The organism is Caulobacter sp. GW821-FHT10A10 (assembly GCF_059415745.1).
The window spans coordinates 206,017-316,129 of sequence record NZ_JBWKNV010000001.1 but is presented as its reverse complement, the minus strand read 5'-3'; the positions used below and the strand labels follow the sequence as shown (position 1 = coordinate 316,129).

The following is a 110,113-nucleotide window of genomic DNA, read 5'->3' as shown; positions in this document are numbered from 1 at the left end:
AGGCTGGTTCGGCTCGTCGGGCGACTATGACGACCAGGCCGCCCGCGGCCTGGTCGAGTGCCCGGTCTGCGGCTCGACCGGCGTGCGCAAGCAGATCATGGCTCCCGCCGTGGCCGGCACCAAGGCCCAGCGCTCCGCGCCCGAGCCGGACGCCAAGATGCGCGAGATGATGATGACCGCCATGAGCGAGGTGCGCCGCGAGGTCGAGGAGAACTTCGACTATGTCGGCGACCGCTTCGCCAAGGAGGCCCGCGACATCCACGAGGGCAAGTCCGAGGAGCGCGGCATCTACGGCGAGGCCTCGCCCAAGGAGGTGAAGGCCCTGCTCGAGGACGGCGTCAAGGTCGCCGCCCTGCCGCCCGCGCCGCCGAAGAAGACGCAGGTCAACTAGGCTCGCCGCGTTCCTTGGGTCCCATGAGGCCGGCGCCGCGCCGCCAGTCGTCGATGCGGCGCATCAGGGGCGTGGCGGTCGCGCCGTGGATCAGGATCGAGCCCAGGACGACGAAGCCGGTGATCGCCCAGAGCCGCGACCAGTTGTCGAACGGGCCGTGGTTGAGGGCCCAGGCCAGGTAGTAGAACGAGCCGATCCCGCGTATCCCGAAGAACGAGACGATCGCCCGCTCGCGGCGCGAGTGCGGCGCCCACAGCAGGCCGATCCAGCCGGCCAGCGGCCGCACGACGAACAGCAGCGCCAGGCCCAGGCCCGCGTCCTTCCAGGTCAGGGGCGCCAGCAGCCCGCCGCCGATCGCGCCGCCCAGCATGACCAGGACCAGCATCATCAGCAGGCGCTCCACCTGCTCGGCGAAGTCGTGCATGGCCTCGTGGAATTCGTGGTCGCGCTCGGTGGCCCGCAGCGCCAGCGCGGCGATGAACACGGCCAGGAAGCCGTAGCCGTGCGCCGCCTCGGCCACGGCGTAGGCGAACAGGGTCGCCCCCAGCGCCACCAGGCCGTCGCCGGTGCCGGAGAGGCGCGCGCGGGGCGCTTTGAAGGTGATCCAGCCCAGGGCCTTGCCGACCGCCCAGCCCACGGCGATCCCGGCCGCGATCCGCCAGCCGACGTCGAAGGCCAGCCAGTGGCCCAGGCGCTCGGCCGACAAAAAGCCGCCGCCGGCGGCCGCGACCACGGCCAGGTGCACGAACGGAAAGGCGAAGCCGTCGTTGAGCCCCGCCTCGGAGGTCAGGGCGAAGCGCGCCTCGCCGTCCTCGCCCGAGCGCGGCGGTCCGACCTGCACGTCGGAGGCCAGCACCGGGTCGGTCGGGGCCAGGGCCGCGCCCAGCAGCAGGGCAGAGGCCAGGCCCAATCCAAGTCCGTAGACGCCGATCAGCGTCACGCCGGCGATGGTCAGGGGCATGGTGACGGCGATCAGCCGCCAGGACGAACTCCAGGCCTTCCAGCCTAGGCGGCGGTCGATCTTCAGCCCCGCGCCCATCAGCGAGACCAGCACGACCAGCTCGGTCAGCCGCTCGGTCAGGGTGGAGAAGCGCAGGGGATCGGGCCGGAACGGCAGGCCGCCGGCATGGAACACCACGACGCCGATGGCGACGCAGAGAATGGCCAGCGACAGGGGCAGGTTGCGCAGCGCCATCGGCAGCCAGGCGACCAGCAGCACGATCACGCCGACGCCGAGGAGAAACAGGATGTAGGGGTCTAGCGCCATCGTGCTCCAACGCGCCGGGGGGCGAAGGGAAACGAAAAAGGGCCCGTCCTCGCGAACGGGCCCCTCGACCTTTCGAAGCGGCCTGCCGCCGCTTGTCGCTGCCGGCTTAGCGGTAGCGGTACTCGTAGTGGCAGTTCTTCTTGGAATTATGCTTGGCGATCTGGTTGCCGGCGACCGCGCCGACCACGCCGCCGAGGATCGCGCCCTCGGTCTTGGCGCCGTTGCCGGCAACGGCCGCGCCGAGCGCGCCGCCGCTGAGGCCGCCGATCACGGTGCCCTTGTTGCGCGACTTCTTGGTGCTCTTGCAGACCAGGACGCGCTCGCGGCGCTGCTGGGCCTCGGCGACGGTGACGGCGACGGTCGAGGCGGTGAAGGCCAGGCTCACCGCGACGATCAGGGTTTTCATTTGGGCGCGCATGGCGACCTCCGTTGAGAGTGTTGTTCTATGTCCCTTGCGGGGGATAACGCCGAAGCTCCGCGTCGGTTCTATGTCGAGAGCCCGACGCGAGAACTTGGCTGTGGATCAGCCGTCGACGCGATAGCGGCCGTCGCTGTCGGGACAGACGCGGACGTAGCGGCTTTCGGTGCGGCCCTGGTACTCGGTCGGGGCCTGGACGAGGCGGCACTTGCGCTCGTTGTAGCGGTTCCACTCCGAATAGCCGCCGGCCCGGTCGCGATAGTCGGCGCTTTCGCGATAGGGCACGGTGTCGTCGTAGGACCAGTACTGGCCGCGGCTGTCGCAGCGGGCCTTGGCGGCCGAGTTGCCGATGGCCGCGCCGGCGCCGGCGCCGACCACGGCCCCCAGCACCGCGCCTTCGGTCTTGGCGTTGCGGGCGGCGACGTTGGAGCCGATCACCGCCCCGGCCAGGGCGCCGATCACCCCGCCGGCGGTGGCGTTGCGCTTGGCGTCGTCACGGCACGGATCGCTGTAGCTTCCGCCCGAGAGCCTGGTGTTGTCGCCATAGACGGGCGGCGGCGGATTGTTCGCGTAGGGATCGGTCTCGTAGCGATCGCCGGCGTCCGGGTAGCGGCGGTCATAGGAGCCGCGGCCGTAACGGCGATCATAGTCGTCGCGGGCCCGCTCATAGGCCGCGCGGTCGCTCTCCCACTGGCGGCGCTGGGCGTCGTAGTCGGAGGCGTCGGCCTGGTCATAGCCCCGTGTGTCGAAGCGGCGGGCTTCGTCCGGATAGCGGCGGTCATAGGCGCCGCGGCCGTTGCGGGCGTCGTAACGGTCGCGGGCGCGCTGATAGGCGGCGCGGTCGGCCTCGAACTGGCGCTGTTCGGCGTAGTAGTCGTTGCTGGTCGGGTAGGCCGGCGTGCGCCAGCGGCTGGCCTCGCTGGGATAGCGGCGGTCATAGGCCCCGCGGCCATAGCGGCGGTCGTAGTCGTCGCGGGCGCGCTCATAGGCGGCGCGGTCGGCGTCGTACTGGGCCTGGCGGCTGTCGTAGTCGGCCCGGCGCGCCTCATAGGACGAGCGCTGCTGCTGATAGGTCTGCAATTGCTGCTGGTAGGCGCTGTCGCTTTGGGTTTCGTACTGCGCCATGGCGGGCGCGGCCGAGGTGATGGCGACGGCGCCGGCCATCAGCCAAGCCAGACGACGGGAGGTCATGGGGAAGTCTCCGTTCCGACGAACGGATCGGGCGCTCCGCCCCACGAGAGGCGCCGATCCGGGTTCCAAGTCCCTGCGGCGGAATAAGCCCCAGGGAAGGTCAAGGTTCCCGGAAAAGGTCTCGGAAAAGGACTGGGATCAGTCCGTCAGCCAGGTGACGGCGAAGCGCTCGCCGGTCCAAACCGCCACGGCCATGGAGGCTTCCTCGGTTCCGAACGACAGGGTGGGGGCCTTCAGCTCGACCTGGCGCGGCTCGTCGGCGGCGCAGGGCGCGCCGACGTCCTTGGCGCAGGTGGTCGGATAGGTCCCGGCCGGCTGGGCGGCGATGAAGAAGCCCGCCGTATCGGCGACCAGGGTGACGGTCTCGGGCTTGCCCGGCGCGGCGCCGCGCTCGACCACCAGCACGTGGGCCCCGCCGCGCGGCTCCAGCTTCGCCAGGTCGGCCTTGCCGTCCCCGTCGAAATCCCCGGCCAGCGAGGGCAGGGCGGCGGAGAGGGCGAGCAGCAGGGCGGGCATTGGGGGGACTCCAGGGCTACAGCCGGAGGTTGGCGCGCGGCCGCGCGTCGTCAAGCCTCTTTCAGGGCCGAGCGCAGGTCGGTGCGGCCGAAGTCGTCGCCCTTGTAGAGCAGGACCCCGTCGCCGTGTGTCTTGGCCAGGGCGTAGGCGAAGCAGTCGCCGAGATTCAGCACCGCGCGACCGTAGCGTTCTCGGGCCTCCAGGGCGATCCGGAGGTGTCGTTCGTCGATCGCGGCGACGGTGACGCCGAGATGGGACAGAAGCGCCTCGGCGCTCACGCGGCCTTCCTCGCCGTCACGGGCATGGGCGCGGACGTGGACTTCCCAGGCGTTGACCGGCGACATGACGGCCTCGCCCGCTTCGACGAGAGTCTCGAAATACGCTTCCCAATCCGGCTCCTTGAAAAGGATGGCCACGAGAGCGGAAGCGTCGACGACCATCATCGTGGCAGGCCGTCCTTGTCGTAGAGATCGGCGTCGGTGAGGGTTTCGCCCGCGTGAGGCAGGGACCAGTAGGCGTTCAGCGACTCCAGGGCCGCCGCGCGTCGCGTGGCCTTGTCTGCGACGGCCTTCTCCTGGCGGTCATGCGCCAGCGTGGCGCGCACGGCGACGTCGATGGCGTCGGACAGGCTGCTGCCTCGTTGACGAGCCAGTTCGCGGGCGTTGGCCACGACCTGACTTTCTATCTCGATGGTCTCGAACTTCGTCATCGCGGTGCTAATCGTACCATTACGTACGATCAGCGTCACGCCGCCGGCTTGGTGACCGTCATCATGTAGTTGATGTCGACGTCGGTGGAGCGGCTCCAGCGGCCGGTCAGCGGGTTGTAGGCGACGCCGAACGGCCCCTGCATCTCGACCGCCTCGCCGGCCAGGAAGGCGCGCAGTTCCTCGGGCTTGAGGAACTGCTTCCATTCGTGGGTGCCGGGCGGCACCCAGCGCAGCACGTATTCGGCGCCGATCTTCGCAAGCGCCAGGGCCTTCAGCGTGCGGTTCAGGGTGGCGACGATCATCAGGCCGCCGGGCTTGAGCAGCTGGGCGCAGGTGCGCAGGAAGGCGCCCGGATCGGCCACGTGCTCGATGACCTCCATGGTCAGCACCACGTCGAACGGCCCCGCGCCTTCGGCGACCAACTGTTCGGCGGTGGCCGGGCGATAGCCGATCGACAGGCCCTGCTCGGCGGCGTGGGCCGCGGCGGTCTTGATGTTGTTTTCCGAGGCGTCGATGGCGGTGACCGAGAAGCCCAGGCGCGCCATCGGCTCGCTCAGCAGGCCGCCGCCGCAGCCGATGTCGATCAAGCTGAGGCCTTCGAACGGCGCGCGCTCGTTGCCGTCGCGGCCGAAGCGCTCCAGCGCCTGCTCGCGGATGAAGCCCAGCCGGCAGGGGTTGAAGACATGCAGCGGCGCGAACTTGCCCTTGGGGTCCCACCACTCGGCCGCGATGGCCGAGAACCGCGCCACGTCGGCGGGGTCGATGCTCCAGTTGGGGGTGTTCGCGGCGGTGTCGGGGGCTGCGCTGGTCATGGCTGGTATCTAGCACGGCCAATTTTTCGCGCCATGCCGCGAGAAAAAAGACACATCCGCGACATTGCCGTTGCGCCAAGGCCCCGCTAGAAGGCGCGGGCTTGCGCGGAAGGACGGGTTCCGGCCGCGAAGGCGCAAGAAAAAACCGCTTTGGTTCGAGGATTTAGAGACGTGTCACGTCTGGTGATGAAGTTCGGCGGCACCTCGGTGGCCGACCTGGAGCGCATCCGCCGGGTGGCGCGCCTGGTCGCCGCGGAAGTCGCCACGGGCAAGCAGGTCGCCGTCGTCGTTTCCGCCATGTCGGGCAAGACCAACGAGCTGGTCGCCTGGACGGACGGAGCCGGCCGCGCCGCCGCGGGCCTTCCGGAGTCTGACGACGAGTACGACGCCGTCGTGGCGTCGGGCGAGCAGGTGACCGCCGGCCTGCTGGCCATGACCCTGCGCAACATGGGCCACAAGGCCCGCTCGTTCCTGGGCTGGCAGGTGCCGATCCTCACCAACGAGGCGCACGGCAGCGCCCGTATCGAGGACATTCCGCCCCAGAACCTGGAAGCCTGCTTCGAGGCCGGCGAGATCGCCGTCATCGCCGGTTTCCAGGGCGTGACCAGCAAGCAGCGCATCACCACGCTGGGCCGTGGCGGTTCGGATACCAGCGCCGTGGCCATCGCCGCCGCGGTGAAGGGCGCCTGCGACATCTACACCGACGTCGATGGTGTCTACACCACCGACCCGCGGATCGAGAGCAAGGCCAAGCGCCTGGCCAAGATCAGCTACGAAGAGATGCTGGAAATGGCCTCGCTGGGGGCCAAGGTGCTGCAGACCCGTTCGGTCGAGATGGCCATGGCCCATCGCGTTCCGGTGCGGGTGCTGTCGAGTTTCGTCGAGCCGGGCGAAGCCCCGGGCCAAGGTACGATCGTCTGCGACGAGGAAGAAATCATGGAAAAGCGCATCGTCTCGGGCGTCGCCTACAGCCGCGACGAAGCCAAGATCACCCTGCTGGGCCTGCCCGATCATCCGGGCGTGTCCTCGCAGATCTTCGGCCGTCTGGCCGACGCCAATGTGAACGTCGACATGATCGTGCAGTCGCGCGCCCGCAGCGCCGACACCGCCAACATGGAGTTCACCGTCGGCAAGCGTGACGCCGCCCGCGCCGTCGAGATCGTCCGCGCCGCCCAGGTCGAGATCGGCTTCGAGGACGTGGCCGTCAACGAGGACGTCGCCAAGGTGTCGGTGATCGGCGTGGGCATGCGTTCGCACGCCGGCGTCGCCCAGTCGATGTTCGCGGCCCTGGCCGAGAAGAACATCAACATCCAGGTCATCTCGACCTCGGAGATCAAGATCTCGGTCCTGATCGACGCGGCCTACACCGAACTGGCCGTCCGCGCCCTGCACGCCGTGTACGGCCTGGACCAGCTGTAAGAACGCGCATCCCCTCGTCCCAGGCGGGGCGAGGGGATCGCCGTTGCCTAAACGTCGTGCTCTGACGTTATGAAGGCGCACCAGCCTTCGAGAGTCCCATGCCCGACGTCTTCAAGTTCGACCCCGCCGCCAAGACCGTCACCTTCCACGGCGACGCCGGCCTCGAGCTGCTTTACGACCTGTTGCTGCGCGCCAAGTTCGGCGACGGCTACGAAAAGCCGCTGCTGGTCAGCCCGTGGCTGGCCGCGCTGCTGCGCCAGCTGGACCAGGCCCTGCCGGACGACGGCCAGTGGTTCCCGGAAAAGCCCGGCCAGCCGATCTTCGACACCGACGACTTGCTGGCCATGGGCGACGCCGTGATCGAGGAAGGCCACACCGTCGGCTGGTGGACCATGACCGAGCCGGAAAAGCGCGACTACCTGCGCAATGTCATCGCCGCGCCGCACCCGCTGACCGACCTGCAGGTCGAGTTCATCGAGAGCGACATCGACGCGGCCCTGGAGCAGGCCCGCCGCCTGGTCATGGACGCCGAGGAGCCCCTGGCCCTGCCGGGTCACGGCTGACCCCTTCTTTGCTTTCCTGGGCCTCGTGCCCAGGATCCATGCTTCCGTTGTTCCTGAGTTCTGTGTTCTTGGCGGCCACATTGGCGGAGAGCGTCCTGTGGCGCACAGCCTGGCGCGGCCATGGGCCCTAGGCACGAGGCCTAGGGAGGCGGGATTTTTGTCGATGCGGCGGGTGGGACGCATCCGTTCCCGGCGCTAGAACATCACCATGGGCCACGACCTGACCGCCCCCGCCGAGCTTTCCTTCCGCCGCTACAGCGTCGAAGCCATCTCGCACGCCCACGATTTCGACCAGATCGTGCTGCCGCGCCGCGGCGTGCTGGAGATCGAGATCGACGGCAAGGGCGGCCGGGTCGATCCGGGCAGCGCGGCGGTGATCCCGCCGGGCACGCGCCACGTCTGCGCCGCCGACGGCGAGAACCTGTTCGTGGTGGCCGACATCGGGTCTTCCCTGATGGCGCCGTTCGAGCGCCTGCGCGAAAAGCCGTTCGCCTGCGTCACCAGCCCGGTGCGCGGCCTGCTGTCGTTCCTGTCGGGCGAGGCGCCGGGCGGGATCGACGACGGAGTCGCGGGGCTGTGGACGCCGCTGCTGCTGCGCGGCCTGTCGAGCGGCCCGATCGCCGTCGATCCGCGCCTGGCCCGCGCCGCGGCGATGATCGAGGCCCGCTACCATCAGCCGCTGACCGTCCGCGATCTGGCGGCCGAGGCGGGCATGAGCCAGAGCCGCTTCTTCGACCGCTTCGCCGCCGCCTACGGCGCGACCCCGCATGCGGCCCTGACCGACGCGCGGCTGCGGGCCGCCCAGCGTCTGCTGGAGGATCCTGCCCTCTCCATCGCCGAGATCGCCGCCCGCACCGGGCACGGGGACCAAAGCACCCTGACGCGGCGGATGAAGGCGGTGCTGGGCGTGACCCCGGCCGCCTGGCGAAAGGGGCGATGGTAGCGGTAAATCTATCGCTCGCCGCAGCCTATCGACTTGGATCCGAAGCCTCGACCGCCGCCCATGTTGGAAAAACATGGGAGAGGAAATCGTGGATCGTCGCACCCTTATGCTGCAGGCCGCGGCCCTGGCCGCCCTGCCGGCCGGCAAGGCCCAGGCGGCCTCGCCCAAGTTCCCCGACCGCTTCCTGTGGGGCGCCTCGACGGCCGGCCACCAGATCGAGGGCAACAACGTCGCCAGCGACTTCTGGCTGATGGAAAACCTCGAGCCGCGCGGCTTCGCCGAGCCGTCGGGCGACGGCGTCAACAGTTTCGCGCTGTGGCCGCGAGACCTTGATCTGGTGAAGGCCCTGGGGCTGAACACCTATCGCTTCTCGCTGGAATGGAGCCGGATCGAGCCGGAGCGGGGCCTGGTCTCGATCGCCATGCTCGACCACTACAAGGCGATGATCGAGGGCTGCCGCGCGCGCGGCCTGACGCCGGTGGTGACCTTCAACCACTTCTCGTGCCCGCGCTGGTTCACGGCGGCGGGCGGCTGGACCAGCGCGGACGCGCCGGCCCTGTTCGCCGCCTTCTGCGACCGGGCCATGCGCCATCTGGGCGACCAGATCGGCTACGCCGTGACCCTGAACGAGCCGAACCTGCCGGCCCTGCTGCTGTGGACGCCGATCCCGGCCAAGGCCTACGACCAGAAGGCGGCCAACCGCGCGGCGGCGGCCAGGGCCGTCGGCGCGGCCAGCTTCCCCGGCGGCTTCATGTTCCGGGCCGAGGAGTTCGCCCCAATGGTCCCGAACCTCGTCGCCGCCCATCGCCAGGGCAGGGCGGCGATCAAGGCCGTACGCGGCGATCTGCCGGTGGGGATGAGCCTGTCGGTGGCCGACGATCAGGCTGTGGGCGCCAGCAGCAAGCGCGACGCCAAGCGGGCGGCCGCCTATGGCGTCTGGCTGGAGGCGGCGCGCGACGACGACTTCGTGGGCGTGCAGAACTATGTCCGCACCCAGATCGACGCCGACGGGACCCTGCCGCCGCCGCACGGCGCGCCGCAGAGCGACATGCACACCGAGATCTACCCGGCCTCGCTGGGCGGTTCGGTGCGCTACGTCCACGAGGCGACCAAGCGGCCGATCCTGGTCACCGAGCACGGCCTGAGCACCCAGGACGACCGCCTGCGCGCGGCCTTCATCCCGCCGGCCCTGGCCAGCCTGAAGCAGGCGATCGACGAGGGCGTGCCGGTGCTGGGCTACATCCACTGGTCGCTGCTCGACAATTTCGAATGGTACCAGGGCTACGCCCAGAAGTTCGGCCTGGTCGCGGTCGACCGGAAGACCTTCGCTCGGTCGCCCAAGCCCAGCGCCCACGTGCTGGGCGCGATCGCCCGGGCCAACGGCCTGGCGGGCTGAGGTGGGAGCATCCGCTCCGTCTTCGGGAGCTTTCGCCAAAGCCAGGGTGTCGCGCGCCTGCTAGGTCCGGGGGCATGATCAGTCCCCGGAACCTCCTGCTTGGTCTTCTCTACGGTCTTGTCGCCGGCGCCTTGTGGGGCGGGGTGTTCTTGGCGCCGAAGCTGCTGGAGGCCTTCACGCCGCTGCAGATGACCGCCGGACGCTACATCGCCTACGGCCTGGCCGCCGCCGTGCTGCTGGCGCCGAGCTGGCGGTCGGTGATGGCGCGGATGGATCGTCGCGACTGGCGGGATCTCGCCGGGCTGAGCCTGCTGGGCAACCTCGTCTACTATGTGGGCCTGTCGGTGGCGGTGCAGACGGCGGGCGTGGCCCTGGCCTCGCTGATCATCGGCCTGTTGCCCGTGACCATCACCCTGGCCGGCGCTCGGAAAGGCGAGGGGGCTCCGCTGCGGGCCCTGGCCGCGCCGCTGGCCCTGATCATCGCCGGCGGGGTGTGCATCAACGTGGCGGTGTTCACGACGCCGTCGGACGTTCCGGTCGGCAAGCTGATCCTGGGCGTGCTGGGCGCGACCCTGGCCCTCGCGGTCTGGACCGCCTACGCCGTCTGGAACGCCCGCCGCCTGGCCGCGACGCCGAAGTTCAGCAGCCACGAATGGTCGCTGCTGACGGGCCTGGTCACGGGTCTCTTGTCGCTGGTGCTGGTCGTTCCGGCCTTCCTGATGGGCGGCCCAATGGGAGGCGAGGTGCATGCGCCCGCCGCCTGGGGCTGGTTCTGGATGGTCAGCTTCGCCGTCGCCATCGGGGCCTCGGTGATCGGCAACGGCCTGTGGAACGGGGCCAGTCGCCTCTTGCCGCTGTCGCTGTCGGGCCAGCTGATCGTGTTCGAGACCCTGTTCGCCCTGCTCTACGGCTTCCTGCACGAGGGCCGCTGGCCGCACGTGCTGGAGTGGTCGGCCATCGTGCTGATGCTGGCGGGCGTGCTGTGGTCGGTGCGGCTGCATCGACCGGGGGCGGCGCACGCGGGGGAGTAGCTCCACCACCTCCTTCCGTAAAATCCCCGCGAAAGCGGGGACCCAGGCTTTTTCTGCAACCCGCCGCATTCGACGATAAAACACCTGGGTCCCCGCTTTCGCGGGGATTTTACGGGGAAGAGTGGTTCGGAAAGGCGGCCCGCAAACCTGACACCAACATGAACAGGCGCGTTCAGGTCGGGTTCAAACGGCAAGGCTCATAAACGTCCTCAACAGCGCCGCCTCCGGGTTTGGCGACGCTTCTGGAACAAGGAGCACTGCCATGAAGACCATCGGTAAGTTCAGCAAGATCGCCATCAGCACCGCCATCGCCGGCGCGCTGGTCCTGCCCGCCTCGGCCGCCTTCGCCGGCGATCGCGGCAAGAGCAACAAGACCGAGCGCGCGATCCTGGGCGCGGTCCTGGGCGGCGCGGCCGGCGCCATGCTGGGCGACGGCGACGGCGGCGCGATCGCGGTCGGCGCCCTGGCCGGCGGCGCCATCGGCGCGGCCACGGCCAAGGACAAGCGTCATCACCGCTACAGCAGCCGCTACGACGAGCGTCGCCCGTACTACAGCGACAACCGCTACGGCTACAACGACCGCTACGACCGTCGCGATCGCCACGACAGCCGCTACGACTATTACGGTCAGCGCCGCTAAAGCTTGGCCGCTGACAAGCTAGGCAAGACGCCGCCCCTTTCCGGAGGGGCGGCGTTTTTTGCGCTTAAGGGTCGAGGAAAAACGCACCGCTCACTGTGCGGCGCGCGAAATCTGCTATAGCGCGCATGACAGGACGACGTGCTTCGACGCGTCGGAACCAAGGGAGCGCACGACAGGCGACATGGCAGGCCCCGGCATCGCCGTTCGAGGACCCAGAAGCCTGCTTCGCCAGATCCGCGAGGCCATGGCCGGCGGCGGACCCGCCCAGGCCAAGCTCGACATGGTGGTGCGCACCATCGCCATCTCGATGGTGGCCGAAGTCTGCTCGATCTATCTGCGCCGCGCGTCCGGGGATCTCGAGCTCTTCGCCACCGAAGGCCTGTCGCGCGACGCCGTCCACGTGACGCGGATGAAGCCGGGCGAAGGCCTGGTCGGCGAGACCATGCGCCTGGGCCGGCCGCTGAACCTGTCGGACGCCGCCAGCCACCCGTCGTTCTCCTATCGTCCGGAAACGGGCGAAGATCCGTACCACGCCTTCCTGGCGGTGCCGCTGCTGCGCGGCGGCCGGGCCATCGGCGTGCTCGTCGTCCAGAACCGCACCGAGCGGGTCTACGAGGACGAGGAGGTCGAGGACCTGCAGATCATCGCCATGGTGCTGGCCGAGATGGTCAGCTCCAGCGAGCTCTTGGGCGCCGACGAGCTCAAGGACGTCGAGCTGGCGCCGCACAAGCCCGAGCGGCTGAAGGGCGCGCGCTTCGCGGAAGGCCTGGCGTACGGGGTCGCGGTGCTGCACGAGCAGCCGGTGGCCCCCGAGCAACTGCTTTCGGACGACGCCCTGGCCGAGGAGGCCCGGCTCTCCTACGCCATCGAGGCCCTACAGACCCAGATCGACGAGATGCTGGAGGGCCAGCACGGCCTGGTCGGCGCCTCTTACGAGGTGCTGGAGACCTATCGCCTGTTCGCCCACGATCGGGGCTGGAACCGGGGGCTGCAAGAGGCCGTGCGCTCGGGCCTGACGGCGGAAGCCGCGGTGGAGCGCGTGCGGTCCGAGCACCGCGCGCGCTTGGGCCAAGCCCGCGACCCCTATCTGCGCGAGCGGCTGCACGACCTGGAAGATCTCAACGACCGGCTGCTGCGGCACCTGTCGGGCGACGTCCACGCCGTGCGCCAGCTGCCCGAGGACGCCATCCTGATCGCGCGGAACCTTGGTCCCGCCGACCTGCTAGAATACGATCGCACCAAGCTGAAGGGCATACTGCTCGAAGAGGGCTCGGCCGCCAGTCACGCCGGCATCGTGGCCCGGGCGCTCGACATCCCGTGCGTCGGCCGCCTGGCGGGCCTGCGCGACCGGGTCAGCGAGGGCGACCCCGTGGTGGTCGACGCCGAGACGGCCGAGGCCTGGCTGCGGCCGCGCCCCGACGTCGTGAAGGCCCTGAAGGCCCGTATGGAGGTCCGCGCCCAGCGCAAGGCCGAGTTCGCCCGCCTGCGCGACACGCCGGCCTTCACCCGCGACGGCTCCAAGATCACCCTGCTGATGAACGCCGGCCTCGCCGTCGATCTCGACATCCTGGGCGAGACGGGGGCCGAGGGCATCGGCCTGTTCCGCACCGAGTTCCAGTTCATGGTCGCCGAGGAGATGCCCCGGCTCGAGGCCCAGACGTCGCTCTACGAAAAGGTGCTGGAGGCCGCCAACGGCATGCCGGTGACCTTCCGCACGCTCGATCTCGGCGGCGACAAGCTGCTGCCGTACATGGAGCTGGAGCGCGAGGACAATCCGGCCCTGGGCTGGCGCGCCGTGCGCATGGGCCTGGACCGTCCGGCCCTGCTGCGCCTGCAGATCCGCGCCCTGATCAAGGCCGCCGCCGGCCGCGAGCTGCGGATCATGTTCCCGCTGGTGGCCAATGTGGACGAGTTCCGCGCCGCCCGCGCCTTCGTCGACCAGGAAGTGGCCTGGGCCCTTAAGCGCGGCCGCCCCGCGCCGGCCCGCCTGGACGTCGGGGCGATGGTCGAGGCCCCGTCGCTTCTGTGGCATTTGGACGCGCTGCTGCCGATGACCGACTTCGTCTCGGTCGGCACCAACGACCTGATGCAGTACCTGTTCGCCGCCGACCGGGGCAATCCGCGGGTGTCGGACCGCTACGACCCGCTGTCGCCGGCGGCCCTGCGGGCGCTGAAGACCATCCAGCAGGCCTGCGAGGACACCGGCACGCCGGTGTCGGTGTGCGGCGAGATGGCGGGCCGTCCGCTGGAGGCTTTCGCCTTGGTGGCCTTGGGTTTCGACCGCCTGTCGATGCCCCCGGCCGGCATCGGTCCCGTCAAGCAGATGGTGCTGTCCTGCGACCGCGAGGCCGCCCGCCGCAACGTCGAAGCTTTGCTGAAAGGGTCCGGCGGGTCCTTGCGGGGCGAGATCGAAACCTTGGCCAGGAAGCTCTATGTCGCCGTCTAGACTGAGCGCGCGTTAACCTTGCGGCCAAGTTTAGTGCATTGAATCCGGCTACTTACTTTGATATCCACAATCAAATGTTAACAAAGGCCGGCTAGAGTCGGTTCAAGATCGGTCGGACTCTCGTGCGACGCGAATTTTCTGGGGTGATCTGTTCGTCATGCCGCTCGACACGGGCAGGGTGAGTCATTTGAGCCTGGTCGCCGAGGGCGACCGGGATGAGGCTGGGGCCGTGACGGCCGGTCAGCCTTCGGTCGATCATGGCGTCGACCTGGGCGAAGCCCTGCGCGCCGCCCGCCTGTTCCACGGCATGACCCTGCAGGACGTGGCCGACGCCACGCGCATCCGCCAGGCCTATGTCGAGGCGCTGGAGGACATGCGCCTGGACGAGCTGCCCTCGCGGCCGTTCACCATCGGCTACATCAAGGCCGTGGCCAACCTGCTGCACTTGGACGCCGAGGCCGCCGTGGCCCGCTTCAAGCTGGAAGCCCACGACGACGTCGAGCCCCTGCGCGCCCCGATCGGCGTGCACCGCCAGCGCGATCCGCGCCTTGGCCTGCTTCTGGCCGGCGGCCTGCTGGTCGGCGGCGCCATCGTGCTGTGGAATGTCGCCCAGCGCGCCATGACCCATGACGCCGAGCCCAAGGCCCAGGTGGCCGCGGGCGCGGTCGCCCAGAACGCCCCGACGGCCGTCGCCGCCGGCGGCGCTGGTGGCGACGGCGGAAGCGGTTCGGTGTCGCTCGGCGCGCCGCTGCCGGCTCCGGTCGAATCGACCACCCCGACGCCCTACGTGACCCCCGGCCTGGAAGCCGCCGCCGCCGCTGGCGGTTCGGCCGACGCCGTGGCCGCCGCCGCCAAGGCCCGCAAGGAAGCCGAAGCCCAGGCCGCGCCCGAGGCGATCGCCAACCTCGGCGCGCCGTTCAAGTCGAAGGGCGCGATGTACGGGGCGGCTCCGGCCGACTCGTCGGGCGTGATCCTGCAGGCCCGCAAGTCGACCTCGCTGGTCGTGCGCGGCGCCGACGGAGCGGTCTACTTCACCCGCTGGCTGTCGGCGGGCGACGCCTTCCGCGCCCCGCGCACGCCGGGCCTGGTGGCCGACATCGCCGAGCCGGGCGCCGTGGACGTGTTCGTGGGTGGGGTGCTGACCACGCGCCTGTCGGCCCCGCAGACGCCTCTGGCCAAGCTGGTTCCGGTTGCGTCGAAGCCTGTCGCGCCCCCGGCCGCCCCGGCGCCGGCCAAGCCGCAATAGGGTCTTTGGTCGAAGCCTTCGCGCTCGGGCCTTCTATCCGTCACCAAGACCCACTAGATTGGCGCCATGGCCGCTGACCACACCCACGTTCGTCCCTGGCGCATGATCGAGCGCCGCAAGTCGCGCAAGATCCGCGTGGGCAGTGTCGAGGTGGGCGGCGACGCGCCGATCTCGGTCCAGTCGATGACCAACACCCTGACCAGCGACGCCGTGGCGACGCTGAATCAGATCCGCCAGCTGGAAGAGGCCGGCGCCGACATCGTCCGCGTCAGCTGCCCGGACGTGGAAAGCACCGAGGCCTTCAAGATCATCGCCCGCGAGGCGAAGGTCCCGCTCGTGGCCGATATCCACTTCCACTACAAGCGCGGCATCGAGGCGGCCAAGGCCGGCGCGGCCTGCCTGCGGATCAATCCGGGCAACATCGGCAGCCCCGACCGCGTGCGCGACGTCGTCAACGCCGCCAAGGACCACGGGTGCTCGATCCGCATCGGCGTCAACGCCGGCTCGCTGGAGCGCGAACTGTTGGAAAAGTACGGCGAGCCGTGCCCCGACGCCATGGTCGAGAGCGCGCTGAACCACGCCCGCATCCTGCAGGATCACGACTTCCACGAGTTCAAGATCTCGGTGAAGGCGTCGGATCCGTTCATGACGGTGGCGGCCTATCACCAGCTGTCGGAACGCATCGACTGCCCGCTGCACCTGGGCGTCACCGAGGCCGGGGCCTTGCGCACCGGCACCGTGAAGAGCGCCATCGGCATGGGCTCGATGCTGTGGGCCGGCATCGGCGACACGATCCGCGTCAGCCTGGCCGCCGATCCGGTGGAAGAGATCAAGGTCGGCTTCGACATCCTGAAGTCGCTGGGCCTGCGCCACCGCGGCGTCAACATCATCGCCTGTCCGTCCTGCGCCCGTCAGGGCTTCAACGTCATCAAGACGGTGGAGCAACTGGAAGAGCGCCTGGCCCACATCGCCACGCCGATGTCGCTGTCGATCATCGGCTGCGTGGTCAACGGCCCGGGCGAGGCGCTGATGACCGATATCGGCTTCACCGGCGGCGGGGCCGGGGCGGGCATGGTCTACATGGCCGGCAAGCCCGACCACAAGCAGTCCAACGAGGGCATGATCGACCACATCGTCGAGCTCGTGGAAAAGAAGGCCGCCGAGCTGCAGGCGGCCCAGGCCGCCAAGGCGATCGCGGCGGAGTAGAGCGGGCGGCGCGAAAGGCTCGCGCCAGCGCCGTCGCAAAAGCTTCAATTTTTCAAAGGTGTGTGTCGGGCGCTGGGCCTTTTGTCGGCTCAAAATATTTCGATAACGACACTATGTTGCAGCTAGACTGTGCAATTGACCGCGTCTAGGTTGAGCCTTGTAACTTTGAGTTGGGGGCTATCATGAACACCTATCTTCGCGGCGCGTCGCTGTTCCTGGCGGCGGCCTCCCTGAGCGCTTGCGCCACCGTCACGCGCGGCACGACGCAACAATTCACCGTCGAATCCTCGCCGCCGGCCGAGGTGAAGACCTCGACGGGCTTTAGCTGCCCGTCGACGCCCTGCACCCTGAAGCTGCCCCGCAAGGAAGGCTTCACGGTCACGGTGACCAAGGCCGGCTACAAGACCCACACCTCGGAAGTCGTCAGCAAGATGAGCGGTGGCGGCGGCGCGGCCCTGGCCGGCAACGTCCTGGCCGGCGGCATCATCGGCATGGGCGTCGACGCCTCGAGCGGCGCGCTCAACGACCTGACGCCCAACCCGCTGAAGGTGGTGCTGGAGCCGGAATTCGCCGCGGCGCCCGCGGCCGATACCGCCGCCGCCCCGGCCGCCGCGAGCGGCACGCCGTGAGCGCGCTCCGTACTCTGAGCCGCGTCGCGCGCGCGGCCCTGGTCGGCGCGGGCCTGCTGACCCTGGCCGCCTGCGCCAGCGCCTCCAAGCCCGAGCAGATGACCATCACCGCCAGCACGGTTCCGGCCGCCGCTCCCGGCGCGCCGGGCTACAAGGCGTTCCGCGTGGCCGCCGTCCAGGGCGGCGGCGAGACCAACCCGCTGTGGATGTCCAACGTCTCCGACAAGGACTTCAAGGTGGCGCTGGAAACCTCGCTGAAGGGCCTGAACTACCTGGCCGACAGCAGCGACAAGGCTTCGCTGGAGCTGAAGGCCAGCATCGTCGACCTGCAGCGGCCGATGGCCGGCATCGACATGTCGGTGACCTCGAAGGTGCGCTACAGCGCCATCCCGGTCGCCGGCGGCGCGCCGGTGTTCGACGACACGGTCGCGGCCACGGGCACGGCTCACTTCGGCGAGTCCCTGCTGGCGGTCGAGCGCCTGCGCAAGGCCAACGAGGCGGCGATGCGGGCCAATATCGAGGCCTTCGTCAAGCGCCTGCAGGAAGGTCTGAAGGCCCCCGGCGGCGCGAGCACCGGCAAGTAGCCTGCGCGACCGGGCCTGTTTTCAGGCTTCGGATCGCTACGATACGGACCCCGGCGGCGCCCTGCGTCGCCGGGGTTTTCGTTTTCAGATCACCGGCCTCAGATCACCGGCCGGGCGCGTTCATCGACGTCGGCGAGGGCGGCGGCGACGATCCTGAGGCCTTCTTCCAGCTCGACCCGGTCGGCCGCCGCGCCCAGCGCCAGGCGCACGCCGGTGACCAGGCCCGGCTCGACGATCGGGGCGGCCGGCGGGGTGACCTCGGCGCCGCCGCGCAGGGCGCGGCCGGCCAGGCGCTCGGCCTCCAGTTCGCTCATCGGCAGCCACAGGTGCGGCGCGGTCGGCGTCGCGGGACCGGAAAGAGCGGCGCCCAGGATCGAGCGGGCCAGGGCGACGCGGGCGGCGGTCTCCTCGCGGATCTCGGCCAGGATGGCGTCGGCCGTGCCGTCCTCGATCCACTGCCCGGCGATCAGCATGCCAAAGCCCGGCGGGGCGTAGGCGATGGCGCGCATGGTGTCGAGGATCCGCTCCAGGGCCGCATCGTCCGGGGCGATCACGAAGCCGGCCCGCAGGCCCGGCGCCAGGGTCTTGGACACGCCGGAGACGTGGAACGTCCGCTCGGGGGCCAGCATGGCCAGGGGCGGCGGAGCGCTGGGCGCGTAGGCGCCGTAGATGTCGTCCTCGACCAGGATCAGATCCAGGCGCCGGGCGACCGCGACGATGGCCTCGCGCCGGGCGAGCGACATGATCCGCCCCGTCGGGTTCTGCAGGGTGGGCAGCACGGCGACCACCCGCGCGCCGGTGGCGGCGACGGCGGCCTCCAGGGCGTCGGGGAGCAGGCCCTCGTCGTCCATGGCCACGCCCTTCAGGCGATAGCCGGCGTGGGCCGCCAGGGCCCGGATGCCGTGGAAGGTCGAGGCCTCGCACAGCACCGCATCGCCCGGCCGCGCCACGGCGCCGAAGGCCAAGGCCAGGCCCTGCTGGGCGCCGGCGCAACAGACCAGGCGCCGCCAGTCGGCGGTCTCGAACCCGGCGCTGCGGGCCAGCCACTCGGCCGCGGCCCGGCGATGCCGCTCCAGCCCGGCGGCGGGCGAATAGTCCAGATGGTCGGCGAGGTCGGGGCGGCGACGCAGGCGCTGCATCGTCTCGCCGATCACCCGCGACGCCGGCCAGTTGAGGGCGACGTTCTGGGACAGGTTGATCGGGCCTTCACGCCTGCGGGGCGCGCCTATGGCGCCAGGCGCGTTGACGAAGCTGCCGCGGCCGACATGGGCGCTGACCAGTCCCGCCTTCTCGGCCTCGACATAGGCCCGCGTGACGGTCCCCAGGCCAAGGCCCAGCCGGTGGGCCAGGTCGCGCTGCGGCGGCAGGCGGGTTCCGGCCGGCAGGGCGCCGGACTCGACGTCGGCGCGCAGGGCCTCGACCAGGCGCTCGTAGATCGGGGCGTCACCGTCGGGCAGGGCGGGGGTCCAGGCGGCCGCCCCAAGGGTGGTCATGCGGGCGCTCCAGCTACATTGTCACTGTATCAATATAAGTTTTGACTCATGGATCAATCAAAATCATCACCGTGACATTCCTGTCCAGGGAGGTCCCGATGACCCCGCAACTGATCCTCGCCTTCGTGCTGTTCGCCTTCGCCACCGCCGGTACGCCCGGTCCCAACAACATGATGCTGCTGGCCTCGGGCGCGAACTTCGGGTTCCGCCGCACGATCCTGCACATCCTGGGGATCAGCCTGGGCCTGGGCGCGATGGTGCTGGCCATGGGCTTTGGGCTGTCTGGCGTGTTCAAGGCCTGGCCGGTGCTGCACGAGATCCTGCGCTGGGTGGGGGCGGGCTACATGCTGTGGCTGGCCTGGAAGATCGGCACGGCCAAGGGCGTTTCCGAGCGCGAGGCCGGCGGCAAGCCGATGGGCTTCTGGGCGGCGGCGGCCTTCCAGTGGGTCAATCCCAAGGCCTGGGCCATGGCCCTGGGCGCGGTGACCACCTATGCGCCGGAGGGCGGCTCGATCCTGGTCGTGCCGATGCTGGCGGGCCTGTTCATGCTGGTCGGCGCGCCGTGCAGCGCCGCCTGGGCCGGCTTCGGCATGGCCTTGCGCCGGTTCCTCGACCGGCCGGCCGTGCTGCGCGGCTTCAACATCACCATGGCCGTGCTGCTGGTGGTCTCGCTCTATCCGACGATCTTCGGCGCCGGCCACCCGCCCAAGACCGCGCCGCGCGACCTGGCGCTGATCAGCAAGCCCCTGGTCTTCGCCTGGCGCGGTTGAGGCTTGCGCGGGGAAGGGCGGCGGCGTCACATCGCGCGGATTTCAAGGAGCCCGCCATGCGTTTCGTCGCCGCCCTCGCCGCAACCGTCCTGGCGCTCGCGCCCGTCGCTTTCGCCCCGTCGGCCAGGGCCCAGGACATCAAGGTGACCGTGCAGGGCCGCGACAGCATCGTGCTGACCCCCGCCGACTTCGCCGCCCTGCCGCGCGGCAAGGCGACCATGGTCGAGGGCGGCAAGAGCGCGGTCTACGAGGGCGTGCTGCTGAACGCCGCCCTGGTGCAGGCGGGGGTGGTGCACGGCGACCGGCTGATGGGCCGCTATCTGAACCAGGTGGTGATCGTGAAGGCGGCCGACGGCTACGTCTCGATCCTGTCGCTGGCCGAGACCGACCCGTTCTACCGCGACAATCCGGTGGTCATCGCCGACCGCAAGAACGGCCACCCGCTGGACGCCCGCGAGGGTCCCTACCGGGTGGTGGTGGACGGCGACCGGAAGCCCTCGCGCTCGGCGCGGCAGGTCAACGCCATCGAGGTCCGGCCGGCCTACTGAGGCTCGACACGCGGCGTGCATCCGGTCCAGGTTGCGCGCCTGAAGTGTGTAGGGGGATTCCCATGATGATCGATCGTCGCGCCCTGTTGCTGGGCGCCGGCTCCCTGGCGGCCGCGCCACTGCTCGGGGCGGCCTCGGGGGCCGCGAAGGTCGAGACCATCACCCTGAAGGTCCAGGATCGCACGCTGCCCGTCCTGCTGGCGCGCCCCGAAAAGCCCAAGGGGCTATTGCTTTTCTCGCACGGCGCCGGCGGCCAGCCGTCCAACTATCAGGCGCTGTTCGACGCCTGGAGCGCGGCTGGCTTCCTCGTGGTCGCGCCGACCCACGTCGATTCCAAGGCCAGTCCCGACAGCGGCAAATACACCCTGCGCCAGGCCTTCGGCCTGCGCCTGCTGGACCTTGCGGCCGCCTCCCTGGAGGTCACCGCTGACCTCCCCAGCCTGCCCGTGGCGGCCGCCGGGCACTCCTACGGCAGCCTGATGGCCCTGATGATGGGCGGGGCGCTGGAGACGGTGATCCCGGCGCGCAATCCGGACGTCAAGGCCGTGCTGTGCTTCTCCAGCCCCGGCGTCATCCAGGGCCTGATCGGCCCGACCGCCTATCAGGGCGTCAATGGACCGATGATGATGATCACCGGCGACAAGGACGTCCTGCCCGGCGTGATCGAGGACTGGCACGAGCACCTCTACCCGTTCGACACCAGCGCGCCCGGCGGCAAGTACCTGTGGGTCGGCAAGGGCGTCGGCCACAGCATGTCCTACCATCCAGAAGACCCCGGCTTTCCCGAGGCCTCGGCGCTGAGCACGGCGTTTCTCAAGGCCAAGGTGCTGGGCGACGCGGCCGCCGAGGCGGTGCTGAAGGCGCAGGTCTCGACGCCGCGGGCCGACTGGAAGACGCGATAGGGCGGCCTTAAGCCGCCCGCACCCTTTCGGCGCCCAGGTTCAGGTAGTCGCGCTTGCCCAATGGCACGCCGTGATGGCGCAGGATGTCGTAGGCGGTGACGACGTGGAACTGGAAGTTGGGCAGGGCGAATTCCATCAGGTAGTCCAGCCCGGAAAAGCCCAGGGTGAGCGGCCCGGCGGGGAACACCACCTCGCGGGTTTCCGCCCCCGCGAAGGCTTCGGCCGGAACGCTTTGCACATAGGCCAGGCTGCGGGCCACGCGATCCTGAAGTTGGGCGAAGGTGGTCTCGTCGTCGCTCATGGGCGGGGCGACGCCGCCGCTCAAGCGGGCCATGGCGCCGCGGGCGGCGTCGGAAGCGCGCTGGATCTGGCCGGCCAGCGGCAGCATGTCTTCGTAAAGGCGGGCCTGGACGAAGGCGTCCGGGTCGGCGCCGGCGGCTTCCGCATGGGCCTTGGCCTTGTCGAGCAGGTTCGACAGCGTGGTCAGGCCGCGGGTCAAGGCGGTGGCCGTGACGAGGTGGATCGAAAGGGACATGGCCGTTTCCTCGGGCGGGCCGCGGCGCGCGGCCTGTTCGCTCAATAGCTAGCTTTGATCGGGTCAGTTTTCAAACGATACTGATGACGGTGGGTGTCAGCAGCCGACGGCCTAGCCGCGCCTCCATTCCCTTCCCCCCGGAAAGGGCCTAGAGAAGCCGGCCCTATCCTTCAGCCGTGCGATCTCTTCCCTTGCGACTGCCCCAGGCCCGCCTCGACCAGGTTCTCGACCGTTTCCGCGAAGTGGAGGCCCGGATGGGCGCCGCGACCGACGGCGGCGAGATCGTCAAGCTCTCCAAGGAGCACGCCGAGCTGCGGCCGGTGGCCGAGGCCGTCGAGCGCCTGGCCAAGCTGAGCGCCGAGCGCGCCGATCTGGACGAGATGGCCGCCGATCCCGAGATGGCCGCCATGGTCCGCGACGAGATCGAGGCCCTCGATGAGCGCCTGCCGATCCTGGAGCGCGAGCTGGCCCTGATGCTGGCGCCCAAGGACAAGGACGAGAACGCTTCGGCCATCCTCGAAGTCCGCGCCGGCACCGGCGGCGACGAGGCGGCCCTGTTCGCCGGCGACCTCTTCCGGATGTACCAGCGCTACGCCGTTACCCAGGGCTGGCGGGTCGAGGTCGACAGCGTCTCCGAAGGCGAAATGGGCGGCTACAAGGAAATCATCGCCTCGATCACCGGCGACGGCGTGTTCGGCCGGCTGAAGTTCGAGAGCGGCGTGCACCGGGTGCAGCGCGTGCCTGAGACCGAGGCGCAGGGGCGCATCCACACCTCGGCCGCGACGGTGGCCGTGCTGCCGGAAGCCGAGGACGTCGAGATCGAGATCAAGGAAAGCGATCTGCGGATCGACACCTACCGCTCGTCCGGCGCCGGCGGCCAGCACGTCAACAAGACCGACTCGGCCGTGCGCATCACCCACTTGCCGACCGGCGTGGTGGTGACCAGCTCGGAAAAGAGCCAGCACCAGAACCGCGCCAAGGCGATGAAGAACCTGAAGGCGCGGCTCTACGACATGCAGCGCCAGGCCCTGGACGACGCCCGCTCGGACGCCCGCAAGAGCCAGGTCGGCAGCGGCGACCGTTCGGAGCGCATCCGCACCTACAACTTCCCGCAGGGCCGGGTGACCGATCACCGGATCAACCTGACCCTCTACAACCTGGCCAAGGTGATCGAGGGTGAGGCCCTGGACGACGTCATCAACCCGCTGATCGCCGAGGACCAGGCGGCGAGGTTGGCGAGCCTGGAAGACTGATCTGAAATCCTCCCCCTCTGGGGGAGGTGGCCCGGAGGGCCGGAGGGGGGACGTTTTCAGCTTCCGCTGACGTCCTTCGCCTCGCAGCCACACCCCCCCTCCGTCGGCTTCGCCGACACCTCCCCCAGAGGGGGAGGATTTAAAGCATCTTTTCCATCACCACGAAGCTCAGATCATCCCGCAACGGCTTGCCGAAGCGGTCGTCGCCGTGGGGGAAGGGGCGGGTTTCGCCGGTCAGGGCGTAGCCGCGGCGTTCGTACCAGGCGATCAGGGTGTCGCGGATGTGGACCACGGTCATTTGCATGCGGGTCGCGCCGCGTTCGCGGGCGTAGGCCTCGCCGGCCGCCAGCAGGGTGCGGCCCAGCTGCCGGTCCTGAAGGTCGGGGCGGATGGTCAGCATGCCCAGGTACCAGACGCCGGGATCGGCCGGCTCCAGCCAGACGGAGCCCAGGATCGGGCCTTCCGCGTCGTCGCGGGCGGTCAGGATCACCGCGTCCGGCGACGCGGCCAGATCGGCCTGCAGGCTTTCCAGGTCGATCCGCTGGCCGTCGATATAGCCGGCCTCGGTGGTCCAGCCGGCCTGAGCGCCTTGGCCGCGATAGGCGGAATTGACCAGGGCGACGAGGGCGTCGTGTTCGGCGGGGAGCGCGGGGGCGAAGATCATGGCCGCGAGCTAAGCCATGGGTCGCGGGCGGCGCCAAGCCTTAGGGCTCAAGTCTCGGGCGGCGGCGGTTCCTTGCGGCCCATCCGCGTGGCCTGGCCCCAGTAGCGGCCGCCGATCCGTTTTACCGTGCCGGCTTCGCGCTTGATCATCTCCCAGGGGTGGAACGCGAGCCCGACGGTGTCGGCCATGGCCGCGCCGCGCGCGCCCATCGGCTTTTCCGGACCGGTGGTGGAGTCGTGGGCGGTCTGGTGCTCGATCTCGGCGTTGAGCTCGGCGCCGATCAGCACGGTCATGATCGAGAACCACACCCAGACCATGAAGGCGATCACTGCCCCCAGCGGGCCGTAGGTGGCGTCGTAGTGGGCGATGCGGTTGACGTAGAGCGAGAAGCCCAGCGAGCCGATCAGCCAGGCGGCCGCCCCGAACAGCGCGCCCAGCACCACCCAGCGCCAGCGCGGGCGCGCCCGGCAGGGGGCGAAGCGGTAGAGCATGGCGAAGGCCAGGGCGGTGACCAGCCACACCGTCAGCCAGCGCAGCGGGATCCACAGGGCGGCGATCGCGCCCAGGCCCAGGCGCTCGAAGGCGATGGGTAGGGCGATCAGCACCGCGGCGATGAACACCGCATAGACCAGGGCGCACAGGGTGAAGCCATAGGTCAGCAGGGTCTTGCCGACGAAGTGGCGTTTCTCGTCCTCGTCATAGGCGACGTTCAGCCCGTCGAAGAGCGCCTTCATGCTGGCGTTGGCGCTCCAGATCGACAGCAGCAGGCTGACCAGGAAGGCTACGCCCAACTTGCTGCCTTCCTGGCTGGCTAGGCGCAGCATCTGCTCGCCGACGATCTGGACGACGCTGGCGGGGAAGACGGTGGCCATCTCCTGCAACTGCTTCTCCACCGCCCCGACGTCGGCGAACAGGCCGTAGAGCGAGACGAAGGCGCCGATGGCGGGAAAGAGGGCCAACAGGGTGTAGAAGGTCACGCCGCCAGCCACCGACGGCAGCTTGTCGACGCTGATCTCGCGGGCGGTGCGCCAGAGGATGTCGCGCCAGCCGAGCAGGGGGATGACATAGGGATGGCGGGCGGCGCGGCCGCGTTTGGGCTCGGCGGCGTCGAACTCGTCGGGCGGCATGGCCCGGTCTTCCGACAGGCCCGGCGGCGGGGCGTGGGGCTCCTCGACCGGTTCCAGCCGCTTGGGGAAGGCGAACGGCGCGACCGCCAGCAGCAGGATCCATGGCGCCAGATGATAGGGCCGCGTGGCCAGCCACGACCGGATGGGGCGTCGCGGCGCGGTGTCGGTCATGAACGGGCCTCCCGAGCTTGGGAAATTCGCGAGCGGGCGCTGCGTTCCTTGATCTTGCCAAGCTGGACGGTCGCGACCACCTTCGCCCCATGCAAGCCCAGGTCGTCTCGCTCTACCGCCATCCCGTCAAGGGTTTCACGCCCGAGCGCCTGGAGGCGGCGATGCTGAGCGCGGGCGCCTGCTTCCCGTGCGACCGGCTCTATGCGGTCGAGGACGGCCCCAGCGGCTTCGACGCGGCCGCGCCGGGGCATCTTTCGAAGATGAAGTTCACCGTGCTGGCCAAGATCCCGCACGTGGCCAGGGCGCGCACGGCCTATGACGAGGAAAGCGGCGTGTTGACCGCCTCGGCCGAAGGGCTGGAAGCCTTCGCCGGCGACCTGCGCGGCGAGGAAGGCCGGCGCGGTTTCGAGGCCTGGCTGGCGGCCCTGCTGGGCGACGAGGCGAGAGGCCCGCTGCGGGTGCTGGAGGGGCCGGGCGCGCACCGGTTCATGGACAGCAAGTCGGGTTTCGTCTCGATCGTGAACCTGGCCAGCGTGCGCGACCTTGCCGAAAAGGTCGGCCGCCCGGTCGATCCCCTGCGCTTCCGCGCCAATCTCTATGTCGAGGGCTGGCCGGCCTGGGCCGAGAACGACTGGGCGGGAAAGACGGTGCGGGTCGGCGGCGCGAGCGCCCAGGTGCTCAAGCCCATCGTCCGCTGCGCGGCCACCCACGTCGACCCGATCACCGCCGAGCGCGACATCGAGGTGGTGAAGGCCCTGTTCGACAACTACGGCCACACCTTCTGCGGCATCTATCTGAACGTCACCGAAGGCGGCGCGGTGGGGCAGGGCGATGCGGTGGTGGTCAGCTAGTTAAAGATTTGCGGCGGCGTCCATCTGTTGATGGAGTACGCGTGCAACCTCAATTCCCCGATCCGCGAGCCGATAGTAGATCATGTGCGAGCCGCACGGCCGGCGGCGATAGCCGGTTCGGATATGATCACAGGCCTCGCCGGCCGACGGATCCGCCGCCAGCCTCTTCATCGCCCTATCCAATTCGCGGATGTAGGCGTCGGCGCGCCTGGCGCCCCAATGGTCATGGGAATAGACCCAGATGCCATGAAGATCCTTCCGGGCACGCGGTAGGATCGTCAGTCGGCTCACGGCTTGAGGCGTCCGCTTTCAGCTTGTTCTGTATGTATGTCGTGGAGAAATTGCTCGACGTCGAACTCTTCGGCGAACCCGCTGGCTTCGCCTTCGATAAGCGCCGCCCTGATCGCATCGAGCTTGGCTTCGTGCTCTTCCAACATCCGCAAGCCCGCGCGGATGACGTCGCTGGCCGAGCCGTAGCGGCCTTCGGCCACCTGGCTTTCGATGAAGGTCTGGAAGTGCGGGCCGAGGCTAACCGAGGTGTTTTTGCTCATCAAGAACCTCCAAGACCGAGAATACCAAAAACTGGTATCGCCCTCAATCTCGCCCTCGCCGCCGCGACGCGCTATTGGAGCCGCCATGACCCTCACTCTCGTCAAAGCCTGGAACGGCGCCAAGGAGCGCCTGAAGGAAGCCGGCATCGATCAGCCCGCCATCGACGCGCGCCTGATGCTGGAAGTCGCCGCCGGCGTCAGCCGCACCGACATCATCACCGACCCCTATCGCGAGCTGACCGCCGAGCAGGTGGCCACGCTGGATGACTACCTGGAGCGCCGCGCCCGCCGCGAGCCGGTCAGCCACATCATCGGCCGCAAGGGCTTCTGGAAGATCCTGCTGTCGGTGACCAAGGACGTCCTGACCCCGCGCCCCGAGACCGAGGTCATCGTCGACGAGGTGCTGAAGGCCTTCCCCGAGACCATGGCCTTCAACCTGCTGGACCTGGGCGTCGGCTCGGGCTCGATGCTGATGGCCATCCTGGCCGAGCGCCCGGCCGCCAAGGGCCTGGGGATCGACATCTCCGAGGAGGCCCTGGCCGTGGCGCGCGAGAACGCCGCCAACCTGGACCTCGACGGCCGCGTGGCCCTGATGCGCGGCGACTGGACGACGGGCCTGGGCGATGCGTCGTTCGACGTGGTGGTGTCCAACCCGCCCTACATCCCGACCGCTCATATCGACACCCTGGAGCCGGAAGTGCGCGACCACGAGCCGCGCCTGGCCCTGGACGGCGGGGCCGATGGCCTGACCGCCTATCGCGCCCTGGCGCCCGAGATCCTGCGGGTGCTCAAGCCCGGCGGCCTGTTCTGCGTCGAGATCGGTTTCGACCAGTCGGCGGACGTCGAGATCCTGTTCAAGGCGGCCGGCGCGCAGAACGTGCGGACGGTCAAGGACCTCTCCACCCACGACCGCGTTGTCACGGGGTTCAAAAACCCCTTGGAAACGGCCGCGTGAGGCGCTAGACGAATAGGGTCTCCTTCCAAATCGCCGGGTGACGGGAAGAGCGGTCGTTTCGACGGTCGCCAGACGCATCCGGCAGGCGCGAACGGCCGACGAGGCCGAAAGCCGCGCCCGATCCGGACGGAGACCCTTTAACGAAACCCACGTCTCAAGAACATCGAAGGCGCGCCCAAGCGGGGCCACCAGTCTCAAGAGACCAAACACCGACCGAGGCAAAGCTTCCCGGCCGGACAGGTTCAGAAGAGAAGATGAGAGATTTCAAGGGCATGAAGCGCCAGCGTGGCCGCAACAACCGCGGGGGCGGTGGTGGCAAGCCACAGCAGCACAACGCCAACCGGGCCTTCGATTCGAACGGTCCCGACGGCGTGAAGGTCCGCGGCGCGGCCCAGAGCGTCTATGAAAAGTACCAGCAGCTGGCTCGCGACGCCTCGTCGTCCGGCGATCGGGTGCTGGCCGAGAACTACCTGCAGCATGCCGAGCACTATTTCCGTGTGCTGCGCGCCATCCAGCCGAATCGCTCGGTCAGCGATATCATCGGCAAGGACGCCTACTCGGCCTACGAGATCGACTTCGAGGCCGAGCCGGAAGAAGTCGTCGAGGCCCCGGCCGCCGTCGAGACGCCCGCCGAGGGCGCTGAAGGCGGCGAGGGCGGCGAAGGTCAGCAGGGCGAACAGCGCCGCGACCGCAACCGCGACCGCTTCGAGAACCGCGACCGTGATCGCAACCGCGACGACCGTCCGCGCGACAACCAGGGCCAGGGCGAACAGCGCCGCGACCGCTGGCGCGACCGCGACGATCGCGACCGCAACCGCGATGATCGTCCCCGTGACGACCGCCCGCGTGACGACCGTTCCCGCGATGATCGCCCGCGCGACGACCGGCCCCGCGAAGATCGCTTCCGCGACCGTGACGATCGCCCCCGTGATGATCGTCCGCGCGAAGAGCGCCAGCCGCGCGAGGACCGTCCGGCAGCCGAAGGCGGCGAATTCCAGGGCGAGGCCCGTGAAGGCCGCCGCTCGCGCCGCGACCGGGATCGTGACCGCAATCGCGACCGTGACCGCGGCGAGCGTGATCCGCTGGCCGTGATCGAGCCGGAAGCCGCCCCGCTGGGCGGCGAGGCGCCCGTGAGCGAAAGCTCGCCGGTGCTGCGCGGCCAGGACGGCGCGGTCAGCCACGCCCCGGCGTTCCTCGGCCGCAAGTCCGAGCCGAAGGCCGCTAAGGCCGAGGTCGAAGCTGCTCCGGCGGCCGAGACCCCCGCCGCTCCGGCCCCCGAGGCCGCCGGCGAAGAGGTCAAGAAGCCCCGTCGTCGCCGCGCCCCGCGCAGCTTCGAAGGCGGCGACGCTCCGGCTTCGGAATCCGAAGAAGCCTGAGACTTAACCTCCGCGAGGCATTGGCTATTGCTAAACCCATAGGCTAGGCTCTTCTGGACCACAGGAGAGCCGGCCATGGGCGGGCGTGGAGCCAAGACCGGCGGCGCGGGCGAAGAGGCCCGCTATCGCGCCATCGTCGATACGGCGGTGGACGCGATCGTCGTGATCGATGAGCACGGCCGCATCGAGGCCTTCAACCCCGCCGCCGAGCGCTTGTTCGGCTATGCCGCCGCCGACATGATCGGCTCCAACGTCAAGGCCCTGATGCCCGAGCCGCATCACGCGGCGCACGACGGCTATCTCGAGACCTATCGCGCCACCGGCGAGCGCCGGATCATCGGCATCGGCCGCGAGGTGTTCGGCCGCCGGCAGGACGGCTCGACCTTTCCACTCGAACTGTCGATCGCCGAATGGCGCTCGGCCGGCCGGCGGTTCTTCACCGGCGTGATGCGCGACGTCACCGAGCGCAAGCGGACCGAGGAGCTGCAGAGGCTGCTGGTCAATGAGCTCAATCACCGGGTCAAGAACACCCTGGCCACCGTGCAGTCGGTGGCCGGCCAGACGCTGCGCAACGCCGCCGACCTGGGCGACGCCCGCGAGTCCCTGACCACCCGCCTGCTGGCCCTGGCCCGCACCCACGACATCCTGACCCGCGAAAGCTGGGAGGGCGCCGACCTGCGCGACATCCTGGCCGGGCTGATCGAATCCTACGGCGACGCCACGCGCTTCACCCTGTCGGGGCCTTCGGTGCGGCTGTCGCCGAAGACGGCCCTGTCGCTGTCGCTGGCCCTGCACGAGCTGACCACCAACGCCACCAAGTACGGCGCCCTTTCCATCCCCGCCGGCCACGTCACGATCGGCTGGAGCCGGGAAGGCGAGGGCGACGAGGAACGCCTGCGGCTGGGCTGGAAGGAGAGCGGCGGCCCGCTGGTCTCTCCGCCCGAACGCCAGGGCTTCGGCAGCCGCCTGATCACCCGGGGCCTGGCCCTGGAGCTCGATGGCGAGGCGACGCTCGACTACCAGCCCGACGGGGTGGCCTGCGCCATCGTCGCCCGTCTTCGTCGCAAGCCGGCCGCCAACGCCGTACCGGCCCGAGGAGCCGCCTGAATGCGCGTTCTGATCGTCGAGGACGAGATCATGGTGGCCATGCTGGTCGAGGACCTGCTGACCGACCTGGGCTGCGAGGTCACCGGCCCCGCCGTCTCGGCCGAGACCGCCGTCGAGGCCGCGCGGCGCGAGCAGGTCGACTTCGCCCTGCTGGACGTCAACCTGGACGGCGGCACCTCGTTCGCGGCCGCCGACGTGCTGCGCGAGCGCGGCGTGCCCTTCGCCTTCGTCACCGGCTACGGCGACCAGGGCGTGCGCGCCGACCTGCGCGACGCCCCGATCCTCAGCAAGCCGGTCGATCCCAGGCACCTAGCGCGGACGATCGCCGCTGCGCGTTAAGATCCTCTCCCTGTGGGAGAGGTGTCGCCGAAGGCGACGGAGAGGGGAGTGGTCGCGAAATCGGCCATCTCTCCGGCAGCTGAAACCGACCCCCCTCCGGCGCTTCGCGCCACCTCCCCCAGAGGGGGAGGATCTTTGTTGCGCGCTGCGACCTCAGTGACTTAAGTCGGGGTCCCGACAACAATAACGCGTGCTGTCCATGCGCCTTCGCCCGTCGCTTGTCCTGATCGCCGGCCTGATGCTTTCCGCCTGCGCCTACAACGCCGAGCTCGGCCGCGACCAGTTCGCGGTAGTCGACGACGCGGCCCTGGCCCGTTCGGGCGAGCAGGCGTGGGGCCAGGCGCTGCGCACCGGCAAGATCTCGCAGGATCCGCGGCTGAACGCCCGGGTCGAGCGGGTGGGCCAGCGGGTCGTCACCGCCGCGGGCCTGGCTGATCGGCCGTGGGACTACGTGGTGTTCGACAACCCCGTGCCCAACGCCTTCGTGCTGCCGGGCGGCCATGTGGGCGTCAATTCGGGGCTGGTGCAGCTGGTCGACAACGACGACCAGCTGGCCGCCGTGCTGGGCCACGAGGCCGCGCATGTCGTGGCCCGCCACGCCGCCGAGCGCTATTCGCAGCAGATGAGCACCCAGCTGGTGCTGGCCATCGCCCAGGCGGCCGCCGGCGGCGGGGCCAGCGACGGGGGCAAGGCCGTTTCGGCGCTGGGCGGGGCGGGCGCGCAGGTCGGCTTCCTGCTGCCGTTCTCGCGCAAGCACGAACTGGAGGCCGACCGCCTGGGCGTCGACTTCATGCAGCGCGCCGGCTACCGCCCGCGCGAGGCCGTGGCCCTGTGGCGCAAGATGCAGGCCCAAGGCGGCACGAACCGCGCCGAGTTCACCTCGACCCACCCGTCGGACGCCACCCGCATCCAGGCCCTGGAAACTTATATCGCCAGCCGGGGCTGGTGACGCCTTGTGTGGCCTGAAGGTCACACTACATCCCCTGACAGGTCGGGCCGCGCTCATCGGAGGCGGCCTGGTCTGATCCGCCTAACAAGGGGACGTTCAGAGTGAAGATCGACATCTATTCCGACCGCGCCAAGCAGGCCGTGCAGTCCGCGCAGAGCCTGGCCCTGGCCCGTGGTCACCAGCAGCTCGGGCCCGAGCACCTCCTGAAGGTGCTGCTGGAAGAAAAGGACGGGCTTTCGCGCACCATCATCGTCAACGCCGGCGGCCGCCCCGACGCGGCCGACGCCGCCGTGGACGCGATCCTGGCCAAGAACCCGCGCGTCGACGGCGCCGGCGGTCAGCTCTACATGAAGCCCGACACCGCCCGGGTGTTCGCGGCCGCCGAGGACGGCGCCAAGAAAGCGGGCGACGCCTTCGTCACCACCGAGCGCCTGCTGGTCGCCATCGCCAAGGACGGCGGCGACGTGGCCAAGGTGCTGAAGGACGCCGGCGTTTCGGCCCAGAGCCTGGAGACCGCCGCCGCCGCCCTGCGCAAGGGCCGCACCGCCGACAGCGCCAACGCCGAGGAAGGCTATGACGCCCTCAAGCGCTACGCCCGCGACCTGACCGCGGCCGCCCGCGACGGCAAGATCGACCCGGTGATCGGCCGCGACGAAGAGATCCGCCGCACCATCCAGGTCCTGTCGCGCCGCACCAAGAACAACCCGGTGCTGATCGGCGAGCCCGGCGTCGGCAAGACCGCCATCGTCGAGGGCCTGGCGCAGCGCATCGTCAACGGCGACGTGCCCGAGAGCCTGAAGGACAAGAAGCTGCTGTCGCTCGACATGGGCAGCCTGATCGCCGGCGCGAAGTATCGCGGCGAGTTCGAGGAGAGGCTGAAGGCCGTGCTCGGCGAGGTCACGGCCGCCGAGGGCTCGATCATCCTGTTCATCGACGAGATGCACACCCTGGTCGGCGCGGGGAAGAGCGACGGGGCGATGGACGCCTCGAACCTGCTCAAGCCCGCCCTGGCGCGCGGCGAGCTGCACTGCGTGGGCGCCACCACGCTGGACGAGTACCGCAAGCACGTCGAGAAGGACGCCGCCCTGGCGCGTCGTTTCCAGCCGGTGTTCGTGCAGGAGCCGACGGTGGAGGACACCGTCTCGATCCTGCGCGGCCTGAAGGAGAAGTACGAGGTCCACCACGGGGTGCGGATCAGCGACTCCGCCATCGTGGCCGCCGCGACGCTTTCCAACCGCTACATCGCCGACCGCTTCCTGCCCGACAAGGCCATCGACCTGGTGGACGAGGCGGCCAGCCGCGTGCGCATGGCGATCGACAGCAAGCCCGAGGAGCTCGACGAGATCGACCGCCGCCTGGTGCAGCTGAAGATCGAGCGCGAGGCCCTGTCCAAGGAAACCGACGCCGCCTCCAAGCAGCGCCTGGAGAACCTGGAGGTCGAGATCGACGACCTGCAGTTCCGGTCGGACGAGATGACCGCCCGCTGGAAGGCCGAGAAGGACAAGGTCGGCGGCGCCGCGCAAGCCCGCGAAGCCCTCGACCGCCTGCGCGCCGACCTGGCCGCCGCCCAGCGCGCCGGCGACTTCGCCCGCGCCGGCCAGCTCCAGTACGGCGAGATCCCGGCGCTGGAGAAGCGCCTGGCCGACGCCGAGGCCGGCGAGACCGGCGGCGAGAAGGCGCTTACGCCGGAAGTCGTCGACGCCGAGCAGATCGCCGCCGTCGTCAGCCGCTGGACCGGCGTGCCGGTCGAGAAGATGCTGGAGGGCGAGCGCGAGAAGCTGCTGCAGATGGAGGTCGCCCTGCGCTCGCGCGTGGTCGGCCAGGACGAGGCCCTGGAGGCCGTGTCCGACGCCGTCCGCCGCGCCCGCGCCGGCCTGCATGATCCCACGCGGCCGATCGGCTCGTTCCTGTTCCTCGGTCCTACCGGGGTTGGCAAGACCGAGCTGACCAAGGCCCTGGCCGAGTTCATGTTCGCCGACGAGCATGCGATCACCCGCATGGACATGTCGGAGTACATGGAAAAGCACTCGGTCAGCCGCCTGATCGGGGCGCCTCCCGGCTATGTCGGCTACGACGAGGGCGGGGCGCTGACCGAGGCCGTGCGTCGCCGCCCGTACCAGGTGGTCCTGTTCGACGAGATCGAGAAGGCCCACCCGGACGTCTTCAACGTGCTGCTCCAGGTGCTCGATGACGGTCGCCTGACCGACGGCCAGGGCCGCACGGTCGACTTCCGCAACACGATCATCATCATGACCTCCAACCTCGGCGCCGAGTTCCTGGCCAACCAGGAGGACGGGGCCGACGTGGAAGAGGTGCGGCCGCTGGTCATGACCACGGTGCGCGGCCACTTCCGTCCGGAGTTCCTGAACCGGATCGACGAGATCATCCTGTTCAAGCGGCTGGACCGCTCGAACATGAGCGACATCGTCCGTATCCAGCTGGGCCGGGTGGAGAAGCTGCTGGCCGATCGCCGCATGACCCTGGCGCTGGACGCGTCCGCCCTGCAGTGGCTGGCCGACAAGGGCTACGACCCGGTCTATGGCGCGCGCCCGCTCAAGCGCGTGATCCAGAAGGAGCTGGTCGATCCGATCGCCCGCCGCCTGCTGGCCGGGGAACTGGAGGACGGCGGCGTCATCGCCGTCGGGGCTGGTTCGGAAGGGCTGTCCTTCGGCCGGGCGACCTTGCAGTAAGTAGACCCAGTCGATCGATTTCGACGAAGCGCGCGCTCCGGCCTCCGGGGCGCGCGTTTTTCGTTTGAAGTCGCGCGAAAGCTCCCTACATCTGGAGGACGAGCGATGCGCCGCCGCGCCCGTTTCAGGCCGGCCAGCGATTCCGTCCGAGGTTCTTCTGGGACCCGTCGGCGGCTCCCCGGCCCCCTCGAGCGGCCAAAAATCCCGATCCCATTCGAAAATAATTCGTGGAACCAAACCGGCGTTCGCACGATCGCGCGCGGTCTATAAAGTCACCAAGAACATAGGTTCAAAGCGGCGCCAATCGCGACAAGAACACGCCCATTTTTCGCCTCTGTCACCTGACGGTTTCGTAATGCGAAAGCTGAACGACCCGGATGGAGTGTGTAGGTCCAAGGTCAAGCTTTATTGGATCAACGAAGAGAGAAGGCGAACAATGATCGGCCAAGTCAAAGGCAGCTTGAAGATGGCGGCGGTGGTCGCGCTGGTGGCTGGGGGCCTGGCGGTCAGCGGCTGCGCGACCAAGAAGTACGTCAACACCCAGGTCGGCGGAGTCGCCACCCGTGTCGACGGCCATGACACCCAGATCGCTGAACTGGACAAGACCTCGCGCGAGGCGCTGGAGCGCGCCACGGCGGCCGGCAAGCTGGCCGAGGGCAAGTTCATGTACTCGATGGTGCTGTCGGACGATTCCGTGAAGTTCCCGACTGACCAGGACGCCCTGTCGCCGGAGGCCGAGCAGCGCCTCGCCGACTTCGCGTCGAAGCTCAAGGAAGAGAACAAGAACGTATACCTGGAGATCCAGGGCTACACCGACGCCACCGGCGAGACCGGCTACAACGAAAAGCTCGGCCAGCGTCGCGCCGACGCGGTGCGCAAGTATCTGTCCCGTCAGGGCGTGGCCCTGAACCGGATGGCGACCATCTCGTACGGCTCGGAAGATCCGATCGCCCCGAACGAGACCAAGGAGGGCCGGGCGCAGAACCGCCGGGTCGTGATCATGGTGCTCGCCTAGGCCTTACCGCCTGGGACGCCAAGACCGGCGGGCGAGGACTCCACACCTCGCCTGGCCGGCCTGAGCGCCAGACTGAACCTTGGGCGGTCCCGGAAACGGGGCCGCCTTTTTTCGTGTTCTGAATCTTTTGGCGAGGCGATTTCCGCCCGCTGACCCTGCCCCAAATCCGTCTCTCCCCGCGAAGGCGGGGACCCAAGCTGGCTTTCAGGATGGGGCGCGGCCGTGGATCATCCGCAGACTCGGCTTGGATCCCCGCCGTCGCGGGGATGCGCGGTGAAAAAAGCGCCCGGGTTTCCGAATGCCCAACCGCTAGGGCGGGGCGGGGAAGCCGCCGGTCTGGCGCAGGGCTTCGGCCAGGGCCATGCCGGCCGTCACCGAGACGTTCAGCGAGCGGGCCTCGGGGCGCAGCGGAATGACCAGCCGGGCGTCGACGGCGGCGTGCACCTCTTCCGGTGCGCCGCGACTCTCGTTGCCGAACAGCAGGGTGTCGCCGGGCTGGAAGGCGAAGTCGTGGAAGCTTGTGTCGCCGCGGGTGGTGAAAAGCACCAGCCGGCCTTCCGTGCGTTGCGGCGCGGCCAGGAACGATTCCCAAGAATCATGTCGCGTCAGGTGGGTGAGCGGGCCGTAGTCGAGGGCCGCGCGCTTCAAGCTCTTGTCGTCCAAGGGAAAGCTGCAGGGTTCGATGACGTCGAGCCCGACCGAGAGGCAGGCCGAAAGCCGAATCGCCGCGCCCACGTTCTGGGGAATGCCGGGTTGAAAAAGGGCGAGACGCATTCTAACGAACCAACCATGGGGCTAGTAGGGGCATTGCTGCGCATCGAAAGGGCTTGCGAACTCTGTTCGCCCATCCGATAGGGAGCATGCCCCTTGTGGCGAAGATCCGCTTGCGGGTCGAATAAAAGATACTGCGCCGAAATTGGCGCTTCCTGGTCGGGTCGCTCGCCGGTCCGACGGAAACGAAGGGTGGAACAAGGTGGCCGACACCGCCGTGGGCGCAAAGACCGAGTCTGGGTCCGATCCCAGCCGACGCGATTTCATTTACATCGCGGCCATGACGGCCGCGGCCGGCGGCGCCGCCGCCATTGCCTGGCCGTTCATCGACCAGATGAACCCCTCCGCAGACACGCTGGCCCTGGCCTCGACCGAGTTCGACCTGACCAAGGTCGCCGACGGCCAGCAGGTCACGCTGAAGTGGCGCGGCAAGCCGCTGTTCGTGCGTAACCGTACGTCGGCCGAGATCGCCCGCGCGGTGAAGGACGACCATGATCCGGGCCTGCGCGACCCGCAGACCGACGCCGAGCGCGTGAAGCCGGGCAAGGCCCAATGGCTGGTGCTGATCGGTTCGTGCACGCACCTGGGCTGCGTGCCCACCTTCGGCGGCGGCGACTACGGCGGCTGGTTCTGCCCGTGCCACGGCTCGCACTACGACACGTCCGGCCGGATCCGTAAGGGCCCCGCTCCGAAGAACCTGGTGGTTCCGGAGTACGCCTTCCTGTCCGACACCAAGGTCAAGATCGGGTAAGCCAGATGAGCGGACATTCGACCTACCAACCGAAGACCGGTATCGAGCGCTGGCTCGACGCCCGTCTGCCGATCGTGCGCCTGGGCTACGACAGCTTCGTCGACTACCCCACCCCGCGTAACCTGAACTACTGGTGGACCTTCGGCGGCATCCTGTCGCTGTGCCTGGCCAGCCAGCTGATCACCGGCATCATCCTGGTGATGCACTACACGCCGAGCGCCGACCACGCCTTCGCCAGCGTCGAGCACATCATGCGCGACGTGAACTACGGCTGGCTGATCCGCTACATGCACGCCAACGGGGCGTCGATGTTCTTCATCGCCGTCTACGTCCACATGCTGCGCGGCCTCTACTACGGCTCCTACAAGGCGCCCCGCGAGGTGCTGTGGATCCTGGGCTGCGTGATCTACCTGCTGATGATGGCCACGGCCTTCATGGGCTACGTGCTGCCCTGGGGCCAGATGAGCTTCCACGGCGCCGTCGTGATCACCAACCTGTTCGGCGCCCTGCCGATCGTCGGCCCGTCGATCACCACCTGGCTGTGGGGCGGCTTCGCCGTGGACAACGCCACGCTGAACCGCTTCTTCTCGCTGCACTACCTGCTGCCCTTCATGATCGCGGGCGTCGTGATCCTGCACATCTGGGCCCTGCACGTGGTCGGCCAGAACAACCCGACCGGCGTCGAGCCCAAGTCGAAGGCCGACACCCTGCCCTTCACGCCGTACGCCACGGTGAAGGACGCGTTTGCGATGAGCGTCTTCATGATCCTCTTCGCGGTGTTCGTCTTCTACCTGCCGAACGCCCTGGGCCACGCCGACAACTACGTCGAGGCCAACCCGCTGGTGACGCCGTCGCACATCGTGCCCGAATGGTACTTCCTGCCGTTCTACGCGATCCTGCGCGCTGTTCCGGACAAGCTGATGGGCGTGCTGGCCATGTTCGGCGCCATCGCCTGCCTGTTCGCCCTGCCGTGGCTGGACACCTCGAAGGTGCGCTCGATGCGCTACCGCCCGACCGCGAAGCTGTACTTCCTCATCTTCGTGGTGGTGTGCTGCATCCTGGGCCTCTGCGGCGCCAAGTTGCCGGACGATCCGGTGCTGGGTCACTTCAAGACCTTCACCCTGATCGACTCCGACCTGAACAGCTTCGTGTGGCTGAGCCGGTTCGCCTCGCTCTACTACTTCGCGTTCTTCCTGGTGATCCTGCCGGTGCTGGGCCTGGTCGAGAAGACCCTGCCGGTGCCGGATTCGATCGCCTCGCCCGCCCTGTCGCACCCGGCCGCCGCGCCGGCCGAAGCGACCGCCGCGCCTGAAATGAAGGGCTGATCCCGATGCTGCGCAAACTCTTCGCCATCGCAGCGGTCGCGGGTCTGCTGACGGTCGGGGCCTCGGCTCCGGCCCTGGCCGCCGGTCACCCGCTGGAACCCGAGAAGATCCACTGGTCGTTCGAGGGGCCGTTCGGCAAGTTCGACCAGGCCCAGCTGCAACGCGGCTACAAGGTCTATCGCGAGGTCTGCTCGGCCTGCCACTCCATGAAGCTGGTCAGCTTCCGGAACCTCGGCGACAAGGGCGGCCCGTTCTATAACGACAAGTACCCGAACTCGAACGACAACCCGTGGGTCAAGGCGATCGCCAAGGAGTTCGAGGTCGCCGACATCGACTCCGAGACCGGCGACGCCATCAAGCGTCCGGCCACCAGCGCCGACCGCTTCCCCTCGCCGTTCCCGAACGAGGCCGCGGCCCGCGCCAGCAACGGCGGCGCCCTGCCGCCGGACATGTCGCTGCTGGCCAAGGCCCGCGAAGGCGGTCCGGACTACATCCACGCCATCGTCACGGGCTACAAGGACGCTCCGGCCGGCCTGAAGGTCGGCGTGGGTCAGCACTACAACCCGTACATGGCCGGCGACCTGGCCTCGTACTGGAGCGGCTCGCACGAGCATGTTCCGCCGGGCGGCTTCATCGCCATGGCTCCGCCGCTGAAGGCCGGCCTCGTCACCTTCGACGACGGCACGCCCTCGACGGTCGACCAGCAGGCCAAGGACGTCTCGGCCTTCCTGATGTGGGCCGCCGAGCCCAAGCTGGAAGAGCGCAAGCAGACCGGCTTCGCCGTGCTGATCTACCTGATCCTGTTCGCCGGCCTGCTCTATGCGGCCTACCGCCAGGTCTGGAAGAACGAGTCGCACTGAGCGGCGCGTTCGGACCGAGAACGAAGAAGGGCCCGGCGGCGACGCCGGGCCCTTTTGTTTGGAACCTCCCCCTCTGGGGGAGGCGATCGCGCAGCGATCGGTGGGGGGAGTGCTTGCGAGGTGGGCCGATATCTCGGAAGCTGAAAACGGCCCCCCGCCGGCCTTCGGCCTCCTCCCCCAGAGGGGGAGGTTTCTTGAGGCTTTCACCCCCGCTCCAGCACCGTATCGATATCGAACCCGCCCTTCAGCGCCAGGGTCACCGGCGTGCGCTCGACGACGTCGCGCAGGCGGGCGACGGCGGCTTCGTCGAGGTCGCCCGTGGCCGAGACCTTGCGGTCGATCTTCGGCTTGTCGCCGCGGGTGTCGAGGGTGAGCTCGGTCTCGATGGTCACCTCGCCCCAGCCCTTGCGGTCGGCGTACATCCGCAGCGTCGTGGCGGTGCAGGCGGCCAGACCCGCCAGCACGAAGCCGAACGGCGGCGGGCCGGCGTCCTGGCCGCCGAGGGCCGGGGGCTCGTCGCCGACCAGCTTGTGGCCGTTTACCTCGAGCAGGATCGTGTGACGCGGGTTCGCGGTGACGGCGTGGGCGCGCGAGGCCATGGGGGAAGCTCCGTACAGGGAAGAAGAGGGATCAGGGCGTCAGCCACAGGGCGTGGGCGGCCGGGTCCAGCCGCAGGCGGCCGCGGGCCAGCACCTCGACCCCTAGCGCCCCGACCACGCCGGGCGGCAGGTCGCCGGCCTTGACGGCCCGGGCGCGGGGATAGAGGCGGCCGTCGAAGGCCAGGGCCGCCACCGTGCCGGCCGGCTTCTGGCGAGGGCCGTCGGCCGCTCCCCGGGCGCGCAGCACGCCGCCCGAGGCGGTGTCGAGCGCGAACGGCCCCTGGACGCTCGTGAAGCCGTCCGAAGCGATCGCCCGCACCGTCGGCACCCCGCCGATCATCTCGACGGGCAGGGCGCGTCCTGAAGGCCTTGCGAGCCCGTCGGCGGGCGACAGCGTCAGGCGGCAAGGGGAGAAGTCGATGACCACCGTGTAGCGGGCCAGGACGTCGGCGCCGATGACGCCGGCGATGGGGGCCACGAAGCCGACGCCGCGATAGTCGAGGTCGACGACGCTCACCGGCTGGGCTGGCAGGGCCTCGCCGGCGAGGCGGATGGGCAGGGAGAGGTCGGTGGCCTCGAAGCCGCCGGCCTGGGCCCTGGTCTCGTGCAGCAGGGTGCGGGGCGCCGACAGGTCGATGACGAAATCGCCGGTTATGTCGCCGACCGCGGCGGGGGCGACGATGGCGCCGTTCTCGAACCAGCAGGCGGTCTCGCCGGCCCGCGCCGAGGCGGCGGTCGCGAGGATCAGGGCCAGGGCGAGGAGCGGGGCGCGCATGGAGGGAGACTAGAGCGTGTTCAGCCGGGAGGGGAAGCGGGGAGGGGATAGCCCAAACCGATGGCGCATGGCTTGAACGAAAGAGGGCGGACGCTGTCGCGTCCGCCCCCTCAAGATGCTCCCCCTGAAACTGCGAACCTCCCCCTATGGGGGAGGCGATCGCGTAGCGATCGGTGGGGGGCGTAGATGCGAAAAAGGCCGGCGCGGCGGAAGCTGAAAACGTCCCCCCACCGGCCTTCGGCCGCCTCCCCCACGGGGGGAGGTTTCTTTTCGACGGGCTCGTTCCCCTACTTCAGCAGCCCCACCGGCACGCTCTGCGCCGCCACCGTCGCGCTCGCCTTGGCCGCGATCGCCGCCGAGGACGCCCCCAGCTGCACCTCGTAGTCGCCGGCCGCGACCTTCCAGCCGTGGGCGGCGTCGTCCCAGACAGCCAGCAGGCGCGGATCGACGGTCAGGGTGACCGCCTGGCTGGCGCCGGGCGCGAGGGTGACTTTCTGGAAGCCGGCCAGGCGGCGCGGGGCCTCCCAGCCGCCGGCCTTGGGCGAGACATAGACCTGCGGCACGTCCTTGCCGGCCCGCTTGCCGGTGTTGGTGACCTTGAACGACACGGTCAGCTTGCCGCCGCTGGTCGCCGTCTTCAGGTCCGAATAGGCGAAGCTGGTGTAGGACAGGCCGTGGCCGAACGGGAACAGCGGCGTCAGGCCCTTCTTGTCGAACCACTTGTAGCCGATGGCCGCGCCCTCGATCGAATAGTCGACGGCGAACAGCGCCTCGGGGGTCTTCGGATCGCCGTCGAGCACGGGGCGCGGCAGCTGGGCCTCGCTGGCCGGGAAGGTCACCGGCAGGCGGCCGGTCGCGTCGACCTCGCCAGTCAGCACGCGGGCGATGGCCTCGCCGCCGTTGGTGCCGGGGTACCAGGCCTGCAGCACCGCGCCGACGTCGTTCAGCCACGGCATGGTCACCGGGCCGCCGGTCTCCAGCACCACGACCACCTTCTTGCCAGCCTTGGCGGCCGCCGCGATCGTCGCGTCCTGGTTCTTGGGCAGGGTCAGGGACGGCGCGTCTTCCGACTCGGTGGTCCACTGGTCGGCGAAGACGATGACCAGGTCGCTCTCGGCGGCCAGCTTGGCCACGGCGGCCGGGTCCTTGCCGTCGTCATAGGTGAACTTGGCCTGGGGCGCGCGGGCCTGCAGCGCCTTCAGCGGCGAGGACGGATAGTAGATCACCGGGCCGGGCCAGGTCTTGGGCTCCAGGCCCTGCACGGCGCGGCCGCCGGCCGGATAGACCTGCGAGGAGCCGCCGCCCGACAGCACGCCGACATTGGCGTAGGCGCCGATCAGGGCGATCTTCTGGGCCTTCAGCGCCAGGGGCAGCAGGCCCTTGTCGTTCTTCAGCAGGACCATGCCTTCCTCGGCGTCGGCCTGGCTGACCTTGCCGTTGGCGGCCAGGTCGATCGGCGCGATCTTCACCGGATGGTCGACCGCGCCGCTGGCGAACAGCGAGCGGACGATGCGGCGGGCCATGTCGTCGAGACGCGCCTGGCTGACCGCGCCGCTGGCCAGATCGGCCTTCAGCACGCTGGCCAGGAAGGGCTGCTTGTCGAAGGCGTCGCCGGCCGATTCCTGGTCGAGGCCGGCGTTGACCGACTTGGAGCCGGAGTGCACCGCGCCCCAGTCGGACATGACGTAGCCCTTGTAGCTCCAGTCCTGCTTGAGCACCTTGTTGAGCAGCCAGTCGTTCTCGCAGGCGTAGTCGCCGTTGACGCGGTTGTAGGCGCACATCACCGAGTGCGGCTCCGACGCCTCGATGGCGATCTGGAAGGCCAGCAGGTCGGAGGTGCGGGCGTCGGCCTGGCCGATCTTGCTGTCCACCACGAAGCGGCCGGTCTCCTGGGCGTTCAGGGCGTAGTGCTTGATGGTCGAGACGATCTTGGCCGACTGGATGCCCTTGATCTGGGCCCCGACCATGACGCCGGCCAGCAGGGGATCCTCGCCGCCATATTCGAAGTTGCGGCCGTTGCGCGGCTCGCGGACCAGGTTGACGCCGCCGGCCAGCATGACGTTGAAGCCCGAATTGCGGGCCTCGGAACCGATCATGGCGCCGCCCTTTTGGGCCAGCTCCGGGTTCCAGGTGGCGGTGGTGGCCATGCCCGAGGGCAGGGCGGTGCGTTCGCGGAACTCGGCGGCGCTGCCTTGGGTGGCCACGCCGACGCCGGCGTCGGTTTCCCATTGGGCCGGGATACCCAGGCGCGGCAGGCCCGGCACATAGCCGGCCGAGCCGGGCAGCGAGCCTTCGATGCGCGTGTACTTGGGCTTCATGTCGGCGCCGAAGTAGCCGTAGACCAGGGTCAGTTTCTCGTCCTGGGTCATGGCCTTCAGCACGAGGTCGGCGCGCGTGTCGGCGTCGAGCTTGGGATCGAGCCAGGGCTTCGCGGCGGGCGCCGCGGCGTGGCCGGCGTGGTCCTGGGCGCAGGCGGGCAGGGCGGCCAGGCCCCCGAGGGCGATGGTCAGGGCCAGGGCGCTGGCGCGGAAACGCGAGTTCATTCTACCTCCCACACGGATCTTATTGGCCGGTCTGGCCGGCGGTGCTGTCGCGGACGGAAGAGGGCTCCGTCAGCTGGTCTTGGCCGGCGGACCCTTGCGGGCCGGACCGGTGGATTCGCGGATCACCAGGCTGTGCTGGGCCAGGAACGGCCCGGTGCGCAGGCCGGATTCGCCGCTGTTCCAGGCCGCGAAGGTCTGCAGGGCGCGCAGGGCCATGGGCTCGAACGGCTGGCGGATGGTGGTCAGGGTCGGCCAGATGACCCCGGCGATTGGGGCGTCGTCGAAGCCTACCACCGAGATGTCGTCGGGAATGCGCAGGCCGCGGCGCTGGGCCTCCATGCAGGTGGCGGCGGCCATCTCGTCATTGGCGGCGAAGATCGCGGTCGGCGGCTCGTCGATCTCGAGCAGCAGCCTGGCGGCGTCCAGGCCGGTCTTGAAGGTGAACTCGCCCTGGACGATCAGCTCCGGCGCCGGACGCGGCAGGCCGGCGGCGGCGTAGGCCTCGAAGAAGCCGTTGCGGCGATGGGTGCTGGCGGCGTGATCGGGGTGGCCCGAGATGTGGCCGATGCGGGTGTGCCCCAGGCTGAACAGGTGCTCGACCACCTCGCGGGCGGCGGCGCGGTCGTCCATGGCGATGGCCGGGAAGTGCGGGTCGGGCGTCGTCGGCGAGATCAGCACGCAGCGCACCTCGAGCTCGCGCAGCAGCGCCTTCAGCGGGCCGAAATCGCATTCGGGCGGCAGCAGCACCACCTCGCGGATGCCGCCGTCCTCGACGAAGGCGCGGATGCGGTCCTGCCAGCCGGCGATCGGGCCGTCGAACAGCTCGACCGTCAGGTGGCGGCCCGTCTCCAGGCAGGCCAGCAGCAGGGCGTGGTGGGTGCGGGTGTGATAGCCGCCGCTGGGGTCGCCCATCAGGGCCCCGACGGCCGACGCGCCCTGGGCGCGGAACTGGCGGGCCACGGCGCTGGGCTGGTAGCCGAGGGCGGACATGGCCTCGCGGACCTTGTCGCGGGTCTTGGCGGTGACGCTGGCGTGGTCGTTGAGGACCCGCGAGACCGTCTTGGCCGAGACCCCAGCCCGTTGGGCCACATCGTGAATCGTCGACATAGAAGATCCGCACCCGACTCGGCCGTCGCCGCGCGCGCCCGGCAGGGCGGCGGCCAGACGGCTCCCTTGACCAGCCATACCGCAGCTGGATCGGCTTGTCATGCGATGGGACAGGTTCGGGTCAAAAATTGTCTTATCGTCGGACATTATGTTGTCCTGCAAATGTCTTATCGGACATTTTGATGTGGTCTCGGCGTCCTTGTCGCCCGCGTCCTGCGGTTTTGATTCCCTTTGTGGCCTCGCCTGTAGATTTTATTGGGTTAGGGCGAAGCGGGGTTGGCAGCGCTGTCTCCTTTGTCGCCCAGGCCGAAGTGTGCGGGAGGAAATACCTTATAGAATAGGGATTTAGCCCGTCCCTCGGGCTCGATCAGATCGGGCCTGGCCGCCTTGCAGCCATGTTGCATTCCGGCGATTTTCAGAAATGACAACGTTGACATTCTTGTTGACTTGCTCGGGACATTTGGGAATGTAGCCACCGTGAGCGGCGACTGAGGGCTGTCTCGCAGCACCGTTCCGGCGCCGGGGGTCGCCGACAGGACATCACCGGGTCACGGCCGCCAGAAGCAGGTTGGCGTGAAGGCCGAGACCCGGGCTCAAGACCCACCGCGGCGCGCAAAGAGCGTCGCGGCCCGAACGCAAGAACAAAGACATTGGGGAGCGATCGACTTGACCACACCACGTTCGAAGTCCGTCTGGACTCGCGGCTTGACCCTGGCCTTGCTGGCCGGCGCGTCTCAGGCCGTCATCACCACAACCGCCCTGGCGCAGACTACCGAAGAGACCGCGGTCGAAGAGATCGTCGTCACCGGGGTGCGCGGCTCGCAGCTGAAATCCGTCGACGTCAAGCGCAAGGAAACTGCGATCGTCGACGCGATCTCGGCCGAAGACATCGGCAAGCTGCCTGACGTCACCGTCGCCGATGCGCTGCAGCGCATCTCGGGCGTGCAGATCCAGCGTGACGCCGGCGAAGGCAAGAGCGTCAACATCCGCGGCCTGTCGCAGGTCATCACCCTGCTGAACGGCGAGCAGTACCTGAGCGCGGGCAACATGGGCTCGGCCCAGCCCAACCTGCTGGACGTGCCCTCGCAGCTGATGAACCAGGTGCTGGTCTTCAAGTCGACCGACCCGAACAACGCCCTGTCGGGCATCTCGGGCACCATCGACCTGCGCACCCGCCGTCCCTTCATGATGAAGGAAGGCTTCCAGATCGCCGGCGGCCTCGAAGCCCAGCGCGGCGAGCGCACCAAGGACGACGACTACCTGGCCAACATTCTGGCCAGCTGGCGCAACGACCGCGTCGGCGTGCTGGTGTCGGGCGTCCGCAGCCAGTCGAACCTGAGCAACAACTTCTCGGGCGCCGTCGTGCTGTCGGGCAACAACGACTGGGGCGGTTCGAACCCGAACAACTTCCTCTCGCCGCACGGCTTCGAAAGCTACAACCGCGTGGTCGAGCGCAAGCGCACCGGCCTCAACGTGTCGTTCGAGGCCGACCTGGGTGAAGGCTTCACCCTGATCGCGGAAGGCTTCTACGCCAAGCTCGACGAGTACAACCGCGCGGTCGGCATCAACATCTCCAACCGCTGGGACGGCGGGGCCTTCGGCACCTGGACCACGCCCACCGACACCCAGGCGACCGGCGTCAGCGCCCCCAGCACCAACGGCGGCAACGGCCGTCCGTGGCTGGCCGTCGACGAGTACGACATCAATGCCTGGTGGATTAACTCCTTCACCGTCAACCGCGTCACCAAGTCCGAGAGCAAGAACTACAATCTCGAACTGAAGTACGACAACGGCGGCAACTTCACCTTCGAGGCCCGGGCCATCCGCGCCGACGGCAACCGCCTGAGCATGAATGGCCAGGCCCAGGGCGACCTTTCCAACTGGCAGTACGGCGACGGGCGCTTCAACCTGTTCCGCAACGCCGACGACCGCACCCGCGGTCCGTTCTATCCCAAGGCCATCTGCGACCAGTACCCGGCCAGCCAGCGCAGCAACGCCGTCGTCGGCTCGGCCGGCGGCTGCTACCTGAACCCCAACCCGCTGGGCTACGGCCAGAACCCGCAGCTGCACTACGACATCAGCGGCAATCACCCGGTGTGGAGCGGCTTCGACACGCCGATCTCGGGCGGCCTGGGCGCGGGCAAGACCCTGCGCGACTACATGGCCAACCGCGACAGCTACGCGATCGCGGCCTTCTCGTCGGAGGGCAACAACGAAGTCGACTCGGACATGAACGTGTTCCGCGCCGACGGCCACTACCGCTTCGACGACAAGTTCCTGGGCTTCATCACCAAGGTCGACGCCGGCGTGCGCCAGAGCGATCGCTCGGTGAGCGTCGAGCAGTTCCACCTGTTCTCGGGCTTCTACGGCGGCACGCCGGGCGCGGTGCAGGCCAACGGTTCGGCCGTGCCGGCCGGCGGCTGCATGGCGCAGTGGAAGGCCATCGACGTGGTCATGAACCAGAACCAGTGCCAGGCCGGCGAGTTCGTGCCGAACCCGATCACCGGCACGCCTGAGTTCCAGGGCTACACCGTCAACCGCCCGACCAAGCTCTACACCTACAACAACACCCTGTTCGTCACCGACCTGGGCGGCGTCACCTCGGGCATGCCCGGCTTCTGGGCCGTGGATCCGCGCGACTTCGACGACGTGCTGTCGTTCCAGAAGAAGGTGTTCGGCGACGCCGTCCGCGTCACCGTTCCCGGCCAGACCTACGACGTCGACCTGAAGGAGCAGAGCGCCTACTTCGCCAGCAACTACGAGATCGGCAGGCTGTCGGGCGACTTCGGCCTGCGCGTCATCCAGACGGAACTGCTGGTGAAGCAGAACCTGACCGGCGACACGATGAACTACGGCGACACCAACGCCGACGACGGCGACACGGTCACGCGCCGCAAGTACACGGACTGGCTGCCGTCGTTCAACGGGTCCTACGACCTGACCGACAACGTCAAGCTTCGCTTCTCGTACTCCAAGACCATGCAGCCGCTCGACCTGGGCAGCTATGGCGGCGGCCTGAAGATCAACACCGCCGACTGCGGCGCCACCCTGCCGAACGTTCGCTGCGTCACCGGCGCCGAGGCCTCGGGCAACCCGAACCTCGATCCCTGGCGTTCGCAGAACTTCGACGTCGCGGCCGAGTACTACTTCGGCCAGGCCTCGATGGTGAACATCTCGGCCTTCATGCTGAAGATCGACAGCTACGTCACCGGCGGCACCATCAAGGGCAGCTTCCCCGACCAGGACGGCGTGATCCGCCGCGAGGTCGACGTGTCGCTGCCGCTGCAGGGCGACGGCGGCGAGGTGAAGGGTCTCGAAGTGGGCGCCAAGATCGCCTTCAGCGACATCATCCCCGACACCCCGGTGCTCAGGAACTTCGGCGTCGACACCAACTACACCTACTCGCCCAGCGAGGAGGCCCGTATCGACCTGTCGGGCGACAAGCTGCCGTTCTTCGACAACTCCAAGCACCAGTTCAACCTGGTCGGCTGGTACCAGGACGACAAGCTGCAGGCCCGCGTGGCCTACAACTTCCGCACCGATCGCCTGGCCGGCACCATGGGCGGCGGCGGCGGCCGGACCATCCCCGTCATGCAGGACTCCACCGGCTACGTCGACGTCAACGTCAGCTACGAGGTCCGCGACAACGTCACGGTCTACTTCAACGGCTCGAACGTGACCGGCGAGATCGAGGACTACTACCTGAAGTTCGCCAAGGGGAAGGAACAGTACTCGTCGCAGAACGAGTTCGAGCCCCGCTACGTGATCGGCGTCCGCGCCAAGTGGTGATCTGAGTTTCCTCCTGCGCCCGTCGCGGCGGCTCCCCTATGTCCTCCGCGACGGGTCTTTTTTGTTTCAGCAGGGTGCTTTCCGTTTTCGCCTTCGGGCGCCAGTTTCGGTCGGGGAGGATCGGCCATGAGCGAAGACGTCCGCCAAGGGCGCATCCGCAGCATCGTCATCGTCGGCGGCGGGACCGCCGGCTGGATGGCGGCCGCGGCCCTGCGTCGCCACTTCGGCCAGTCGCCGATCGACATCACCCTGGTCGAAAGCTCCGAGATCGGCACGATCGGGGTGGGCGAGGCGACCATCCCCACCATTCGCGGCTTCTACCAGAACCTGGGTCTCGACGACCTGGAGGTGCTGCGCGCCACCCAGGGCACCTGCAAGCTGGGCATCCGCTTCAAGGACTGGATGGCCCCGGGCTCGGCCTTCATCCACCCCTTCGGCCTTTACGGCCAGGACCTGAACGGGGTGGCCTTCCAGCACTACTGGGCCAAGGCCCGCGCCAGCGGCGATGTCGGGGCGTTCGGCGAGTACTGCCTGGGCGCGTCCCTGGCGACGGCGGGCAAGTTCACCGTGCCGGCGGCCAATCCGCCGTCGAGCCTGTCGGTATTCGACTGGGCCCTGCATTTCGACGCGAGCCTGTTCGCCCAGCTGATGCGCCGCGTGGCCGAGGCCAACGGCGTCAGGCGCATCGACGCCAAGATCGTGAAGGTCAACCTGCGGCCCGAGGACGGCTTCGTCGCCTCGCTGGACCTGCATACGGGCCACAGCATCGAGGGTGACCTCTTCATCGACTGCTCGGGCTTCCGGGGGCTGCTGATCGAGGAGGCGCTGGAGACCGGCTACGAGGACTGGTCGCAATGGCTGTTCTGCGACCGGGCGCTGGCCGTGCAGAGCCAGCCGCCGGAAGGCGCCGAGCCGCCGCCCTATACCGACGTCACCGCCCACACCGCCGGCTGGCGCTGGCGCATCCCGCTGCAGCACCGCTACGGCAACGGCTATGTCTATTCGAGCCGCCATATCGACGACGAGGCGGCCAAGGCCGAGCTGGTCGCGGCCGTGCCCGACAAGCTGCTGCACGAGCCGCGCCTGATCCGCTTCACGCCGGGCTGCCGCAAGCAGGTGTGGAACCGCAACGTCGTGGCCCTGGGCCTCGCGTCCGGGTTCCTGGAGCCGCTGGAAAGCACCTCGATCGCCCTGATCGAGACCGGCATCGAAAAGTTGAAGCAGCTGTTCCCAGACCGGAGTTTCGACCCGGCGGTTATCGACGAGTTCAACGACTGGTCCCGCCGCGAAATGGAGCGGGTGCGCGACTTCGTGATCCTGCACTACAAGGCCGCCCAGCGGGGCGACACGCCGTTCTGGCGCACCACCCGCGACGCCGACATTCCCGAGACCCTGGCCCGCAAGGTCGAGCTGTTCCGCGCCCGTGGCCACGTGGCCCGCTATCGCTGGGAGATGTTCCAGCCGCCCAGCTGGCTGGCGATCTTCGACGGCTTCGACATCCGGCCTAAGAGCTGGGATCCGGCGCTGGACGGGATCGACGGCGCGGCTCTGGCCGCCAGCCTCAACCAGATGCGCGCCGGCGTCGCCCGGGCGGTGGCCCAGGCCCCGACCCATGGCGAGTTCCTGCGCCGCTACGTCGCCGCCCAGCCGGCGGCGGCCGAATAGAGCATTTTCGAGCGAAGTGGATTCCGGTTCGCGTGAAGAAAATGCGTCAAAACAAAAGACTAGAGCCCCGGCCTGATGCAATCCGGTCGGGGCTTTAGACCACAACGATAAAAGACAAGACGACGGGAGAGGCCCGATGGCCAACAATCTGCGGAAGATCGTGATCGTGGGCGGCGGCTCGGCCGGCTGGATCACGGCGGCGATGATCAGCCACTATCTCAAGGACAGTCCCTGCGAGATCGAGCTGATCGAGTCCGAGCAGATCGGCATCATCGGCGTCGGCGAAAGCACGATCCCGCCGTTCCTGCAGCTGATCCGCAGCCTCGGCATCGACGAGGTCGAGTTCATGCAGGAGACCCAGGCCGCCTTCAAGCTGGCCATTCGCTTCGAGAACTGGCGCCAGAAGGGCGACGTCTACTACCACCCGTTCGGCCTGATCGGCGGCCCGGTCGACGTGCACGAGTTCTACCAGGTCTGGCTGCGCGGCAAGGCCGAGGGGCATCCCTCGAATCTGCAGGACTTCGCCACCGCCTCGGTGATGGCAGACCGCTGGAAGTTCATGTCGCCGGCCATGGCTCCGCGCACCATGATCGCCAACGCCAACTACGCCGTGCACATCGACGCGGCCCTGTTGGCCAAGTTCCTGCGCAAGTTCGCCGAGGCGAGGGGCGTCAAGCGCACCGAGGGCATCGTCAGCGACGTGGCCACCCGCCCCGACGGCTTCATCGAGAAGGTGATCCTGCAGGACGGCCGCGAGGCCTCGGGCGATCTCTTCATCGACTGCTCGGGCTTCCGCTCGCTGCTGAACGGCAAGACCCTGGGCACCGAGTTCCTCGACTGGTCGGACGTGCTGCTGTGCGACCGCGCCATCGCCGTGCAGACCGCCAACATCCGCGACCCGCACCCCTACACCCTGGCCCAGGCCCAGGATTCCGGCTGGCGCTGGCGCATCCCGCTGCAGCACCGGGCCGGCAACGGCTACGTCTATTGCAGCCAGTTCTGCAGCGATGACGAGGCCCGCGCGACGCTGATGAGCCAGGTCGAGGGCGAGGCCGTGCGCGAGCCCTGGCTGGTGCCGTTCAAGACCGGCATGCGCAAGCAGCTGTTCAACAAGAACTGCGTGGCCATCGGGCTTGCGGGCGGCTTCATCGAGCCGCTGGAATCGACCGCCCTGCACCTGATCTATCGCGGCGTCGACTATCTGCTGCGGTTCTTCCCCGACCGCGATTGCGACGCCACCCTGGCGGCCGAGTACAATCGGCGCATGCGGGCCGACTATGAGGAGATCCGCGACTTCATCGTGCTGCACTACTTCACGACCAAGCGCGACGACACGCCGTTCTGGCGCGCCTATCAGCAGGTGACGCCGCCCGAGAGCCTTCGCGAGCGGATCGAGCTGTTCAAGGCCAGCGGCGTGCTGCGCGACGGCGTCGACGACATGTTCCGCGCGCCCAGCTGGCAGTCGGTGATGGAAGGCATGGGCATCCGGCCCCAGCGCTACCAGCAGCTGGTCGACACCCTGCCGGCCGGGGTGGTGAAGGGCCTGCTCGACAAGTCCGCCCCGATGCTGAGCGACCTGGTCGACACCCTGCCCAGCCACGGCGACTTCCTGCGCCAGTACTGCCCGGCGCCGGTGCCGGAGGCGCTGAGGAAGGCGGGGTAGGTTGCTTACCCTCTCCCCACGGGAGAGGGGTTTATACCTCGGCCCACATCCGCAGCAGGTTGTGGTAGGTTCCCGTCAGCGACAGCACCGACGCGTCGCCTTGGCCAACCTGGCTGGCCAGGCGCTGGATCGAGACGTCCATGTCGAGCAGCAGGGCGCGCTTGGCGTCGTCGCGCACCAGGCTCTGAATCCAGAAGAAGCTGGCCGTGCGCGCGCCGCGCGTGATCGTGGTCACGTGGTGCAGGCTGGAGGCCGGGTAGAGGATCAGCGAGCCGGCCGGCAGCTTGACGAGATGGCTGCCGTAGGTGTCCTCGACCACCAGTTCGCCGCCGTCGTAGTCGTCGGGGTCGGTCAGGAACAGGGTGGCCGACAGGTCGGTGCGGATCTGGGCGCCGGTCGCGGGATTGCGGCGGATCGAGTTGTCGACGTGGTCGCCAAAGCCCATGCCTTCGCCATAGCGGTTGAACAGCGGGGGCAGGATGGTGTGGGGCAGGGCGGCCGAGACGAACAGCGGATTGCTCTGCAGGGCCTGGACGATGATCGCCCCGACCTCGCGGGCGGCCGCGCCGTCCTGCGGCAGCTGCTGGTTGTTCTTGGCCATGGCCGCCTGGAAGCCCGAGGTGGCGTTGCCGTCGACCCACGGGGCGGCGTCGATGATCGCGCGGCAGTGCGCGACTTCATCGGGGCTCAGCACGTCGGGGATCTGCAGCATCATGGCGGTCGGCCTTCGTCGTCTCGTGCTCAGGCTTTAGGGCCTGAGGCGGCGCTGGGCAATGCGAACGGCTCGCAGAAGATTGCGTAAGGAACCTCCCCCTGTGGGGGAGGCGGCCGAAGGCCGGTGGGGGGGGCCGGTTTCAGCTTTCGGGGCGGTGGGTGGTTTCGCAACTACTCCCCCCACCGATCGCTGCGCGATCGCCTCCCCCACAGGGGGAGGTTCCCTGATCTAGAACAACCAACGCCTCGGATATTTGTCCCCCAGCGCCCGCGCCTCGCCGGTCTTCAAGCCCAGCTCGCGCATGCGGTAGGCGAGGATCTGGCGCATGGCGTCGACCGGTTCGCGGCCGTCGACGGGGCTGGAGGCGATGGTGCCGGCCTGCTGGGCCAGGTCGGTCGCCGCCCATTCGGCCAGGGCCCGGTCGGCCTTGCCGACGGCGAAGTAGTGCGGGACGGGCGTGCGTTCGCCGGGAACCTCGACCATCACGGCGATCACCCAGCCCTGGGGGATCATGTCGGCGTCGGGGCGCTGTCGGAACATGGGCCGGATGTAGCGGTCCGGCGGCCCAGGTTCAATTGCCGTGCGCGGGACCGGTCTCGTCCTTGCAGATCGCGGTGATCGCGCAGAACTGTGTGTCGAGCAGGTTGCGGATCGAGACCCCGGCCGCCTGGGCCTCGTTGCCGGCCTGGTAGCGGAAGTTTCCCTGAGCCCGCACCAGGGCTTGTCCGACCGGACCCTCGTAGAAGGCGACGGCGGCTTCCAGGTCGGCCGAGCTCATCTCGCGGGCCAGGGCGACGCCCGCGGCCTCGACCACGATCTGGCGGGCCTTGGGGCGCGTTTCCTGCAGCATCTCGTACAGCGCGCGCCGCTGCTCGGGCGGTACGGGCTTGTCGGTGCGATAGAGCATGGTGGCGCCGTAGGCCATCAGCTCGGCTTCCGCGTCGTCGCCGATGCGCAGGGCCAGCGCCAGGCGGCGGCCGAGCAGTTGGTCAGCCAGCGCGGGCATCGGACCGGCGGCGACCTTGCGCTCCGGCGGGGGCGAGAAGGTGATGGGGATCGTCACGGTGGACGAGGTCGGCTTGCCGCAGCGGCGTTCGGGCATGAACTCCATCAGGGGGCGAAGACTGGCAGCGGCTTCGCCGAAGCCGAATCCGGTCGGCGTCTCGGAGACGACGAAGCATTCGGTCGCCTTGCCCAGCGAGTCGATCGTGCACTGGATCACGGCCCTGCCGCCCTGGCGGGTGGCCACGGCCTGGGGCGGATAGGCCCACATGACGCTGTCGGCCGATAGGGGCGTCTTCCAGTTGGCGCGGACCCGCGGAATGGACGGATCGCCCCCGGCCGGACAGTCCGCGCCGGCGGTCGCCGCCGCCATCATCATCGCCGCGATCAGCAAGCCCATCACCCGTCCCCCGACGTCCTCGAGAGGGTTTGCTAGTGGAGCGCGGCGGTAGAGGCAACCTTGATGCCAGCGGTCGTCGCCGCCCGCCCGTCAGGCGCAAAGAAAAAGGGCGGAGCCTCGCGGCCCCGCCCTTCTCTTTGGTTCAGCTGGTGCTGACCGGACTTCTTAGAAGTCCATGTCGCCCATGCCGCCCGGCATGCCGCCGCCGGCCGGAGCAGCGCCGCCCTTCTTGGGGGCTTCGACGATCGCGGCTTCCGTGGTGATCAGCAGGCCGGCCACCGAGGCGGCGTTCTGCAGGGCGGTGCGCACGACCTTGGCCGGGTCGATGACGCCGTCGGTCACCAGGTCGACGTACTGCTCGGTCTGGGCGTTGAAGCCGAACGAGCTGCTGTCGTTTTCCAGGATCTTGCCGACCACGATCGAGCCTTCGACGCCGGCGTTTTCGGCGATCTGACGGATCGGGGCCTGCAGGGCGCGACGGACGATGGCGATGCCGGCCGTCTGGTCGTCGTTGTCGCCGGTGACGCCGGCCAGGGCCTTGGAGGCCTTCAGCAGGGCGGTGCCGCCGCCGGGGACGATGCCTTCATCGGCGGCCGCGCGGGTCGCGTTGAGGGCGTCGTCGACGCGGTCCTTCTTTTCCTTCACTTCGACTTCGGTCGAACCGCCGACGCGGATGACCGCGACGCCGCCGGCCAGCTTGGCCAGACGCTCTTGCAGCTTTTCCTTGTCGTAGTCCGAGGTGGTGTCTTCGATCTGGCGCTTGATCTGGGCGATGCGGGCCTCGATCGCGTCCTTCTCACCGACGCCGTCCACGATGGTGGTGTCGTCCTTGGTGATCGAGACCTTCTTGGCGCGGCCGAGCATGTCGAGCGACACGTTCTCGAGCTTGATGCCCAGGTCTTCCGACACGACTTGAGCGCCGGTCAGGATGGCGATGTCTTCCAGCATGGCCTTGCGGCGGTCGCCGAAGCCCGGAGCCTTGACGGCGGCGACGCGCAGGCCGCCACGCAGCTTGTTGACGACCAGCGTGGCCAGGGCCTCGCCTTCGACGTCTTCAGCGATGATCACCAGCGGGCGGCCCGACTGGACGACGGCTTCCAGCACCGGCAGCAGCGGCTGCAGCGACGACAGCTTCTTTTCGAACAGCAGGATGAGCGGCTCTTCGAGCTGAACTTCCATCTTGTCGGCGTTGGTGATGAAGTACGGCGACAGGTAGCCGCGGTCGAACTGCATGCCTTCGACGACGTCGAGTTCGGTTTCGGCGGTCTTGGCTTCTTCGACGGTGATGACGCCTTCGTTGCCGACCTTGTCCATGGCCTTGGCGATCATCTCGCCAACTTCCTTGTCGCCGTTGGCCGAGATGGTGCCGACCTGGGCGATTTCGCCGTTGGTGGTGACCTTCTTCGACGAAGCCTTGATGTCTTCGACGGCGATGGCGACGGCCTTGTCGATGCCGCGCTTCAGGTCCATCGGGTTCATGCCGGCGGCGACCGACTTGAGGCCTTCCTGGACGATGGCTTGAGCCAGGACGGTGGCGGTGGTGGTGCCGTCGCCGGCCTTGTCGTTGGTCTTGCTGGCCACTTCGCGGATCATTTGCGCGCCGAGGTTCTCGAACTTGTCAGCCAGTTCGATTTCCTTGGCGACCGAGACGCCGTCCTTGGTGGTGCGCGGGGCGCCGAACGACTTTTCGATGACGACGTTGCGGCCCTTCGGACCGAGGGTCACCTTCACGGCGTTGGCGAGGATGTTCACGCCGCGCAGCATCTTGTCGCGCGCGTCGGAGGAGAAGTAGACGTCTTTAGCGGCCATGTCGGGCGCCTTTCTAATCTAGGAAATTTCGGAGGAAGAAAGCGTCAAGGCGGAGGAGGCTTAGGCCTCGACCACGCCCAGGACGTCGCTTTCCTTCATGATCAGCAGGTCCTTGCCGTCGACCTTCACTTCGGTGCCCGACCACTTGCCGAACAGGATGCGGTCGCCGGCCTTCAGGTCGAGAGCGACCAGGTCGCCCTTGTCGTTGCGGGCGCCCGGGCCGACGGCGACGACTTCGCCTTCTTGCGGCTTTTCCTTGGCGGTGTCGGGGATGATGATCCCGCCCTTGGTGGTGGTTTCTTCTTCGACGCGCTTCACGAGGACGCGGTCGCCCAGGGGACGAAACTTCATGTGTCTTCTCCGTCGGAACGGTTTCTGTAAAAGGCTTCGTTAGCCGAGGGAGCGTCGCTGTTAGCAGTCGCTCCCATCGAGCGCCAACGCCGCGAACGAGTTAGGCGCCGGCCCCCTGGGAGTCAAGGACGAGGCCGGCGAACTTTTTACGATCGCGGTAAATGGCCCAGGAAAACGGAGGGCCAAAAAGGGAGGGTCTTCGATGTTCGATCATCTGGGGTTCGGGGTCGCCGATTTCGAGCGCTCGGCCGCTTTTTATGACGCCGCCCTGGCGCCGTTGGGGATCAAGCGGCTCTACGCCGTGCCGAAGGAATATACCGGCGGGGTCGACGTGGTCGGCTATGGCGCGGAGCGTCCGCAGTTCTGGATCTCGGGCGGCGGCGGGACGAGCGGCAAGCTGCACGTCTGTTTCGCGGCCAAGAGCCGGGCCGACGTCGACGCCTTCTACGCGGCGGCGCTCGAAGCCGGCGGGACCGACAACGGCGCGCCCGGACTTCGCCCTCATTACCACGAACACTATTACGGCGGCTTCGTTCTGGACCCGGACGGGTTCAATGTCGAAGCCGTCTGCCACGCGCCCGCCTGAGTCCCGCCCGTCTGAGTCCTTTCGGAGACCGCCCCTGATGTCGAGCTACGCCCTGTCGCTGATCCTGGCCGTAGTCGCTTGCGTGATCGGGGGCGTGCTGGGCGGGCTGGTGCTGGCGCGGCCGGATTCGATGCTGGGCCTGGCCGGGCTGAAGAGCGAGGAAGAAAGCGCCGCCGTCACCGAGGGGCGGGCCTTCGGCGGCCTGCTGATCGCCTCGCACGGCGCGGCGGCCCTCTTTCTCGGCTGGCAGTCCAGCGCCGGCGCGGCCATGGCCTTGGTGCTGGCCACAGCCTGGTTCGGGGCGGCCTTCGGGCGTTTCGTCTCCATGCTGCTGCAGAAGGCCGGCGGCCGCTTCAACTACGGCAGCATCGTCCTGGACCTGCTGATGGGGATCACCTTGGCCCTGCCGTTCTTCAACCAGGGAACCCTGCCGCTGCATCGCATTGGTGGGAGCATGCTGGTCTAGGGGGGGCGAAAGGCGGACTCGCTTCATAGCACCATCAATAGTCGCCTCCCTCGCCCTTGTGGCGAGGGTCCATGTCGGCGACCGCTCAGACCTTGGACATGTTCGAAAGGTCTGAGCGGCTGAACGATGGGTCCTGGGCACAAGGCCCAGGAAGGCGATCAGAAAGAGCTGCAAGCCGTCAATCGCTAACCGTATCTCCGCTACCGCGCGCCTTCGTGCGCTAGCAGCCAGGCCTTGCGCTCGATCCCGCCGCCATAGCCCGTCAATGACCCGTCCGCCCCGACCAGGCGATGGCAGGGCACGACGATGCTGAGCGGGTTGGCGCCGTTGGCCGCGCCGACGGCGCGCACGGCGGCCGGGCGTCCGATACGGGCGGCGAGGCCGGCATAGGTCAGGGTCGTTCCCACCGTCACCTCGCCCAGAGCCCGCCAGACGCCTTGCTGGAAGGTCGTGCCGCCGGTCGCCCAGGGGATGGTCGACAGGGCGGGGAGATCCCCTTCGAAATAGGCCGTCAGCGCCGTTCTGATCGCGGTGGGCGCGAGGCCGGCTGTCAGCGAGACCTGGCCGTAGTGCAGCCGCAGCAGGCGATGCAGGCGATCCTCGTGGTCGTGGAAGTCGGCCGCGCGCAGCCGGCCGTCCGCGTCGGTGACCAGCAGCATCTCGCCTATCGGGCTGGGCGCGCGGTCGAGGATGAGGCGAGGGCTCAGCGTCGGCATGGCGACATTATGGCTGGGTGAGCCTTCGGTGTCCGCCCGCTTCTTGCGGCCTTGCGTTTCTCTTGCGCCGGTTGAATGACCAGCTGCATTGCGTCGCATTTGTAGAATGTCAGTTCGTCGACATAAGGACTGGAGATTTGTCGTGTCTCTGACTTACTGAAAACTTCGCCGTTCAGGTGCGACATTATGCGCGCGAAAACTGGTCGAATACATGTCGGTTAAAGGTCGATTCACCACGCCGATTACGATGTCGTCAACCGCGCCGGCCGCCCAATGCCCTCGAAGTCGGGAGGCCTTTGGGCATGGCGTGGAACAAGCATTGGATGGTGGCTGGCGCGGCGGTGGTCGCCCTGGCCGTGGGTGGGCTGGCGAGCGCCCGCCAGGAGCGTGAGGCCCCGGGCGTCAGCCTGGCCCAGGACGTGGTGGCGGCAGCCAGCGCCTTCGAAACCTACACCCGGGGCGCCGGCGCGATCTCGCCCGCGGCCTTCACCGACGGCGATGGCGTCGCCAGCGCCCTGAAGGCCGGCGCGGCCTACAAGGCCGAGCAGTTCGAGGCCGGCATGATCGCCTACGGCGCCATCGCCGCGCTGCAGGAGCCGACCTTCCTGGAGGGCGTGCGCCACGCCGCCCGCGAGACCTCGCGCGAAGCCCTGGTCGAGCGCCTGCTGGCCTCGCCCGAGAGCGTCGTCGAGATCGAGGGCGTCGGCCTGGCCGCCGCCCGCGCCCAGATCGCCCTGAAAGGGCGGGGCGCGCCCCTGGCGCTGGCCGGCCGGTCGGTCAAGCAGTCGGCCTACGACATCCAGCGTCAGACCTGGTCCAAGGGCGCGGTCGCCGACAACGCCGGCCGCCTGGCGCGGGTCAAGCAGCTGTCGGCCACGGTGTTCACCCCCGGCCAGGACGACGCCGGCCGCCTGATCCAGGCCGCGACCGGCGCGGGCGGCGGCGGCTTCGCCGAGGGCGGCGCCGTGTTCACCCCGGTGACGGTGCGCTCGGCGGCCCTGGCGGCCCTGGCCGTGCTCGACGCCGCCGGCGACGCCGACGTGGCGCGCCTGGCCCCGGTGCTGAGCGAGCGGAAGGCGAACTACTGCATGAAGATCGCCAAGCTGAACCTCTACCAGTGCCTGGCCGTCGCCGGTCCGCACTACGAGGACGTCTTCTGCCTGGGCCAGCACGCGCTGATCGACACGGCCCAGTGCGTCAACGACGCGGCGGGCGCCGGCCTGCCCGCGCCGGCCGCCGCGCCTTCGCCGCCGCCCCGTCCGCAGGGCTTCGTGATCCCGGTCGCCAGCGTCTCGCCGGCGGTGCTGGCCGAAGGCTCGCGCTGAGCCGGGCGTGAAGAAGGCTTGATCGCCGAACGCCGTCATCGTTAACCTTTCCCCCGGCGCAGGCCCCAGGGGACGGGGGCGGGGGGCGGGGATGAAGGCTCGGAAGTACGAACTGTTCGCGAGGGCCAGGCGCCCGCGCCCGGCCCGGGCGCGGGAGATCCTGGCCTATCCGGCCGAGGCCCAGTTCGTGTTCGACGCGGGAACGCCGCCGGCGCGTCCGGTCCGGGTCGACGAGGGCGACCTGCTGGACGCCTATTCCAACGCCGTGGTCCGGGCCGTTGAGACGGTCGGCCCCAGCGTGGTGCGCATCCACCCGATGCTCGACGACCCCAACCTGCAGGGCGTGGGCTCGGGCTTCGCCGTCGCCGAGGGCGGGGTGCTGCTGACCAACAGCCACGTGGTGCAGGGCGCGCGCCGCTTCGTGGTCATCACCGCCGACGGCCGCAGCCTGACGGCGCGCTGCATCGGCGATGATCCCGACACCGACCTGGCCTTGCTGAAGATCGACCAGCCGGTCGACCTGCCGCCGGTGCGGCTGGGCGATTCCAAGGCCCTGCGGCGCGGCCAGCTTGTCATCGCCATCGGCGCGCCGCTGGGCTTCGAGGCGACGGTGACCACCGGCGTGGTCTCGGCGCTCGGCCGGTCCCTGCGCGGCGAGCGCGGGCGGCTGATCGAGGACCTGATCCAGACCGACGCGGCCCTCAATCCCGGCAACAGCGGCGGACCGCTGGTGGCCTCCAACGGCGAGGTGGTGGGCGTGGCGACCGCCGTCATCGTCGGCTATCCGGGCCTGTGCTTCGCCGTGGCCGCCAACACCGCCCGCTTCGTGATCGGCGAGCTTCTGGCCCACGGCCAGGTGCGGCGGGCCTCGATCGGCGTCGTCGCCCAGCAGGCGCCGGTGCCGCCGCTGCTGGCCCGCTCGACTGGCGTCACCCAGGGCTATGCGGTGTTCGTCGCCCAGGCCGACCCGGGCGGCCCCGCCGCCAAGGCCGGGGTGCGGGCCGGCGACCTTCTGATCAAGGCCGGCGAACGCCCGCTGACCGGTCTCGACGACATGCTGCGGGTGCTCGACCACGCCTGCATCGACGTGCCGACGGCCTTCGTGCTGATCCGCGAGGGCCGGCTGATGACCACGACCATCACGCCTCGGCTGCGGCGCAGGGGCGGCTAGTTCGCGCCGTCGGGCGTGGTCACCTTGAAACCCCGGGCCTTCAGTTTCTCGAGCACCCCGTCCTCGGCGACCAGACCGCGCAGCGAGAACACCGCCACCGCCTTGCCGGGCGTCTTCATGGCGTCGGCCACCGCCTCGACCTGGGCGTCGGACATCTTGCGGAAGTCGTCGGCCATGCCGGGCAGGGCCATGATGCAGCGCCGGCTTTCGCGCGGGGCGTAGACGGCGGATCGCACGTCGCCGTCGGCCCAGGCCCGGGCGGCCTTGCGCAACGGTTCGGGACCGGCCTCGACCTCGGCCAGCGCACCCTCCAGGCAGATCAGGCCGGCCGCGTCGGAATGCTGCTTAACCAGGGCCCTGATCATCGGCACGGCCTTGTAGACGGCGGCCCGTCGCGCTCTGACCTTGTGCTTGCGGGCCAGCCTCTCGATCGTGCGGTCGGGCTCGGAGTCGGTGAGGCCGTTCGTCTTGCGCGAGGCGCCCAGCAGCATCAGTCCGGCCCCGAGCGGCTTCCAGTCCTTCCAGTCGTCGTCGGTGCGGCCCGTCGCCGCCCAGGCCCTGGCCATGCGTGGGGCCAGGTCCGGCGCGACCGCGTCGAGCGGCCGGTCGGCCTTCAGCTTGCCGCGCATCGACAGCAAGGCCGGCAGGTCGGTCACCCCCGCCTTGGCGATGGCGGGGGTCAGCAGAACGAAGGCGCCGTCGAGCCGCCGCTCGAGCACCGAGGTGTCCCAGGTCATGCCCTTGGGAACAGCGCCCGGGACGCCCAGGATGTAGACCGTGGTGTCGCCGTCGCTGACCTTCCACCAGGCCGGACCCGGCAGCCTGGCGTTGACCACCAGTTCCTCGACGACATTGGCCTCGGGGTCGTCGATGGCCTGGGCGCGCACGCCGGAGGCGGCCGCCAGCGCCATCAGGCCGGTCATGGCCAGGATCAGCTTCCGCAACGCTCTTCCCCCTCGTTGTGCGCTCTTCGCCCGACGTCACTCGTCCGGCGTGGAGACCTTCAGGCCCTTGGCCCGCAGCTGGTCGAGCACCCCATCCTGGGCCAGCAACGAGCGCAGTTCGATGACGGCGACGGCCTTGCCCGGCCTTTTCAGGGCCGCCTCGATGGCCTTCACGGCGTCGTCGCGGCCGTCGCGCAGTTCGCGGGCGATCGACGGGGTCGAGTCCAGGCAGCGCTGGAAGCCGCGATCGGCGGCGACCACGTCCCGCACCTGGCCTTCCGCCCAACGCTGGGCGGTGATCTTGATGCCGCCTTCGCCGCTCTCGGCCTGGCGCAGGCCGGCGTCCAGGCACAGCAGCTGCAGGGGCTGCGGCGCGGTCGCCAGGGTCTTGATGGCGTCGGCCAGACTGTAGTTCGAAAGGTTCTGGATCCGGGGGCGCTTGGCGATGTCCTTGCTCCTGGCGATGTCGCGGATGCGATCGGTGACGCCGCCGACGCTGATCGAGACGCTGCCCTCCTGGCTGTTGGCGACCAGGAAGCCGGCGAAGGCGGGCTTGGTGTCGTCCATCGAGTCCGGCTTCATCTTCGCCTTCTTCAGCTGGGTCTCGAGCCGCGCGCGCAGGTCCGGCGGCAGGGTCTGGCGCATCGGCCGCTCGGAGACGAACAGCTTGCGGCCGCCCATGGCCAGGGAGATCATGCGCACGACGCTGATATCGGCCTCCTGGCCCATGATCAGCACGTTGGCCCCGTCCAGCCGGCGACGCAGCACCGACTCCTCGGCCCGTGTGCTGGTGGGGACCATGGCCGGCACGCCCAGCACGTAGACGGTGGTGTCGCCGTCGCTGACCTTCCACCAGGCCGGACCGGGCAGGCGGGCGTTGACGATCAGCTCCTCGACGAGGTTCTCGTTGGGATCGACCCGTTGGAGGTTGATCGGGCCGGAGGCGTCGACCGCCTGCTGCGCCAGGGCGGGACCGGCGCAGAGAGCCAGGAGGAAAGCCGCGAGGGCGGGGGCTGCGGCGACGCGATGGATCACTATCTCTCGTCCTCGGCTTGTTCGGAATCGTTCTAGAATGGCGGTTCGTCGCAAGCTGAACCGTTCTCAACCGGGGCGGTCAAATTAAGTCGCCGCAATGCAGGCCCGTCCTGCGCCCGAAAGTCCGTTTTCCATGCCGATCCGCCGCCTGCCGCCCGAGACCGTCAACCGCATCGCCGCCGGCGAGGTGGTCGAGCGGCCCGCGAGCGCCATCAAGGAGCTGGTCGACAACGCCATCGACGCCGGCGCGACCCGCATCGAGGTGGAAGCCCACGGCGGCGGCCTGACCCGGATCCTGGTCGCCGACGACGGCTGCGGCATGAGCGCCGAGGAACTGCCCGTCGCCATCGAGCGCCACGCCACCTCCAAGCTGGCCCCCGACGACGAGGGCCTGTGGGACCTGCTGCGCATCCACACCATGGGCTTCCGCGGCGAGGCCCTGCCGTCGATCGGCTCGGTGGCGCGGCTGCAGATCAGTTCGCGCGCCAAGGGCCAGCGCGAGGCCTGGTCGATCCTGGTCGAGGGCGGCCGCGTCGATGACGTCGCCCCCGCCGCCTTCGCCGGCGACAACGGCACCCGGATCGAGGTGCGCGACCTGTTCTACGCCACGCCGGCCCGCCTGAAATTCATGAAGTCCGAGCGCGCCGAGGCCCAGGCGATCACCGAGGAGCTGAAGCGCCAGGCCATGGCCCACGAGTCGGTGGGCTTTTCGCTGGACATCGATGGCCGCCGCATCCTGCGCCTGCCGCCCGAGCATCCGGGTCCGCAAGGACGCCTGGCCCGCCTGGCCGCCGTGCTGGGCCGCGACTTCCAGGACAACGCCCTGGAGATCGACCAGACCCGGGACGGCGTGCGGCTGTCGGGGTTCGCGGGGCTGCCGACCTACAATCGCGGCAACGCCGCCCACCAGTACCTGTTCGTCAACGGCCGGCCGGTGCGCGATCGGCTGCTGCAAGGCGCGCTGCGCGCCGCCTATGCCGATTTCCTGGCCCGCGACCGCCATCCCAGCGCGGCGCTCTACGTCACGCTCGACACCTCGGAGGTGGACGTCAACGTGCACCCGGCCAAGGCCGAGGTGCGCTTCCGGGATCCGGCCCTGGTGCGCGGCCTGATCGTCGGGGCCCTGCGCCACGCCCTGGCCGGGGCCGGCCACCGCGCCTCGACCACCACGGCCGCCCAGGCCCTGGACAGCATCCGCGCGCAGAACGTCTATCCGGGCTACCAGCCCGGCCCGTCGCCGGCCGGTTTCTCCGCTTGGCGCGAGGGCGGCTGGACGCCGCCGACCCAGCGTCCGATGGACCTGCCGGGCCTGTCGGACGTCTCGGCCCGTCACGAGGCGCGGCCGGAGGAGGCCTATCAGACGCTCGGCGGTGGTTTCGGGGGCGGCGTCGCCGAGGCGGTGCGCGAGGCGGCCTATGGCGGCTACGACGCCCCGCCGTCGGTGGCCTATCCCGCGCAGGACTACGCTCCGAGCCAGCCCTTCGACCCGATCGACTTCCCGCTGGGCGCGGCGCGGGCCCAGGTGCACGAGACCTATATCGTCGCCCAGACCCGCGACGGCGTCGTCATCGTCGACCAGCACGCCGCCCACGAGCGCCTGGTCTATGAGCGGATGAAGCACGAGATGGAGGCCGGCGGCGTCGCCCGGCAGACCCTGCTGCTGCCCGAGGTGGTCGAACTGGATCCGGCCGAGGCCGAGCGCGTGGTCGCCCGCGCCGAGGAGTTGTCGGCCCTGGGCCTGGTGCTCGAAAGCTTCGGTCCCGGCGCGGTGCTGGTGCGCGAGACGCCGGCCCTGCTGGGCAAGGCCGACGCGGCGGGCCTGGTTCGCGACATCGCCGACGACCTGGCCGAGAACGGCCAGGCCCTGGCGCTGAAGGAGCGCCTGGAGGAGGTCTGCTCGACCATGGCCTGCCACGGCAGCGTCCGCGCCGGCCGCCGCCTCAACGCCGCCGAGATGAACGCCCTGCTGCGCGAGATGGAGGCCACGCCCCACTCGGGCCAATGCAACCACGGCCGCCCGACCTATGTGGAGCTGAAGCTGTCCGACATCGAGAAGCTGTTCGGGCGGCGCTGATTTCCTTCTCCCCTTGCGGGAGAAGGTGGCGCGAAGCGCCGGATGAGGGGTCTCTCAGACATGAGACGCTCCACCCGGCCTGACCGCTTTGCGCGGTTTCGAGTTCTGAGAGACCCCTCACCCGACCTCCTTCGGAGGCCACCCTCTCCCGCAAGGGGAGAGGGATCTAAGCCACCTGCGGATCCAACGACTGCACGTCGTGCCAGTCGTGCAGCGGCAGCATCGGCCGGGCAAAGGGCGAGACCGTGGCCGGGGCATGCAGCAGGTCGGTGACCTCGGGGCCGGTGACGAACGGCACCTCGTGGTCGACGCAGGCCAGCAGTTCGCGCCGGCGGGAAACGCCGGTGACGCCCTGCCAGATGCGCTTGCGGCGATAGGTCGGGCCTTCGCGCATGAAGCGGTCGATGGCCGCCAGTCGTTCGCTTTCGACGGCGTCGGGCAGGTCGAGGGTGACGCTGCTGGCGAAGTCGGGCGGCAGGTCCTCGACCCGGAAGGCCGGATCGCGCACCCGCAGGTCCAGCCGCGAGACATAGGGCGCCAGGAACGACTTGATCTGCGACAGCGCCGAGAACGACGGCACGCGCGGGGTGTCGTAGATGCCGGCCGCCAGGCGGCCGCGCGCCGAGGCCGGCAGGGCCGAGAGCCCGACGGTCAGAAGGTTGCGGCCGCTCGGCTTGACCAGGCTGGAGAAGCAGATCGGCACGAAGATCACGCCGGCCTCGTCGGCCTTCAGCAGGGCGGGCAGGGCCGCCAGGGCCGCGGCGTCGGCGTCCTCGGCCTCTGCGTGGATATCGTGCTCGAAGGCGTGGCGCTCGACGAGGGCGTGCACGACGACGCTGCCGACGAAAAGCTCGCGTTGCAGGTGATAGACGCCGCGGAAGCCCAGCGGGCCGGTCGGTTCGGGGCGCGAGACGATCTTGGACAGGGCCTCCATCGGCGGCTCGCCGGCCACCGGTCCGCCGGGCGGTGCCAGGGAGACCACCCCGTTGGGCGTGACCTTGCAGACGCGGCCCAGGCCCTCGGGATAGGCCTCGTCGATCATCAGCGCCCGCACGGCCGCCAGCGACATGCCGCCAAAGCGCATGACCTCGGCCTGGTCGCCCTCGACCAGCAGCAGGCTGACCTCGCCGTCGCCCTCGACGCCGAACAGCTTGCGCTGCATGTCGCGAGCCATGGCCTGAAGTTCGCGGGCGTCGAGCCGCGTGGCGCGGGGATCGGCCAGGACGAAGGTGAACGGCGCCACCAGGCCGTAGCGGCGCGGATGCAGCCAGGTGGTTTCCAGATAGGCCCCGGCCACCTTGGCCACGAGGGCGGCCATGGCGTCGTTGTCCGCGAAACGCAGTTCGTCGCCGACGAAGATCTTCAAGCACGCTACGGCAGTCATGGGAGCAACCTTCGCGCGCGGTGGTTACCGACAGGCGCCTATGAGGTTGCGGCCAGACGTCGCACGAACCTCGGTCTCGCCGACGCGTTGTGGCGGGGGAGGAGATCGTCATGCAGATCCATCGCGGCCGGCTGATCGACCATGTCCACCTGCGCGCCAGGGACCTGGAGGCGACCAAACGCTTCTACCGGGCGGTGCTCGAGGCGCTGGACGTTCCCTTCGACGACGCCGAGGACCACCTGTCGGCCGACGAGTTGTGGGTCGACGCCGGCGAGCCGGCCACCCACGTGCATCTGGCCTTCCAGGCCAAGGACCAGGACACCGTGCGGCGCTTTCACGCGGCGGGCCTGGCGGCCGGCGGGCGCGACAACGGCGGGCCGGGCGAGCGGCCCTACCACCCCGGCTACTACGCCGCCTTCCTGTGGGATCCCGACGGCAACAACATCGAGGCGGTGTTCCACGGCCCGGCCCAACGCTCGGCCGACAGCGTGGTGTTCACGTTCTAGGGGGGCGTTACTCATGGCCCCCAAATCCGTCCTTCCCCGCGAAGGCGGGGATCCAAGCTGGCTCTCGGGTGAGGCGCGGCCGCGGATTGCCTTCGGACTCGGCTTGGATCCCCGCCTTCGCGGGGATGCTCGGTGCAAAAATGGCGGGTCGATAGAAGCCGCCGGACCCTAGGCCGCCGCCTCGGCGGTCCAGCCGTAGAGCGGCAGCTGACCGCGCGGGTAGGGCGCGACAGTGGTCGGCGCTTCCAGCAGTTCGGTGACCATGCCGCCGCTGACGAAGGACGCGCCCTGGTCCAGGGCCGCGGCCAGTTCGCGCGGGCTGCGCAGGTCGCTGACGCCCTGCCAGACCTGGCGGCGGCGATAGAGCGGGGCGTCCTTGAGGAAGCGGGCGATGGCGGCCAGGCGGTTGGCCTCGGTGTCGCCCTCGGGGTTGAAGGTGATGCTGGCGGCCAGGGTCGGCGGCAGGTCCTCGACCTGGAAGGCCGGGTCGCTGACCCGCAGGTCCAGTCGGCTGAAATAGGGATCCAGGAACGCCTTCAGCTGGCCCAGGGCGGCCAGGGACGGTGCGCGGGGCACGCCGTAGACGCCCGCCGCCAGCCGTCCGCGCAGGTCGCCGGGCAGGGCGCGCAGGCGGCTTTCCAGCTCGGCGCGCAGGCCAGGCTTGAGCACCGACGAGAAGCCGATCGGCACGTAGGCGACGCCGGTGTTGGGGCCCAGGGCGGCGATCGCGCCCTTGAGGATCGCCATGTCGTGCAGGGCGCGCTGGCCGTCGACATAGGTCTCGTAGGCGACGCCGGCGTGGCCCGCCTCGCGCCACACGGCGACGTTGCCGACGAACAGCTGGCGGCCGGTGTGATAGACGCCGCGCCAGGCGACGCGGGCCGGCAGGGGGCGGGGGCACAGGCGGGCCAGGGCCTCCATGGTCGGCACGCCGGTGACCGGTCCGCCCATCGGCATGACCGAGCGCACCTCGCGCGGGGTGATGCGGCAGACGCGGCCGGCCAGGGAGGCGTCTTCCTCGCCGGACAGCAGCAGGGTCAGCTGGCGGGCGGGCAGGCCGGCGAAGCGCATGACCTCGTGCTGGTCGCCTTCGAACATCAGCATGACGATCTCGCCGGCGTCGTCGTCGCCGAACAGGCGGTGCTGGAGGGCGCGGGCCAGGGCCTGCAACTCGCGGGCGTCCAGCCGCGTGGCGCGCGGGTCGGCCAGCACGAACGAGAACGGGGCCACCAGCCCATGGCGGCGGGGCGCCGTCCAGGCGGTCTTCAGGTGCTCTGCGGCGACCTTGGCCACGAGGGCGGCGTTACGCTCGGTCTCGGCGGGATCGTCCCCGACGAAGACCTTCAGGCAGGCGATGGCGGTCATGTCGCGCAGGTTGCGCGAGCGAGGTTATCACGCGTTATAGGTCAGCTGCGACCCAGCGTCGCGAACGCCGGTTTCCGAGTGCGCCTAGGCGGCCCGCAGCGGCAGTTCCTGGGCCGCGCCCAGGGCCGGCGGCTTGTCGAGCAGGGCGCTGACCGCCGGACCGGCGGCGAAGCGCAGGCCGGCGGCGCGGCAGGCGTCCAGCTCCTTGGCGCTACGCACGCCCAGCACCGCCTGGCGCACGCCCTTGCCGCGATAGATCGACTGGCGCGAGGCGAAGAGGGCGATGGCCTTGATCCGCTCGGCGTCGGACTCGTCGCCCAGTTCCAGCGAGATGCTGGAGGCTATGTCGCCGGGCAGGGTGTTCACCGGGAAGTTCGGGTCGGAGATGCAGAGGTCGATATAGGCGAACGAGCCCTGCAGGAAGCCGCGGATCTGCTGCAGCAGGCCCATCGAGGGCTCGCGCGGGGTGTCGTAGACGCTGGCCCCCAGGCGCGGCTGCAGGTCGAGCGGGAAGCGCGACAGCCGGCGCTTGTAGGCCTCCTGCGACGCCGGGGTGGTCAGGTTCCAGAAGCTGAGCGGCAGGAACAGCGCGCCGTCGCCGTTCTTGACCGTCGGAAAGCCGAACTGGGCGTCGTTGAGACCGGTGAGGTCGCGGGCCAGCAGGTCGGAATCCTCGGTCGGACGCGGGGCGGCCAGGTCGGCCTTGTGGCCCAGCAAGGCGCCGACCACGGTCTCGCCGGGCAGATGGTAGATGGCGCTCCAGCCGGTGGTCAGCGGCGCGGCGGCCTTGGCCGGCGCGACGGGCGTGATGGGGCGGACAGGGGCGGCCGGCTTGGCGGCGGCTTTCGCGGGGGCGGGCGCCGGCTCGGGCGCGGCGGCCGGAGCGCTGGGCACCGCGCGGATCTCTTCGGCGGTGATCACCTGCACGTGGCCCGGCGCGCCGGAATAGCCGCGGCCGGCCATCAGGCCCGCCAGTTCGCCTTGCGACAGGCTGGCGAACTGCAGCACGGCGTTCTCGTCGCCCTCGAAGGTCATGAGACAGACCTGGCCGCTCTTGCGGCCGGGGAACAGCGAGGTCTCCAGCTCAATGGCTAGGGCCTGCATCTCGGTAGGATCAAGCTGCTCGGCCTTGGTGTCGGCCAGCACGAAGGCCAGGGGCGCGACGACGCCGTAGCGGCGCGGGGCCTTCCAGCGATGCTTGAGATAAAGGTCGGCCGCGACCTCCACTTGGGTGGGGGGGACGCTGGCGCCCGCCGTCTCCGCGGCGGTGAGCAGGATACGCAGGCAGGCAATGGCCGTCATGGTCGTCAATCTGACGGCCAATGCTTGGCGAAATCCTTACAAAGCAAGGATAACGTCGGTTTTTCTTATTTCGCGCAGGTATAGGTGCGGCAGGTTGTCGCGATAGCCGGAAGCTCTACCTGACGACGACCCGCCGCGACAGGCTCAGACGAAGTCCTCGCTGAGGCGGAACTCAAGGCGCTGCTTGACGCCCGGCCAGTCGAAATCGGTGATCGAGAACACGGCCGTGTCGCGCACGTGGCCGGTCCAGGTGATCTTGTGGCTGCGCAGCACGCCTTCCTTGCTGGCGCCCAGCTTCTCGACCGCGGCCTGGCTGCGGGCGTTGCGGACGTCGATGTTGAACTCCACGCGGATGACGCCGGAGTCGAAGGCGTGGCCCAGCAGCAGGCGCTTGGACTCCGGGTTCACCGGGCCCGAGCGGGCGCTGGGGTGCAGGAAGGTCGAGCCGATCTCCAGGCCCTTGTGCAGGCGGCGGATGTTCAGATAGCTCGAGGTGCCGACGATCTTGCCGTCCGACTTGCGGCGGATGGCGAACCCGATGCGCTCGCCCCGGTCGCTCTCGCCCAGCAGGGCGCCCCACCAGTCCTCGAAGCCCTCGCCGCAGCCGTTGACCGACATGATCTCCCAGCTTTCGGGATCGCAGTCGATGGCGCCGCGCAGCTCGTCGCGCAGTTCGGGGGTGACGGGCTCCAGCCGGACGTAGCGGCCTTCGAGGGGCTTGATGGTCAGGTTCATGCCGGTGTTTTCCGTCAGGAGCGGGCGCGTGACAAGCCGCCAGGCGAGGATCCGGCGCCGAAGCGGCGGGATCGTTCAAAATGGTCCCGCATCGCCCGCTTGCCGCGCCCGTAAACTCGGTGTTACAACTCCTTCAAACAAGTGTTTGAACCAGGGATCGGGAACGCCATGGACTTCGACATCTCTCCCCGTCAGCGGGAATTCCTCGACCGGGTGAACGCCTTCATCGAGGAACACGTGCGGCCGGCGATCCCGACCTACGAAGCCGAGATGGACGTTCCCGCCGACCAGCGCTGGAAGGTCGTCCAGGTGCTGGAGGAGCTGAAGGGCAAGGCCAAGGCCGCCGGCCTGTGGAACTTCTTCATGCCGCCGCACAGCGGCCAGGTGCATGTCGACGACACCTTCGAGTTCGAGGGCGTGCAGCTGACCAACCTCGAATACAGCCTGATCGCCGAGCAACTGGGCAAGATCGGCTTCGCCTCCGAGGTCTTCAACTGCTCGGCGCCCGACACCGGCAACATGGAAGTGCTGATGCGCTACGGCACGCTGGCGCAGAAGGAGCGCTGGCTGCGGCCGCTGATGAACGGCCAGATCCGCTCGGCCTTCCTGATGACCGAACCGGAGGTGGCCAGCTCCGACGCCACCAACATCGAGACCCGCATCGAGCGCGACGGCGACGACTACGTGATCAACGGCCGCAAGTGGTGGAGCTCGGGCGTGGGCGATCCGCGCTGCAAGGTCGCCATCGTCATGGGCAAGACCGATCCGACCGCCTCCACCCACCAGCAGCAGAGCCAGATCCTGGTGCCGCTGGACGCGCCGGGCATCGAGGTGGTGCGCATGCTGCCGGTGTTCGGCTTCGACGACGCCCCGCACGGCCACGCCGAGGTGATCCTGAAGGACGTCCGCGTGCCGGTCGAGGACGGGCTGATCCTGGGCGAAGGGCGCGGCTTCGAGATCGCGCAGGGCCGCCTTGGCCCCGGTCGCATCCACCACTGCATGCGCACCATCGGCGCCGCCGAAGTGGCGCTGGAGAAGATGGTCAAGCGCCTGATGACCCGGAAGGCCTTCGGCAAGTACATCTCCGAGCAGTCGGTGTGGGAGCAGCGCATCGCCGAGGCCCGCATCGACATCGAGATGTGCCGCCTGCTGTGCCTGAAGGCCGCCGACATGATGGACAAGGCCGGCAACAAGGCCGCCCGGCTCGAGATCGCCATGATCAAGGTCGCCGCCCCGCGCATCGCGCTCAAGGTCATCGACGACGCCATCCAGGCCCACGGCGGCGGCGGCGTCACCACCGACTTCGGCCTGGCCAAGCTCTATGCCGGCATCCGCACCCTGCGCCTGGCCGACGGCCCCGACGAGGTGCACTGCCGCACGATCGCGCGGATGGAATACGCCAAGTACGGCGACCTGGCCTTCAAGCAGAAGGCCGAGCGGGAAGCCGCCCTCCACGTGCCGGGGATTCGTTAGCGCCGATCCCTCTCCCCTTGCGGGAGAGGGTGGCCTCCCGGAGGGAGGTCGGGTGAGGGGGTGCACGAACAGAAACGCTGCGACGGCTGGTCAGCTGTCGCGGCGTTTTTGATGTCTGAGAGACCCCTCATCCGTCGGCTTCGCCGACACCTTCTCCCGCAAGGGGAGAAGGATCAGAACCCCGGCGCGACGATCGCCCGCGCCTGGGTCTCGTCGCAGCGGATCTGGTCGATCATCAGCTCGATGCTGTCGAACTTCAGTTCCGGGCGCAGGAAGGCGATCAGCTGGGTTTCGATGACCTGGCCGTAGAGGTCCTCGTCGAAGTCGAACAGCCAGGTCTCCAGCCGGGTCTCGACCTCGCCGGTGGTCGGATTGTTGCCGAGGTTGGCGACGCCCGGGATCACCCGGCCGTCGGGCAGGCGGGTGCGGGTGGCGTAGACGCCGAGCTTGGGCACCACATAGTCGACGATCTCGACATTGGCGGTGGGGAAGCCCAGCTGGCGGCCCAGCTGCTGGCCGCGCCGCACCACGCCCTCGATGGCGAAGGGGCGACCCAGGATCCGGGCGGCTTCCTCGGGCTTGCCGGCCCGCAGGGCCTCGCGCACGCCGGTGGACGAGAACTTCTCGCCGTCGCGGTTGGCCACGGGCTCGGCGACCGAGACCGAGAAGCCCAGCTCCTCGCCATAGGCCTTCATCGCCTCGGGGCTGCCGGTGCGGCCCTTGCCGAACGAGATGTCGAAGCCGACGGCGACGTGGCGGATGCCCAGGCCGTCGTGGAGCACGCGCTCGGCGAAGGCCCGGTCGTCCAGCGTGGCCATCTCGAAGTCGAACGGCAGCAGGTAGAGGAAGTCGACGCCCAGGTCGCTGAGCAGGCGGGCCTGCTGCTCGACCGTCATCAGCCGGAAGGCCGGCTCGGTGGGGCGGAACAGGCGCCGGGGGTGCGGATCGAAGGTGACCACGCCCAGCGGGACCTTCAGTTCGCGCGCGGCCCGGGCGGCCTCAGCGATCACCTGCTGGTGGCCGCGATGGACGCCGTCGAAATTGCCCAGCGCCACGGCCGCGCCCTTCTCCTCGGGCGCCACGTCCTTCCAGCCGTGGACGATCTTCAGACGCACGCGCGGATCCATGCTCAGGCGCCCTTCTTCGGAACCAGGACCACGGCCTCGCCGTCGACCACGGCCTTCTTGCCGACGATGCAGGTGGTGGAGAGGGTGACGCGGCCCTTGGCCTCGTCGATGGCGGTGACCGCCACCTTGACCACGACCGTGTCGCCGATGCGCACCGGCCGCTTGAAGTTCAGCGATTGCGACAGATAGACCGCGCCGGGACCCGGCAGGCTGGTGCCCAGGGCCGCCGAGATGTAGCCGGCCGACAGCATGCCGTGGGCGATGCGCTCGCCGAAGCTGGTGGTCGCCGCATAGTCGGCGTCGAGGTGGACGGGGTTGGTGTCGCCGGTCACGTCGGCGAAGGCCTGGATGTCGGCCTCGCCCACGGTGCGGCTGAGTTCGGCGCTCTGGCCGACGCTCAAGTCCTCGAGAAAGAGACCCATGCGATCCCCGATCCTGCGTTCTTATTGCTCTTAGACGGGCTTTGTAGCGCGCCGGGCGGGGTTCACCAGACCAGATCGGCGATGGCGTGGGTCGCGCCGACGCTTTCGGCGGCCAGCAGCTGGGCCACGGCCTCGGGCGACAGCAGGCCGTCGGCGCCGATGGCCTTTTCGCCATGGATGCCCTTGGCGATGAACAGGCACGCCAGCTTCTGGTTCTCGGCGCCCAGCACGTCGGTGATGACGCCGTCGCCGATGCACAGCACGCGCGAGCGATCCACCGGGCCGCCCTTCAGGCGCTCGGCCTGGGCCAGGGCCAGGTCGTAGATCGCCGCGAACGGCTTGCCGGCCATCACCACCTTGCCGCCGAGTTCCTCATAGAGGTCGGCCAGGGCGCCGGCGCAGTAGATCAGCTTGTCGCCGCGCTGCACCACCCGGTCGGGATTGGCGCAGATGAACAGCAGGCCGCGATCGGCGGCGATCTTCAGGCGGTCGCGATAGTCCTCGGGGACTTCGGTCTCGTCGTCATAGAGACCCGAGCACAGGATGAAGTCGGCGTCTTCGCAGCCGGCCAGCGTCAGGTCGAGGCCCGCCCACAGCGGCGCGTCGCGGTCGGGGCCGACCTTCCAGACCTTCTTGCCGGCCTGGGGCGTCAGCAGCGAGCGCGTGGCGTCGCCGCTGGTCACGAAGGCGCTCCAGGCCTCGCGCTGCACCTTCAGGCCGTCCAGCTGCGACAGCACGTCGGCCGAGGGGCGGGGGGCGTTGGAGATCAGCACCACCGGGCCGTGGTCGCGGTTGAAGCGCTCCAGGGCGTCGCAGGCTTCCGGGAAGTTGCGCACCCCGTTGTGGATCACGCCCCACACGTCGCAGAGCACAACGTCGTAGCGGTCGGTCAGGGCGGAGAGGCCGGCGGGAAAGTCGATCATGGCAGGGCGGGTACCGGGCGAGAGTCCGAGCGTCAATGGCGGGCGAGCGGCGAGCCGGAGGGCGCACAGCCGCGCTTCGCATGTGGTGATCACCCGTCAAGATATCAACAGCTTCTGTTGATAGGTATTTCGCCCAAAATGGGAAGTAACGCTGTTCGTTATTATAGGTAATTTATCTACGGAATTTAATAATTTGCGATTCACCTTACAATAAGAAATGGCGACTATTTCTCATCGGCAGGGGGGCAGCGGAAGAATTCCGAGCCTATTTTGTAAGTGAGTTAGTATAGTGCGTAACGTTGCTAAGAAGTCGGCTCTTTTCTGCTCGGCCGTCGTGATCTCGATCTTTGCCGCTCAAGGCGCTTTTGCTCAAACCACGGCCGGCACCGGCGCGACCGCCACGGGCTATGACACCGCCGCCGTCGGCGAGTACGCCACGGCCAGCGGCGACTACGCCAACGCCCTGGGCGCCAGCGCCACGGCCAGCGGCTATCACGCCCTGGCGATCGGCCACGGCGCCGTCGCCAGCGGCACGGCCGCGATCCAGATCGGCGCGCACGGCGAGGCCTCGGGCGAATACTCGACCGTCGTCGGCAACTATTCCTCGGCGACCGGCGACTACAGCTCGGTGCTCGGCGCCTACGCTTCCGCCACGGGAACCAACAGCGTCGCCATCGGCTACGGCTCGGTCGCCGATGAAGACAACACCGTCTCGGTCGGCACCTCGACCTCGACCCGCCGCATCACCAACGTCTCGGACGGCGTCAACAGCACCGACGCGGTGAACCTGGGGCAGCTGGAAAGCTACAGCGCCTCGACCCTGTCCAGCGCCAACGCCTACACCGACACGGCCGTGGCCAGCATCACCTCGACCGCCAACACCTACGCCGACACGGTGGCCGCCGCCGCCGTGACCACGGCCAACAGCTACACCGACACCGTCGCGTCCCAGACGCTGACGACCGCCAACGCCTACACTGACACGGCCGCCGCGGCCGCGGTGACGACGGCGAACAGCTATACCGATACGGCCGCCGCCGCCGCCGTGACCACGGCCAACGCCTTCACCACGGCCACCGCCGCCACGACCCTGAGCTCGGCCAACGCCTATACCGACACCAAGGCCGCCGCGACGCTGACCGCCGCCAACGCCTACACCGACTGGCGCGTCGACACCCTGGCCACCCAGATGGACAACCGCATCAACGAGGTCTCCAGCCGCCTGAACGGCGTGGGCGCCATGAGCTCGGCCATGTCGATGATGGCCGCCAACAACGCCGGCCAGGGCGCGGGCCTGACCAACCGTCTGGCCGTGGCCGTCGGCGGCTATCGCGGCCAGGGCGCCATCGCCGTGGGCTACTCGCACAACAGCCGCGCCGTCAGCTACAACGTCGGCTTCTCGGCCACGGGCCGCGACGTGATGAGCGGCGGCAGCGTCGGCTTCGCCTGGTAATCTGCCCGGGTAACCGGAGCGCAGAAGCGTCAGCCACGCAGAAGGCGTGAAACGACAGGGCCCCGGAGCTTGCTCCGGGGCCTTTTCGTATCGAAAGCGGGGGTGTTTCCCCAAACGCCCTCCGAGTCCGTCTCTCCCCGCGAAGGCGGGGACCCAAGCTGACTTTCAGGAGGGGGCGCGGTTCGGGACCGGGCGGCGGGTTCGGCTTGGATCCCCGCCTTCGCAGGGATGCTCGGAGGTAGGTGGCGGAACTCCGAATGCGGCGCGTCGTCAAGCCGCGTCGTGGAAGATCACGCCCAGGGTGCGCCGCGTTCCGGATCGCACCTCGCTGACGCCGTGGCGCAGGATCCGGCGATGGACGCCGCGCGAGCCCTCCGCCGGCCGTTCGCGCACGGCGAATATCACGCCCTCGCCCTGGGCCAGGGGCACGACCTGGGCGGCCGACTGCTGGCGGGGGCGCTGCTCGACCAGCACGAACTCGCCGCCCTCGAAGTCGCGCCCCGGCTGGTCCAGCAGGAAGGCGGCCTGCAGGGGGAAGACGTGCTCGCCGTAGAGGTCCTGGTGCAGGCAGTTGTAGTCGCCCGGGCCGTAGGTCAGCAGCAGCGGTGTCGGCCGCGCCTGGCCCGCGCCGTGACAGCGGTCGAGCATGGCGTCCAGGTCGCCTGGAAAACGGCGCTCCTCGCCCAGCCGCTGCATCCAGCCGTTGGCGATGCGGGCCAGCGGCGGATAGAGGCCGGCCCGCAGCTTCTGCACCGTGTCGGGCAGCGGATAGGCGAAGTACTTGTACTCGCCGCGCCCGAAGCCGTGGCGGGCCATGACCACCCGGCTGCGGAACGGGGCCTCCTCGGCATAGAGCCCGGCCAGGCGGCCGCAGGTCTCCGGCGTCAGCACCGGGCCCGTGGTCGCCCAGCCGCGGGCGTCGAGTTCGGCGGCGATGCGGGTCCAGTCCAAATTCACGCTGCGGCGCCTTCCCGGGCCAGCAGGGCCTGCTTGCGCTCGACGCCCCAGCGATAGCCGGAAAGCCCGCCGTCCGAGCGCACCACCCGGTGGCAGGGCGTCAGCACCGCGACCGGATTGGCCCCGCAGGCCTGGGCCACGGCCCGCACGGCCGAGGGCCGGCCGATGGCGCGCGCAACTTGCGCGTAGGAAGCGGTGGTTCCGGCCGGGATGTCGCGCAAGGCCTTCCAGACGGCGCGCTGCAGGTCGGTGCCGCGCTCGTCGAGCGCCAGGGGGAGCGCCAGGTCGCCCGGGCGGCCGCTGTCGATGGCGGCGACCAGGGCGGCGAGGGCGGGGCCGGCGGCCGCGTCATCCTCCAGCAGGCGGGCGCGGGGGAAGCGGGCGGCCAGGTCCTCGCGCATCTCCGCGCGGTCCCATCCCATGATCAGCAGGGCCAGGCCCGTTTCGGAGGTCGCGGCCAGGGCCAGGCCCAAGGGCGTGTCGCCGAAGCCGTAGCTGAGGGTTTCGATCGGCTCGTCGGGCCGGCAGCGCAGGCAGGGACGCAGGCCCGCCGCCCGGGCGGCCTCGCGGGTGTCGTAAAAGGCGACGTTCTTGCGCAGGGGGCGTCCCGAGCAACTGGGGCGGCAATAGACGCCGGTGGTGCGCACGCCGCAGAAGAAGGCGCCGTCGGCGGCGCGGTCGCGGCGCTCGATCGCCGCCCAGCGGGCGTCGTCGGTGGGGTAGGCGGAAGGGGAGTGGGCGGTGGTCATGTCGGGCTCCTTTCGGATCTGAGCCCACCATCGCGCCGTCGCTGGCGCCCGTCATTCCGATGCTTGCGGTCTCAGCGTTCTTCCGCGGTGGCCGTGCGATGGCCGTAGCTGAGCACCCGCGTGGCGATCCAGTTGTCGCCCTCCTGCTTCCAGACGATGACGAACTTGGCGATGCCGGCGCAGCCCTGGTCCTTCTGGCAGAAGCGGTGCTCGCCCTCCTCGACCGCGCCGAAGCCCTTGATCGGATAGATGCGCAGCGTGCCGGGGACCAGTTCGCGCCGCACCTTGCCGCAGATGTACTTGCGGGTGTTGTTGATCACCGACTGGCGCTCCCAGGTGACGCCGCCCTCGTCGTGGTAGAACTCGACGTCGGGCGCGAAGGCCGCGCCGAAGGTTTCCAGGTCGCAGGCGTTGTAGGCGTCGAAGACCCTGCGGTCCTGGGCCGTGATCGTCTCGGTCAGCGATGGCTCGGCCGCCCATGCCGCGCTCGCTCCGCCCATCGCCGCCAGCAGCGCCGCCGCCATCATCGCCTTGCGCATGATCCCCTCCTTGCACGTTCGGGAGGAGCTTGGCTGGGCAGGGGAGAAGAGCCGAGTGAATTCCGGCTCATGACGCAGGCTTAATGCGAAACCGCCGCCCGGTGGCCCGGACGGCGGTCGAAGGGGATCAGTTTTCTGGAAGGCCTACCAGTTGGCGGCGCGGCGGCGCAGCGGGGCCTGGACGAAGTCGGCCGGCGGGGCGGTCTCGGCCAGGACGGCGTCGCGGATGGCCCGCGGCTCGCCGAACAGGTGGCCTTGGCCGTAACCGATGTCGAGATCGAGGATCTCGGCGATCTGGCGTTCGCTTTCGACCTTCTCGGCGATCACCTCGACGCCGTAGCGGCGCATCAGGGCGGCGAAGTCGGCGGCGTTCAGGTCGGGCAGCGAGCTCAGCACCAGCTTGCCGTCCTGCTCTTCCAGCTGCTCGAGGATCATCTCGGCGCCGACCTTGACGAACTTGACGTCGGCGCGGGCCAAATCCTGGAAGTCGAGGTCCAGATCGACGATCTTGTCGAGGCTGAACTGGAAGCCCAGGCTCGCCAAGCGGGCCATGTGGCGGGCCTCGACCGGGCCGCGCTGGTTGAAGGCGGTCTGGCCCAGTTCGAAGATCAGCGAGCCGGCCAGGTCCTTGTGGCCCTGCAGGAACTCGAGGAACTGCGGGAAGAAGCTTTCGTCGGCCAGGCTGGCCAGCGAGATGTTGCAGAAGATGCCGACCTTGCGGTCCTGCTTGGCCAGGCGGCGGACGATCTGCACGCAGCGGAACAGCAGCAGGTTGTCGATGGCCGTCATCAGGCCCTCGGACTCGGCGACGGCCAGGTACTCGGCCGGCATCATCACGCGGCCGGTCTCGTCGCGCAGGCGCGAGAAGCTCTCGTAGAAGACGGTGCGGCGCTGGGGCAGGCTGACGACCGGCTGCAGGTAGAGGTCGACGCGGTTCTCGGCCAGGGCGTCCTGGACGATCTCCAGCATGGCGTTGACCGGGGCGGCGACGCGGGCGTTGGCGCTGGCGCTGTGACGGGCGGCCGCGACCTGATGGGTCAGCTGGCTTTCCAGGCGCTCGCTCATGCGCTGCATCAGGTCTTCGAGCTGGTGGACCTCGCTGGTCAGTTCGGCCGAGCGCTTCTCGGCGTCCTCGGCGACCGTCTCGACGAGGTTGGTCATGCGCGCGTCGATCTTCTCGATCTGCTCGACCAGGATGGAATGGGCCTCGCGCACGGTCTCGATGTCCAGCTTCAGCTGGGCGTTGTCGAACACGTTGCTGATGATGCCGTGGAACGCGAAGCACAGGCCCAGCGACCCGATGAAGGCCGAGAGGCCGACAGCGGGGGTCGCACCCATGCGCCACAGCAGCAGGGAGACGATCAGAGCCAGGCAGAGATAGGCGCCGGTCAGAAGAGCCAGCTTTAGCCTTCGCATTTCAGGTCCCTACGAATCGCTTGCAAAAATTAATGCAACCGCTGCGGCCTTGAGTCGAATAGATTAACGCGGCTGGGCCATTACGCCGCGCATCCCCTGTTGATTTTTTTCGAGACCGCCGTTCGCGGCGGCCATCCTTTCGTCGACAGTGGCGGTTAGGGCTGATAACCGTTCGCAAGTTTTCGCCGCGAGGCCCCAGATGACCGACGCCGTCCTCACCGCTGACGCTTCCGTAGCTTCCGACGCCCCGACCCGCGCCCTGAGCACGGCCGCGCGCGGCGAGAAGGGCGTGATCGTTGCGGTGCGCGGCGAGACCGGCGCGCCCGAGGCGGTGGCCGCCGAGGAGCTGGAGCGCCGCCTGCTGGAGATGGGCTTCGTCGAAGGCGCCCGTATCGAGATCCTGCAGGAAGGCCTCTTTGGCCGTGATCCCATCGCCGTGCGGGTGGACGACACCCGCGTGGCCCTGCGCCGCCGCGAGGCGCGCGCCGTGACCGTTCAGTTCGACGGAAAGACGCTTTGACCGACACCGCTATCCGGCCCTCGCGCATCGCGCTGGTCGGCAATCCGAATTCCGGCAAGACCGCGCTGTTCAACGCCCTGACCGGGGCCCGCCAGAAGGTCGCCAACTACGCCGGCGTCACCGTCGAGCGCAAGGAAGGCCAGCTGGTCACGCCGGGCGGCCGCACCGTCAGCGTGCTCGACCTGCCGGGAACCTACAGCTTGCGCGCCCGCAGTCCGGACGAGGTCGTCACCCGCGACGCCGTGCTGGGCCGCCTGGCTGGCGAGACCGCGCCCGACGTGCTGGTCTGCGTGGCCGACGCCACCAACCTGCGTCTCGTCCTGCGCCTGGTGCTCGAACTGAAGCAGGTCGGCCGGCCGTTCGTGCTGGCCCTCAACATGTTCGACATCGCCCAGCGCCAGGGCCTGCGGATCGACGTCGAGCAGCTGTCGCGCGAGATCGGCGCGCCGATCGTCACCACCGTGGCCACCCGCAAGCGCGGCCTCGACGAGCTGCTGACCCAGGTCGACACCCTGACGCTGACCCACTCGAACGCCGTCGACAACACCTGGCGCGAGCCGAGCGCCGGCGAGATCCGCGCCGCCCACGCCGAGGCCCAGCGCATCTTCAAGGCCTGCGTGCGCCCGCCCGAGCGTCCCGACACGGTGACCGGCAAGATCGACTCGGTGCTGCTGCATCCGGTGGCGGGCCTGGCGATCCTGTTCACCCTGCTGTTCGTGATGTTCCAGGCGGTGTTCACCTGGGCGACCATCCCGGCCGACGCCATCGACGGCGGCTTCGCCGCGCTCGGCGCCTTCGTCACCGCCCACCTGCCCGAGGGGCTGCTTTCCAGCTTCATCGCCGACGGCCTGATCGCCGGCGTCGGCAGCGTGCTGGTGTTCCTGCCGCCGATCCTGATCCTGTTCTTCTTCATCCTGCTGCTGGAAGACAGCGGCTACATGACCCGCGCGGCCTTCCTGATGGACAAGATCATGGGCGGGGCGGGCCTGCACGGCCGGGCCTTCATCCCGCTGCTGTCGAGCTTCGCCTGCGCGATCCCGGGGATCATGTCCACGCGGGTGATCGACAACAAGCAGGACCGGCTCACCACCATCCTGGTGGCTCCGCTGATGACCTGCTCGGCGCGGATCCCGGTCTACACCCTGATCATCGGCGCCTTCATCCCGCGGACCACGGTCAACGGCCTGTCGCTGCAGGGCCTGGTGATGTTCGGCCTCTACGCCGCCGGCATCGTCTTCGCCCTGCTGGTGTCGTTCGTCATCCGCCGCATCTTCTGGCGGGGCACGGTCGAGCCGTTCATGATGGAGCTGCCGACCTATCGCTGGCCCGAGCCGCGCAACCTGCTGCTCAACCTGTGGACCCGCGCCAAGATCTTCCTGAACCGCGCCGGCCGCATCATCATGCCTCTGATGGTGCTGGTCTGGGTGCTGTCGACCTTCCCCTATCCGCCGGAAGGCGCGACGGGGCCGGCCATCGACTACAGCATCGCCGGGCGCCTGGGCCATTTCCTGGCCCCCGTCATGCAGCCCATTGGTTTTAATTGGCAAATGACCGTGGCCCTGATCCCCGGCATGGCGGCCCGCGAGGTCGCCGTGGCGGCGCTGGGCACGGTCTACGCCGTGGGCGGGGCCGACGGCTCCACCGACGCCCTGTCGGCCACCTTGAACAGCCAGTGGTCGCTGGCCACGGCCCTGGCCTTCCTGGCCTGGTACGTCTTCGCGCCGCAGTGCATGCCCACCCTGGGCGTGGTCAAGCGCGAGACCAACAGCTGGATCTGGCCGACCGTGATGTTCGTCTACATGGTCGCCCTGGCCTACTTGGCGGCCTTCGTCGTCTACCACGTGGCCGTGGCGCTCGGGGCGGGGTGAGTCGTCGAGCGGGCGAGGCCGTGTTAGGCTTCGCCCATGACGATCCAGTTCGACATCGCCAAGCTGAACAGCCTGGATGAACTCCTGGCCGTGATCGATGCGGGCGAGGACATGACGCTCGTCCGCGACGGCAAGGTCATCGCGACGGTGAATGTCGAAAAGAAGCCAGATGCCGCCGATACGCCCAAGGCGCAGCGCCGGTTGGGGGTGTGGGAGCATCTCAATCTGGACCTGCCGCCTGACCTCTTCATCGGTCCCGATCCCGAGATCGAAGCCTTGATGGACTAGCCCATCTTCCCGCGGAAGTAGGCTGATCAGGTCTGGGGCGTGGAATGCGACTGCTGATCGACACTCACGTCCTGATCTGGAGCCTGAGCGATCAGGCGAGGCTTTCGCCGGTGGTCTCCGCGGCGATGCTCGATCTGGACAACGAAATCTTCGTCAGCGCCGTGTCGATGTACGAGGTGCTCTACAAGCGGCTGAGGGCGCGTGGAGCGCCTCTTGAGCGCATGCCGGTCGATCTTGAGAAGGCGGTGGAGGATCAGGGCCTTTCCTGGCTGCCGATCCTCCCTGGTGATTGCGCGACGGCCGCAGCGCTGCCGTACCATCACCGTGATCCGTGGGATCGCATCCTGATCGCGCAGGCGAAGCTTCGCGACCTCCACCTCGTCACCGTCGACGAGGCCGTGTAGGCCTACGACGTCCCGATCCTCTGGTGATCCGACGCGCCTGGAGCTTGCTGATCAGCAAGCTCCAGATTCAAATACTTGGAGCGCGCCTGGGCGGGTTAGCCGCATACACCTAACCCTGGCGCGCCTAGCGCGTCGGGACCGGGACCTCGCCGCGGTAGTCGTAGAAGCCGCGGCCGGTCTTCTTGCCCAGCCAGCCGGCCTCGACGTACTTCACCAGCAGCGGGCAGGGGCGGTACTTGCTGTCGGCCAGGCCTTCGTAGAGCACGTTCATGATGCTCAGCACGGTGTCCAGGCCGATGAAGTCGCCCAGCTCCAGCGGGCCCATCGGATGGTTGGCGCCCAGCTTCATGGCGGTGTCGATGGCGTCGACCGTGCCGACCCCTTCGTACAGCGTGTAGATCGCCTCGTTGATCATCGGCACCAGCACGCGGTTGACGATAAAGGCGGGGAAGTCCTCGGCGTTGCTGGTGATCTTGCCCAGCGACTTGGCGAAGGCCACGGCCGTCTCGTAGGTCGGCACGTCGGTGGCGATGCCGCGGATGATCTCGACCAGCTTCATCAGCGGGACGGGGTTCATGAAGTGCAGGCCGATGAACCGCTCGGGACGATCGGTGGCCGAGGCCAAGCGCGTGATCGAGATCGACGAGGTGTTCGAGGCCAGCAGGGTGTCGGGCTTCAGGTGCGGCTGCAGGCCCCGGAAGATGGCCTTCTTGAGTTCTTCGTTCTCGGTGGCGGCCTCGATGGCGAGGTCGGTCTGGCCGATGGCCTCGATGGCCTCGGCGGCCGAGATGCGGGCCAGGGCGGCGTCGGCCGCGGCCTGGTCGATGATGTTGCGGGTGACCTGGCGGGCGAGGTTCTTTTCGATCAGGGCCAGGCCCGCGTCGATACGCTCGCGCGAGATGTCGTGCAGGCGGACGTCGTAGCCCGCGAGAGCGCAGACATGGGCGATGCCCGAACCCATCTGACCGGCGCCGATTACGCCGACCGTCTTGATATCAACCATGAAAATCCAAGCCTTCGCTCACGATCGCGCAAGCTCCCGGCAGGGCGCGCTGTACCGTCGCCGAAGTTCTAGCACGAGGAACCGCACGCTCGCCAAGGGCTTTGCTGCGCCGCAAACGTCGGGCGAGCGACGTTCCCCGTCCTGTTCCCGGATTATCCGCCTGTCGGAAGGCGTCAGGCGATCAGTTCGGGGTCGTTTCGTCGCAGCCAGGCGGCGGCGTAGGAGCACAGCGGAGTGATCCGCATGCCCTCGGCCCGGGCCACCTCGGCGACCTTGACCATCAGGCGGCCGGCGGCGCCGGTGCCGCGCAGGGCGGGATCGGCCTCCACGTGCGGGATGACCAGGCGATGGCCGCTGCGCTGGTAGTCGGCGAAGGCGATCAGGCCGTCGACCTCCAGCTCGTAGCGGCTCTTGGCGGGGTTGTGGCTGAAGAGGTCGTCGCTCATGGGCCTGAAACGCGAAAGGGGCGAAGGTGGATGCAGCGCAGCATCACCTTCGCCCCTCACATGGCGTCTAGGCTTGAAGGATCAAGCTCAAGCCCGCAGCTTGCCGCCCGCCTTCTCGACCGCGGCGACGACCTTGGCCGACAGGGCCTCGATCTCGGCGTCGGTCAGGGTGGCGTCGCGCGGCTGGACCAGCACCTCGATGGCCACCGACTTGAAGCCCTCCGGCACGCCGGGGCCCTCATAGACGTCGAAGACGCGGGCCGAGGCGATCAGGGCCTTGTCGGCGCCGGCCGCGGCCTTGACCAGGTCGCCGGCCGCCTTGGCCTTGTCGGCGACGAAGGCGAAGTCGCGGCTCAGCGGCATCAGGGCCGAGGGGCTGAAGGCCGGCTTGGTTTTCACGGCCTTCTTCTTCGGCTCGGGGATCGCCTCCAGGGTGATCTCGAAGCCGTAGACCGGGCCGGCCACGTCCAGGGCCTTCAGCACGGCGGGGTGGATCTCGCCGAACTCGGCGATCACCGCCTTGGGGCCCAGTTGCAGGCGGGCCGAGCGGCCGGGATGCCACCACGACGAGGCCGAACCTTGCGCGGTCTGCAGCGAGGCGACCGGCGCGCCGATCTCCTCCAGCAGGTTCAGCAGATCCGTTTTGATCGTGAACACGTCCTCGGCCGAGCGCTTGTCCCAGGCGCGCGGCGGGCGCGGGGCCAGGATGCCGGCGACGACCGTGCGCTGGTCCTTGGGACCGTCGCCCAGGAACACCGGGCCGACCTCGAACAGGGCCGCGTCCGGGAAGCCCTGGCGGGCGTTGCGGCCGGCGGCCTCGATCAGGTTGGGCAGCACCGAGGGGCGCATGCAGTCCAGTTCCGAGGCGATCGGATTGGCCAGCACCAGGGCGTCGGCGCCGCCGCCGAACAGCTGGGCCGTGGCGCGGCTGGTGAAGCTCCAGGTCACGGCCTCGGCGTAGCCGGCGGCAGCGAGGGCGCGACGGGCGGCGCGGGCGCGCACCTGGCGCGGGGTCAGCACGCCGCCGACGGCGCGGGCGACCTCGGGCAGGGGCGTCGAGGGCAGGGCGCCGTAGCCGGCGATGCGGGCCACTTCCTCCACCAGGTCGGCCTTGCCATGGGCGTCGCGGCGGAAGGTCGGCGGAGTCACGCAGACCACGCTCTCGGCGTGGGTGGCGAACTCGGCGACGGGCACGTCCTTGGGCGGCTCGACCTTGAAGCCCAGGGCCTGGAGGATCTCCAGGCTCTTTTCCGGCGCGATCTCCAGACCCGACAGGGCCTGCACATAGGCCGGGTCGAACAGGATCGGGCCGGGCGCGGCCGGGGCCTCGCCGGCGACGACGACTTCCGAGGCCTCGCCGCCGCACAGCTCCAGGATCAGCTTGGTGGCCAGGTCCAGGCCCGGAACCACCGAGCCGGTGTCGACCGTGCGGGCGAAGCGGTACTGGGCGTCGCTGTTGATGCCGGTCTCGCGGCCGGTCTGGGCGATGCGGATCGGCTCGAACCAGGCGCTCTCGACGAAGACGTCGACGGTGGCTTCCGAGCAGCCGGTGCTCTCGCCGCCCATGACGCCGCCGAGGCCGATCGGGCGTTCCCCGCCGGCGTCGGCGATGACGCACATCGACGGGGTCAGCTCGTAGGTCTTGCCGTCCAGCGCGATCAGGTGCTCGTCGCCATTCAGGCCGTGACGGCCCAGGCGGGTCTCGATCTTGGTCCCCGACAGCAGGGCCGCGTCATAGACGTGCAGCGGCCGGGCGCGGTCGTACGAGATGTAGTTGGTGATATCGACCAGGGCCGACTTCGGATTGATGCCGATGGCCTTCAGGCGGTCCTGCAGCCACTGCGGCGAGGGGCCGTTCTTGACGCCCTTGATCAGGCGGCCGGCGAACACCGGGCAGGCCTCGCCGTCGACTTCGATGGCGATCGGGCAGGGGAAGGTTCCGGCGATCGGCGCGATCGACAGGTCCTTCAGCTTGCCCAGGCCCGTGGCGGCGAGATCCCGGGCGATGCCGGCGACGCCCAGCCAGTCGGGACGGTTGGGGGTGACCTCGAAGTCGATGACGGCTTCCAGGCCCAGCGCCGTGGCGGCGGGCGTACCCACGGCCAGGTCGCCGGACAGTTCCAGAATGCCTTCCGAACCGTCGTCGGCCTCGAGCTCGGAGCCCGAGCACAGCATGCCGTTGGAGACGACGCCGCGCACCGGCTTCTCGACCAGGGTGACGCCCAGGCCCGGCACGTAGGCGCCGATCGGAGCGTAGATGGTTGTCAGGCCGACGCGGGCGTTAGGCGCGCCGCAGACGATCTCCTTGCGGCCGTCGATCGTGTCGACCTGACAGACCCGCAGGCGGTCGGCGTTCGGGTGCTGAACGGCCTCGACGATCTTGGCGACGCTGAAGGCGGCCAGCTTGGCGGCCGGGTCGGTGACGTGCTCGACCTCGAGGCCGGCCATGGTCATGGCGGCGACCACCTGGGCGGCGGTCGCTTCGGTGTCGAGGTGATCCTTGAGCCAGGAAAGGGTGAACTTCATTGCGTGGTTTCCAACGCCAGGATCTGCTGCAGGAAGGTCTCGGGGCCGGTGAAGCCGACCGCGAAGAACTGGCAGCCGATGAAGGCGCAATCCTTGAAGGGTAGGGCGCCGATGACCTTTTCACCGGCCGGGCGCAGAACGAGGTTGGCGATGTCGCCGCCGTGGAAGCCGAAGTTGGTCGAGTCGAAGGTCACGCCTTCCAGCGCCAGCATCACCACCGGCCCGTGCAGGCGGCAGTTCCTGAAGGTGCGGCCGGCGACCATGTTGACGCCGCCCTGAAGCTGGGCGCGGAACAGGTCGATCAGCGAGATCTCCAGGTTCTCGAAGACCTTGGCCGAACCGTCGATGGTCGGACGCGCGTTCATCAGCTGAGCCCCGAGGCGGGGTTCGGCGCGGCGAAGCCCGAGAAGCCGTAGTGGGCCAGCCAGCGGCTGTCCGACGACCACATGTCGCGCAGGTCCGGCATGCCGTACTTCAGCATGCCCAGGCGATCGACGCCGACGCCGAAGGCGAAGCCCTGGTACTCGTCCGGATCGATGCCGCAGGCGCGCAGCACGTTCGGGTGAACCATGCCGCAGCCCAGGATCTCGAGCCACGACGTGCCCTGGCCGATCTTGATCTCGCCGCCCGAGCGGTCGCACTGCACGTCCATCTCGGCCGAGGGCTCGGTGAACGGGAAGTGGTGCGGGCGGAACTGGGTGGTCACCGCGTCGGTCTCGAAGAACCGCGCCAGGAAGGTCTCCAGGGTCCACTTCAGGTGGCCCATGTGGATGCCTTTGTCGATCACCAGGCCCTCGACCTGGTGGAACACCGGCGTGTGGGTGGCGTCGTTGTCCACGCGATAGGTGCGGCCCGGCGCGATGATGCGGATCGGCGGCTTCTCGCTGACCATAGTGCGCACCTGCACGGGGCTGGTGTGCGTGCGCAGCAGCATGCGTTCGCCGTCTTCCTTCCGATTGAAGAAGAAGGTGTCGTGCATCTCGCGGGCCGGGTGCTTCTCGGGGAAGTTCAGGGCCGTGAAGTTGTGGAAGTCGTCCTCGATGTCCGGACCTTCGGCCACGGCGAAGCCCATCTCGGCGAAGATCGAGACGATCTCGTCCATGGTCTGCATGGTCGGGTGGACGGAGCCCTTGCGGCGATAGGGGCCGGGCAGGGTGAGGTCGAGGGTCTCGCGGGCCAGGCGCGCATCGAGTTCGGCCGCTTCCAGCGCGGCCTTCTTCTCGGTGATCGCCGACTGCACGCGGTCGCGCAGGGCGTTGATCGCCGCGCCGCGTTCCTTGCGCTCGTCGGGGCTCATCGCGCCCAGGGTCTTGAGCAGGCCCGAGATCGAGCCGGTCTTGCCCAAGGCGGTCACACGGACGGCGTCGAGGGCTTGCAGGTCGGCCGCGCCGGCCACCTGGGCCAGGACGTCGGATTCGAGGGTGTTGAGATCGGTCATGACGGGGTTTCGTCTAGGCGGTTTTGACGTCGGGTGGAACCGGATAACGCGCAGCAAAAAGCCCTCCGGCTCGCGCCGGAGGGCTTTTAAAGGATCGTTCGAGCGGTGAGGCTCGGAAGTTCCTTAGGCCAGGGCCGCGCGAACCTTGTCGGCGATGGCCTTGAACGCGACGGCGTCGTTGCCGGCGATGTCCGCCAGGACCTTACGGTCGATCACGATACCCGCCACGTCCAGGCCGTGGATGAATTGCGAGTAGGTGAAGCCTTCGGTGCGGGCGCCGGCGTTGATGCGCTGGATCCACAGCGAACGGAAGGCGCGCTTGCGCACCTTGCGGTCGCGGTAGGCGTACTGGCCGGCCTTGTCGACCGCGGCCTTGGCCGTACGGATGGTGTTCTTGCGGCGGCCGTAGAAGCCCTTCGCCTGTTCAAGAACCTTCTTGTGCTTGGCGTGGGCGGTGACGCCACGTTTAACGCGAGCCATGTGTCAGCGCTCCTCTTAAAGGCCGTAGGGCAGGTACGAACGGATGGTCTTGGCGTCAGCCTCGCTCATCACCTTCGTTCCGCGGTTTTGGCGGATGTACTTGCCGTTGTGGCCGATCAGGCGGTGGCGCTTGCCGGCGACGCCGGCCTTCAGCTTGCCCGTGGCGGTGATCTTGAAGCGCTTTTTGGCGCCCGACTTCGTCTTCAACTTAGGCATTTCGCGTCAGAGCGTTTAACGGCCCTGTCCTCTGGATAGCGAGACGAACCGCCATGGCATGCCAAATTGGCCAGGCGGTTCCGGAAAGGCGGGGTGAATACGGGAACCCCGGGTGAAAAGCAAGGCCTGGCGGACTCTTAGTCCCCAGGCCCTTACGGCGCGGCCTTGGCGCGGCGGCCCACCGTCACCGCCAGGGCGACGGCCGGCACGGTCAGCAGCGCCCCGAACCAGTACGGGCCGGCCATGGTCAGGCCGAACAGGGGTCCTGCGATCATCGGACCGCTCATTCGCGCCAGCGAGCCGCCGGCCATGTTGAGGCCCAGCATCGCCCCCTGCTGGTCGGGCGGCGTCGCGCGCGAGATCAGGGCGGCGATGCACGGGAACACCAGCGACTGGCCAAAGGCCGTCAGGCCCACGAACAGCGGCACGAAATGGCCGCTGGGCACGAACGGAGTGATCGCCATCGACAGGCAGATGATGGCCAGACCCGTGGTCAGCACCTTGGGCTCGCCGTAGCGGCGGGCCAGGCGTCCGGTCAGCACGCCCTGGCCCAGAGAGGCCACCACGCCGATGACGGCGAAGCACAGCCCCACCTGCTGCGGGCCCCAGCCGAAGCGGGCCGAGGTCCACAGGCCGAAGATCGCCTCCATGCCCGAGAAGGCGGCGGTGGAGACGAAGGTGACCATCAGCACGCGCGACAGCACCGGATGGGCGAAGGCGGCCTTCAGGGCCTCGCGTCGAGGCGGCGGGGGCGGGGCGTCCTTGCGGGGCGCGCGGCTCTCGACCACGAACAGGAAGACGCCCAGCGAGGCCGCCGCCGCCAGGCCCGCGGCCACGAACAGCGGGATCTGGAAGCCCAGGCGTCCGGCGTCCGGGTGGGCCAGCAGGCCGCCCAGGGCCGGGCCGACCACAAAGCCGGCCCCGAAGGCGCTGCCCAGCAAGCCCATGCGCCCGGCCCGCTTCTCGGGCGGGGTGACGTCGGCCATGTAGCCCTGGATCGTCGAGATGTTGCCGCTGGCCGCGCCGCTGAAGAAGCGGATGATGAAGGCCACCGCGATGGTCGGGGCGAAGGCCAGGGCCACGTACGACAGGGTGTTGGCCAGGATGGTGACGATCAGCACCGGCCGCCGGCCGATGCGGTCGCTCAGGCGTCCCCAGAACGGCTCGGCCAGGAACTGGCCCAGCGAATAGGCCGAGAACAGCGCCGTCACCTGCCACGGGCTGGCGTTCAGCGCCTTGGCGTAGAAGGGCAGCAGCGGGATCACCAGCCCAAAGCCCACCAGGTTGATGAACACCACCAGCAGCAGGACGTAGAGGGCGCGGGAACTGTGTACGGGCGCCGGCGCAGGGACGGGCGCGGAAATCGTGGACATGACGGGAACCTTCGAGGCGGCTCCTCTACGCCCGATAGCCCGGAAAAGCGACTGAAATGTCAGTTTCCGGATGCAGACGATTCGAAGCGGAGGCGCCGCTAGGCGGCCGGGCCCTCGTCCGCCCGCGTCACCAGGATGGACTTGGCCTCGAACCTGGCGTCGCCGAAGGTCGCGGCGAACGGCGCGTCGGCGGCGTCGCGGCCGAAGCCGATGGGGACCAGACCCGCCAGCGGCGCGCGGCGGGTGGCGTCGAAGGTCCGCCAGGCGCCGTCCAGATAGACCTGGAACACCGCGTGGAAGTCGGCCGGCCGAAGGTCGAGCGCGTAGCACGAGACGAAGCGGGCCGGCATGTCGAGCGCCCGGCACAGGGCGACGCCGATGTGGGCGAAGTCGCGGCAGACGCCCTTGCGGTCGACCAGGGTGTCGATGGCTGAGGTCGCGTCGCTGCTGGTCCCGGCCTCGTAGGTGATGGTCGCGGCGATCCAGTCGGCGATCGCCTGCACCTGGCCCAGGCCCTGGGGGCGGGCGCCGAAGGTCTGGCGGGCGAAGGCGGTCAGGCGGTCGGACGGGCAGTAGCGGCTGGGGTTCAGATAGGGCAGCACGGTCGCCGGCAGGTCGTTGACCACGGCCCCGCCGATGAAGTCGCGATGATCGACCAGCGTCTGGCGCTCGACCGTCGCGACATAGCCGATATCCAGCGGCCCGGGCTGGGCGAGGAAGCGGATGAAGCGGTTGCCGGCGAAGGCGTCGACGAAGAAGTCGGCGCTCACGCCCGGCGGCAGCAGAATGGTCTCGTCCAGCACCGCCTGGTCGGCGCCGTCGGCGGCCTGGATCGCCAGGATGAAGCTGGTGGGGGTCCGCACCTCGTAGCGCAGGCGGCAGTCGATCGAGAGACGCATCGCGCGGGATTCCAGGCTGGAGCGGAAGGTGGCGTCGCTAAACGCCCGACGTCGTCATTCGGACCCGCGTCGCCGCGCGAGCGTCTTCGGCGTCGGCCAGGTCGCTCCAGGTGCGGGCGGCGTGCTCGTGCTTGGCCTGGACGTGGGGCAGGGCGCACTTGCCGGCTGCTTCGAGCGCGGCGGCGGCCAGCGCGCGGTACTCCGGCGCGCGTAGGGGATGTCTCAAGGGGGAAGCTCCTCGCCGGGGGCGAAGTCCGAGGCGGGCTCCACGCTTCATCATATGGGGCCGAACGGCGCCGAAAGCGAGCGGGCGCGGAGAAGGGGGCGAAGATCGTTGTGGCGCCTCGATGTCCTTTTCTGTCCGCTCTTCGTCCGGCAGCTTCCTTATTCGCCTTGAAGGGCGTGCGTAGCTTGCGGCATCGTCATCGCCACGGAGCAACGTAAATGTCCGCCGCCACCGCCCTGATCGTCGTCGACGCCCAGGATTCCTTTCGCCAGCGCGCCTCGTGGGATCCGGCCGTGGCCGGGGTCTATCTGGAGCGCCAGCAGGCCCTGATCGACGGGGCCAAGGCCAAGGGCCTGCCGGTCGTGCAGATCCTGCACGTCGAGGAAGAAGGGCTGTTCAGCCTGGCCTCGGGCCATGTGCGCACGGTCGAGGGGCTGTCGTTCGAACCCGACGTCACCTTCCACAAGCCCGCCCACAGCGCCCTGGCCGGCACCGGCCTGCTGGTCTGGCTGATCCGCAACCGCATCGGCAAGGTGATCGTCAGCGGCATCCGCACCGAGCAGTGCTGCGAGACCACCACCCGCCATGCCTCGGACCTGGGCTTCGCGGTCGACTACGTCACCGAGGCCACCCTGACCTTCGACATGACCGACCGCCATGGCCGGGTCTTCACCGTCGACGACATCAAGGCCCGCACCGAGCTCGTTCTGCACGAACGCTTCGCCCGCATCGCCACCGTCGAGGAGGCCCTCGAAGCCGCATGAGCCAGCCGCCCGCCGTCATCCCAGTCTTCGTCGTCCTGCCGCCGCGCACCCTGCTGCTCGACGTGGCCGGACCGCTGGAGGTGCTGCGGCGGGCGACGTTCGAGCCCGGCGCGCCGGGCTTCGTGGTGACCTATGTCGCCGCCCGGTCGAGCGTGGAGAGCTCCATCGGCCTGACGCTGGCCGGGATCCAGCCCTTGCCCGACGCCCTGCCGGACGGGGCGCTGGTCATCGTCTCGGGCAATGTCGATCAGGTGCTGGGCGGGCAGGGGGCTTCGGCCGCGGACGCCGGGGACGAGGCCGCCATCGTCGCCTGGCTGGCGCGGGCCGTGCGGCCGGGCGTGACCCTGGCCTGCATCTGCTCGGGAAGCCTGCTGGCGGCGCGGGCGGGGCTGCTGGCCGGCCGGGCCTGCACCACCCACCACGTCTGCACCGAGGAACTGGCCCGCCTGGCGCCCAGCGCCCGGGTGCTGGAGGACCGCCTGTTCGTCGAGGACGGCGAGCGGCTGACCAGCGCCGGCGTCACCTCGGGCGTCGATCTGATGCTGCATCTGGTGGCCCGGCTGCGCGGCCCGGCCCAGGCCGTGTCGATCGCCCGCCAGATGGTGGTCTATCTGCGCCGCGGACCGTCCGACCCGCAGCTGTCGCCGTGGCTGGAGGGGCGCAACCACGTCCATCCGGCCATTCACCGGGTGCAGGACGCCATCGCCGCCGATCCGGCCCGCGACTGGAGCCTGGAGGTCCTGGCCGACCTCGCCGCCGCCAGCCCGCGGCACCTGTCGCGGCTGTTCAACGCCCACGCGGGCATGAACCTGACCGACTACGTCAACCGCCTGCGCCTGGCGCTGGCCAGCGAGATGCTGTCGGCGACTCGCCTCGACATGGAAAGCGTCGCCGAGCGGGCCGGCTTCGCCTCGACCCGCCAGCTGCGTCGCGTCTGGGGCCGCCACCACCCCACGCCGCCCAGGGCGGCGCGGGCGCGTTCCAAAGCGCTCTAGCGTCCGTCAGTTCGCCGGATTGTACTGCTCGACGAAGGCCACCGCCTCGGACAGCATCCGCTGGCGCGTGTCCTCGCGGGACATCCAGTGGTCCTCCTTCTGCAGAGGCACGAAGCGGTAGGTCTTGCCGGCGGCCTTCAGGGCGTCGGCCATCTTCTTGCTCTGCTCGAAGGGCACGACGCTGTCGTCCTGGCCGTGCAGCAGCAGGATCGGGGCGTCGGCCCTGGCGGCCAGGCGCAGGGGCGAGCGCTGGAGGGCCAGGTCCGGGTTCTTGTCGACGCCCATGAACCGCCGCCAGTAGCGCACCCCGGCCTTGTCGCCGTCCGAGGTCTCCTCGGTCAGCATGCCCTTCAGGTCGGAGACGCCGCTCACCGAGACGGCGCAGCGATAGACGCCCGGATCCAGCGTCGGGCCGGCCAGGGCGGCATAGCCGCCATAGCTGGCGCCCATGATGCAGACGCGCCTGGGATCGATGATCCCGTCCTTGGCCAGCCAGCGCACGCCGTCCGAGAGGTCGGTCTGCATCTTGCCGCCCCACTCGCCGAAGCCGGCGTCGCGGAAGGCGCGGTCCTTGTTGTTCGAGCCGCGGAAATTGACCCGCAGCACGGCGTAGCCGCGCGAGGCCAGGGCCTGGCTCCACCAGTCGAAGCCCGGTTCATCGTGGCTTTCGGGACCGCCGTGGGCCAGCACGATCAGCGGCAGGGCCTTGGGATCCTTGCCGCGCGGCAGGGTCAGATAGCCGTCGAGGTCGAGCCCGTCGGCGGCCTTGTAGGTGATCTTCCGGACCTCGGAGAGGTCCTCGGCCCGCAGGTCCGGATAGGCCGCGCCGATGCCGGTGATCCTGGGTGTCTCGCCGCGGAAATCGACCAGGTGGTAGGACCCGGCGTCGCCGGCGGTCTCGACCCGCACGATCAGCCGGTCCATGGCCGCGTCGAAATCCTTCAACTCCAGGCGGCCGGGTGGAAACAGCGGCAGGACGGCCGACCAGCGCTCGGCCAGGCGGCGGTTGAAGAAGGCGTAGCGCGGATTGTCGCCGCCGTAGGCCAGGGCGATCAGGGCCTGGGTACGGCGATCGAAGATCAGGCGATCCGCGCCGGGGTCGGCCTTGATCGTGCGGCTCGCGCCCTGGGCGTCGACCTCGACCAGCGCCTGGCGGCCGTCGGCGCCGGCGTCGGTGACCAGCAGGCCGGTCCCGTCGCGGCCCAGGCCCACCAGGCGGGAACGGCCGAAGCGCGAGCTGTTCTCATAGACCTTGCGCCAGCCGCGCCCGTCCGCGATCTCGACGCGGAAGGCGCCGGATTCGCGATCGTAGACGCCGCGACCCAGCGGCGCGCCGGCGGCCGAGACCGTCCAGTCGCGCACCTTGCTGTGACCCTCGGTCACCGAGCGGACCTTGCCGGTCGCCGTATCGATCTCGAACAGCGCTAGGCCCGAGGCGTTGCCCTGGTAGGGCACGGTCATGAAGGCGGTGGCGGCGACGCCGGTCTCGCGGATATCGGGCATGCCCATCGCGCCGCCGATCAGGCCCAGCATCGGCTTCAGCAGCGGGCCGACCTTGCCGGTTTGCACGTCCAGGGTCTGCGGGATCAGCCACTCGGTCAGGTCGGTGTCGTAGTCGTAGAGCGTGGCCGCCGAGGTCGTGCCGACGATCACCGAGCGATCGCCGGCCCACAGCAGATCGCGGACCTTGGTTTCGCCCACCCCGGCCGAGGCCAGCGTCTTGCCGGTTCCCAGGTCATAGGCCGACACCGTTCTCAGCTCGCCCTTCTGGGCCAGGAAGGCCAGCCGCTCGCCGCTGCTGGAAATGACGACCTCGTCGATCGCGGGCAGGCGACCGTAGGCCGCGAGCGGCGCGGCGGCGGCCGCGCAAAGGGATCCCGCCAGGACGGCAGCGGCCGTCAGGCCGGTCAAGGCAACACAACGCATAAACTTCCCCCGAAGCACAAAGGGCGCATCGCATGGCGACGCGCCCTTTTCAACGTTAAGTCGATCTTGCGTTGCGGTGGAGAAAGGCCTGTCCGCTTTTTCAGCGCGCCGCCGTCGTCTGGGCCGGGGCGGCCGGGTCGGGCGGATTGTGCTTCTCGAGGAACTGAACGGTGGCGTTCAGCATCTGCTGGCGGCTGGCGCCGCGCGACAGCCAGTGGTCCTCGCTGGCCAGGGTGACCAGCTCGGTCGGCTTGCCGGCCCGGTTCATGGCGTCGGCCATGATCTTGCTCTGCACATAGGGAACGACCGTGTCGTCCTTGCCGTGGATCAGCAGGATCGGGATGTCGATCTTGTCGGTCAGCTTGGCCGGCGAGATCGCCGCCAGGTCGGGATCGCGGATGCCGTCGGCGCCCATGAAGCGCAGCCAGTAGCGCAGGGTCGAGTTGTTGCGCGACAGGTGGCGTTCCTGGTCGTCCTGCAGCATGCGCTTGAGGTCGGCCGGGCCGGCCACCGACACGGCGCAGCGATAGACGCCGCGATCGAGCGCCGCGCCGGCCAGGGCCGCGTAGCCGCCGTAGCTGGCGCCGACGATGCAGACGCGCTTGGGATCGGCGATGCCCTGCTTCTCCAGCCAGCGGACGCCATCCGACAGGTCGGTCTGCATCTTGCGGCCCCACTCGCCGAAGCCGGCCTTGATGAAGTCCCAGCCGAAGCCTTCCGACCCGCGGAAGTTGGGCTGCAGCACCGCGTAGCCGCGCGAGGCCAGGCCCTGGGCCCACCAGTCGAAGCCCGGCATGTCACGGCCTTCGGGACCGCCGTGCGGCAGCACCACCAGCGGCAGGTTCTTTGGGTCCCGGCCCTTGGGCAGGGTGAGGTAGCCGGTGATCTCCAGGCCGTCGGCGGCCTTGTACTTCACCGGGCGGACCTCGGCGATGTCGGCGGCGGTCAGGTCCTTGTACTCGTCGCCGATCCACGAGGCGGTCTTGGCCGTCATGTCGACCAGGGCGTAGGCCGGGCCGTCGGTCGGCGAGTCGACGCGGACGACCACCTTGGTGCGGTCGGCCGACCACGAGGACAGCGACACCCGCGAGCCGGCGAAACCCTTCTCGACGGCGTTCCAGCGCGACTGGTCCTTGGGATCGAAGAAGACGTAGCGCGTCTTGTCGCCGACCAGCGACACTCCGCCGATCAGGGCGTCGTTGCCTGGGTCGCGCAGCAGGCCGTCGAACGGAACCTCCATCGGCACGTCCACCTGCGCGCCGTCGGCGGCGTATTCGCGATAGACGGTCTCGTTCTTGTCGTTGACGCGGGCCACCAGCACCGACTTGCCGTCGCGGCCCAGGCCCGAGACGCCGTAGGAGCCCATCGGGCTGACCGCCCGGTCGACGATGGTCCAGCCCTTCGGACCCTTGATGCGCAGCACCCAGGTTCCCTTGCTTTCGTCGTACTGCGACTGGGCCAGCGGCACACCGTCGCCGCCGACCAGCCAGTCGTCGGTGTCTTCCGAGCGCGCCTCGATCATGCGGGTGCGGCCGTTCTTCACATTGACCGCGAACAGGGTGTTGCGGCCGAAGTTGTCGACGAAGTGGATGCCCTGCACGAAGGCCGTCGGCGCGCCGTCGACCGAGCGCAGCGAGGCGGCGCTGAGCACGACGTTCATCGAATCCGGCTGGTTGTCGAGCAGCAGGCGCGCCTTGTCGGTGTCCAGGTCGTACAGCGAGGTCATCCAGTACTCGCGCTTTGGGCCTTCCAGCCCGACGACGCTGGCCGTCGACGAGACGGTGACCAGAAGGTGCGAGGCGTCGGCCCACTGCACCCAGCGCAGCTTGTTGTTGCCCATCCGCAGGGCCTTGAGCAGCTTGTTGTCGGTCGCGTTGTGGATGGTCAGCACGCGCTGCTCGCCGTCGGTCAGCGACACCGCCAGGCGCGTGCCGTCCGGCGAGATCTCGACATCCTCGATCGTCGGCAGCTTGCCGTAGGTCGACAGCGGCGCGGCCTTGGCCTGGACGCCAGACAGCAGAGCGGTCGCGCAGATGGCGATCGCGAAATCCTTGATACGCACGAAACTACAGCCCCCAGAAAGGTCCCCGGGGTCAATATAAGCTCTACCTTGCCGGGAGGTCGAGCGGGGCTGCGCGAAATCAGCGCTGCGAGCGGATCCAGCCGGTGAGCGACAGGCGCGGGCCCGCGGCGTGCGGCGTGACGTAGGTCACGGCGTGCTTCTGGGGCACCCGGAAGATGTTGAGGGCGTTGAAGCTGGGCGTGTAGCCCTCGGCCACGTGGCCGTCGCCGTCTAGGAACAGCAGCAGCCCGCCCCAGTCGGCCCGCCAGTTCGGCGTCAGGTTGAGGACATAGGCGTAGAGGCGGTTCTTGCCGTCGGCGTGGTCGTCGTGCTCGGTCAGGAAGTGGCCGGGGCGATAGCGGGTGGCCTGGCTGTCGCAATAGACGGGACGGTCGTCGCCGGTCAGGTCGCGCACGAAGTCGAGGAAGGCCTCGCCGTTCAGCAGGTCGTAGGCGGCCTCGACCAGCCGGCCTTCGCGACGGCCGGCCTCGACCTCGTCGCTGACCCGGAAATTGTCGAACCGGAAGCCGAAGCCGTTGCGGGTTTCCTCGGCCACCTGGCGATCGAGCGCCAGATCGTCGGCGGGCGACAGGGCGCCGGGGCCGTCCAGCGGCAGGTTCCACAGCTTCTTGCCGACGCCGACCACGCCGCTCCACGGCGTGTCCAGCGTCAGGGCCGCGTGCAGGCGGGCGGCCGAGTCGGCGGTCAGGAACCCCGGCACGTGCAGCCGGCCGTTGGCGGCGAAGGCGTCGCGCCAGGCCCCGGGCGTCAGGCCGGGGTCCAGGGACAGGGGAGCTTGCTGGGCGGGTTGGGGCATGGACGATACCGGAAACGAAAAACGCCCCGGTGGTGACCGGGGCGTCTTCGAAGATAGAGCCGAAGCTTAGCGGGGCGCCAGGATCATGATCATCTGACGGCCTTCCATGCGGGGCTCGTACTCGACCTTGGCGACTTCCTCGAAGTCGGCCTTGACCTTGAGCAGCAGCTTCATGCCGAGTTCCGGGTGAGCCATTTCACGACCGCGGAAGCGCAGGGTCACCTTGACCTTGTCGCCTTCCTCGAAGAAGCGGTGCATGGCTTTCGCCTTCACCTCGTAGTCGTGGATGTCGATGTTCGGGCGGAGTTTGATCTCCTTGAGCTCGACCACCTTCTGACGCTTGCGGGCCTCGTTCTTCTTCTTCTGCTCCTGGAACTTGAACTTGCCATAGTCCAGAATCTTGCAGACCGGCGGGTTCGCGTTCGGAACGATTTCGACCAGGTCCAGGCCAGCCTCTTCGGCCGCTTCCATGGCGGAGGCGGTCGGCATCTCGCCCTGCTTCTCGCCGTTCTGGTCGATCAGCAGCACGCGGGGGACGCGGATTTCATCGTTGATACGCGGTCCATCCTTGACGGGCGGCGCTTGCATGGGACGGCGAATAGGGGCGGCTCCGGAATTGTTGTAGAGGATTTCGCGCGGCGCCCATGGGGCGTCGCGTTCAGATGATATATGACGCCAGACACGGGCGCTATCAAGCGCTCGCCGCGACAAGACCGTTCCACGACCGCGGATAAGTGGCGAAAGGGACGGCGGGACGGGAACGCGATCGGGACGGGACGCCGTTTTCCCTTCCTCCAGACGCGACTCGACCCTGCCTTGACCGCCGCCGCCCCCGATATGCCCACCACACGCCATACGCCCATCGAGGACATCCACGCCCTGCTGATCGGCACGAGCTTCATCGCCGTGGGCCTGACCCTGCTGAAGACGGCGGGGCTGGTGACCGGCGGGATCGCCGGGATCGCCCTGATCATCTCCTATCTGGGCGGCTGGCCGGTAGGGGTGGTGTTCTTCGTGCTGAACCTGCCGTTCTACGTCTTCGCCCAGCGCGCCCTGGGCTGGACCTTCACCCTGAAGACCCTGGTGGTGAACATCCTGCTGACCGGCCTGACCCTGGCCCTGCCGCACTGGCTGAAGCTGCAGGGCGTGAACCCGGTGTTCGCGGCGGTGTTCGGCGGCACCATCATCGGCATGGGCATCCTGGCGCTGGCCCGTCACCGCTCGTCGGTCGGCGGCGTCGGGGTGCTGGGCCTGTGGCTGCAGGAAAAGCACGGGATCAGCGCGGGCAAGGTGCAGATGGCCACCGACGTCCTGGTGGTCGGCGCGGCCTTCATGGTGGTCAGCTTCGACAAGCTCTTGCTGTCGATCCTGTCGGCCGTGGCTCTGAGCATCGTCATCATCGCCAACCACAAGCCGGGGCGCTACGCCGGCTACTAACGTCCCGACTACTGACGACGATGTCGACAGGCCCTCTGTTCGAGAGCGGCCGGAACTGGCATATGACGCTCCGTAAAGCTCAAGTTAGCGCTAACATAACAATGGGTTCCCGATGACACGTCCCGTCCTGGCGACCGCCCGCGCCCGCGTCGAACTGCTGCCGCAGGTGGGCGGTTCGATCGGCCGCTTCGTGTTCGACGGCCGCGACGTGCTGCGCCCGACGCCGGAAGGCGCGACCGACGCGCTCGACGTCGGCTGCTTCCCGCTGGTCCCGTTCTGCAACCGCATCCCCCATGGCCGCTTCTCGTTCGAAGGCCGCGAGGTGACCCTGGCCCCGAACCTGGCCGGCCATCCGCATCCGCTGCACGGCCAGGGCTGGCGCGCCGCCTGGACGGTCACCGGCCTGTCCGACACCCGCGCCGTCCTGACCTACGACCACGCCCCGTCCGACTGGCCCTGGGCCTATCGCGCCGAGCAGATCCTGGTGCTGTCCGACGAGGGGCTGCGCATCGAACTGTCGGTGACCAACACCGGGACGGAAACGATGCCGGCCGGCCTTGGCCTGCACCCCTATTTCGCCGCCCGTCCGGGCGAGACCCTGCAGGCCGGCGTCGACGGCGTCTGGATGGTCGACGCCGACGTGCTGCCCACGACCCACCACGACGGCGTCTGGATGCGCGACTGGACGGCCGGCGCGCCGACCGCCACCGACAGCCTGATCGACAACTGCTGGACCGGCTTTTCCGGCAAGGCCGTGCTGTCGGCCCCGGGCGGGACGTCGACGACCATCGAGGCCTCCGACAACTGCCGCTGGGTCCACGTCTATTCGCCGCCGGGCGCCGACTTCGTCTGCGTCGAGCCCACCGCCAGCCGTCCCGACCCCTTCGGTGAAGGCGAGACCGGGATCGTCGCCCTGGCGCCGGGCGAGACGACGTCGGTCTGGATGACCCTCAAAGTCGCATGATCGCCGACCTGCTGGATTTGCGCCGGATCAAGGCGCGCTGGGCCGACGCGGGCTTGAATGGCGCGATGAGCGCCCCTCCGCCCGCCCGTCCGCTGGTGGTCGTCGTCGAAGCCGACGCGGCCCTGCGCGAGGCCCTGGCCTTCGCCCTGGAGACCGAGGGCTACTGGATCCGCGCCTTCGCCGGGGTGGACGAGGCGTCGCTGTCGGAGATGATCGCCGCCGACTGCCTGGTGCTGGACGTGGATTTCCTGGCCCTGGCGGCCCTGCGCGGCAAGGGCGTGCGCACCCCCGCCGTGCTGCTGGCCGACGGCCCCGTCGACCTCTCGGCCGCCGACGCCCTCTGGGCCGGCGTCGCCCACAAGCCCCTGATCACCGACGCGCTCAGCCTGCAGGTGAAGAAGGCGGTCGGGGCTTAAGTTCCCCACCTCCCAAACTACCCCGTCATTCCCGCCCCCTATCCGCCCGTCATTCCCGCCCTTGTGGCGGGAACCCCTCTGTCAGCCGCAAGGGCGGGAGGGGCGGCGTGCTCGGCACGCCGCTGGCGCTTCACATGCGGGCGGAGCCAGGGTTTCCCGCCACAAGGGCGGGAATGACGGGAGTTGGGGGAGGGGGGAGTTCGCTCCTTCACCCCCGAAACGCCGGCCGGATCACCTGGATGAAGTTCCTCAGCGCCGGGCTCGGCGTCTTCGTGGCCGCCAGGCTCAGCCGCGCCACGGGGCTCTGGCCGGCGATGTCGCGGTAGGCGACGCCCTCGACGGCCAGCTGACGCATGGAGGCCGGCACGATCGAGACGCCCAGTTCGGCCGCGACCAGCACGATCACCGAGGTCATCTGCGGCGCGGCCTGGCCCATCACCGGCTCGACGCCGGCGGCGCGGAAGGCTTCGACCGCCGCGTCATGCACCGTGGGGCCCAGGTGGCGCGGGGTCATGATCAGCGGTTCGTCCTTCAGCAGCGACAGGTCCACCGGATCGGAGGCCGCCGCCGGATGGCTGGCCGGCAGGGCGGCGATCACCGGCTCGTCGACCAGGTCGTGCACGGCCAGGCCCTCGAGGTTCACCGAGCCCGGCCGCAGGAAGGCCGCGTCCAGCGCGCCCTCGGCCAGGTGTTCGGAAAGGTGGGTGCTGTTGCTCTCGGTCAGCGACAGCTCGACCTCCGGATAGAGCCGGCGATAGGCCCGCACCGCCGTCGAGACCACCGGATGCAGGCTGGCCGAGCCGGTGAAGCCCAGCCGCAGGGAGCCGGTCTCGCCGCGCGCCGCCCGCCGGGCCAGCACGGCCGCCGCGCCGGCCTGGTCGGGCAGGGTGCGCACGGCGGCGTGGAAGGCCTTGCCCGCCTCGGTCAGCTCGGCCCCGCTGGGAATGCGGCGGAACAGCTGCACGCCCAGTTCGGTCTCCAGGTCCTTGATCTGCTGGCTCAACGGCGGCTGGCCGATGCCGACCCTGGCGGCGGCGCGCGTGAAGTTGCGCTCCTCGGCCACGGCCAGGAAGTAGCGGATGTGGCGCAGCTCCATGTCATCTCCAAAAGCGATCAAGAAAGCCTTCGCCATATATTGGACTATGGGGCGGCCGACTTCTAGATCGACGCCATGACCGCCATCGCTCCCACGACCGATCTTTCGCCGCCGCGTATCGCCGCCGGCACGGCGCGGTTCCGGCGCATGTCGCTGGCCCTGTTCCTGGGCGGCTTCTCGACCTTCAGCCTGCTCTATTGCGTGCAGCCCCTGATGCCGACCTTCGCCCGCGATTTCGGGCTGACCCCGGCCCAGAGCTCCCTGGCCCTGTCGCTGAGCACCGGGGCGCTGGCGGTGGCGATCCTGCTGGCTGGGGCGGCGTCGCAGAGCCTGGGCCGCAAGGGGCTGATGTTCGCGTCGATGAGTCTCGCGGCCCTGCTGAACCTCGCCGCCGCCTTCGCGCCGTCCTGGCCGATGCTGCTGCTGGCGCGGGCGGCCGAGGGCTTCCTGCTGGGCGGCGTGCCCGCCGTCGCCATGGCGTATGTGGGCGAGGAGATGGAGCCCCGCGACCTGGGCGCGGCCATGGGCCTGTACGTCGCCGGAACGGCCTTCGGCGGCATGGCCGGACGGGTCGGCATGGGCCTGCTGGTCGAGGTCGGGACCTGGCGCTCGGCGATGGCGACGATCGGGGCGCTGGACCTGCTGGCCGCCGCCGCCTTCTTCCTGCTGCTGCCCCGCTCGCGCCATTTCCAGCCGACCCCGGCCCGCGCCGCCCAGGCCGCCGCCTGGGGAGCGGCCCTGGCCGACCGGCGGCTGCTGGCCCTGTTCGCCGTCGGCTTCTGCCTGACCGGCGTCTTCGTGACGATCTTCAACTACGCCGGTTTCCGGCTGGAGGACCCGCCCTATGGCCTCAGCCAGGGCCAGACCAGCCTGATCTTCCTGGTCTACGCCTTCGGGGTGGTCGCCTCGTCGACGGCGGGCAAGCTGGCCGACCGCTGGGGCCGGCGCACCCTGCTGAGCATTGGTCTCGCTGTCATGCTGGCGGGCGTGGCCCTGACCCTGCCGGCCGGCCTGCCGTGGATCGTGGCGGGCGTGGCCTTGGTCACCATCGGCTTCTTCATCGCCCACGCCGTGGCCAGCGGCTGGGTCGGCGCCCTGGCCGGCAAGGCCAAAGGCCAGGCGGCGGCGTTGTACCTGCTGTTCTACTATGTAGGCTCCAGCTTGGCCGGCTCGGCCGGCGGCGGCTTCTGGCGCGCGGGCGGCTGGTCGGCGGTGGCGGGTTTCACCACCGTGCTGGCCGTGGTCGCCGGCGTCCTGGCCCTGCGTTTGAAGGAGACCCGCCATGGCTGATCTCGCCCCGCTCGTTCTCCTGCCCGGCCTGCTGTGCGACGCCCGCCTGTGGCGCGAGCAGGTGCTGGCCCTGCACGACGTGGCCGATATCCAGGTCGCCGACCTGACCCTCGACGAAAGCGTCTCGGCCATGGCGCAGCGCGTGCTGGCCGCCGCGCCCGAACGCTTCGCCCTCGGCGGCCTCTCCATGGGCGGCTATGTCGCCTTCGAGATCCTGCGCCAGGCCCCCGAGCGGGTGACGCGGCTGGCGCTGTTCTCCACCAGCGCCGCCCCCGACAGCCCCCAGCGCGCCGAGCAGCGCCGCCGGGCCATGGCGGCCGTGTCGGTCGGACGGTTCCTGGGCGTGACCCAGCAGATGATGCCGCAGCTCCTGCCGCCCTCGCGGCTGAACGATCCCCTGGCCGGCGAGGTCAAGGCCATGGCCGGCCGGGTCGGCGGCGAGGCCTTCCTACGCCAGCAGCAGGCGATCCTCGGCCGCCCGGACTCGCGTCCCGGCCTGGCCGACATCCGCGTGCCGACCCTGGTGGCGGTGGGCGATCTCGACCGCCTGACGCCCCCGGCCGAGTCCCAGGCGATCCACGAGGGCGTCGCCGGCTCGACCCTGCACGTCTTCGCCGACTGCGGCCACCTGCCGGCCATGGAGCGGCCCGACGAGACCACGGCCCTGCTGCGCGCCTGGCTGATGGAGGCCTGAGATGAGCGATCCCAACCGCCTGGCCGTCTACGGCACGCTGGCGCCGGGCAAGCCCAACCATCACCACTTGGCCGATCTCGTCGGCCAGTGGAGCGCGGGCGTCGTCACCGGACGGCTGGTCGCCCAGGGTTGGGGCGCGGATCTCGGCTTTCCGGGGCTGGTGCTGGATCCGGCCGGCGTCGCCGTGCCGGTGCAGGTGCTGACTTCTGACGATCTTCCGGCCCACTGGCCGCGCCTGGACGCCTTCGAGGGCGAGGGCTAACGCCGGGCGCTGGCTGCGGTGACGACTGACGACGGTGAGGTCGAGGCCTGGATTTACGTGCTGGCCGACTGACGGCTGGGGCGGATCGACATCCCGTCGTGCAGGCGGTCGGGTGTCGAAATAGATTACGCTTGTAGATTTCAAGGTCTGTTCGTAGGCTCCCGCAAAACGACAGGGGGAGCGCCATGCGGCAGTCTTGGTTGGTGGGTCTGGCGGCGGCCCTGGCGCTGACAACGGGTTCTGCGGCTCAGGCGTGCTCCCCGGCCTACGGCTATGTCCGGCCCAGCAATTTCGAGCTCGTGCAGATCGCCGAGGCCATCGTCGTCGCCACGCCGGTGTCCGCGCCGGCCTCCGCTCCGGAGGCGCCGCCCTTCGACTGGCCGATGCGCGTGCGCGTGACCGAGAGCCTGAAGGGGAACCTGAGCGGCGAGGTTGATGTCAGGGGCGTGATGCTGGGGCGCACCGTGCGCAGCGATCCGAGCGACGTCACCTTCTCCCACCCCGAAGGCCACAACGGCCCGTGCAACCGCGTCACCCTGGCCAAGGGCGGCAGCTATCTGCTGATGCTGGGCCGTCGCGGCGAAAGCCTGGGCGTGCTGCCCTATGCGTTTTCGCGCGTGAACGAAGACTATGCCGGTCCCGACAGTCCGTGGTCGCGGATGGTGCGGACCTATCTCGACATCCAGCGCGATCCGGATCCGATGGCTCGGCTCGCCCGGCTGGAGGCCCTGAAAGCCCAGCTCGACGCCAAGCCCGATAGGACGGCTTACGAAACGGCGCTAGCCGGCGACATCGGCGGCCACCTGGGCTCGATCTCGCCCTGGAAGCCGACGCCGTTCCTGCTGGCCGCCTATGACGACCTCAAGGCCGGCCGGCCGCCGCGCTACGCGCCGCGGGATGCGGCCTTCGACGCCGAGCAGTCCGAGGCGGGGGCCCTCACCGACCTCCTCATGGCCCAGCTGACCGGAGACCGGCCGCCGCCGGCCAAGCCCGTTCGCGACCCGCGCGAGACCGCCATACTGGAAGCGCTGATCGAGGAAGGGCACGCCGACGCCGCGCCGGTCTTCGAGCCGTTCCTGCGCGAGGACGCCTCGCTCGCCGACCTCGACATCGGCCTGCGCTTCCTGGCCGCCAACGGCCAGTACCGACGGGCCTACGACCTGATCGAGGCGCGCTTTCCGGCCCGCCTGGCGGCGGCGACGTCCGCCGAGGAGGCCCAGGCCCTGCTGCGGCTGACGGCGGAGGTGCAGGAGGATCCCTACGGCGGCGAGCCGCCGCGCTGGCGCGCCGATCCGTCGGTCGAGGCGCGCTGGCCGCGCTTTTCCATGGCCCTGGCGACCGAGGCCAAGAAGCGCTTCGACATCGACGCCGACTTCGTGGAGGGCCCGAAGGTCCTGCTGGGCGCCGACTATCGCGCCAACCCGGCCTTGACCCTGATGCTGTCGGGCCATCTTCGCGAGATCACCGACTGGGCCACGGCCGAACTGGTCCGGCCCGAGACGCTGGCCCCTCCGACAGCCGGGGAGGCCGAGGATCGGCTGGCCCTGCCGCTGGATATCACCATGCGCTGGTCCGGCGTCTCGGACGACAAGCGGGAAGAGGCGGCGGTGACGCAGGTGTTCTGCGCCGGCCCCGGCCCGCGCGCGGCGCTGATCCGCGCCTGGGGACGGTCCGGCGGTTCCTTCAGCATCGACTTCGCCAAGCGGATGGCGGTCTCGCCCGCGCTCGACGCCGGCGATCGGACCCTGCTGGCGCAGGCCGCCGAGGCGTGGAAACGCAGGGCGGCCAAGGAGGCGTACGACGGCCGGGAGCCCGACGATCCCGCACTGACCAGGCTGCTGAAGGCCGAGGTCCCCAGCGCCAGGGAGATCAGGCCGCTGAAGCCGATCCGCTGCCCGGCCGCTTAGGTCGGATCGACATTCAGCCGTTCGCGACCTTCAAATCCGTGTCTCCCCGCGAAGGCGGGGATGCTCGGTGAAAATGAGCTCAGGTCGGTAAATGTCGATCCGTCCTAGGGCGAGATCAGCCCCTGACCGACAACGTCATCCGTACCAGGGCGGCCAGGTTGTCGGCGTGCATCTTGCTCATCAGCTTGGCGCGGTAGATCTCGACGGTGCGGGGGCTGATGCCCAGGTCGCGGGCGATGATCTTGTTGGGCTGGCCGGCCACGACGCCGTCCAGCACCTGGCGCTCGCGCTCCGACAGGGTCTCGATGCGGGCCAGCACCTGGGCCTGGTCGTCGCTGACCGCCGGCTGGGCCGGGGCGGCGCTGGCCAGGGCGCGTTCCAGGGCCGCCAGGATGCGGGCCTCGGAGAACGGCTTTTCGATGAAGTCCACCACCCCGTCGCGCATGGCCTCGACGGCCATCGGGATGTCGCCGTGGCCGGTGATCATCACCACCGGCAGGGCCGAGGCCTCGGCGCGCAGGCGCTTGACCAGTTCCTGGCCCGACATGCCGGGCATGCGCACGTCGGTGATCACGCAGCCGGCCTCGGCCGACGGCAGAGCGGCCAGGAAGGCCTGGGCGTCGGGATAGGTGCGCACCCGGAAATCGGCCGTCTCCAGCAGGAAGGCCAGGGAGTCGCGGGCGTCGGCGTCGTCGTCGACCACGTGCACAACGGCGTCGCTCATCGGGTGGTCTCCTGCTCGGTCTTGTCGGCTTGGTGCGAGGTAGGTTCTGGGGCGGGCGGCAGGGTGAAGCGGAAGATCGTGCCGCCGCCGGGATTGGCGTCGGCCCAGATGCGGCCGCCGTGGGCCTCGATGATCGAGCGCGAGATCGACAGCCCCACCCCCATGCCCTCGGCCTTGGTGGTCATGAACGGCTCGAACAGCCGGGCGCGGAATTCGTCGTCGACGCCCGAGCCGGTGTCGGCCACGGCCACCTCGACGACGCCGTCGTCCTGCCGGCGGCTGGTCACCGACAGGCGGCGGACGGGCCGGCCGTCCATGGCCTCGACGGCGTTGCGGATCAGGTTGACCAGCACCTGCTGGATCTGCACCCGGTCGGCGAAGACGGCGTCACAGGCCGGGTCCAGGGCGATGCTGACCTCGGCCTGGCCCTCGCGCACGCCGATCAGGGCCAGGGCCCGGGCGTCGTCGACCAGTTCCGACAGGCTCTCGACGTCGCGCTCGGTGGCCCCGCGGCGGACGAACTCGCGCATGCGATGGATGACGTCGCCGGCCCGCAACGCCTGGTCCGAGGCGCGGTCGATGGCGTCGCGCACCTTGGCCTGGTCTTCGGGGCGGCCGCGGTCCATCAGCCGGCGCGAGCCGGTCAGCAGGTTGGCGATGGCCGACAGCGGCTGGTTCAGCTCGTGGGCCAGGGTGGTGGCCATTTCGCCCATGGCCGTCAGCCGCGAGACGTGGACCAGCTCGCCCTGCAGCTCCTGCAGGCGGCTCTCGGTGGCGTGGCGCTCGGTCAGGTCGCGGATGAAGCCGGTATAGGCGCGGGTGGGGCCCTTGGTCTCGCCGACCGCCAACTCCATCGGAAAGGTCGTGCCGTCGCGGCGCAGGCCGGTGACGACCCGGCCGATGCCGATCACCCGCTTGTCGCCGGTGCGCTCGTAGCGCTCCAGATAGGCGTCGTGGGCGCTCTGGTGCGGCTCGGGCATCAGCATGCTGACGTTGCGGCCGATCACCTCCGGGGCGTTCCAGCCGAACAGGCGCTCGGCGGCGGGGCTGAACGAGGTCATGATCCCGCGCGGATCGATCACCACCACGGCGTCGGGCACGGTGTCGAGCACCGAGCGCAGGTGGTCGGTGATGTCGGCCATCCGCCGGCGGGCGGCGTGGAACCAGCCGCCGCCGATCGACATGCCCACGCCGATCATCAGGAACACCAGGCTGGAGACGGCCGTGGCCTGGTCGGGCTGGGGCGAGAAGGTCAGGAACCAGACCATGGCCGAGGCCAGGATGGTCGCCACCAGGCCGGGGATCAGTCCGCCCAGCGCCGCGCTGATCAGCACCGACGGCACGAACAGCAGGAAGGTCGCCGGGGCGGCGTAGCGGCTGGGCAGGGCGAAATAGAGCAGGGCGCAGCCGGCCACCAGGCCGGCGGCGGCCATGAAGACGCCGAGGCGAAGCTCGCTGTACAGCGGCGCGGGCGGGCGCTGGGGCGCGGCCATGATCGTCTAGAGCGTCGCCGTCGTGGTCATGGGGGCGCTTATAGCCGGTCCGGCGGCCGGCGACACCGTCTCGACAGCGACTGTCCGTTCACAGAGCGCCAGCGGCGCTTGCCGATGGCTGACCAGCACCAGGCCCTGCCCCGTGGCGCGCAGGCGGGCGTCGAGCCGCGCCACGACCCGGGCCTCGGTCGCCGCGTCCAGACCCTCGGTCGGCTCGTCCAGCAGCAGCCAGGGCGCGTCGCGCAGCAGGGCGCGGGCCAGTGACAGGCGCCGGCGCTCGCCGCCCGACAGCCGCTCGCCGGCCTCGCCCAGCCAGGTGTCCAGGCCCTGCGGCAGGGCGCGGACGCGGTCGGCCAGGGCGGCGTCGTCGAGGGCGGCCCACAGGGCCTCGTCCGAGGCGGCCGGCGCGGCGAGCTTGAGGTTCTCGCGCACCGTGCCGGCCAGCAGGGCGGCGTCCTGCGGGGCGTAGGCGAAGGCTTGGCGCAGGTCGGCAGGCGAAAGGCCGGCGCCGTCCACGCCGCCGAGCGCGAAGGCGTCGGCGGGGGCGTCGCGCAGGCCCAGCAGCTGTTCCAGCCGGGTGGTCTTGCCGCAGCCGGTGGGGCCGACGATCGCCAGCCGTGCGCCGGGCGCGAGGTCCTGGTTCAGCAGGCGCAAGGCGGGGCGACTGGCGACGGCGGGCGTGGCGGTTTCCGGGGCATGCCGCAGGATGGCGTCCAACCGCTCGCCGGCGGCCTCGGCGGCGCCGTCCTGCTCGAAGGCCCGTGCGATGGGGGCGGCGGCCTCGATGGCCATCACAGCCGCCAGGGCGGCCAGCGCCGCCAGCGGAGCGCCGGCCGGGGCGGCCAGGGCCAGCACGGCGGCGACGGCCAGGCCCGTCAGCGCGCCTTCCAACAGGGCCAGCACGCCCTGCGCCCGCACGGCGCGCACCTTCAGGGCGTCGAGCCGGCCGCCTAGCTGCGCGATGCGATCGAGGGCCGGACCTTCCGCGCCATAGACCTTCAGCTCCGGCGCGGCGGCGGCGAAGGCGGCTAGGGCCTCCTTCAGTTCGCCAGCCGCCGTCTGGATCGCAGCGCCGGCGGGCGCGCTGAGCTTGCGGGTCAGCACGCGAGCGAGGATCAGGTGCAGGGCGACGGCCAGGGCGATGGCGACGGCCGGGCCGATACCGGCGATGGCCGACAGGGCCACCGCGAGCCCGACCCCGGCCGCCGCGCCCCAGGGGGCGGACAGGCGCACGAAGCGGGTCTCGACGGCGTCGACGTCCTGCACCAGGCGGGCGGCGGCCTCGCCGCGCGAGACGGCCAGGGCTTCACGCGGCGGGGCGGCGGCAAGGCTGGCGAACAGGCGCGGGCGGATAGCGGCCAGGGCGTCCAGCGCCGCGGCGTGGCCCTGCAGCCGCTCGCCGTAGCGGGCGCCGGTGCGCAGGATCGCCAGCAGGCGGATCATGGCGCTGGGCAGCAGCACGTTGAAGGCCTGCGCGGTCGCAAGGCCCGCGACGCCGGCCAGGGCCGCGCCGGTGATGAACCAGCCCGAGAGGCCGAGCAAGGTGGTCGAGGCCGCGCCGACCACGGCGGCGCAGGCGGTGGCCAGGATCAGCGGCCGGGCCTGCCGACGGCGCTGCTCGGCGACGAGTTTCGAGAGCGGGCTCACAGGCGCACCACCTGGTCGGCGACGACGGCCAGGGCCTCCGAATGGGTGGCGATCAGGGTCGTGCGGCCGGCGGCGGCCTCTCTGATCGCGGCGATCATCGCGGCCTCGGCGGCGGCGTCGAGATCGGCGGTCGGTTCGTCCAGCAGCAGGATCGGCGCGGGCTTCAGCAGGGCGCGGGCGATGCCCAGCCGCCGGCGCTCGCCGCCCGACAGTCCGCCGCCGCGCTCGTCCAGCGGCGCATCCAGACCGCCCCGGCGGTCGAGCAGGTCGGACAGGCCCGCGCGACGGGCGGCGGCTTCGAGCTCTTCGCGCGAGGCGTCGGGGCGGGCCAGGGCCAGGTTGTCGGCCAGCGACCCGGCCAGCAGCAGCGGCGACTGCCCGGCCCAGGCTAGGTCGGCGGCGAACGATCCGACGGCCGACAGCTTCGCGTCGCCGACCCGCACCTCGCCGGCGGTGAGCGGGGCAAGGCCCGTCAGCAGGTTCAGCACGGTGGTCTTGCCGCAGCCGCTGGGGCCGAGCAGGGCGGTGATCGTCCCACCGGCGGCGATCAGGTCGAGCCCTTCGAACACGGCCGCCTCGCCGCCGGCATAGGTCACCCCGACGCCCTGGAAGCGGATGTTCGGCGCCTTCGTCAGGGCCAGCGGCGCGGCGGCCGGGGCGGGCGTGGGCAGGCGGGCCAGGGTCAGGGCGGCGGCCTCGGCGGCCTGGCGGTCGTGATAGGCGGCGGCCAGCTTGCGCATCGGGGCGTAGACCTCCGGCGCCAGGGCCAGGGCGAAGAAGGCCCGCTTGAGGTCCAGCGTCTCCGGAACCGGGAAGGGCAGCAGCCGCAGCAGGTTGAAGCCGCAATAGACCGCCACCAGCGCCACCGACAGGGCGGCGAAGAACTCCAGCGCCGCCGACGAGAAGAACGCCACGCGCAGCACCGCCTGGGTCCGCTTGGAAAGGTCGAGCGCCGCGCCGGCCAGGCCCGCCGTCACTCGCCCCTCGGCCTGGAAGGCCAGCACCACCGGCAGGGTCTGCACCCGGTCGAGGAACAGGCTGGACAGCCGCTCCAGGGCCAGGAACTGCCGGCGCGAGGCGTCGGCGGCGGCCATGCCGGCCAGGGCCATGGCGGCGATGAAAGGCAGTAGGGTGAAAAGCTGGATGCCGGCGCAGACCGGGCTGGCGACGGCGGTCAGGGCGATCAGCAGCAACGGCGCGATCGCCGAGGCGCCGCGGGCGGGCGCAAAGCGCGAGACATAGCCGTCCAGCGCCTCGACGCCCTCCATGACAGCTGTGACGGCGGCCCCGCCGCGCGGCGCGCCGGGCGCCAGCAGCGAGGCGGCGGCTTCGCGCCGGGCGTGGGCTTTGGCCTGGGCGGCGGCCTGCGCGCCCGCCTTGCCGGCCTGCGCGGCCATCGCCCCGCGCGCCAGGGCCGAGCCGAGGGCCAGCGCCAGGAAGGGCAGGGCCTCGTTCAGGCTCCGCGTCAGGGCGTCGATCCCGAAGGCCAGGCCCGCGGCGAAGCCCGCCGCCCCGACCACGTCGGCCAGCCGCCACAGCACCGCCGATCGCCCGCCGTTCGCGGTCGCCTTGTTCAAGCCGCGCAGCCACGGGCGCGCGAGCGTGAGGATCTCGGTCTCGACGGGGGAGCGGGCGGTCATGAGCGGGGTCTAGCGCTCCATCGGAGGGCGGCCTTGATCGGGATCAAAGACCCCTTCCGCCGACACGCCTAAGGCGAGATGCTCGTCCGGCGCGACCGATCGCCGTTCGACCCCGGAGCTACCCATGGATCCCGCCGTCGTCGATTTATCCCGCCTGCAGTTCGCCCTCACGGCCCTGTACCATTTCCTTTTCGTGCCCCTGACACTGGGGCTGTCCTTCATGCTGTTCATCATGGAGGCGGTCTACGTCATGACCAAGCGCCCGATCTGGCGCACGGTCACCAAGTTCTGGGGCACGCTGTTCGGCATCAACTTCGTCCTTGGGGTCGCCACCGGCGTCACCATGGAATTCCAGTTCGGCATGAACTGGGCCTACTACTCGCACTATGTGGGCGACATCTTCGGCGCCCCGCTGGCCATCGAGGGCCTGATGGCCTTCTTCCTCGAGGCCACCTTCGTCGGGCTGATGTTCTTCGGCTGGGACAAGCTGAAGCCGGTGACCCACCTGCTCGTCACCTTCCTGGTGGCGCTGGGCACCAACCTGTCGGCTCTGTGGATCCTGATCGCCAACGGCTGGATGCAGAACCCGGTCGGCGCGGCCTTCAATCCCGACACGATGCGGATGGAGGTGACCGACTTCAAGGCGGTGATCTTCAATCCCGTCGCCCAGGCCAAGTTCGTGCACACCGTCAGCGCCGGCTACACCATCGCCGCCGTCTTCGTGCTCGGCGTCTCGGCCTTCTACCTGCTGAAGGGCCGGTGGACGGGCGTGGCCAAACGGTCGATGACCGTCGCC

108 protein-coding genes (2 of these 108 running past the window's edge) are annotated in these 110,113 nt (G+C 69.5%); 52 read left to right on the top strand and 56 right to left on the bottom strand.

The annotated features are described in order from the left end of the window. Positions 1–391: the 3' portion of a DUF1178 family protein gene (locus AC07NS_RS01580; protein ID WP_494592670.1), read on the top strand. 44 nt of this gene lie to the left of the window's left edge; 391 of the gene's 435 nt are visible here — the last part of the coding sequence; its start codon lies off the left edge, out of view; its stop codon occupies positions 389–391. Here AC07NS_RS01580 and AC07NS_RS01575 read toward each other — a convergent pair. The 7 genes from AC07NS_RS01575 to ubiG form a co-directional block, all read right to left on the bottom strand. After that, positions 384–1,658 (bottom strand): cation:proton antiporter, encoded by a 1,275-nt coding sequence (locus AC07NS_RS01575; RefSeq protein WP_494600958.1) that lies wholly within the window; start codon positions 1,656–1,658, stop codon positions 384–386. The two genes, AC07NS_RS01580 and AC07NS_RS01575, sit on opposite strands and share 8 nt — an antisense overlap. Positions 1,659–1,764: 106 nt before the next feature. Next, complete coding sequence (locus tag AC07NS_RS01570) at positions 1,765–2,076, bottom strand: glycine zipper 2TM domain-containing protein (protein ID WP_487288085.1); 312 nt, start codon at positions 2,074–2,076, stop codon at positions 1,765–1,767. Positions 2,077–2,181: 105 nt separating this feature from the next. Next, positions 2,182–3,267, bottom strand: a complete 1,086-nt coding sequence (locus AC07NS_RS01565; protein ID WP_494600956.1) for a glycine zipper 2TM domain-containing protein — start codon at positions 3,265–3,267, stop codon at positions 2,182–2,184. Between the two features lie 138 nt (positions 3,268–3,405). Beyond that, complete coding sequence (locus tag AC07NS_RS01560) at positions 3,406–3,783, bottom strand: hypothetical protein (protein ID WP_494600954.1); 378 nt, start codon at positions 3,781–3,783, stop codon at positions 3,406–3,408. 50 nt (positions 3,784–3,833) lie between these two features. After that, positions 3,834–4,226: a type II toxin-antitoxin system VapC family toxin gene (locus tag AC07NS_RS01555; protein WP_494600952.1), complete on the bottom strand. Its 393-nt coding sequence runs from the start codon at positions 4,224–4,226 to the stop codon at positions 3,834–3,836. Beyond that, positions 4,223–4,492 (bottom strand): type II toxin-antitoxin system VapB family antitoxin, encoded by a 270-nt coding sequence (locus AC07NS_RS01550; protein ID WP_494600950.1) that lies wholly within the window; start codon positions 4,490–4,492, stop codon positions 4,223–4,225. Before AC07NS_RS01550 ends, AC07NS_RS01555 begins: the two co-directional genes overlap by 4 nt. Positions 4,493–4,527: 35 nt before the next feature. Next, positions 4,528–5,304 (bottom strand): bifunctional 2-polyprenyl-6-hydroxyphenol methylase/3-demethylubiquinol 3-O-methyltransferase UbiG, encoded by a 777-nt coding sequence (ubiG, locus tag AC07NS_RS01545; RefSeq protein WP_494600947.1) that lies wholly within the window; start codon positions 5,302–5,304, stop codon positions 4,528–4,530. Positions 5,305–5,475: 171 nt separating this feature from the next. Between ubiG and AC07NS_RS01540 the strand changes: the two genes are divergently transcribed. From AC07NS_RS01540 to AC07NS_RS01490, 11 genes are all read left to right on the top strand, one after another. Continuing rightward, positions 5,476–6,723, top strand: coding sequence for an aspartate kinase (locus AC07NS_RS01540; RefSeq protein ID WP_494600945.1), 1,248 nt, complete (start codon positions 5,476–5,478; stop codon positions 6,721–6,723). A gap of 98 nt (positions 6,724–6,821) precedes the next feature. After that, positions 6,822–7,286 carry a hypothetical protein gene (locus AC07NS_RS01535; protein ID WP_494600943.1) on the top strand — a complete coding sequence of 155 codons (465 nt, stop codon included), beginning with the start codon at positions 6,822–6,824 and terminating at the stop codon, positions 7,284–7,286. Between the two features lie 208 nt (positions 7,287–7,494). Continuing rightward, a complete protein-coding gene (locus AC07NS_RS01530) occupies positions 7,495–8,229 on the top strand; it encodes a helix-turn-helix domain-containing protein (protein WP_494600941.1) in 735 nt (244 codons plus the stop codon). Positions 8,230–8,317: 88 nt separating this feature from the next. Beyond that, positions 8,318–9,625 (top strand): family 1 glycosylhydrolase, encoded by a 1,308-nt coding sequence (locus AC07NS_RS01525; RefSeq protein ID WP_494600939.1) that lies wholly within the window; start codon positions 8,318–8,320, stop codon positions 9,623–9,625. 74 nt (positions 9,626–9,699) lie between these two features. After that, positions 9,700–10,656 (top strand): DMT family transporter, encoded by a 957-nt coding sequence (locus AC07NS_RS01520; protein ID WP_494600937.1) that lies wholly within the window; start codon positions 9,700–9,702, stop codon positions 10,654–10,656. 262 nt (positions 10,657–10,918) lie between these two features. Continuing rightward, positions 10,919–11,296 carry a hypothetical protein gene (locus AC07NS_RS01515; RefSeq protein WP_494600935.1) on the top strand — a complete coding sequence of 126 codons (378 nt, stop codon included), beginning with the start codon at positions 10,919–10,921 and terminating at the stop codon, positions 11,294–11,296. A 181-nt stretch (positions 11,297–11,477) separates the two neighbouring features. After that, the gene (gene ptsP, locus AC07NS_RS01510) at positions 11,478–13,742 is read left to right on the top strand and encodes a phosphoenolpyruvate--protein phosphotransferase (RefSeq protein WP_494600933.1); all 2,265 of its coding nucleotides are present in this window, start codon (positions 11,478–11,480) and stop codon (positions 13,740–13,742) included. Positions 13,743–13,920: 178 nt separating this feature from the next. After that, on the top strand, positions 13,921–14,988 hold the full coding sequence (locus tag AC07NS_RS01505) for a helix-turn-helix domain-containing protein (RefSeq protein ID WP_494600931.1): 1,068 nt from the start codon (positions 13,921–13,923) through the stop codon (positions 14,986–14,988). A 66-nt stretch (positions 14,989–15,054) separates the two neighbouring features. Beyond that, entirely contained in the window at positions 15,055–16,194 is a 1,140-nt protein-coding gene (gene ispG / locus AC07NS_RS01500) for a flavodoxin-dependent (E)-4-hydroxy-3-methylbut-2-enyl-diphosphate synthase (protein WP_494600929.1), read from the top strand. 182 nt (positions 16,195–16,376) lie between these two features. Further along, positions 16,377–16,823, top strand: a complete 447-nt coding sequence (locus tag AC07NS_RS01495) for a translation initiation factor 2 (RefSeq protein ID WP_494600927.1) — start codon at positions 16,377–16,379, stop codon at positions 16,821–16,823. Beyond that, positions 16,820–17,407, top strand: coding sequence for a hypothetical protein (locus AC07NS_RS01490; RefSeq protein WP_494600925.1), 588 nt, complete (start codon positions 16,820–16,822; stop codon positions 17,405–17,407). The genes AC07NS_RS01495 and AC07NS_RS01490 overlap by 4 nt, the downstream gene beginning before the upstream one ends. Positions 17,408–17,505: 98 nt before the next feature. Here the strand turns inward: AC07NS_RS01490 and AC07NS_RS01485 are convergent, their stop codons facing one another. Beyond that, the gene (locus AC07NS_RS01485; RefSeq protein ID WP_494600923.1) at positions 17,506–18,900 is read right to left on the bottom strand and encodes an aminotransferase-like domain-containing protein; all 1,395 of its coding nucleotides are present in this window, start codon (positions 18,898–18,900) and stop codon (positions 17,506–17,508) included. 98 nt (positions 18,901–18,998) lie between these two features. On the opposite strand from AC07NS_RS01485, the gene AC07NS_RS01480 reads away from it, so the two are divergent. The 3 genes from AC07NS_RS01480 to AC07NS_RS01470 all read left to right on the top strand — a co-directional run bounded on the left by AC07NS_RS01480 (position 18,999) and on the right by AC07NS_RS01470 (position 21,120). Further along, positions 18,999–19,670, top strand: coding sequence for a LysE family translocator (locus tag AC07NS_RS01480; RefSeq protein WP_494600921.1), 672 nt, complete (start codon positions 18,999–19,001; stop codon positions 19,668–19,670). Between the two features lie 56 nt (positions 19,671–19,726). After that, entirely contained in the window at positions 19,727–20,218 is a 492-nt protein-coding gene (locus tag AC07NS_RS01475; protein ID WP_494600919.1) for a molybdopterin-dependent oxidoreductase, read from the top strand. Positions 20,219–20,280: 62 nt separating this feature from the next. Further along, entirely contained in the window at positions 20,281–21,120 is an 840-nt protein-coding gene (locus AC07NS_RS01470) for an alpha/beta hydrolase family protein (RefSeq protein ID WP_494600917.1), read from the top strand. A gap of 7 nt (positions 21,121–21,127) precedes the next feature. Here the strand turns inward: AC07NS_RS01470 and AC07NS_RS01465 are convergent, their stop codons facing one another. Then, positions 21,128–21,655: a DUF1993 domain-containing protein gene (locus AC07NS_RS01465; RefSeq protein WP_494600915.1), complete on the bottom strand. Its 528-nt coding sequence runs from the start codon at positions 21,653–21,655 to the stop codon at positions 21,128–21,130. Between the two features lie 191 nt (positions 21,656–21,846). Here AC07NS_RS01465 and prfA point away from each other — a divergent pair, with 191 nt between their 5' ends. After that, positions 21,847–22,908, top strand: coding sequence for a peptide chain release factor 1 (gene prfA / locus AC07NS_RS01460; protein WP_494600913.1), 1,062 nt, complete (start codon positions 21,847–21,849; stop codon positions 22,906–22,908). A 139-nt stretch (positions 22,909–23,047) separates the two neighbouring features. Here the strand turns inward: prfA and AC07NS_RS01455 are convergent, their stop codons facing one another. Both AC07NS_RS01455 and AC07NS_RS01450 read right to left on the bottom strand, forming a co-directional pair. Beyond that, on the bottom strand, positions 23,048–23,572 hold the full coding sequence (locus AC07NS_RS01455; RefSeq protein ID WP_494600910.1) for a GNAT family N-acetyltransferase: 525 nt from the start codon (positions 23,570–23,572) through the stop codon (positions 23,048–23,050). Positions 23,573–23,619: 47 nt separating this feature from the next. Further along, the gene (locus AC07NS_RS01450) at positions 23,620–24,870 is read right to left on the bottom strand and encodes a YihY/virulence factor BrkB family protein (RefSeq protein WP_494600908.1); all 1,251 of its coding nucleotides are present in this window, start codon (positions 24,868–24,870) and stop codon (positions 23,620–23,622) included. A gap of 89 nt (positions 24,871–24,959) precedes the next feature. Here AC07NS_RS01450 and AC07NS_RS01445 point away from each other — a divergent pair, with 89 nt between their 5' ends. After that, a complete protein-coding gene (locus AC07NS_RS01445) occupies positions 24,960–25,721 on the top strand; it encodes an MOSC domain-containing protein (protein ID WP_494600906.1) in 762 nt (253 codons plus the stop codon). Here AC07NS_RS01445 and AC07NS_RS01440 read toward each other — a convergent pair whose 3' ends face one another. Both AC07NS_RS01440 and AC07NS_RS01435 read right to left on the bottom strand, forming a co-directional pair. Next, positions 25,722–26,012, bottom strand: coding sequence for a type II toxin-antitoxin system RelE/ParE family toxin (locus AC07NS_RS01440; protein WP_494600904.1), 291 nt, complete (start codon positions 26,010–26,012; stop codon positions 25,722–25,724). It lies immediately after the preceding gene. Then, positions 26,009–26,275 carry a type II toxin-antitoxin system ParD family antitoxin gene (locus AC07NS_RS01435; RefSeq protein WP_494600902.1) on the bottom strand — a complete coding sequence of 89 codons (267 nt, stop codon included), beginning with the start codon at positions 26,273–26,275 and terminating at the stop codon, positions 26,009–26,011. Before AC07NS_RS01435 ends, AC07NS_RS01440 begins: the two co-directional genes overlap by 4 nt. A gap of 82 nt (positions 26,276–26,357) precedes the next feature. Between AC07NS_RS01435 and prmC the strand changes: the two genes are divergently transcribed. From prmC to AC07NS_RS01400, 7 genes are all read left to right on the top strand, one after another. Then, positions 26,358–27,227, top strand: a complete 870-nt coding sequence (gene prmC / locus AC07NS_RS01430; RefSeq protein ID WP_494600900.1) for a peptide chain release factor N(5)-glutamine methyltransferase — start codon at positions 26,358–26,360, stop codon at positions 27,225–27,227. 254 nt (positions 27,228–27,481) lie between these two features. After that, a complete protein-coding gene (locus tag AC07NS_RS01425; RefSeq protein ID WP_494600898.1) occupies positions 27,482–28,603 on the top strand; it encodes a DUF4167 domain-containing protein in 1,122 nt (373 codons plus the stop codon). 75 nt (positions 28,604–28,678) lie between these two features. Beyond that, complete coding sequence (locus AC07NS_RS01420; RefSeq protein ID WP_494600896.1) at positions 28,679–29,710, top strand: sensor histidine kinase; 1,032 nt, start codon at positions 28,679–28,681, stop codon at positions 29,708–29,710. Then, entirely contained in the window at positions 29,711–30,049 is a 339-nt protein-coding gene (locus tag AC07NS_RS01415) for a response regulator (RefSeq protein ID WP_494600894.1), read from the top strand. A gap of 199 nt (positions 30,050–30,248) precedes the next feature. Then, positions 30,249–30,998, top strand: coding sequence for a M48 family metallopeptidase (locus tag AC07NS_RS01410; protein ID WP_494600892.1), 750 nt, complete (start codon positions 30,249–30,251; stop codon positions 30,996–30,998). Positions 30,999–31,099: 101 nt separating this feature from the next. Further along, on the top strand, positions 31,100–33,688 hold the full coding sequence (gene clpB / locus AC07NS_RS01405) for an ATP-dependent chaperone ClpB (RefSeq protein ID WP_494600890.1): 2,589 nt from the start codon (positions 31,100–31,102) through the stop codon (positions 33,686–33,688). A 436-nt stretch (positions 33,689–34,124) separates the two neighbouring features. Then, positions 34,125–34,703: an OmpA family protein gene (locus AC07NS_RS01400; protein WP_492853692.1), complete on the top strand. Its 579-nt coding sequence runs from the start codon at positions 34,125–34,127 to the stop codon at positions 34,701–34,703. A 309-nt stretch (positions 34,704–35,012) separates the two neighbouring features. Here AC07NS_RS01400 and AC07NS_RS01395 read toward each other — a convergent pair whose 3' ends face one another. Next, positions 35,013–35,477 carry a tRNA (cytidine(34)-2'-O)-methyltransferase gene (locus AC07NS_RS01395; RefSeq protein ID WP_494600888.1) on the bottom strand — a complete coding sequence of 155 codons (465 nt, stop codon included), beginning with the start codon at positions 35,475–35,477 and terminating at the stop codon, positions 35,013–35,015. Between the two features lie 199 nt (positions 35,478–35,676). On the opposite strand from AC07NS_RS01395, the gene petA reads away from it, so the two are divergent. From petA to AC07NS_RS01380, 3 genes are read left to right on the top strand one after another with little or no spacing between them, the layout of a single operon-like run. Then, the gene (gene petA, locus AC07NS_RS01390) at positions 35,677–36,225 is read left to right on the top strand and encodes a ubiquinol-cytochrome c reductase iron-sulfur subunit (protein ID WP_494600886.1); all 549 of its coding nucleotides are present in this window, start codon (positions 35,677–35,679) and stop codon (positions 36,223–36,225) included. A 5-nt stretch (positions 36,226–36,230) separates the two neighbouring features. Continuing rightward, entirely contained in the window at positions 36,231–37,550 is a 1,320-nt protein-coding gene (locus AC07NS_RS01385) for a cytochrome b (RefSeq protein WP_110120229.1), read from the top strand. 5 nt (positions 37,551–37,555) lie between these two features. Continuing rightward, the gene (locus AC07NS_RS01380; RefSeq protein ID WP_494600883.1) at positions 37,556–38,410 is read left to right on the top strand and encodes a cytochrome c1; all 855 of its coding nucleotides are present in this window, start codon (positions 37,556–37,558) and stop codon (positions 38,408–38,410) included. Positions 38,411–38,613: 203 nt separating this feature from the next. Here AC07NS_RS01380 and AC07NS_RS01375 read toward each other — a convergent pair whose 3' ends face one another. The 4 genes from AC07NS_RS01375 to AC07NS_RS01360 form a co-directional block, all read right to left on the bottom strand. Continuing rightward, positions 38,614–39,009: an OsmC family protein gene (locus tag AC07NS_RS01375; protein ID WP_494600881.1), complete on the bottom strand. Its 396-nt coding sequence runs from the start codon at positions 39,007–39,009 to the stop codon at positions 38,614–38,616. 31 nt (positions 39,010–39,040) lie between these two features. Then, the gene (locus AC07NS_RS01370) at positions 39,041–39,784 is read right to left on the bottom strand and encodes a hypothetical protein (RefSeq protein WP_494600879.1); all 744 of its coding nucleotides are present in this window, start codon (positions 39,782–39,784) and stop codon (positions 39,041–39,043) included. A gap of 287 nt (positions 39,785–40,071) precedes the next feature. Further along, positions 40,072–42,327, bottom strand: coding sequence for a beta-glucosidase family protein (locus AC07NS_RS01365; protein ID WP_494600877.1), 2,256 nt, complete (start codon positions 42,325–42,327; stop codon positions 40,072–40,074). A gap of 69 nt (positions 42,328–42,396) precedes the next feature. Then, positions 42,397–43,434 carry a LacI family DNA-binding transcriptional regulator gene (locus AC07NS_RS01360; RefSeq protein WP_494600875.1) on the bottom strand — a complete coding sequence of 346 codons (1,038 nt, stop codon included), beginning with the start codon at positions 43,432–43,434 and terminating at the stop codon, positions 42,397–42,399. A 666-nt stretch (positions 43,435–44,100) separates the two neighbouring features. Here AC07NS_RS01360 and AC07NS_RS01355 point away from each other — a divergent pair. The 3 genes from AC07NS_RS01355 (at position 44,101) to AC07NS_RS01345 (ending at position 50,551) form a co-directional block, all read left to right on the top strand. Beyond that, positions 44,101–47,223, top strand: coding sequence for a TonB-dependent receptor (locus tag AC07NS_RS01355; protein ID WP_494600873.1), 3,123 nt, complete (start codon positions 44,101–44,103; stop codon positions 47,221–47,223). A 126-nt stretch (positions 47,224–47,349) separates the two neighbouring features. Further along, on the top strand, positions 47,350–48,888 hold the full coding sequence (locus AC07NS_RS01350) for a tryptophan halogenase family protein (RefSeq protein WP_494600871.1): 1,539 nt from the start codon (positions 47,350–47,352) through the stop codon (positions 48,886–48,888). A 136-nt stretch (positions 48,889–49,024) separates the two neighbouring features. After that, positions 49,025–50,551, top strand: a complete 1,527-nt coding sequence (locus tag AC07NS_RS01345) for a tryptophan halogenase family protein (RefSeq protein ID WP_494600869.1) — start codon at positions 49,025–49,027, stop codon at positions 50,549–50,551. A gap of 31 nt (positions 50,552–50,582) precedes the next feature. Here the strand turns inward: AC07NS_RS01345 and AC07NS_RS01340 are convergent, their stop codons facing one another. The 5 genes from AC07NS_RS01340 to groES all read right to left on the bottom strand — a co-directional run bounded on the left by AC07NS_RS01340 (position 50,583) and on the right by groES (position 54,828). Continuing rightward, positions 50,583–51,266 carry a Fe2+-dependent dioxygenase gene (locus tag AC07NS_RS01340; RefSeq protein ID WP_494600867.1) on the bottom strand — a complete coding sequence of 228 codons (684 nt, stop codon included), beginning with the start codon at positions 51,264–51,266 and terminating at the stop codon, positions 50,583–50,585. Positions 51,267–51,494: 228 nt separating this feature from the next. After that, a complete protein-coding gene (locus AC07NS_RS01335; RefSeq protein ID WP_101715081.1) occupies positions 51,495–51,806 on the bottom strand; it encodes a hypothetical protein in 312 nt (103 codons plus the stop codon). A 31-nt stretch (positions 51,807–51,837) separates the two neighbouring features. Then, complete coding sequence (locus AC07NS_RS01330) at positions 51,838–52,668, bottom strand: TonB family protein (RefSeq protein ID WP_494600864.1); 831 nt, start codon at positions 52,666–52,668, stop codon at positions 51,838–51,840. A 165-nt stretch (positions 52,669–52,833) separates the two neighbouring features. Beyond that, a complete protein-coding gene (gene groL, locus AC07NS_RS01325) occupies positions 52,834–54,477 on the bottom strand; it encodes a chaperonin GroEL (RefSeq protein ID WP_494600862.1) in 1,644 nt (547 codons plus the stop codon). A 60-nt stretch (positions 54,478–54,537) separates the two neighbouring features. Then, positions 54,538–54,828 (bottom strand): co-chaperone GroES, encoded by a 291-nt coding sequence (groES, locus tag AC07NS_RS01320; RefSeq protein WP_110119081.1) that lies wholly within the window; start codon positions 54,826–54,828, stop codon positions 54,538–54,540. Positions 54,829–55,030: 202 nt separating this feature from the next. Between groES and AC07NS_RS01315 the strand changes: the two genes are divergently transcribed. Together AC07NS_RS01315 and AC07NS_RS01310 are read left to right on the top strand one after the other, a co-directional pair. Then, a complete protein-coding gene (locus AC07NS_RS01315; protein ID WP_494600861.1) occupies positions 55,031–55,414 on the top strand; it encodes a VOC family protein in 384 nt (127 codons plus the stop codon). 37 nt (positions 55,415–55,451) lie between these two features. After that, the gene (locus tag AC07NS_RS01310) at positions 55,452–55,880 is read left to right on the top strand and encodes a DUF4345 family protein (RefSeq protein ID WP_494600859.1); all 429 of its coding nucleotides are present in this window, start codon (positions 55,452–55,454) and stop codon (positions 55,878–55,880) included. 200 nt (positions 55,881–56,080) lie between these two features. Here AC07NS_RS01310 and AC07NS_RS01305 read toward each other — a convergent pair whose 3' ends face one another. Continuing rightward, the gene (locus tag AC07NS_RS01305) at positions 56,081–56,596 is read right to left on the bottom strand and encodes a methylated-DNA--[protein]-cysteine S-methyltransferase (protein WP_494600857.1); all 516 of its coding nucleotides are present in this window, start codon (positions 56,594–56,596) and stop codon (positions 56,081–56,083) included. A 302-nt stretch (positions 56,597–56,898) separates the two neighbouring features. On the opposite strand from AC07NS_RS01305, the gene AC07NS_RS01300 reads away from it, so the two are divergent. Then, a complete protein-coding gene (locus tag AC07NS_RS01300) occupies positions 56,899–57,921 on the top strand; it encodes a hypothetical protein (RefSeq protein ID WP_494600855.1) in 1,023 nt (340 codons plus the stop codon). 91 nt (positions 57,922–58,012) lie between these two features. Continuing rightward, the gene (locus AC07NS_RS01295; RefSeq protein ID WP_494600853.1) at positions 58,013–59,092 is read left to right on the top strand and encodes a S1C family serine protease; all 1,080 of its coding nucleotides are present in this window, start codon (positions 58,013–58,015) and stop codon (positions 59,090–59,092) included. Here AC07NS_RS01295 and AC07NS_RS01290 read toward each other — a convergent pair. After that, on the bottom strand, positions 59,089–60,036 hold the full coding sequence (locus tag AC07NS_RS01290) for a TraB/GumN family protein (protein ID WP_494600851.1): 948 nt from the start codon (positions 60,034–60,036) through the stop codon (positions 59,089–59,091). The two genes, AC07NS_RS01295 and AC07NS_RS01290, sit on opposite strands and share 4 nt — an antisense overlap. Before the next feature lie 36 nt (positions 60,037–60,072). After that, positions 60,073–61,071 (bottom strand): TraB/GumN family protein, encoded by a 999-nt coding sequence (locus AC07NS_RS01285; protein ID WP_494600849.1) that lies wholly within the window; start codon positions 61,069–61,071, stop codon positions 60,073–60,075. Positions 61,072–61,204: 133 nt separating this feature from the next. Here AC07NS_RS01285 and mutL point away from each other — a divergent pair, with 133 nt between their 5' ends. Then, complete coding sequence (gene mutL / locus AC07NS_RS01280) at positions 61,205–63,145, top strand: DNA mismatch repair endonuclease MutL (RefSeq protein ID WP_494600847.1); 1,941 nt, start codon at positions 61,205–61,207, stop codon at positions 63,143–63,145. A 166-nt stretch (positions 63,146–63,311) separates the two neighbouring features. On the opposite strand, the gene AC07NS_RS01275 is transcribed toward mutL, so the two are convergent. Then, on the bottom strand, positions 63,312–64,529 hold the full coding sequence (locus AC07NS_RS01275) for a hypothetical protein (RefSeq protein ID WP_494600845.1): 1,218 nt from the start codon (positions 64,527–64,529) through the stop codon (positions 63,312–63,314). 110 nt (positions 64,530–64,639) lie between these two features. On the opposite strand from AC07NS_RS01275, the gene AC07NS_RS01270 reads away from it, so the two are divergent. Beyond that, complete coding sequence (locus AC07NS_RS01270) at positions 64,640–65,035, top strand: VOC family protein (RefSeq protein ID WP_494600843.1); 396 nt, start codon at positions 64,640–64,642, stop codon at positions 65,033–65,035. A gap of 168 nt (positions 65,036–65,203) precedes the next feature. On the opposite strand, the gene AC07NS_RS01265 is transcribed toward AC07NS_RS01270, so the two are convergent. The 3 genes from AC07NS_RS01265 to AC07NS_RS01255 form a co-directional block, all read right to left on the bottom strand. Next, positions 65,204–66,400, bottom strand: coding sequence for a hypothetical protein (locus AC07NS_RS01265; protein ID WP_494600841.1), 1,197 nt, complete (start codon positions 66,398–66,400; stop codon positions 65,204–65,206). Positions 66,401–66,484: 84 nt separating this feature from the next. Next, positions 66,485–67,702, bottom strand: coding sequence for a hypothetical protein (locus AC07NS_RS01260; RefSeq protein WP_494600839.1), 1,218 nt, complete (start codon positions 67,700–67,702; stop codon positions 66,485–66,487). Between the two features lie 144 nt (positions 67,703–67,846). Next, a complete protein-coding gene (locus tag AC07NS_RS01255) occupies positions 67,847–68,437 on the bottom strand; it encodes a GNAT family N-acetyltransferase (protein ID WP_110119092.1) in 591 nt (196 codons plus the stop codon). A gap of 168 nt (positions 68,438–68,605) precedes the next feature. Between AC07NS_RS01255 and AC07NS_RS01250 the strand changes: the two genes are divergently transcribed. Further along, complete coding sequence (locus tag AC07NS_RS01250) at positions 68,606–69,910, top strand: acyl-CoA dehydrogenase family protein (RefSeq protein ID WP_494600836.1); 1,305 nt, start codon at positions 68,606–68,608, stop codon at positions 69,908–69,910. A 173-nt stretch (positions 69,911–70,083) separates the two neighbouring features. Here the strand turns inward: AC07NS_RS01250 and AC07NS_RS01245 are convergent, their stop codons facing one another. From AC07NS_RS01245 to AC07NS_RS01235, 3 genes are all read right to left on the bottom strand, one after another. Continuing rightward, positions 70,084–71,025, bottom strand: coding sequence for a bifunctional riboflavin kinase/FAD synthetase (locus tag AC07NS_RS01245; RefSeq protein ID WP_110119099.1), 942 nt, complete (start codon positions 71,023–71,025; stop codon positions 70,084–70,086). 14 nt (positions 71,026–71,039) lie between these two features. Next, positions 71,040–71,459 (bottom strand): MaoC family dehydratase, encoded by a 420-nt coding sequence (locus AC07NS_RS01240; protein WP_494600834.1) that lies wholly within the window; start codon positions 71,457–71,459, stop codon positions 71,040–71,042. A 62-nt stretch (positions 71,460–71,521) separates the two neighbouring features. Then, on the bottom strand, positions 71,522–72,382 hold the full coding sequence (locus AC07NS_RS01235; protein ID WP_494600833.1) for a TIGR01459 family HAD-type hydrolase: 861 nt from the start codon (positions 72,380–72,382) through the stop codon (positions 71,522–71,524). 289 nt (positions 72,383–72,671) lie between these two features. On the opposite strand from AC07NS_RS01235, the gene AC07NS_RS01230 reads away from it, so the two are divergent. After that, positions 72,672–73,835, top strand: coding sequence for a YadA-like family protein (locus tag AC07NS_RS01230; RefSeq protein ID WP_494600832.1), 1,164 nt, complete (start codon positions 72,672–72,674; stop codon positions 73,833–73,835). Between the two features lie 270 nt (positions 73,836–74,105). Here AC07NS_RS01230 and AC07NS_RS01225 read toward each other — a convergent pair whose 3' ends face one another. The 4 genes from AC07NS_RS01225 to tipF all read right to left on the bottom strand — a co-directional run bounded on the left by AC07NS_RS01225 (position 74,106) and on the right by tipF (position 77,496). Next, positions 74,106–74,843: a 2OG-Fe(II) oxygenase gene (locus AC07NS_RS01225; RefSeq protein WP_494601841.1), complete on the bottom strand. Its 738-nt coding sequence runs from the start codon at positions 74,841–74,843 to the stop codon at positions 74,106–74,108. Beyond that, on the bottom strand, positions 74,789–75,541 hold the full coding sequence (locus tag AC07NS_RS01220; protein WP_494600831.1) for a methylated-DNA--[protein]-cysteine S-methyltransferase: 753 nt from the start codon (positions 75,539–75,541) through the stop codon (positions 74,789–74,791). The genes AC07NS_RS01225 and AC07NS_RS01220 overlap by 55 nt, the downstream gene beginning before the upstream one ends. 71 nt (positions 75,542–75,612) lie before the next feature. After that, entirely contained in the window at positions 75,613–76,080 is a 468-nt protein-coding gene (locus tag AC07NS_RS01215) for a nuclear transport factor 2 family protein (RefSeq protein WP_494600829.1), read from the bottom strand. A gap of 144 nt (positions 76,081–76,224) precedes the next feature. Next, positions 76,225–77,496 carry a flagella assembly cyclic-di-GMP phosphodiesterase TipF gene (gene tipF / locus AC07NS_RS01210; RefSeq protein WP_494600828.1) on the bottom strand — a complete coding sequence of 424 codons (1,272 nt, stop codon included), beginning with the start codon at positions 77,494–77,496 and terminating at the stop codon, positions 76,225–76,227. 199 nt (positions 77,497–77,695) lie between these two features. Here tipF and AC07NS_RS01205 point away from each other — a divergent pair, with 199 nt between their 5' ends. Genes AC07NS_RS01205 through AC07NS_RS01190 form a run of 4 tightly spaced genes read left to right on the top strand, consistent with a single transcriptional unit; the run spans position 77,696 to position 80,576 of the window. Next, entirely contained in the window at positions 77,696–78,016 is a 321-nt protein-coding gene (locus AC07NS_RS01205; RefSeq protein WP_494600826.1) for a FeoA family protein, read from the top strand. Continuing rightward, positions 78,013–79,884 carry a ferrous iron transport protein B gene (feoB, locus tag AC07NS_RS01200; RefSeq protein WP_494600825.1) on the top strand — a complete coding sequence of 624 codons (1,872 nt, stop codon included), beginning with the start codon at positions 78,013–78,015 and terminating at the stop codon, positions 79,882–79,884. The genes AC07NS_RS01205 and feoB overlap by 4 nt, the downstream gene beginning before the upstream one ends. 36 nt (positions 79,885–79,920) lie before the next feature. Further along, the gene (locus tag AC07NS_RS01195; protein ID WP_494600823.1) at positions 79,921–80,172 is read left to right on the top strand and encodes a hypothetical protein; all 252 of its coding nucleotides are present in this window, start codon (positions 79,921–79,923) and stop codon (positions 80,170–80,172) included. Positions 80,173–80,216: 44 nt separating this feature from the next. Further along, positions 80,217–80,576, top strand: coding sequence for a type II toxin-antitoxin system VapC family toxin (locus tag AC07NS_RS01190; RefSeq protein ID WP_494600822.1), 360 nt, complete (start codon positions 80,217–80,219; stop codon positions 80,574–80,576). Between the two features lie 124 nt (positions 80,577–80,700). On the opposite strand, the gene AC07NS_RS01185 is transcribed toward AC07NS_RS01190, so the two are convergent. From AC07NS_RS01185 to AC07NS_RS01140, 10 genes are all read right to left on the bottom strand, one after another. Beyond that, positions 80,701–81,579, bottom strand: a complete 879-nt coding sequence (locus AC07NS_RS01185; RefSeq protein ID WP_494600821.1) for a 3-hydroxybutyryl-CoA dehydrogenase — start codon at positions 81,577–81,579, stop codon at positions 80,701–80,703. A gap of 173 nt (positions 81,580–81,752) precedes the next feature. Continuing rightward, on the bottom strand, positions 81,753–82,025 hold the full coding sequence (locus AC07NS_RS01180; RefSeq protein ID WP_198574062.1) for a GNAT family N-acetyltransferase: 273 nt from the start codon (positions 82,023–82,025) through the stop codon (positions 81,753–81,755). An 87-nt stretch (positions 82,026–82,112) separates the two neighbouring features. Then, the gene (gene pheT / locus AC07NS_RS01175; protein WP_494600820.1) at positions 82,113–84,551 is read right to left on the bottom strand and encodes a phenylalanine--tRNA ligase subunit beta; all 2,439 of its coding nucleotides are present in this window, start codon (positions 84,549–84,551) and stop codon (positions 82,113–82,115) included. Beyond that, positions 84,548–84,916: a hypothetical protein gene (locus tag AC07NS_RS01170; protein ID WP_494600818.1), complete on the bottom strand. Its 369-nt coding sequence runs from the start codon at positions 84,914–84,916 to the stop codon at positions 84,548–84,550. Before AC07NS_RS01170 ends, pheT begins: the two co-directional genes overlap by 4 nt. Further along, on the bottom strand, positions 84,916–85,989 hold the full coding sequence (gene pheS, locus AC07NS_RS01165; protein WP_494600817.1) for a phenylalanine--tRNA ligase subunit alpha: 1,074 nt from the start codon (positions 85,987–85,989) through the stop codon (positions 84,916–84,918). The genes AC07NS_RS01170 and pheS overlap by 1 nt, the downstream gene beginning before the upstream one ends. A 123-nt stretch (positions 85,990–86,112) precedes the next feature. Then, positions 86,113–86,469, bottom strand: a complete 357-nt coding sequence (rplT, locus tag AC07NS_RS01160; protein ID WP_058347692.1) for a 50S ribosomal protein L20 — start codon at positions 86,467–86,469, stop codon at positions 86,113–86,115. A 15-nt stretch (positions 86,470–86,484) separates the two neighbouring features. After that, positions 86,485–86,685, bottom strand: coding sequence for a 50S ribosomal protein L35 (gene rpmI / locus AC07NS_RS01155; RefSeq protein ID WP_018061454.1), 201 nt, complete (start codon positions 86,683–86,685; stop codon positions 86,485–86,487). Positions 86,686–86,837: 152 nt separating this feature from the next. Further along, positions 86,838–88,058: an MFS transporter gene (locus AC07NS_RS01150; RefSeq protein WP_494600815.1), complete on the bottom strand. Its 1,221-nt coding sequence runs from the start codon at positions 88,056–88,058 to the stop codon at positions 86,838–86,840. A gap of 98 nt (positions 88,059–88,156) precedes the next feature. Beyond that, positions 88,157–88,957, bottom strand: a complete 801-nt coding sequence (locus tag AC07NS_RS01145; protein ID WP_494600814.1) for a transglutaminase-like domain-containing protein — start codon at positions 88,955–88,957, stop codon at positions 88,157–88,159. A 37-nt stretch (positions 88,958–88,994) separates the two neighbouring features. After that, the gene (locus tag AC07NS_RS01140; protein WP_494600813.1) at positions 88,995–89,183 is read right to left on the bottom strand and encodes a hypothetical protein; all 189 of its coding nucleotides are present in this window, start codon (positions 89,181–89,183) and stop codon (positions 88,995–88,997) included. Positions 89,184–89,401: 218 nt separating this feature from the next. On the opposite strand from AC07NS_RS01140, the gene AC07NS_RS01135 reads away from it, so the two are divergent. Together AC07NS_RS01135 and AC07NS_RS01130 are read left to right on the top strand one after the other, a co-directional pair. Beyond that, entirely contained in the window at positions 89,402–89,947 is a 546-nt protein-coding gene (locus AC07NS_RS01135; RefSeq protein ID WP_494600812.1) for a cysteine hydrolase family protein, read from the top strand. Then, the gene (locus tag AC07NS_RS01130; protein WP_494600810.1) at positions 89,944–90,942 is read left to right on the top strand and encodes a GlxA family transcriptional regulator; all 999 of its coding nucleotides are present in this window, start codon (positions 89,944–89,946) and stop codon (positions 90,940–90,942) included. The genes AC07NS_RS01135 and AC07NS_RS01130 overlap by 4 nt, the downstream gene beginning before the upstream one ends. A 6-nt stretch (positions 90,943–90,948) precedes the next feature. On the opposite strand, the gene AC07NS_RS01125 is transcribed toward AC07NS_RS01130, so the two are convergent. From AC07NS_RS01125 to infC, 4 genes are all read right to left on the bottom strand, one after another. Further along, positions 90,949–92,853: an alpha/beta hydrolase family protein gene (locus AC07NS_RS01125; RefSeq protein WP_494600808.1), complete on the bottom strand. Its 1,905-nt coding sequence runs from the start codon at positions 92,851–92,853 to the stop codon at positions 90,949–90,951. A 115-nt stretch (positions 92,854–92,968) separates the two neighbouring features. Beyond that, entirely contained in the window at positions 92,969–94,930 is a 1,962-nt protein-coding gene (locus AC07NS_RS01120) for an alpha/beta hydrolase family protein (protein WP_494600807.1), read from the bottom strand. Positions 94,931–95,009: 79 nt separating this feature from the next. After that, entirely contained in the window at positions 95,010–95,747 is a 738-nt protein-coding gene (locus tag AC07NS_RS01115) for a 2OG-Fe(II) oxygenase (protein WP_494600805.1), read from the bottom strand. A 66-nt stretch (positions 95,748–95,813) separates the two neighbouring features. After that, entirely contained in the window at positions 95,814–96,335 is a 522-nt protein-coding gene (gene infC / locus AC07NS_RS01110) for a translation initiation factor IF-3 (RefSeq protein WP_198574607.1), read from the bottom strand. Between the two features lie 249 nt (positions 96,336–96,584). On the opposite strand from infC, the gene AC07NS_RS01105 reads away from it, so the two are divergent. The 3 genes from AC07NS_RS01105 (at position 96,585) to AC07NS_RS01095 (ending at position 98,564) form a co-directional block, all read left to right on the top strand. Next, positions 96,585–97,184 carry a YitT family protein gene (locus AC07NS_RS01105; protein WP_494601839.1) on the top strand — a complete coding sequence of 200 codons (600 nt, stop codon included), beginning with the start codon at positions 96,585–96,587 and terminating at the stop codon, positions 97,182–97,184. Between the two features lie 112 nt (positions 97,185–97,296). Beyond that, complete coding sequence (locus AC07NS_RS01100) at positions 97,297–98,148, top strand: aldose 1-epimerase (protein WP_494600804.1); 852 nt, start codon at positions 97,297–97,299, stop codon at positions 98,146–98,148. Further along, positions 98,145–98,564 (top strand): response regulator transcription factor, encoded by a 420-nt coding sequence (locus AC07NS_RS01095; RefSeq protein WP_494600802.1) that lies wholly within the window; start codon positions 98,145–98,147, stop codon positions 98,562–98,564. Before AC07NS_RS01100 ends, AC07NS_RS01095 begins: the two co-directional genes overlap by 4 nt. Positions 98,565–98,772: 208 nt before the next feature. Here the strand turns inward: AC07NS_RS01095 and AC07NS_RS01090 are convergent, their stop codons facing one another. Further along, positions 98,773–99,660, bottom strand: coding sequence for a LysR family transcriptional regulator (locus AC07NS_RS01090; protein WP_494600801.1), 888 nt, complete (start codon positions 99,658–99,660; stop codon positions 98,773–98,775). A gap of 75 nt (positions 99,661–99,735) precedes the next feature. On the opposite strand from AC07NS_RS01090, the gene AC07NS_RS01085 reads away from it, so the two are divergent. From AC07NS_RS01085 to AC07NS_RS01070, 4 genes are all read left to right on the top strand, one after another. Then, positions 99,736–100,950: an MFS transporter gene (locus AC07NS_RS01085; RefSeq protein WP_494600799.1), complete on the top strand. Its 1,215-nt coding sequence runs from the start codon at positions 99,736–99,738 to the stop codon at positions 100,948–100,950. Next, entirely contained in the window at positions 100,943–101,644 is a 702-nt protein-coding gene (locus tag AC07NS_RS01080; RefSeq protein ID WP_494600798.1) for an alpha/beta fold hydrolase, read from the top strand. Before AC07NS_RS01085 ends, AC07NS_RS01080 begins: the two co-directional genes overlap by 8 nt. Before the next feature lies 1 nt (position 101,645). Next, positions 101,646–101,906: a gamma-glutamylcyclotransferase family protein gene (locus AC07NS_RS01075; protein ID WP_494600796.1), complete on the top strand. Its 261-nt coding sequence runs from the start codon at positions 101,646–101,648 to the stop codon at positions 101,904–101,906. 185 nt (positions 101,907–102,091) lie between these two features. Continuing rightward, a complete protein-coding gene (locus tag AC07NS_RS01070; protein ID WP_494600795.1) occupies positions 102,092–103,813 on the top strand; it encodes a hypothetical protein in 1,722 nt (573 codons plus the stop codon). 115 nt (positions 103,814–103,928) lie between these two features. Here the strand turns inward: AC07NS_RS01070 and fixJ are convergent, their stop codons facing one another. The 4 genes from fixJ to cydD are packed head-to-tail and all read right to left on the bottom strand — an operon-like array spanning position 103,929 to position 109,317. Further along, entirely contained in the window at positions 103,929–104,537 is a 609-nt protein-coding gene (fixJ, locus tag AC07NS_RS01065) for a response regulator FixJ (protein ID WP_494600794.1), read from the bottom strand. Next, on the bottom strand, positions 104,534–106,030 hold the full coding sequence (locus AC07NS_RS01060) for a PAS domain S-box protein (protein WP_494600792.1): 1,497 nt from the start codon (positions 106,028–106,030) through the stop codon (positions 104,534–104,536). Before AC07NS_RS01060 ends, fixJ begins: the two co-directional genes overlap by 4 nt. Positions 106,031–106,036: 6 nt before the next feature. After that, positions 106,037–107,677, bottom strand: a complete 1,641-nt coding sequence (locus AC07NS_RS01055) for an amino acid ABC transporter ATP-binding/permease protein (RefSeq protein WP_494600790.1) — start codon at positions 107,675–107,677, stop codon at positions 106,037–106,039. Beyond that, the gene (cydD, locus tag AC07NS_RS01050) at positions 107,674–109,317 is read right to left on the bottom strand and encodes a thiol reductant ABC exporter subunit CydD (protein ID WP_494600788.1); all 1,644 of its coding nucleotides are present in this window, start codon (positions 109,315–109,317) and stop codon (positions 107,674–107,676) included. Before cydD ends, AC07NS_RS01055 begins: the two co-directional genes overlap by 4 nt. Before the next feature lie 124 nt (positions 109,318–109,441). Here cydD and AC07NS_RS01045 point away from each other — a divergent pair, with 124 nt between their 5' ends. After that, positions 109,442–110,113, top strand: partial view of a cytochrome ubiquinol oxidase subunit I gene (locus AC07NS_RS01045; protein ID WP_494600787.1) — the 5' portion only. It continues 909 nt past the right edge of the window; the window shows 672 of its 1,581 coding nt (coding positions 1–672); its start codon is at positions 109,442–109,444; its stop codon lies off the right edge, out of view.

What these genes read in the sequence shown, in the direction of transcription:
- AC07NS_RS01575 (WP_494600958.1), bottom strand. Translation starts at nt 1,658, where the DNA reads ATGGCGCTAGACCCCTACATCCTGTTTCTCCTCGGCGTCGGCGTGATC.
- AC07NS_RS01570 (WP_487288085.1), bottom strand. Translation starts at nt 2,076, where the DNA reads ATGCGCGCCCAAATGAAAACCCTGATCGTCGCGGTGAGCCTGGCCTTC.
- AC07NS_RS01565 (WP_494600956.1), bottom strand. Translation starts at nt 3,267, where the DNA reads ATGACCTCCCGTCGTCTGGCTTGGCTGATGGCCGGCGCCGTCGCCATC.
- AC07NS_RS01560 (WP_494600954.1), bottom strand. Translation starts at nt 3,783, where the DNA reads ATGCCCGCCCTGCTGCTCGCCCTCTCCGCCGCCCTGCCCTCGCTGGCC.
- AC07NS_RS01555 (WP_494600952.1), bottom strand. Translation starts at nt 4,226, where the DNA reads ATGATGGTCGTCGACGCTTCCGCTCTCGTGGCCATCCTTTTCAAGGAG.
- AC07NS_RS01550 (WP_494600950.1), bottom strand. Translation starts at nt 4,492, where the DNA reads ATGACGAAGTTCGAGACCATCGAGATAGAAAGTCAGGTCGTGGCCAAC.
- ubiG (WP_494600947.1), bottom strand. Translation starts at nt 5,304, where the DNA reads ATGACCAGCGCAGCCCCCGACACCGCCGCGAACACCCCCAACTGGAGC.
- AC07NS_RS01535 (WP_494600943.1), top strand. Translation starts at nt 6,822, where the DNA reads ATGCCCGACGTCTTCAAGTTCGACCCCGCCGCCAAGACCGTCACCTTC.
- AC07NS_RS01530 (WP_494600941.1), top strand. Translation starts at nt 7,495, where the DNA reads ATGGGCCACGACCTGACCGCCCCCGCCGAGCTTTCCTTCCGCCGCTAC.
- AC07NS_RS01520 (WP_494600937.1), top strand. Translation starts at nt 9,700, where the DNA reads ATGATCAGTCCCCGGAACCTCCTGCTTGGTCTTCTCTACGGTCTTGTC.
- AC07NS_RS01515 (WP_494600935.1), top strand. Translation starts at nt 10,919, where the DNA reads ATGAAGACCATCGGTAAGTTCAGCAAGATCGCCATCAGCACCGCCATC.
- ptsP (WP_494600933.1), top strand. Translation starts at nt 11,478, where the DNA reads ATGGCAGGCCCCGGCATCGCCGTTCGAGGACCCAGAAGCCTGCTTCGC.
- ispG (WP_494600929.1), top strand. Translation starts at nt 15,055, where the DNA reads ATGGCCGCTGACCACACCCACGTTCGTCCCTGGCGCATGATCGAGCGC.
- AC07NS_RS01495 (WP_494600927.1), top strand. Translation starts at nt 16,377, where the DNA reads ATGAACACCTATCTTCGCGGCGCGTCGCTGTTCCTGGCGGCGGCCTCC.
- AC07NS_RS01485 (WP_494600923.1), bottom strand. Translation starts at nt 18,900, where the DNA reads ATGACCACCCTTGGGGCGGCCGCCTGGACCCCCGCCCTGCCCGACGGT.
- AC07NS_RS01480 (WP_494600921.1), top strand. Translation starts at nt 18,999, where the DNA reads ATGACCCCGCAACTGATCCTCGCCTTCGTGCTGTTCGCCTTCGCCACC.
- AC07NS_RS01475 (WP_494600919.1), top strand. Translation starts at nt 19,727, where the DNA reads ATGCGTTTCGTCGCCGCCCTCGCCGCAACCGTCCTGGCGCTCGCGCCC.
- AC07NS_RS01470 (WP_494600917.1), top strand. Translation starts at nt 20,281, where the DNA reads ATGATGATCGATCGTCGCGCCCTGTTGCTGGGCGCCGGCTCCCTGGCG.
- AC07NS_RS01465 (WP_494600915.1), bottom strand. Translation starts at nt 21,655, where the DNA reads ATGTCCCTTTCGATCCACCTCGTCACGGCCACCGCCTTGACCCGCGGC.
- AC07NS_RS01455 (WP_494600910.1), bottom strand. Translation starts at nt 23,572, where the DNA reads ATGATCTTCGCCCCCGCGCTCCCCGCCGAACACGACGCCCTCGTCGCC.
- AC07NS_RS01450 (WP_494600908.1), bottom strand. Translation starts at nt 24,870, where the DNA reads ATGACCGACACCGCGCCGCGACGCCCCATCCGGTCGTGGCTGGCCACG.
- AC07NS_RS01445 (WP_494600906.1), top strand. Translation starts at nt 24,960, where the DNA reads ATGCAAGCCCAGGTCGTCTCGCTCTACCGCCATCCCGTCAAGGGTTTC.
- prmC (WP_494600900.1), top strand. Translation starts at nt 26,358, where the DNA reads ATGACCCTCACTCTCGTCAAAGCCTGGAACGGCGCCAAGGAGCGCCTG.
- AC07NS_RS01425 (WP_494600898.1), top strand. Translation starts at nt 27,482, where the DNA reads ATGAGAGATTTCAAGGGCATGAAGCGCCAGCGTGGCCGCAACAACCGC.
- AC07NS_RS01420 (WP_494600896.1), top strand. Translation starts at nt 28,679, where the DNA reads ATGGGCGGGCGTGGAGCCAAGACCGGCGGCGCGGGCGAAGAGGCCCGC.
- AC07NS_RS01415 (WP_494600894.1), top strand. Translation starts at nt 29,711, where the DNA reads ATGCGCGTTCTGATCGTCGAGGACGAGATCATGGTGGCCATGCTGGTC.
- AC07NS_RS01410 (WP_494600892.1), top strand. Translation starts at nt 30,249, where the DNA reads ATGCGCCTTCGCCCGTCGCTTGTCCTGATCGCCGGCCTGATGCTTTCC.
- AC07NS_RS01400 (WP_492853692.1), top strand. Translation starts at nt 34,125, where the DNA reads ATGATCGGCCAAGTCAAAGGCAGCTTGAAGATGGCGGCGGTGGTCGCG.
- AC07NS_RS01395 (WP_494600888.1), bottom strand. Translation starts at nt 35,477, where the DNA reads ATGCGTCTCGCCCTTTTTCAACCCGGCATTCCCCAGAACGTGGGCGCG.
- AC07NS_RS01385 (WP_110120229.1), top strand. Translation starts at nt 36,231, where the DNA reads ATGAGCGGACATTCGACCTACCAACCGAAGACCGGTATCGAGCGCTGG.
- AC07NS_RS01380 (WP_494600883.1), top strand. Translation starts at nt 37,556, where the DNA reads ATGCTGCGCAAACTCTTCGCCATCGCAGCGGTCGCGGGTCTGCTGACG.
- AC07NS_RS01375 (WP_494600881.1), bottom strand. Translation starts at nt 39,009, where the DNA reads ATGGCCTCGCGCGCCCACGCCGTCACCGCGAACCCGCGTCACACGATC.
- AC07NS_RS01370 (WP_494600879.1), bottom strand. Translation starts at nt 39,784, where the DNA reads ATGCGCGCCCCGCTCCTCGCCCTGGCCCTGATCCTCGCGACCGCCGCC.
- AC07NS_RS01365 (WP_494600877.1), bottom strand. Translation starts at nt 42,327, where the DNA reads ATGAACTCGCGTTTCCGCGCCAGCGCCCTGGCCCTGACCATCGCCCTC.
- AC07NS_RS01360 (WP_494600875.1), bottom strand. Translation starts at nt 43,434, where the DNA reads ATGTCGACGATTCACGATGTGGCCCAACGGGCTGGGGTCTCGGCCAAG.
- AC07NS_RS01350 (WP_494600871.1), top strand. Translation starts at nt 47,350, where the DNA reads ATGAGCGAAGACGTCCGCCAAGGGCGCATCCGCAGCATCGTCATCGTC.
- AC07NS_RS01345 (WP_494600869.1), top strand. Translation starts at nt 49,025, where the DNA reads ATGGCCAACAATCTGCGGAAGATCGTGATCGTGGGCGGCGGCTCGGCC.
- AC07NS_RS01340 (WP_494600867.1), bottom strand. Translation starts at nt 51,266, where the DNA reads ATGATGCTGCAGATCCCCGACGTGCTGAGCCCCGATGAAGTCGCGCAC.
- AC07NS_RS01335 (WP_101715081.1), bottom strand. Translation starts at nt 51,806, where the DNA reads ATGTTCCGACAGCGCCCCGACGCCGACATGATCCCCCAGGGCTGGGTG.
- AC07NS_RS01330 (WP_494600864.1), bottom strand. Translation starts at nt 52,668, where the DNA reads ATGGGCTTGCTGATCGCGGCGATGATGATGGCGGCGGCGACCGCCGGC.
- groL (WP_494600862.1), bottom strand. Translation starts at nt 54,477, where the DNA reads ATGGCCGCTAAAGACGTCTACTTCTCCTCCGACGCGCGCGACAAGATG.
- groES (WP_110119081.1), bottom strand. Translation starts at nt 54,828, where the DNA reads ATGAAGTTTCGTCCCCTGGGCGACCGCGTCCTCGTGAAGCGCGTCGAA.
- AC07NS_RS01315 (WP_494600861.1), top strand. Translation starts at nt 55,031, where the DNA reads ATGTTCGATCATCTGGGGTTCGGGGTCGCCGATTTCGAGCGCTCGGCC.
- AC07NS_RS01310 (WP_494600859.1), top strand. Translation starts at nt 55,452, where the DNA reads ATGTCGAGCTACGCCCTGTCGCTGATCCTGGCCGTAGTCGCTTGCGTG.
- AC07NS_RS01305 (WP_494600857.1), bottom strand. Translation starts at nt 56,596, where the DNA reads ATGCCGACGCTGAGCCCTCGCCTCATCCTCGACCGCGCGCCCAGCCCG.
- AC07NS_RS01300 (WP_494600855.1), top strand. Translation starts at nt 56,899, where the DNA reads ATGGCGTGGAACAAGCATTGGATGGTGGCTGGCGCGGCGGTGGTCGCC.
- AC07NS_RS01295 (WP_494600853.1), top strand. Translation starts at nt 58,013, where the DNA reads ATGAAGGCTCGGAAGTACGAACTGTTCGCGAGGGCCAGGCGCCCGCGC.
- mutL (WP_494600847.1), top strand. Translation starts at nt 61,205, where the DNA reads ATGCCGATCCGCCGCCTGCCGCCCGAGACCGTCAACCGCATCGCCGCC.
- AC07NS_RS01275 (WP_494600845.1), bottom strand. Translation starts at nt 64,529, where the DNA reads ATGACTGCCGTAGCGTGCTTGAAGATCTTCGTCGGCGACGAACTGCGT.
- AC07NS_RS01270 (WP_494600843.1), top strand. Translation starts at nt 64,640, where the DNA reads ATGCAGATCCATCGCGGCCGGCTGATCGACCATGTCCACCTGCGCGCC.
- AC07NS_RS01265 (WP_494600841.1), bottom strand. Translation starts at nt 66,400, where the DNA reads ATGACCGCCATCGCCTGCCTGAAGGTCTTCGTCGGGGACGATCCCGCC.
- AC07NS_RS01260 (WP_494600839.1), bottom strand. Translation starts at nt 67,702, where the DNA reads ATGACGGCCATTGCCTGCCTGCGTATCCTGCTCACCGCCGCGGAGACG.
- AC07NS_RS01255 (WP_110119092.1), bottom strand. Translation starts at nt 68,437, where the DNA reads ATGAACCTGACCATCAAGCCCCTCGAAGGCCGCTACGTCCGGCTGGAG.
- AC07NS_RS01250 (WP_494600836.1), top strand. Translation starts at nt 68,606, where the DNA reads ATGGACTTCGACATCTCTCCCCGTCAGCGGGAATTCCTCGACCGGGTG.
- AC07NS_RS01240 (WP_494600834.1), bottom strand. Translation starts at nt 71,459, where the DNA reads ATGGGTCTCTTTCTCGAGGACTTGAGCGTCGGCCAGAGCGCCGAACTC.
- AC07NS_RS01235 (WP_494600833.1), bottom strand. Translation starts at nt 72,382, where the DNA reads ATGATCGACTTTCCCGCCGGCCTCTCCGCCCTGACCGACCGCTACGAC.
- AC07NS_RS01220 (WP_494600831.1), bottom strand. Translation starts at nt 75,541, where the DNA reads ATGACCACCGCCCACTCCCCTTCCGCCTACCCCACCGACGACGCCCGC.
- AC07NS_RS01215 (WP_494600829.1), bottom strand. Translation starts at nt 76,080, where the DNA reads ATGCGCAAGGCGATGATGGCGGCGGCGCTGCTGGCGGCGATGGGCGGA.
- tipF (WP_494600828.1), bottom strand. Translation starts at nt 77,496, where the DNA reads ATGCGAAGGCTAAAGCTGGCTCTTCTGACCGGCGCCTATCTCTGCCTG.
- AC07NS_RS01205 (WP_494600826.1), top strand. Translation starts at nt 77,696, where the DNA reads ATGACCGACGCCGTCCTCACCGCTGACGCTTCCGTAGCTTCCGACGCC.
- AC07NS_RS01195 (WP_494600823.1), top strand. Translation starts at nt 79,921, where the DNA reads ATGACGATCCAGTTCGACATCGCCAAGCTGAACAGCCTGGATGAACTC.
- AC07NS_RS01190 (WP_494600822.1), top strand. Translation starts at nt 80,217, where the DNA reads ATGCGACTGCTGATCGACACTCACGTCCTGATCTGGAGCCTGAGCGAT.
- AC07NS_RS01185 (WP_494600821.1), bottom strand. Translation starts at nt 81,579, where the DNA reads ATGGTTGATATCAAGACGGTCGGCGTAATCGGCGCCGGTCAGATGGGT.
- AC07NS_RS01180 (WP_198574062.1), bottom strand. Translation starts at nt 82,025, where the DNA reads ATGAGCGACGACCTCTTCAGCCACAACCCCGCCAAGAGCCGCTACGAG.
- pheT (WP_494600820.1), bottom strand. Translation starts at nt 84,551, where the DNA reads ATGAAGTTCACCCTTTCCTGGCTCAAGGATCACCTCGACACCGAAGCG.
- AC07NS_RS01170 (WP_494600818.1), bottom strand. Translation starts at nt 84,916, where the DNA reads ATGAACGCGCGTCCGACCATCGACGGTTCGGCCAAGGTCTTCGAGAAC.
- pheS (WP_494600817.1), bottom strand. Translation starts at nt 85,989, where the DNA reads ATGACCGATCTCAACACCCTCGAATCCGACGTCCTGGCCCAGGTGGCC.
- rplT (WP_058347692.1), bottom strand. Translation starts at nt 86,469, where the DNA reads ATGGCTCGCGTTAAACGTGGCGTCACCGCCCACGCCAAGCACAAGAAG.
- rpmI (WP_018061454.1), bottom strand. Translation starts at nt 86,685, where the DNA reads ATGCCTAAGTTGAAGACGAAGTCGGGCGCCAAAAAGCGCTTCAAGATC.
- AC07NS_RS01150 (WP_494600815.1), bottom strand. Translation starts at nt 88,058, where the DNA reads ATGTCCACGATTTCCGCGCCCGTCCCTGCGCCGGCGCCCGTACACAGT.
- AC07NS_RS01145 (WP_494600814.1), bottom strand. Translation starts at nt 88,957, where the DNA reads ATGCGTCTCTCGATCGACTGCCGCCTGCGCTACGAGGTGCGGACCCCC.
- AC07NS_RS01135 (WP_494600812.1), top strand. Translation starts at nt 89,402, where the DNA reads ATGTCCGCCGCCACCGCCCTGATCGTCGTCGACGCCCAGGATTCCTTT.
- AC07NS_RS01130 (WP_494600810.1), top strand. Translation starts at nt 89,944, where the DNA reads ATGAGCCAGCCGCCCGCCGTCATCCCAGTCTTCGTCGTCCTGCCGCCG.
- AC07NS_RS01115 (WP_494600805.1), bottom strand. Translation starts at nt 95,747, where the DNA reads ATGCCCCAACCCGCCCAGCAAGCTCCCCTGTCCCTGGACCCCGGCCTG.
- infC (WP_198574607.1), bottom strand. Translation starts at nt 96,335, where the DNA reads ATGCAAGCGCCGCCCGTCAAGGATGGACCGCGTATCAACGATGAAATC.
- AC07NS_RS01105 (WP_494601839.1), top strand. Translation starts at nt 96,585, where the DNA reads ATGCCCACCACACGCCATACGCCCATCGAGGACATCCACGCCCTGCTG.
- AC07NS_RS01100 (WP_494600804.1), top strand. Translation starts at nt 97,297, where the DNA reads ATGACACGTCCCGTCCTGGCGACCGCCCGCGCCCGCGTCGAACTGCTG.
- AC07NS_RS01095 (WP_494600802.1), top strand. Translation starts at nt 98,145, where the DNA reads ATGATCGCCGACCTGCTGGATTTGCGCCGGATCAAGGCGCGCTGGGCC.
- AC07NS_RS01090 (WP_494600801.1), bottom strand. Translation starts at nt 99,660, where the DNA reads ATGGAGCTGCGCCACATCCGCTACTTCCTGGCCGTGGCCGAGGAGCGC.
- AC07NS_RS01085 (WP_494600799.1), top strand. Translation starts at nt 99,736, where the DNA reads ATGACCGCCATCGCTCCCACGACCGATCTTTCGCCGCCGCGTATCGCC.
- AC07NS_RS01080 (WP_494600798.1), top strand. Translation starts at nt 100,943, where the DNA reads ATGGCTGATCTCGCCCCGCTCGTTCTCCTGCCCGGCCTGCTGTGCGAC.
- AC07NS_RS01075 (WP_494600796.1), top strand. Translation starts at nt 101,646, where the DNA reads ATGAGCGATCCCAACCGCCTGGCCGTCTACGGCACGCTGGCGCCGGGC.
- AC07NS_RS01070 (WP_494600795.1), top strand. Translation starts at nt 102,092, where the DNA reads ATGCGGCAGTCTTGGTTGGTGGGTCTGGCGGCGGCCCTGGCGCTGACA.
- fixJ (WP_494600794.1), bottom strand. Translation starts at nt 104,537, where the DNA reads ATGAGCGACGCCGTTGTGCACGTGGTCGACGACGACGCCGACGCCCGC.
- AC07NS_RS01060 (WP_494600792.1), bottom strand. Translation starts at nt 106,030, where the DNA reads ATGGCCGCGCCCCAGCGCCCGCCCGCGCCGCTGTACAGCGAGCTTCGC.
- cydD (WP_494600788.1), bottom strand. Translation starts at nt 109,317, where the DNA reads ATGACCGCCCGCTCCCCCGTCGAGACCGAGATCCTCACGCTCGCGCGC.